General features: G+C 56.3%; 112 protein-coding genes and 3 pseudogenes (1 of these 115 running past the window's edge). 81 read left to right on the forward strand and 34 right to left on the reverse strand.

Annotation, left to right across the window (positions count from 1 at the left end; translation table 11 throughout):
- Window positions 1-196 precede the first annotated feature (196 nt).
- Together IM299_RS11575 and IM299_RS11580 are read left to right on the forward strand one after the other, a co-directional pair.
- Complete coding sequence (locus IM299_RS11575; RefSeq protein WP_045260159.1) at window positions 197-649, forward strand: DUF4385 domain-containing protein; 453 nt, start codon at window positions 197-199, stop codon at window positions 647-649.
- A gap of 151 nt (window positions 650-800) precedes the next feature.
- Window positions 801-2,108 (forward strand): MFS family transporter, encoded by a 1,308-nt coding sequence (locus IM299_RS11580; protein ID WP_193357507.1) that lies wholly within the window; start codon window positions 801-803, stop codon window positions 2,106-2,108.
- Here IM299_RS11580 and IM299_RS11585 read toward each other — a convergent pair.
- From IM299_RS11585 to trxC, 5 genes are all read right to left on the reverse strand, one after another.
- Entirely contained in the window at window positions 2,105-2,428 is a 324-nt protein-coding gene (locus tag IM299_RS11585) for a YfiM family lipoprotein (protein ID WP_041908650.1), read from the reverse strand. The two genes, IM299_RS11580 and IM299_RS11585, sit on opposite strands and share 4 nt — an antisense overlap.
- A 45-nt stretch (window positions 2,429-2,473) precedes the next feature.
- Window positions 2,474-3,829, reverse strand: coding sequence for a CDP-diacylglycerol--serine O-phosphatidyltransferase (gene pssA / locus IM299_RS11590; protein ID WP_193357568.1), 1,356 nt, complete (start codon window positions 3,827-3,829; stop codon window positions 2,474-2,476).
- Window positions 3,830-3,939: 110 nt separating this feature from the next.
- Entirely contained in the window at window positions 3,940-6,603 is a 2,664-nt protein-coding gene (pat, locus tag IM299_RS11595; protein WP_047364185.1) for a protein lysine acetyltransferase, read from the reverse strand.
- A gap of 35 nt (window positions 6,604-6,638) precedes the next feature.
- Window positions 6,639-7,337, reverse strand: coding sequence for a tRNA-uridine aminocarboxypropyltransferase (tapT, locus tag IM299_RS11600; protein WP_193357508.1), 699 nt, complete (start codon window positions 7,335-7,337; stop codon window positions 6,639-6,641).
- 69 nt (window positions 7,338-7,406) lie between these two features.
- On the reverse strand, window positions 7,407-7,826 hold the full coding sequence (gene trxC / locus IM299_RS11605; RefSeq protein WP_028014108.1) for a thioredoxin TrxC: 420 nt from the start codon (window positions 7,824-7,826) through the stop codon (window positions 7,407-7,409).
- Between the two features lie 204 nt (window positions 7,827-8,030).
- Between trxC and IM299_RS11610 the strand changes: the two genes are divergently transcribed.
- On the forward strand, window positions 8,031-9,131 hold the full coding sequence (locus tag IM299_RS11610) for a tRNA/rRNA methyltransferase (RefSeq protein ID WP_045630974.1): 1,101 nt from the start codon (window positions 8,031-8,033) through the stop codon (window positions 9,129-9,131).
- Window positions 9,132-9,170: 39 nt separating this feature from the next.
- Here IM299_RS11610 and ung read toward each other — a convergent pair whose 3' ends face one another.
- Entirely contained in the window at window positions 9,171-9,860 is a 690-nt protein-coding gene (gene ung / locus IM299_RS11615) for a uracil-DNA glycosylase (RefSeq protein WP_023333064.1), read from the reverse strand.
- A 314-nt stretch (window positions 9,861-10,174) separates the two neighbouring features.
- Between ung and grcA the strand changes: the two genes are divergently transcribed.
- Window positions 10,175-10,558, forward strand: a complete 384-nt coding sequence (grcA, locus tag IM299_RS11620) for an autonomous glycyl radical cofactor GrcA (RefSeq protein ID WP_006176733.1) — start codon at window positions 10,175-10,177, stop codon at window positions 10,556-10,558.
- 53 nt (window positions 10,559-10,611) lie between these two features.
- Here the strand turns inward: grcA and srmB are convergent, their stop codons facing one another.
- The gene (gene srmB, locus IM299_RS11625) at window positions 10,612-11,940 is read right to left on the reverse strand and encodes an ATP-dependent RNA helicase SrmB (protein ID WP_041908660.1); all 1,329 of its coding nucleotides are present in this window, start codon (window positions 11,938-11,940) and stop codon (window positions 10,612-10,614) included.
- 132 nt (window positions 11,941-12,072) lie between these two features.
- Here srmB and IM299_RS11630 point away from each other — a divergent pair, with 132 nt between their 5' ends.
- On the forward strand, window positions 12,073-12,810 hold the full coding sequence (locus IM299_RS11630; RefSeq protein ID WP_028014104.1) for a tRNA1(Val) (adenine(37)-N6)-methyltransferase: 738 nt from the start codon (window positions 12,073-12,075) through the stop codon (window positions 12,808-12,810).
- Here IM299_RS11630 and nadB read toward each other — a convergent pair.
- Window positions 12,795-14,414 (reverse strand): L-aspartate oxidase, encoded by a 1,620-nt coding sequence (gene nadB / locus IM299_RS11635; protein WP_045630975.1) that lies wholly within the window; start codon window positions 14,412-14,414, stop codon window positions 12,795-12,797. The genes IM299_RS11630 and nadB overlap by 16 nt on opposite strands.
- A gap of 343 nt (window positions 14,415-14,757) precedes the next feature.
- Between nadB and rseD the strand changes: the two genes are divergently transcribed.
- From rseD to acpS, 12 genes are all read left to right on the forward strand, one after another.
- Window positions 14,758-14,841: a rpoE leader peptide RseD gene (rseD, locus tag IM299_RS23100; protein ID WP_231940818.1), complete on the forward strand. Its 84-nt coding sequence runs from the start codon at window positions 14,758-14,760 to the stop codon at window positions 14,839-14,841.
- Window positions 14,838-15,413: an RNA polymerase sigma factor RpoE gene (rpoE, locus tag IM299_RS11645; protein WP_028014102.1), complete on the forward strand. Its 576-nt coding sequence runs from the start codon at window positions 14,838-14,840 to the stop codon at window positions 15,411-15,413. The genes rseD and rpoE overlap by 4 nt, the downstream gene beginning before the upstream one ends.
- Before the next feature lie 31 nt (window positions 15,414-15,444).
- Entirely contained in the window at window positions 15,445-16,095 is a 651-nt protein-coding gene (gene rseA, locus IM299_RS11650; protein ID WP_193357509.1) for an anti-sigma-E factor RseA, read from the forward strand.
- The gene (rseB, locus tag IM299_RS11655) at window positions 16,095-17,048 is read left to right on the forward strand and encodes a sigma-E factor regulatory protein RseB (RefSeq protein WP_041908666.1); all 954 of its coding nucleotides are present in this window, start codon (window positions 16,095-16,097) and stop codon (window positions 17,046-17,048) included. Before rseA ends, rseB begins: the two co-directional genes overlap by 1 nt.
- Window positions 17,045-17,521 (forward strand): SoxR-reducing system protein RseC, encoded by a 477-nt coding sequence (gene rseC / locus IM299_RS11660; RefSeq protein ID WP_041908668.1) that lies wholly within the window; start codon window positions 17,045-17,047, stop codon window positions 17,519-17,521. Before rseB ends, rseC begins: the two co-directional genes overlap by 4 nt.
- 185 nt (window positions 17,522-17,706) lie before the next feature.
- Window positions 17,707-19,506, forward strand: coding sequence for a translation elongation factor 4 (lepA, locus tag IM299_RS11665; protein ID WP_193357510.1), 1,800 nt, complete (start codon window positions 17,707-17,709; stop codon window positions 19,504-19,506).
- A 16-nt stretch (window positions 19,507-19,522) separates the two neighbouring features.
- Window positions 19,523-20,497, forward strand: coding sequence for a signal peptidase I (gene lepB, locus IM299_RS11670; protein WP_047364182.1), 975 nt, complete (start codon window positions 19,523-19,525; stop codon window positions 20,495-20,497).
- A gap of 222 nt (window positions 20,498-20,719) precedes the next feature.
- The gene (gene rnc, locus IM299_RS11675) at window positions 20,720-21,400 is read left to right on the forward strand and encodes a ribonuclease III (protein WP_003860711.1); all 681 of its coding nucleotides are present in this window, start codon (window positions 20,720-20,722) and stop codon (window positions 21,398-21,400) included.
- Window positions 21,397-22,302, forward strand: coding sequence for a GTPase Era (era, locus tag IM299_RS11680; protein ID WP_028014097.1), 906 nt, complete (start codon window positions 21,397-21,399; stop codon window positions 22,300-22,302). Before rnc ends, era begins: the two co-directional genes overlap by 4 nt.
- A gap of 18 nt (window positions 22,303-22,320) precedes the next feature.
- Window positions 22,321-23,028 (forward strand): DNA repair protein RecO, encoded by a 708-nt coding sequence (recO, locus tag IM299_RS11685; RefSeq protein WP_193357511.1) that lies wholly within the window; start codon window positions 22,321-22,323, stop codon window positions 23,026-23,028.
- A 33-nt stretch (window positions 23,029-23,061) separates the two neighbouring features.
- Complete coding sequence (gene pdxJ, locus IM299_RS11690) at window positions 23,062-23,793, forward strand: pyridoxine 5'-phosphate synthase (RefSeq protein WP_041908673.1); 732 nt, start codon at window positions 23,062-23,064, stop codon at window positions 23,791-23,793.
- Window positions 23,793-24,173, forward strand: coding sequence for a holo-ACP synthase (gene acpS / locus IM299_RS11695; protein ID WP_059355503.1), 381 nt, complete (start codon window positions 23,793-23,795; stop codon window positions 24,171-24,173). The genes pdxJ and acpS overlap by 1 nt, the downstream gene beginning before the upstream one ends.
- Here the strand turns inward: acpS and IM299_RS11700 are convergent.
- Entirely contained in the window at window positions 24,170-24,430 is a 261-nt protein-coding gene (locus tag IM299_RS11700; RefSeq protein WP_028014093.1) for a YfhL family 4Fe-4S dicluster ferredoxin, read from the reverse strand. The two genes, acpS and IM299_RS11700, sit on opposite strands and share 4 nt — an antisense overlap.
- 46 nt (window positions 24,431-24,476) lie before the next feature.
- Window positions 24,477-25,325, reverse strand: coding sequence for a MurR/RpiR family transcriptional regulator (locus IM299_RS11705; RefSeq protein WP_193357512.1), 849 nt, complete (start codon window positions 25,323-25,325; stop codon window positions 24,477-24,479).
- A 118-nt stretch (window positions 25,326-25,443) separates the two neighbouring features.
- Between IM299_RS11705 and murQ the strand changes: the two genes are divergently transcribed.
- The 4 genes from murQ to tadA are packed head-to-tail and all read left to right on the forward strand — an operon-like array spanning window position 25,444 to window position 28,913.
- On the forward strand, window positions 25,444-26,337 hold the full coding sequence (gene murQ, locus IM299_RS11710) for an N-acetylmuramic acid 6-phosphate etherase (RefSeq protein ID WP_041908675.1): 894 nt from the start codon (window positions 25,444-25,446) through the stop codon (window positions 26,335-26,337).
- An 11-nt stretch (window positions 26,338-26,348) separates the two neighbouring features.
- Window positions 26,349-27,710: a PTS transporter subunit EIIC gene (locus tag IM299_RS11715; RefSeq protein ID WP_193357513.1), complete on the forward strand. Its 1,362-nt coding sequence runs from the start codon at window positions 26,349-26,351 to the stop codon at window positions 27,708-27,710.
- A gap of 3 nt (window positions 27,711-27,713) precedes the next feature.
- The gene (gene yfhb, locus IM299_RS11720; RefSeq protein ID WP_028014089.1) at window positions 27,714-28,349 is read left to right on the forward strand and encodes a phosphatidylglycerophosphatase C; all 636 of its coding nucleotides are present in this window, start codon (window positions 27,714-27,716) and stop codon (window positions 28,347-28,349) included.
- A 24-nt stretch (window positions 28,350-28,373) separates the two neighbouring features.
- Window positions 28,374-28,913 (forward strand): tRNA adenosine(34) deaminase TadA, encoded by a 540-nt coding sequence (gene tadA, locus IM299_RS11725; RefSeq protein ID WP_048338854.1) that lies wholly within the window; start codon window positions 28,374-28,376, stop codon window positions 28,911-28,913.
- On the opposite strand, the gene mltF is transcribed toward tadA, so the two are convergent.
- Window positions 28,801-30,351, reverse strand: coding sequence for a membrane-bound lytic murein transglycosylase MltF (gene mltF, locus IM299_RS11730; RefSeq protein ID WP_193357514.1), 1,551 nt, complete (start codon window positions 30,349-30,351; stop codon window positions 28,801-28,803). The two genes, tadA and mltF, sit on opposite strands and share 113 nt — an antisense overlap.
- A gap of 267 nt (window positions 30,352-30,618) precedes the next feature.
- Between mltF and purL the strand changes: the two genes are divergently transcribed.
- The 5 genes from purL (at window position 30,619) to glnB (ending at window position 38,934) form a co-directional block, all read left to right on the forward strand.
- On the forward strand, window positions 30,619-34,506 hold the full coding sequence (gene purL / locus IM299_RS11735; RefSeq protein WP_193357515.1) for a phosphoribosylformylglycinamidine synthase: 3,888 nt from the start codon (window positions 30,619-30,621) through the stop codon (window positions 34,504-34,506).
- Window positions 34,507-35,039: 533 nt separating this feature from the next.
- Window positions 35,040-36,464, forward strand: a complete 1,425-nt coding sequence (gene qseE / locus IM299_RS11740; RefSeq protein WP_126345887.1) for a two component system sensor histidine kinase QseE/GlrK — start codon at window positions 35,040-35,042, stop codon at window positions 36,462-36,464.
- 4 nt (window positions 36,465-36,468) lie between these two features.
- Window positions 36,469-37,206, forward strand: coding sequence for a two-component system QseEF-associated lipoprotein QseG (qseG, locus tag IM299_RS11745; protein WP_048957757.1), 738 nt, complete (start codon window positions 36,469-36,471; stop codon window positions 37,204-37,206).
- The gene (gene glrR / locus IM299_RS11750; RefSeq protein WP_028014084.1) at window positions 37,193-38,530 is read left to right on the forward strand and encodes a two-component system response regulator GlrR; all 1,338 of its coding nucleotides are present in this window, start codon (window positions 37,193-37,195) and stop codon (window positions 38,528-38,530) included. Before qseG ends, glrR begins: the two co-directional genes overlap by 14 nt.
- A gap of 65 nt (window positions 38,531-38,595) precedes the next feature.
- Window positions 38,596-38,934, forward strand: a complete 339-nt coding sequence (gene glnB / locus IM299_RS11755; RefSeq protein WP_003860685.1) for a nitrogen regulatory protein P-II — start codon at window positions 38,596-38,598, stop codon at window positions 38,932-38,934.
- A gap of 51 nt (window positions 38,935-38,985) precedes the next feature.
- Here the strand turns inward: glnB and hmpA are convergent, their stop codons facing one another.
- Window positions 38,986-40,176, reverse strand: a complete 1,191-nt coding sequence (hmpA, locus tag IM299_RS11760) for an NO-inducible flavohemoprotein (protein ID WP_193357516.1) — start codon at window positions 40,174-40,176, stop codon at window positions 38,986-38,988.
- Window positions 40,177-40,479: 303 nt separating this feature from the next.
- On the opposite strand from hmpA, the gene glyA reads away from it, so the two are divergent.
- Window positions 40,480-41,733, forward strand: coding sequence for a serine hydroxymethyltransferase (gene glyA / locus IM299_RS11765; protein WP_025757663.1), 1,254 nt, complete (start codon window positions 40,480-40,482; stop codon window positions 41,731-41,733).
- 54 nt (window positions 41,734-41,787) lie between these two features.
- Here the strand turns inward: glyA and IM299_RS11770 are convergent, their stop codons facing one another.
- Window positions 41,788-42,210, reverse strand: a complete 423-nt coding sequence (locus tag IM299_RS11770) for a DoxX family protein (protein WP_028014082.1) — start codon at window positions 42,208-42,210, stop codon at window positions 41,788-41,790.
- Between the two features lie 172 nt (window positions 42,211-42,382).
- On the opposite strand from IM299_RS11770, the gene IM299_RS11775 reads away from it, so the two are divergent.
- The gene (locus tag IM299_RS11775; protein WP_048960048.1) at window positions 42,383-43,522 is read left to right on the forward strand and encodes a 3-phenylpropionate MFS transporter; all 1,140 of its coding nucleotides are present in this window, start codon (window positions 42,383-42,385) and stop codon (window positions 43,520-43,522) included.
- Here IM299_RS11775 and csiE read toward each other — a convergent pair whose 3' ends face one another.
- A complete protein-coding gene (gene csiE / locus IM299_RS11780; RefSeq protein ID WP_041908697.1) occupies window positions 43,523-44,800 on the reverse strand; it encodes a stationary phase inducible protein CsiE in 1,278 nt (425 codons plus the stop codon). It lies immediately after the preceding gene.
- A 125-nt stretch (window positions 44,801-44,925) separates the two neighbouring features.
- On the opposite strand from csiE, the gene IM299_RS11785 reads away from it, so the two are divergent.
- Together IM299_RS11785 and IM299_RS11790 are read left to right on the forward strand one after the other, a co-directional pair.
- A complete protein-coding gene (locus IM299_RS11785) occupies window positions 44,926-45,564 on the forward strand; it encodes a DUF1007 family protein (protein WP_028014079.1) in 639 nt (212 codons plus the stop codon).
- Complete coding sequence (locus IM299_RS11790; RefSeq protein WP_041908699.1) at window positions 45,555-46,547, forward strand: nickel/cobalt transporter; 993 nt, start codon at window positions 45,555-45,557, stop codon at window positions 46,545-46,547. The genes IM299_RS11785 and IM299_RS11790 overlap by 10 nt, the downstream gene beginning before the upstream one ends.
- A 5-nt stretch (window positions 46,548-46,552) precedes the next feature.
- Here the strand turns inward: IM299_RS11790 and suhB are convergent, their stop codons facing one another.
- The gene (gene suhB / locus IM299_RS11795; RefSeq protein ID WP_028014077.1) at window positions 46,553-47,356 is read right to left on the reverse strand and encodes an inositol-1-monophosphatase; all 804 of its coding nucleotides are present in this window, start codon (window positions 47,354-47,356) and stop codon (window positions 46,553-46,555) included.
- 132 nt (window positions 47,357-47,488) lie between these two features.
- On the opposite strand from suhB, the gene trmJ reads away from it, so the two are divergent.
- The 11 genes from trmJ to sseB all read left to right on the forward strand — a co-directional run bounded on the left by trmJ (window position 47,489) and on the right by sseB (window position 56,211).
- Window positions 47,489-48,214: a tRNA (cytosine(32)/uridine(32)-2'-O)-methyltransferase TrmJ gene (gene trmJ / locus IM299_RS11800; protein ID WP_028014076.1), complete on the forward strand. Its 726-nt coding sequence runs from the start codon at window positions 47,489-47,491 to the stop codon at window positions 48,212-48,214.
- A 216-nt stretch (window positions 48,215-48,430) separates the two neighbouring features.
- Window positions 48,431-48,922: a Fe-S cluster assembly transcriptional regulator IscR gene (gene iscR, locus IM299_RS11805; RefSeq protein WP_008502158.1), complete on the forward strand. Its 492-nt coding sequence runs from the start codon at window positions 48,431-48,433 to the stop codon at window positions 48,920-48,922.
- Window positions 48,923-49,039: 117 nt separating this feature from the next.
- A complete protein-coding gene (gene iscS / locus IM299_RS11810; protein ID WP_003860663.1) occupies window positions 49,040-50,254 on the forward strand; it encodes a cysteine desulfurase in 1,215 nt (404 codons plus the stop codon).
- 24 nt (window positions 50,255-50,278) lie between these two features.
- On the forward strand, window positions 50,279-50,665 hold the full coding sequence (iscU, locus tag IM299_RS11815; RefSeq protein ID WP_003860661.1) for a Fe-S cluster assembly scaffold IscU: 387 nt from the start codon (window positions 50,279-50,281) through the stop codon (window positions 50,663-50,665).
- Window positions 50,666-50,678: 13 nt separating this feature from the next.
- The gene (iscA, locus tag IM299_RS11820) at window positions 50,679-51,002 is read left to right on the forward strand and encodes an iron-sulfur cluster assembly protein IscA (RefSeq protein WP_003860659.1); all 324 of its coding nucleotides are present in this window, start codon (window positions 50,679-50,681) and stop codon (window positions 51,000-51,002) included.
- 76 nt (window positions 51,003-51,078) lie between these two features.
- Window positions 51,079-51,594, forward strand: a complete 516-nt coding sequence (hscB, locus tag IM299_RS11825; RefSeq protein WP_048957760.1) for a co-chaperone HscB — start codon at window positions 51,079-51,081, stop codon at window positions 51,592-51,594.
- A gap of 14 nt (window positions 51,595-51,608) precedes the next feature.
- Window positions 51,609-53,459 carry a Fe-S protein assembly chaperone HscA gene (hscA, locus tag IM299_RS11830; RefSeq protein ID WP_045260179.1) on the forward strand — a complete coding sequence of 617 codons (1,851 nt, stop codon included), beginning with the start codon at window positions 51,609-51,611 and terminating at the stop codon, window positions 53,457-53,459.
- A gap of 1 nt (window position 53,460) precedes the next feature.
- Window positions 53,461-53,796 carry an ISC system 2Fe-2S type ferredoxin gene (gene fdx, locus IM299_RS11835; RefSeq protein ID WP_003860652.1) on the forward strand — a complete coding sequence of 112 codons (336 nt, stop codon included), beginning with the start codon at window positions 53,461-53,463 and terminating at the stop codon, window positions 53,794-53,796.
- Window position 53,797: 1 nt separating this feature from the next.
- Complete coding sequence (gene iscX, locus IM299_RS11840; protein ID WP_003860650.1) at window positions 53,798-53,998, forward strand: Fe-S cluster assembly protein IscX; 201 nt, start codon at window positions 53,798-53,800, stop codon at window positions 53,996-53,998.
- Window positions 53,999-54,051: 53 nt separating this feature from the next.
- Entirely contained in the window at window positions 54,052-55,338 is a 1,287-nt protein-coding gene (gene pepB, locus IM299_RS11845; RefSeq protein ID WP_041908707.1) for an aminopeptidase PepB, read from the forward strand.
- Between the two features lie 96 nt (window positions 55,339-55,434).
- On the forward strand, window positions 55,435-56,211 hold the full coding sequence (gene sseB, locus IM299_RS11850; protein ID WP_032648693.1) for an enhanced serine sensitivity protein SseB: 777 nt from the start codon (window positions 55,435-55,437) through the stop codon (window positions 56,209-56,211).
- Window positions 56,212-56,228: 17 nt separating this feature from the next.
- Here sseB and IM299_RS11855 read toward each other — a convergent pair whose 3' ends face one another.
- The 4 genes from IM299_RS11855 to IM299_RS11870 all read right to left on the reverse strand — a co-directional run bounded on the left by IM299_RS11855 (window position 56,229) and on the right by IM299_RS11870 (window position 60,859).
- A complete protein-coding gene (locus tag IM299_RS11855; protein WP_028014071.1) occupies window positions 56,229-56,999 on the reverse strand; it encodes a MurR/RpiR family transcriptional regulator in 771 nt (256 codons plus the stop codon).
- Window positions 56,999-57,844, reverse strand: a complete 846-nt coding sequence (gene sseA / locus IM299_RS11860) for a 3-mercaptopyruvate sulfurtransferase (RefSeq protein WP_150145446.1) — start codon at window positions 57,842-57,844, stop codon at window positions 56,999-57,001. Before sseA ends, IM299_RS11855 begins: the two co-directional genes overlap by 1 nt.
- Window positions 57,845-57,934: 90 nt before the next feature.
- Window positions 57,935-59,302 carry a 6-phospho-alpha-glucosidase gene (locus IM299_RS11865; protein ID WP_041908712.1) on the reverse strand — a complete coding sequence of 456 codons (1,368 nt, stop codon included), beginning with the start codon at window positions 59,300-59,302 and terminating at the stop codon, window positions 57,935-57,937.
- A 12-nt stretch (window positions 59,303-59,314) separates the two neighbouring features.
- Complete coding sequence (locus IM299_RS11870) at window positions 59,315-60,859, reverse strand: PTS transporter subunit EIIC (protein ID WP_193357517.1); 1,545 nt, start codon at window positions 60,857-60,859, stop codon at window positions 59,315-59,317.
- 287 nt (window positions 60,860-61,146) lie between these two features.
- On the opposite strand from IM299_RS11870, the gene IM299_RS11875 reads away from it, so the two are divergent.
- The 17 genes and pseudogenes from IM299_RS11875 to IM299_RS11955 all read left to right on the forward strand — a co-directional run bounded on the left by IM299_RS11875 (window position 61,147) and on the right by IM299_RS11955 (window position 85,315).
- Window positions 61,147-66,099 carry an alpha-2-macroglobulin gene (locus tag IM299_RS11875; protein ID WP_193357518.1) on the forward strand — a complete coding sequence of 1,651 codons (4,953 nt, stop codon included), beginning with the start codon at window positions 61,147-61,149 and terminating at the stop codon, window positions 66,097-66,099.
- 1 nt (window position 66,100) lies between these two features.
- A complete protein-coding gene (gene pbpC / locus IM299_RS11880) occupies window positions 66,101-68,428 on the forward strand; it encodes a peptidoglycan glycosyltransferase PbpC (RefSeq protein ID WP_193357519.1) in 2,328 nt (775 codons plus the stop codon).
- A gap of 88 nt (window positions 68,429-68,516) precedes the next feature.
- Window positions 68,517-70,895: a DMSO/selenate family reductase complex A subunit gene (locus IM299_RS11885; protein WP_305038809.1), complete on the forward strand. Its 2,379-nt coding sequence runs from the start codon at window positions 68,517-68,519 to the stop codon at window positions 70,893-70,895.
- Window positions 70,892-71,521 (forward strand): DMSO/selenate family reductase complex B subunit, encoded by a 630-nt coding sequence (locus IM299_RS11890; RefSeq protein ID WP_003860631.1) that lies wholly within the window; start codon window positions 70,892-70,894, stop codon window positions 71,519-71,521. Before IM299_RS11885 ends, IM299_RS11890 begins: the two co-directional genes overlap by 4 nt.
- A complete protein-coding gene (locus IM299_RS11895) occupies window positions 71,514-72,302 on the forward strand; it encodes a DmsC/YnfH family molybdoenzyme membrane anchor subunit (protein WP_193357521.1) in 789 nt (262 codons plus the stop codon). The genes IM299_RS11890 and IM299_RS11895 overlap by 8 nt, the downstream gene beginning before the upstream one ends.
- On the forward strand, window positions 72,302-73,177 hold the full coding sequence (locus tag IM299_RS11900) for a 4Fe-4S dicluster domain-containing protein (RefSeq protein ID WP_028014063.1): 876 nt from the start codon (window positions 72,302-72,304) through the stop codon (window positions 73,175-73,177). Before IM299_RS11895 ends, IM299_RS11900 begins: the two co-directional genes overlap by 1 nt.
- 123 nt (window positions 73,178-73,300) lie before the next feature.
- Window positions 73,301-73,732, forward strand: a complete 432-nt coding sequence (ndk, locus tag IM299_RS11905) for a nucleoside-diphosphate kinase (RefSeq protein ID WP_003860625.1) — start codon at window positions 73,301-73,303, stop codon at window positions 73,730-73,732.
- Window positions 73,733-73,879: 147 nt separating this feature from the next.
- On the forward strand, window positions 73,880-75,046 hold the full coding sequence (locus tag IM299_RS11910; RefSeq protein WP_028014062.1) for a bifunctional tRNA (adenosine(37)-C2)-methyltransferase TrmG/ribosomal RNA large subunit methyltransferase RlmN: 1,167 nt from the start codon (window positions 73,880-73,882) through the stop codon (window positions 75,044-75,046).
- 291 nt (window positions 75,047-75,337) lie between these two features.
- Window positions 75,338-76,345, forward strand: a complete 1,008-nt coding sequence (rodZ, locus tag IM299_RS11915; protein ID WP_041908725.1) for a cytoskeleton protein RodZ — start codon at window positions 75,338-75,340, stop codon at window positions 76,343-76,345.
- 26 nt (window positions 76,346-76,371) lie between these two features.
- A complete protein-coding gene (ispG, locus tag IM299_RS11920; protein ID WP_025757688.1) occupies window positions 76,372-77,490 on the forward strand; it encodes a flavodoxin-dependent (E)-4-hydroxy-3-methylbut-2-enyl-diphosphate synthase in 1,119 nt (372 codons plus the stop codon).
- 80 nt (window positions 77,491-77,570) lie between these two features.
- Complete coding sequence (gene hisS, locus IM299_RS11925; RefSeq protein WP_028014060.1) at window positions 77,571-78,845, forward strand: histidine--tRNA ligase; 1,275 nt, start codon at window positions 77,571-77,573, stop codon at window positions 78,843-78,845.
- Window positions 78,846-78,858: 13 nt separating this feature from the next.
- Window positions 78,859-79,479, forward strand: a complete 621-nt coding sequence (locus IM299_RS11930) for a YfgM family protein (RefSeq protein ID WP_028014059.1) — start codon at window positions 78,859-78,861, stop codon at window positions 79,477-79,479.
- Between the two features lie 10 nt (window positions 79,480-79,489).
- Entirely contained in the window at window positions 79,490-80,668 is a 1,179-nt protein-coding gene (bamB, locus tag IM299_RS11935; protein ID WP_048957768.1) for an outer membrane protein assembly factor BamB, read from the forward strand.
- 112 nt (window positions 80,669-80,780) lie between these two features.
- Window positions 80,781-82,256, forward strand: a complete 1,476-nt coding sequence (der, locus tag IM299_RS11940) for a ribosome biogenesis GTPase Der (RefSeq protein ID WP_028014057.1) — start codon at window positions 80,781-80,783, stop codon at window positions 82,254-82,256.
- A gap of 300 nt (window positions 82,257-82,556) precedes the next feature.
- On the forward strand, window positions 82,557-84,101 hold the full coding sequence (locus IM299_RS11945) for a peptide MFS transporter (RefSeq protein ID WP_041908728.1): 1,545 nt from the start codon (window positions 82,557-82,559) through the stop codon (window positions 84,099-84,101).
- Between the two features lie 58 nt (window positions 84,102-84,159).
- Window positions 84,160-85,046: pseudogene (locus tag IM299_RS11950) on the forward strand (oxidoreductase).
- 47 nt (window positions 85,047-85,093) lie between these two features.
- Window positions 85,094-85,315, forward strand: a complete 222-nt coding sequence (locus tag IM299_RS11955; RefSeq protein ID WP_028014054.1) for a zinc ribbon domain-containing protein — start codon at window positions 85,094-85,096, stop codon at window positions 85,313-85,315.
- Here the strand turns inward: IM299_RS11955 and IM299_RS11960 are convergent.
- Genes IM299_RS11960 through xseA form a run of 3 tightly spaced genes read right to left on the reverse strand, consistent with a single transcriptional unit; the run spans window position 85,312 to window position 88,114 of the window.
- Window positions 85,312-85,662, reverse strand: a complete 351-nt coding sequence (locus IM299_RS11960) for a protealysin inhibitor emfourin (RefSeq protein WP_028014053.1) — start codon at window positions 85,660-85,662, stop codon at window positions 85,312-85,314. The two genes, IM299_RS11955 and IM299_RS11960, sit on opposite strands and share 4 nt — an antisense overlap.
- On the reverse strand, window positions 85,663-86,682 hold the full coding sequence (locus tag IM299_RS11965) for a M4 family metallopeptidase (RefSeq protein WP_193357522.1): 1,020 nt from the start codon (window positions 86,680-86,682) through the stop codon (window positions 85,663-85,665). It lies immediately after the preceding gene.
- Window positions 86,683-86,740: 58 nt separating this feature from the next.
- The gene (xseA, locus tag IM299_RS11970) at window positions 86,741-88,114 is read right to left on the reverse strand and encodes an exodeoxyribonuclease VII large subunit (RefSeq protein ID WP_047364161.1); all 1,374 of its coding nucleotides are present in this window, start codon (window positions 88,112-88,114) and stop codon (window positions 86,741-86,743) included.
- A gap of 158 nt (window positions 88,115-88,272) precedes the next feature.
- Between xseA and guaB the strand changes: the two genes are divergently transcribed.
- The 3 genes from guaB to IM299_RS11985 all read left to right on the forward strand — a co-directional run bounded on the left by guaB (window position 88,273) and on the right by IM299_RS11985 (window position 92,829).
- Window positions 88,273-89,739 (forward strand): IMP dehydrogenase, encoded by a 1,467-nt coding sequence (gene guaB / locus IM299_RS11975; protein ID WP_014884799.1) that lies wholly within the window; start codon window positions 88,273-88,275, stop codon window positions 89,737-89,739.
- A gap of 66 nt (window positions 89,740-89,805) precedes the next feature.
- Window positions 89,806-91,383 (forward strand): glutamine-hydrolyzing GMP synthase, encoded by a 1,578-nt coding sequence (gene guaA, locus IM299_RS11980; protein WP_003860599.1) that lies wholly within the window; start codon window positions 89,806-89,808, stop codon window positions 91,381-91,383.
- 192 nt (window positions 91,384-91,575) lie between these two features.
- On the forward strand, window positions 91,576-92,829 hold the full coding sequence (locus IM299_RS11985) for a site-specific integrase (protein WP_193357523.1): 1,254 nt from the start codon (window positions 91,576-91,578) through the stop codon (window positions 92,827-92,829).
- Here the strand turns inward: IM299_RS11985 and IM299_RS11990 are convergent.
- The 10 genes from IM299_RS11990 to IM299_RS12035 all read right to left on the reverse strand — a co-directional run bounded on the left by IM299_RS11990 (window position 92,826) and on the right by IM299_RS12035 (window position 97,879).
- Window positions 92,826-93,419: an MT-A70 family methyltransferase gene (locus IM299_RS11990; protein WP_193357524.1), complete on the reverse strand. Its 594-nt coding sequence runs from the start codon at window positions 93,417-93,419 to the stop codon at window positions 92,826-92,828. The genes IM299_RS11985 and IM299_RS11990 overlap by 4 nt on opposite strands.
- Window positions 93,416-93,913 (reverse strand): hypothetical protein, encoded by a 498-nt coding sequence (locus IM299_RS11995; protein ID WP_193357525.1) that lies wholly within the window; start codon window positions 93,911-93,913, stop codon window positions 93,416-93,418. Before IM299_RS11995 ends, IM299_RS11990 begins: the two co-directional genes overlap by 4 nt.
- Window positions 93,910-94,068 (reverse strand): DUF1317 family protein, encoded by a 159-nt coding sequence (locus tag IM299_RS12000; RefSeq protein ID WP_193357526.1) that lies wholly within the window; start codon window positions 94,066-94,068, stop codon window positions 93,910-93,912. The genes IM299_RS11995 and IM299_RS12000 overlap by 4 nt, the downstream gene beginning before the upstream one ends.
- Entirely contained in the window at window positions 94,061-94,357 is a 297-nt protein-coding gene (locus IM299_RS12005; protein WP_193357527.1) for a PerC family transcriptional regulator, read from the reverse strand. Before IM299_RS12005 ends, IM299_RS12000 begins: the two co-directional genes overlap by 8 nt.
- A 109-nt stretch (window positions 94,358-94,466) precedes the next feature.
- On the reverse strand, window positions 94,467-94,715 hold the full coding sequence (locus IM299_RS12010) for an AlpA family transcriptional regulator (protein WP_032634922.1): 249 nt from the start codon (window positions 94,713-94,715) through the stop codon (window positions 94,467-94,469).
- 48 nt (window positions 94,716-94,763) lie between these two features.
- Window positions 94,764-95,786 carry a recombination protein RecT gene (recT, locus tag IM299_RS12015; RefSeq protein WP_193357528.1) on the reverse strand — a complete coding sequence of 341 codons (1,023 nt, stop codon included), beginning with the start codon at window positions 95,784-95,786 and terminating at the stop codon, window positions 94,764-94,766.
- A gap of 9 nt (window positions 95,787-95,795) precedes the next feature.
- On the reverse strand, window positions 95,796-96,695 hold the full coding sequence (locus tag IM299_RS12020; protein WP_193357529.1) for a YqaJ viral recombinase family protein: 900 nt from the start codon (window positions 96,693-96,695) through the stop codon (window positions 95,796-95,798).
- Window positions 96,692-96,991, reverse strand: coding sequence for a hypothetical protein (locus tag IM299_RS12025; protein WP_193357530.1), 300 nt, complete (start codon window positions 96,989-96,991; stop codon window positions 96,692-96,694). Before IM299_RS12025 ends, IM299_RS12020 begins: the two co-directional genes overlap by 4 nt.
- Window positions 96,988-97,137, reverse strand: coding sequence for a hypothetical protein (locus IM299_RS12030; protein ID WP_162843058.1), 150 nt, complete (start codon window positions 97,135-97,137; stop codon window positions 96,988-96,990). Before IM299_RS12030 ends, IM299_RS12025 begins: the two co-directional genes overlap by 4 nt.
- A gap of 151 nt (window positions 97,138-97,288) precedes the next feature.
- Window positions 97,289-97,879 (reverse strand): helix-turn-helix transcriptional regulator, encoded by a 591-nt coding sequence (locus IM299_RS12035; protein WP_193357531.1) that lies wholly within the window; start codon window positions 97,877-97,879, stop codon window positions 97,289-97,291.
- A gap of 154 nt (window positions 97,880-98,033) precedes the next feature.
- Here IM299_RS12035 and IM299_RS12040 point away from each other — a divergent pair, with 154 nt between their 5' ends.
- The 14 genes and pseudogenes from IM299_RS12040 to IM299_RS12110 form a co-directional block, all read left to right on the forward strand.
- Window positions 98,034-98,264, forward strand: a complete 231-nt coding sequence (locus tag IM299_RS12040) for a hypothetical protein (RefSeq protein ID WP_193357532.1) — start codon at window positions 98,034-98,036, stop codon at window positions 98,262-98,264.
- Between the two features lie 342 nt (window positions 98,265-98,606).
- A complete protein-coding gene (locus IM299_RS12045) occupies window positions 98,607-99,668 on the forward strand; it encodes a DNA cytosine methyltransferase (RefSeq protein ID WP_193357533.1) in 1,062 nt (353 codons plus the stop codon).
- Entirely contained in the window at window positions 99,658-100,488 is an 831-nt protein-coding gene (locus tag IM299_RS12050) for a DnaT-like ssDNA-binding domain-containing protein (RefSeq protein WP_193357534.1), read from the forward strand. Before IM299_RS12045 ends, IM299_RS12050 begins: the two co-directional genes overlap by 11 nt.
- Window positions 100,489-100,608: 120 nt before the next feature.
- On the forward strand, window positions 100,609-100,953 hold the full coding sequence (locus IM299_RS12055; RefSeq protein ID WP_045342853.1) for a DUF1064 domain-containing protein: 345 nt from the start codon (window positions 100,609-100,611) through the stop codon (window positions 100,951-100,953).
- Between the two features lie 61 nt (window positions 100,954-101,014).
- On the forward strand, window positions 101,015-101,461 hold the full coding sequence (locus IM299_RS12060) for a hypothetical protein (RefSeq protein ID WP_227013085.1): 447 nt from the start codon (window positions 101,015-101,017) through the stop codon (window positions 101,459-101,461).
- Between the two features lie 313 nt (window positions 101,462-101,774).
- Entirely contained in the window at window positions 101,775-102,272 is a 498-nt protein-coding gene (locus IM299_RS22925) for an ead/Ea22-like family protein (protein ID WP_227013086.1), read from the forward strand.
- Entirely contained in the window at window positions 102,269-103,165 is an 897-nt protein-coding gene (locus IM299_RS22930) for a hypothetical protein (RefSeq protein WP_227013087.1), read from the forward strand. Before IM299_RS22925 ends, IM299_RS22930 begins: the two co-directional genes overlap by 4 nt.
- Window positions 103,165-103,467: an ASCH domain-containing protein gene (locus IM299_RS12075; RefSeq protein ID WP_193357536.1), complete on the forward strand. Its 303-nt coding sequence runs from the start codon at window positions 103,165-103,167 to the stop codon at window positions 103,465-103,467. Before IM299_RS22930 ends, IM299_RS12075 begins: the two co-directional genes overlap by 1 nt.
- 66 nt (window positions 103,468-103,533) lie before the next feature.
- Window positions 103,534-103,740, forward strand: coding sequence for a hypothetical protein (locus IM299_RS12080; protein WP_193357537.1), 207 nt, complete (start codon window positions 103,534-103,536; stop codon window positions 103,738-103,740).
- A gap of 376 nt (window positions 103,741-104,116) precedes the next feature.
- A complete protein-coding gene (locus IM299_RS12085; protein WP_193357538.1) occupies window positions 104,117-104,455 on the forward strand; it encodes a hypothetical protein in 339 nt (112 codons plus the stop codon).
- A gap of 76 nt (window positions 104,456-104,531) precedes the next feature.
- Window positions 104,532-104,861: a hypothetical protein gene (locus IM299_RS12090; RefSeq protein ID WP_193357539.1), complete on the forward strand. Its 330-nt coding sequence runs from the start codon at window positions 104,532-104,534 to the stop codon at window positions 104,859-104,861.
- Between the two features lie 56 nt (window positions 104,862-104,917).
- Window positions 104,918-105,514: a terminase small subunit gene (locus IM299_RS12095; protein WP_193357540.1), complete on the forward strand. Its 597-nt coding sequence runs from the start codon at window positions 104,918-104,920 to the stop codon at window positions 105,512-105,514.
- 602 nt (window positions 105,515-106,116) lie between these two features.
- Window positions 106,117-106,533: pseudogene (locus IM299_RS23105) on the forward strand (LAGLIDADG family homing endonuclease); the annotation flags it as partial.
- A 195-nt stretch (window positions 106,534-106,728) separates the two neighbouring features.
- Window positions 106,729-107,955, forward strand: a pseudogene (locus IM299_RS12110) (terminase); the annotation flags it as partial.
- An 11-nt stretch (window positions 107,956-107,966) separates the two neighbouring features.
- Here IM299_RS12110 and IM299_RS12115 read toward each other — a convergent pair.
- Both IM299_RS12115 and IM299_RS12120 read right to left on the reverse strand, forming a co-directional pair.
- On the reverse strand, window positions 107,967-108,224 hold the full coding sequence (locus IM299_RS12115) for a hypothetical protein (RefSeq protein WP_193357541.1): 258 nt from the start codon (window positions 108,222-108,224) through the stop codon (window positions 107,967-107,969).
- A 78-nt stretch (window positions 108,225-108,302) separates the two neighbouring features.
- Window positions 108,303-108,689 (reverse strand): hypothetical protein, encoded by a 387-nt coding sequence (locus IM299_RS12120; protein WP_193357542.1) that lies wholly within the window; start codon window positions 108,687-108,689, stop codon window positions 108,303-108,305.
- Between the two features lie 820 nt (window positions 108,690-109,509).
- On the opposite strand from IM299_RS12120, the gene IM299_RS12125 reads away from it, so the two are divergent.
- The 6 genes in view from IM299_RS12125 to IM299_RS12150 are tightly spaced (at most 14 nt apart) and all read left to right on the forward strand, a layout consistent with a single transcriptional unit that may run on beyond the window.
- Window positions 109,510-109,716: a hypothetical protein gene (locus tag IM299_RS12125; protein ID WP_048982097.1), complete on the forward strand. Its 207-nt coding sequence runs from the start codon at window positions 109,510-109,512 to the stop codon at window positions 109,714-109,716.
- A gap of 14 nt (window positions 109,717-109,730) precedes the next feature.
- Complete coding sequence (locus IM299_RS12130; RefSeq protein ID WP_193357543.1) at window positions 109,731-111,401, forward strand: portal protein; 1,671 nt, start codon at window positions 109,731-109,733, stop codon at window positions 111,399-111,401.
- The gene (locus IM299_RS12135; protein ID WP_193357544.1) at window positions 111,398-111,694 is read left to right on the forward strand and encodes a hypothetical protein; all 297 of its coding nucleotides are present in this window, start codon (window positions 111,398-111,400) and stop codon (window positions 111,692-111,694) included. The genes IM299_RS12130 and IM299_RS12135 overlap by 4 nt, the downstream gene beginning before the upstream one ends.
- Before the next feature lie 2 nt (window positions 111,695-111,696).
- Complete coding sequence (locus tag IM299_RS12140; RefSeq protein WP_193357545.1) at window positions 111,697-112,383, forward strand: peptidase; 687 nt, start codon at window positions 111,697-111,699, stop codon at window positions 112,381-112,383.
- Between the two features lie 10 nt (window positions 112,384-112,393).
- On the forward strand, window positions 112,394-113,401 hold the full coding sequence (locus IM299_RS12145) for a major capsid protein (protein ID WP_023339250.1): 1,008 nt from the start codon (window positions 112,394-112,396) through the stop codon (window positions 113,399-113,401).
- A gap of 12 nt (window positions 113,402-113,413) precedes the next feature.
- Window positions 113,414-113,513 carry the 5' end (the start) of a Bbp16 family capsid cement protein gene (locus tag IM299_RS12150; RefSeq protein ID WP_032636541.1) on the forward strand. The gene runs 293 nt beyond the window's last position, so 100 of the gene's 393 nt are visible here — the first part of the coding sequence; it begins with the start codon at window positions 113,414-113,416; the stop codon falls past the right edge of the window.

The following is a 113,513-nucleotide window of genomic DNA, read 5'->3' on the forward strand; positions in this document are numbered from 1 at the left end:
AGAAGTGAAACGCCGTAGCGCCGATGGTAGTGTGGGGTCTCCCCATGTGAGAGTAGGGAACTGCCAGGCATCAATTAAGAAGAACCCCGTACCGTAAGGTGCGGGGTTTTTTGCTTTGTGCGCCGGAAAATACCAAGTGGCGGCACCGACTGACCGTACCTACAATTGTTAAAACGATTTTAACAATGGTGCCGCTTTGACACGTCCCTTTAATTACCAACAAGATTTTGCCAACATTAATTTCCGTGACCATGCAGAGCTGTATCAGGTGGGGCGGGGAGAGCAGGGTGTGCTCATGGTGGAGCCTTACAAAAGCGAGATCCTTCCGCACTGGCGATACAAAGATGCTGAAGTTGCAGCGCGATCGGCAAAAGAAATTTACGCCCTGTTTGAAGAATATCGTCAGCAAAACGACTTTGTGGGTATGGATATGGCGCGTAAATTCATTCAGATGGGCTATACGCGCGCCAGGCGATACGCCAATCATAAAGGCGGTAAAAAGTACGATGAGAAGCGCCAGGTAAAACCGCTGGATTGCGATCCCGTAAAAGCCGAAGCCGCCGCGGTCTTCAAAAAGTGGTGGGATAAAATTCGTGCAGATGAAGATTATTTGCAGCGAAAAAAGGCGCATCAGCAGAAGTGGGGATAATTACTACGTCCGCTAATAATTCGATACCTGATCGAGTTCACAAAACGTAATGAAACATATTAGAAACATTTTATTTACCTAACGATTCGTTTTAAATCCGGTTTTACTGTTTGTGGGCAATGGCCCGCAATGTGAGACAGGGGATTTTAAAATGACAGAAACCGTAGCCAGTGCAGATACGGATAACACCAATTTGGCAGGTAAGGATAGCCGTCGTCGGGTTTGGGCAATCGTTGGAGCCTCCTCGGGGAACCTCGTAGAGTGGTTTGACTTTTACGTCTATTCATTCTGTTCACTCTACTTTGCGCATATCTTTTTCCCGTCCGGGAATACCACCACTCAGCTTCTGCAAACCGCAGGCGTTTTTGCCGCCGGGTTCCTGATGCGCCCTATCGGTGGATGGCTGTTCGGCAGGATCGCAGACAGAAAAGGGCGCAAGACCTCAATGCTCATCTCCGTATGCATGATGTGCGTCGGCTCGCTGGTGATTGCCTGCCTGCCCGGATATGACACTATCGGAACATGGGCACCCGCGTTGCTGCTGCTGGCACGTCTGTTCCAGGGGCTGTCGGTCGGTGGGGAATACGGCACCAGTGCGACATACATGAGCGAAGTGGCGGTTGAAGGCCGAAAAGGTTTCTATGCATCATTCCAGTATGTGACCCTCATTGGCGGACAGCTGCTGGCGTTACTGGTTGTGGTGATCCTGCAACAAATACTTAGCGATGAAGATTTGCACGCCTGGGGCTGGCGCATCCCGTTTGCTATGGGCGCTGCCCTGGCGGTTGTCGCCCTGTGGCTACGCCGTCAGCTTGATGAAACCTCTCAACAGGAGGTCAGGGCGCTGAAAGAGGCGGGCTCGATGAAGGGGCTCTGGCGAAACCGCAAAGCATTTTTGATGGTGTTAGGTTTTACCGCCGCGGGCTCGCTAAGTTTCTATACCTTTACCACCTATATGCAAAAATATCTGGTTAACACCACGGGCATGCATGCAAACGTTGCGAGCGTCGTTATGACGGTGGCGTTACTCGTCTTTATGCTTATCCAGCCGATTGTCGGCGCGCTGTCGGACAAAATAGGTCGCCGCACCTCCATGCTGATCTTTGGCGGCATGCTCACCCTGGGTACCGTTCCGCTTTTGACTGCGCTACAGCAGACAACGTCGCCGTATGCCGCTTTCGCGCTGATCATGGTGGCACTCATTATTATCAGTTTTTACACGGCAATCAGCGGCATTTTGAAAGCGGAAATGTTTCCCGCACAGGTGAGGGCGCTGGGTGTTGGCCTCTCTTATGCGGTCGCGAATGCCCTGTTTGGCGGTTCGGCAGAGTATTTCGCGCTATCGCTTAAGTCGTGGGGCAGTGAAACGACCTTCTTCTGGTATGTCACCGTAATGGGAGCGCTGGCGTTTATTGTCTCGCTGATGCTGCATCGCAAAGGAAAAGGTATCCGCCTTTAATAATGTGCCATCTGCCACACGGCGTAGCCGGTTGTTGCGCCGGCTACGTCCCAGGCGAAATCTTTCCAGCTCCAGCCGCTCCCTGAGGGGCGGCTATCCCATAGTTCTTTTGATGCCCCAAGGCCCACTGAGAACATCAACCCTATCGCCGCGCTACGGTCCCGGCTGTATCCCTGATGCTGCGCATACTCATTACCGGCTGCAGACAGCATAGCGGAAGCGAGGAAGTGTTGTGCTTTGTCCTGACCGGACCAGCTATCATTGGCCATATGACTGCAACCAGTCAGAAAGAAAGCGCTCAGTAACAGAGGAATACGCATCAACGGGCTCCATAAAAAAGCCCTGCGGGTAACAGGGCCTGGACATTACAGAATTCGGCTGATAAGTCGGTCAATACGGATACGACGCAAGCGGCGAATCAGCTTGCGAACTTTCACCGGATAATCGGCAATGCTCTGCAGCTCGCGGTAATGATTAACCACCGTGGTGTGCGTGCGAATCAACTCCAGTTCACGCTCACGCTGTGCGGCTAACTCATGCTGCGGGTCATGGATCAGGATCGCGTTTTCCAGATCCAGTCTCCACGCGCGCGGGTTCAGGTTGTTACCGGTCAGCAGCATCCACTCATCGTCGACCCACATACCTTTCAGATGGTAACTGTTGTCTTCATCTTTCCACAGACGCACAACCAGCTGGTCAGTGTTTACGTAATACTGTAAACGGCTCAGGAAGCGGCGCAGGTTAATTTCATAAAGATAAGGCAGCGCACCGATGATTTTGAACGGCTGATCTTCAGGTATGAAGAAGTCGTTCGCCGTTTTATCCCCAACGATAATTTCCACTTTTTTACCATCGCGCAGCAGCTGAATGATATTACGCACCAGCACGGCAGGAAGGTTAAAGTACGGCGTGCAGATGGTGAGCTTTTGCTCCGCGCACGGCATCAGATGGAAGATCGTTTTATTCAGCAGGCTTGATTTGCCAAGCCCAACCAGCGGGGTAACGGATAACTCTTCGTTGTTTGCGTCGCCCTGAAAATGGTAAACAGCATCGCGGAGCTCCTGGCGGAAGGCGCGAACATCGTTTTTGATTTCCGGGCTCTTAGGGCGCTCGGGATCGTCAAGGCGATTAACGCCACGGCCATGTACCAGGTTTTTATCAACCCAGTTAAACATGATATCGGCCATCTGAGGATTACGGATCAGATGGTAGCGGTCATAGCGATATTTATCGAGCTGATGAAGATAGACATCATTGAGGCTTGCGCCGCTGTAAAGCACGCTGTCATCGATGATGAACCCTTTAAAATGAAGGACGCCGAGCGCTTCGCGGGTATTCACCGGGACGCCATAAACAGGTACATCGACGCCAGGATTTTCCTGCGCCGTGCGACAATACCAGTCTGCATTGGTGTTTGAAGCGGCCGCGCCAATACGGCCACGCTGGGCGCGATGCCAGTCAACCAGCACGCGAACATCCAGCTCCGGACGCTGACGCTTGGCTTCATAGAGCGCGTTCAGGATCGCACGCCCGCCTTCATCTCGTTCAAGATACAGGGCCACAATGCAAATGCGTCGCGTGGCACTGGCAATCTTTTCCAGAAGCGTCTCCCGAAAATGAGCGGGAGCGTAAAAGAACTCTACATCATCAACTGACTGAGAAATCTTCGGTAGTTGAGCAAGGTGTTGTTGATGTTTATTACGCTTAAATTTTGACAACATCACAGTGCGTTTCTTCTCTGTTCATTGAAGGGTTGTCTGTACCATGCAAACAACATAAGCGGACAATGATACCACCAGTCCCGTCCAAAGTGGGTAACATTTCCAGTAGCTTACTCGGGTTTGTCTGCTGGTGTCAGGCCGAGGGATAAGGCGACAATACCTTCGTCCAGCTGAATATCAACGTCAAATCCGAGTTTTCGCGCCAGGGTCACCATACCGCGATTGTTCGGCATAGTAATGCCATTCAGGCGTAACAATCCGTGATCTCGCGTATAACTGATGAGTTTTTCCAGCAGTCGTCTGCCCAGACCCAGGCCTTTAAGATCGGAGCGCACCAGCACAGCAAATTCCGCGTCAATGTTATCCGGATCGGAAATTGCGCGCGTCACGCCGAGGATCTCATCGCCCCGATCGGAACGTCGAACGGCGACAAACGCCATCTCTCGATCGTAGTCGATCTGGGTCATATTGGCTAAATCATCGTGGGTAAATTCGTTGATTTCGCTAAAGTAGCGATAATAGAGATCTTCTTTCGTAACCTGAGAAATAAAGGCACGCAGCTGCGGTTCATCTTCCGGCAGAATAGGGCGGAACAGGGCGCGTTCCCCATTCTTCATCTCGACCCACTCCTCCAGCTGCAGAGGATACGGACGGATCGCCAGGCGGCTCTCTCTGTCCCCTTCAAATGGCGCGATATCCAGCGTTACGTCCAGCGCCGTAAACTCAGTGCCGGAGGCGAGCAGCGGATGGATATCCAGCCGCTGGATCTCCGCACAATCTACAACCAGGTTAGACACCTGCACCAGGAATTGACTCAACCCGGCAATATCGAGCGGACGCAGGGCGCTGCGGCCACGGATCTTTTTGCTTTTAATCGCCTGAATGATCAGATAGCGCGCCAGATTCATGTTCAGCGGCGGTAGCGCCACCGCGGCCTGTTCCTCTGGACGCCACTCAACGCCGCCTTCCCCCAGCATAATGAGCGGGCCGAAGACAGGATCGTGTTCAACCACCACCCGCAGTTCCTGGGCGCCCGCGCGGTGAGCCATGCTTTGCACCAGCAGTCCGTGGATCCGGGCCTGCGGCCAGGCCATTTTGACGCGATCGAAAATGGCATCGGCTGCCTGCTGCACCTCCGTTGCCGTACGCAGGTACAACATGACCCCCTGAACGTCAGACTTATGCGGGATATCGGGGGAACGAAGCTTAAGCGCGACCGGGTAGCCAATCTGTTCGGCTATATGTACGGCCTCAGCGCTGTCGCTGGCGATCCAGGTTGGCAGAGTTTGCATCCCGTAGCTGCCCAGTATGGGCTGCACTTCATGCGTATCAAGCGAGGTCGCGCCTTCTTCAATGGCCTGCTGTAACAGCCGATGAACGTCGACGGTGTTCGCCGTCAGGTTTCCGGGCAAGGCAGGTGTCTCACGCAGCTGTTTCTGGTTGCGGCGATATTCCACCATATGCATAAATGCCGTGATGGTGCCTTCCGGCGTGCGGTAGGTTGGCAGTCCGGCTTCACTGAACAAGCGTCGCGCCTCCTGAGAGGAAAACTCACCGCACCAGTTGGTCAGCAGGGTGACATATTTGCCGCGCGGATGATTTCGTACCGCCTCAATCAGCGCCCGCGCGCTTTCACTGCCCGGCGCGGCCGCGCTGGGGGAGTGGATAATCATCAGCGCATCGAAATCCTGGCTGTCCAGCAAAATGGAGATTGCCCTGATATAGCGATCGCTGCTGGCATCATCGCGCAAATCAAGCGGATTGCCGGGCGTCACGCTTGCCGGAAGCGCCTCTCTGAGGCGTTGCAGCGTCTCTTCACCCAGCGTGGCCAGCTTGCCGTTACGCAGCCAAAGCTCATCCAGCGCCAGCGCGGCAGGGGCCGCGCCATTGCTGACAATCATCAACTTCTCGCCGCGCAGCGGACGCATGTGGCTCAACGTCTCAACGGCGGAAAAAAGCTCGTGTGTATCCTGCACCCGCAGCAACCCCGCGCGCTGAATGGCAGCATCCCAGGCCGGATCCATACCGGAATGAGACTGCAGCAGACGCTGTGCCGCAGGGCTGCGACCGCTTTTGATAACGAGGATCGGTTTATTGCGCGATGCGCTACGCGAAGCGGAAACAAAACGACGGGCGTCGCTCAGGTGCTCAAGATAAAGGAGGATTGCGCTGGTTTTGCTGTCTCGCGCCAGGAAATCCAGCAGTTCGTCAACGTCAATATCCAGGCTGTCGCCCAGAGCAATGAAGTAGGAGAATCCCATTTCACGCTGCTGCGCCCAGTCAAGGATGGTGTTTGAGACCGCAGCCGACTGCGAGATAAACGCCAGCTTACCTTTACGGATCGGCACCGGGGAGAAGCTGGCGTTCAGCCCCTGCCAGGGCGCGAGCAGACCCAGGCTGTTCGGCCCGAGAATGCGCATCTGATAGCGGCTGGCGCAGGCCAGCAGTTCGGGCTGCTGTTCAGGCGGAGACGAGAGAATAATGCAGGTTTTACACCCTTTCTTGCCGAGTGACTCCAGCAGTTCCGGATTGCGTTTGGCGTTTGTACACAGAACGGCGAGATCCGGTACGAAAGGCAGGCTCTCCACGTCCGGCCAGGCAAGCACGCCCTGAACGGCCTTATAAGACGGCGTGACGGGCATAACGGGACCGTTAAATCCTCCGGCCAGAAGGTTGCGCATCATCAGATAGCCTGCACGATCCGGTTTCATTGATGCGCCGATGACGGCAATGGATTTAGGACGGAGTAGCGCTTCTAACCCTCTCTGGCTCATGCAGGCCTCCTGTGAATGCAAGCGACCTGATGATTTTAAACGCTTTCTGTCTCCGTTGCTGTGATGCTGCCCTTATGAACGGTTTTTCCCGCCAGATAGCGCTCCCGGAAGCATGAGAAATGGTTGCCCAGGGCACCAGCTGCAGCGGTATCTCCTGCTAAATCCAGTAGCGCAATGGCGACTTCGGCAGTGCAGTAATGCCCGTCAGCATGCGCTTCGCGCAGGCGGTAGGCCGAGACGCGGGAAAGATCGACAGAAATAACCGGCAGAGCGTCGAGGTAAGGGCTTTTGCGAAACATTTTCCGCGCTTCGGTCCAGGTACCGTCCAGCATAATAAACAGCGGTGGTTTCCCTGATGGCGGCGCGGTAAAGACCTGACGCTGTTCTCCCGCATAAGATGCCGGGAAAACCACCATCGGCTGGTAGTCCGGGCTTGCCACCAGGTCGAGCAGAGCCTGAGGTGGCTCAGTGCGCGACCACTGAAACGCGGCGGTATCCGGCAGAATATCGGCAATAAGACGCCCCGTATTACTGGGCTTCATCGGCTCGGTATCGAACATGACCAGACAAAAGCGGCTCTCCGCAGTACTTGGGGCCAGCGTCTCGCACAGACACACCTTCAGCGGCAGCAGGCAGCGCTGACAGCGACGTATGCGATTGCCACGAGCAAGAAAGGGGCGAGTCGCGCGCGCAAGGCGTTCGGCGCGTAATTTAAGGACAGCGTTATCAGTCATGGGCGAAATGGAGGAAAAACCCTATTTTCGCAGAGGCGGGAACGGGGCACAAGGTGTGCCCCGGGAATGTTACAGCGATTCGTTTAACCAGCTATCAAAAGGTGCTTTTGGAACCGCACCGTTGAGCATATCGATCACTTCACCATTTTTGAAAATCATGATGGTCGGGATACTGCGAATACGAAAACGTGCGCTTAGCTCGCGTTCGGCCTCGGTATTAACCTTAACGAACCGCATTTTTCCGCTGCGCTCTTCGGCCACATCTTCGAAGATTGGCGCGAAGCTGCGGCACGGACCGCACCATGGCGCCCAGAAATCGACCACCACCGGGAGATCGTCCTTGAGGAGTTTGTCCAGCGTAGCACCCGTCGCGTTAATGACATCGCCATCAAACAATTCATGGCCACAACGTCCGCATTTCGCACCGTCATCCATCCGATCGTCCGGAATGCGGTTTAAAGCCTGACAGTTGGCACATACGGTATTCATAACTAACCTCTGATAGAGCCGTGGGACAGCGGCAGAACGCCGATAATGTTTCTGATATGTTACATATTATCAGTGAGCCTGTATGAAACGACAATGCGTTTTATTCAATGGGAACAATAGTCACAGGCTTTTGTACGAAATTATGGCTATGCGCTGGCACATCGGGTAATCTGCGCGCTTCGCGCAGCGCTGGTGGAGAAAAGCATGAACGACGAAATGAAAAACAAAAGCGGCAAGGTCAAAGTGATGTATGTCCGCAGTGATGATGACTCTGATAAACGCACCCAAAATCCGCGTACCGGAAAAGGTGGCGGGCGTCCAGCGTCCTCTCGTGCAGACGGTGGCCGTCGCCCCGCCCGCGATGACAGAAATAACCGCGGTGATGACCGCAAACGTGATGACCGCAAGCGTGACGATCGCAAGCGCGATGACCGTCCGCGTGATGACTTCTCACGTGATAACGCCTCTCCGTGGCGCACCGTTTCTCGCGCCCCTGGCGATGAGACGCCGGAAAAAGCCGATCACGGCGGTATCAGCGGTAAAAGCTTTATCGACCCGGAAGTGCTGCGTCGTCAGCGCGCGGAAGAGACCCGCGTATATGGCGAGAACGCCTGCCAGGCGCTGTTCCAGAGCCGTCCTGAGTGTATCGTCCGCGCCTGGTTTATCCAGAGCGTGACCCCGCGCTTTAAAGAAGCGCTGCGCTGGATGGCCGCGAACCGCAAAGCTTACCACGTGGTTGAAGATGCTGAACTGACAAAAGCGTCCGGTACCGAGCACCACGGCGGCGTCTGCTTCCTGATTAAAAAACGTAACGGCACGACAGTTCAGCAGTGGGTCAGCCAGGCAGATGCCGATGACTGCGTGCTGGCGCTGGAAGACGTGGGCAACCCGCACAACCTGGGCGCAATGATGCGCAGCTGCGCGCATTTTGGCGTGAAGGGCGTGCTGCTGCAGGATGCCGCGCTGCTGGAATCCGGCGCCGCGATCCGTACTGCGGAAGGCGGAGCCGAGCACGTACAGCCGATCACCGGCGACAGCGTTCTGGATGCCCTCGAGCAGTTCCGTAAAGCGGGCTATTCCATCGTGACCACATCCAGCCATGCCGGCACGCCGCTGTTTAAAGCGACGCTGCCGCGCAAGATGGTGCTGGTGTTGGGTCAGGAACGTGATGGTCTGTCTGATGCGGCGCTCTCCAGTTCGGATCTGAGCGTCTCCATCGACGGGACGGGCAATGTGGAAAGTCTGAACGTATCCGTTGCGACCGGCGTGCTGCTGGCCGAGTGGTGGCGTCAGAATAAGGCATAAGCCTCTTATGTGCCGGGCCTGACCCGGCACATTCAAACCCTACTCGCTCTCTGCCGGTAACACAGGCATCCAGTCAATTGGCGTTTCGCCACGTTTTTCCAGCCATTCATTTGCCAGAACAAAATGATTACTGCCAAAGAAACCGCGATGGGCAGAAAGCGGTGACGGGTGCGGTGCCTTCAACACGTGATGACGCTGACGATCGATAATTGCCCCTTTCTTCTGCGCGTGAGAACCCCAGAGTAAAAACACGACCCCTTCACGATGCTCGTTGATAAGGCTGATAACTTTATCGGTAAAGGTTTCCCACCCAAGGCTGGCGTGCGAGTGCGCCTGGCCCGCCCGTACGGTGAGCACCGTGTTCAATAACAGCACGCCCTGGCGCGCCCAGCTTTCCAGATAACCGTGGTTGGGGCGGGTAAACCCGGGCACGGTTCCCTCAAGCTCTTTATACATGTTGAGCAGAGAAGGGGGGATCGCCACGCCTGGGCGTACGGAAAATGCCAGCCCGTGCGCCTGCCCAGGGCCGTGATAGGGATCCTGGCCCAGAATGACGACTTTCACATCGCTCAACTCGGTATAGCGAAACGCGTTGAATACATCTTTTTGCGGCGGATAAATCGTTTGCCCGGACTGACGCTCAGCGGCAACGGTACTGAGCGTATTGATAAAATAAGGCTGCTGCTTTTCTTCTGCCAGCACGTCATGCCAGGTTAAAGGTGTCGTCATGTCGCTCTCCTGCGAATCTCAATCTGTCACTAGCTTACCTGTTTAACGCTTGTGAGCAAAATTACGCGCTGAAATGCGTGCTAAGTCGTTAAATTTATTTTGAAATGATGCAGGTTAAGTTGAGTCGATGGGGGTATGAAATTGATCTAAAGCAATAAATTCAAACCACACTCTTTATGTGGTTGGTATTTTTGTTGATTTAAATCAATAAATCGCCGTGGTGTGAATGATATATATACACACAAGAAACAATGGTTTTACCAATTGGCCGCGTAAGGCCAGCATCAGTTAATGTAGCCTAAGGGAGGCAACACATGATTACAGGTATCCAGATTACCAAAGCGGCAAATGACGATCTGCTCAACTCTTTCTGGCTGCTGGACAGCGAGAAAAATGAAGCGCGCTGTGTGGTTGCGAAAGCGGGTTTTGCTGAAGATGAAATCGTACCGGTGAATAAACTGGGCGAAATCGAATACCGTGAAATCCCAATGGAAGTGCAGCCGGAAGTGCGCGTTGAAGGGGGTCAGCACCTGAACGTTAACGTGCTGCGCCGCGAAACGCTGATGGATGCCGTTGAGCACCCGGAAAAATACCCACAGCTGACTATCCGCGTGTCTGGTTATGCGGTTCGCTTTAACTCACTGACTCCAGAACAGCAGCGCGACGTTATCGCCCGTACCTTTACTGAAAGCCTGTAAGGCTTCAGCCACGGGGGGGGAACAAAAAAGCCGGGGATTACCCCGGCTTTTTCTTACTCTTCAGTCTTCGTTTCCTGCGCGGCAGCGCTTGGCTTACGACGCTTACCAATGTTTTTGGTATCGCGGTGGCGCTGCTTCACGCGCGGCTTCTCTTTTTCTTTCTCTTTTCTCTCAGCACGTTTCGCGAGCGCTTTCTTGGACGGTTTACCCGTCATTTTTTCACTCGGCGCACGTGTGGTTGGGCGCAAGCCATCAATAACGCGCGCTTTCAGCGGCTCGTCAACATAGCGGCCAATTTTCTGCAGCAGCAGGTAGTCATGCGCTTCAACCAGTGAAATTGCAATCCCTTTGCGGCCCGCGCGACCGGTACGGCCAATGCGGTGCAGGTAAGTATCTCCGCTGCGCGGCATATCGAAGTTAATGACATGGCTCACGTCAGGGATGTCGATCCCGCGGGCGGCAACGTCTGTTGCGACCAGCACGTTAACGCGGCCATCGGTCAGGCGCTTAATGCCTTCGGTACGCTTGATCTGCGCCATCTCACCTTCAAGATAGCAGTTGTTGATCCCGGCGTTGCGCAGCATTTCAGCCAGCTCGTGCACGCGCTCGCGCTTACGCACAAACACGATAGTGCGGGTTGCGTCTTCCTGCTTCAGCAGGTGCTTGAGCAGCTCAACCTTATGCTCAAGGTTGTCCGCACGGTAATACCACTGATGGATTTTTTTACGCTCTCGCGTGGATGGCGTCGCAGAGACTTCCACCGGATCTTCCAGCAGACGCTCTGCGAAGTCTTTAATCGCATCCCCTTCAAGGGTGGCAGAGAACAGCATCGTCTGGTTACGCCAGCGCGTTTCACCTGCAATATGCTCGATATCCTGCGCAAAGCCCATGTCCAGCATGCGGTCCGCTTCGTCGAGGATCAGCGTTTCTACCGCGCGGCAGTCGAAGTTTTCTTCTTTAATATACTGCAGCAGGCGGCCCGTCGTCGCGACGACGATGTCCTGGTTTTCGCTGAACACTTCGGCGTGGTTCATATACGCAACGCCGCCGGTGATGGTGGCGATATCCAGATGCGTATTCGCCGCGAGTTCACGCGCGTGATCGGCAACCTGCATGGCCAGCTCGCGCGTAGGCGTCAGGATCAAAATACGCGGCGGGCCAGATTTTTTACGTGGAAAGTCGAGCAGGTGCTGCAACACAGGCAGCAAATAGGCTGCTGTCTTCCCCGTGCCGGTTGGCGCAGAACCGAGCACATCGCGGCCCTCAAGCGCAGGCGGAATGGCCGCTGCCTGAATGGCGGTCGGGCGTGTAAAGCCTTTGCTCTCAAGAGCATTGAGCAGGCTTTCATCGAGTTCAAGTTCGGAAAAAGTCGTTACAGTCATGTTCTACCTCTGTGTGGGGCGCTGATTATAGACGTTACGGCTGTAATCTTCATCTGTTTGTATGGATATCGCTTTGCGGCCACTTCGCTTTCCCCTATGCTACTCCAGTTTCACTTAGAAGGTTGCCCTGACATGTCTCAACTCAAAGCGCAGCTGCGCCGCGATGGTTTTACGTTTAAACAATTTTTTGTCGCTCACGATCGCTGTGCCATGAAAGTCGGTACAGACGGCATTTTACTGGGAGCATGGGCACCTGTCGCAGGTGTTAAGCGTATTCTTGATATCGGTACCGGCAGCGGGCTGGTGGCCTTGATGCTGGCGCAGCGTACTGAAGAGCATGTCACTATTGATGCCGTTGAGCTGGATGCGCAGGCCGCAGGGCAGGCGGGTGAAAACGCGGCCGAGTCACCCTGGGCTGACCGGATAACCGTTAAGTGCGCGGACGTGCTGGCCTGGGCACCAGAGCAGACGGCGCGTTACGATCTGATTGTCAGCAACCCCCCTTACTACGAGCCCGGCGTGGAGTGTGGTACACCGGAACGTGAACAGGCGCGCTATACCGGTTCACTCGATCACAAAGCGCTGCTCGTCAACGCGGCTGAACTTATCTCAGAAGAGGGCTTTTTCTGCGTGGTGCTGCCAGAAAGTACGGGCAACACGTTTATCGCTACCGCGCAGGAGATCGGCTGGACGTTACGTTTGCGAACTGACATCTCTGATACGGAAGGCCGATTGCCGCACCGCGTGCTGCTGGCGCTTTCGCCAAAAGAGGGTGAGTGTTTTAATGACCGTATGGTGATCCGTGGGCCAGACCAGCGTTATTCCGAAGATTACACGGCTCTGACCCAGGCGTTTTATTTGTTTATGTAAACCTGCGGGGCGAGTATCGACGGGCCGGACTCAGCAAGCCGATCCGGGTAGTCGAGTGTGTAGTGCAAACCGCGGCTCTCTTTACGCATCATCGCGCAGCGAACAATCAGCTCGGCAACCTGCACCAGATTGCGCAGCTCCAGCAGATTATTGGAGACGCGGAAATGGGCATAATATTCATCAATTTCCTGCTGCAGCATCGTAATGCGGCGCAACGCGCGTTCCAGACGTTTCGTGGTGCGCACAATCCCAACGTAGTCCCACATAAACAACCGTAGCTCGTGCCAGTTGTGCTGGATCACTACCAGCTCGTCCGGGTTCTCCACGCGGCTTTCATCCCAGGCCGGTAAACGCTCTGTTTCACGGGCGTAAGGCATGCGCTTCGTGATGTCCTCCGCCGCTGACCAGCCGTACACCAGACATTCAAGCAGCGAGTTAGACGCCATACGGTTCGCGCCGTGTAGCCCGGTATAGCTGACCTCACCAATAGCATACAGACCGTCTACATCAGTGCGTCCGTGATCGTCAACCATCACGCCGCCGCAGGTATAGTGGGCGGCTGGCACAATGGGCACCGGATCGCGTGTTAAATCAATGCCAAGATTGAGCAGCTTTTCGTAAATCATCGGGAAGTGCTGGCGAATGAATTCTGCCGGCTTATGGCTGATATCGAGATACATGCAGTCCACGCCAAGGCGCTTCATTTCGTGGTCGATGGCGCGGGCAACAATATCACGCGGCGCCAGTTCACCGCGGGCGTCAAAGTCCGGCATAAAGCGGGTACCGTCAGGGCGTTTCAGATAAGCCCCTTCGCCGCGCAGGGCTTCCGTCAGCAGGAAATTTCGCGCCTGAGGGTGGAACAAGGCGGTGGGGTGAAACTGATTAAATTCGAGATTCGCCACGCGGCAGCCGGCGCGCCAGGCCATAGCGATACCGTCCCCGGAAGCGATATCCGGATTCGTGGTGTACTGATACACCTTAGAGGCGCCACCTGTAGCCAACACCACAGCCTTCGCCTGACAGGTTTCCACCTTCTCTTTATTACGGTTCCAGACCCACGCTCCCACCACGCGACGCGTGCCGGGCAGGCCTATCTTGTCGGAAATGATCAGATCAACCGCGTTGCTCCGCTCAAGGACCCGGATGTTAGGATGGTTCAGCGCTTTGCTGACCAGCGTGGTTTCCACTTCTTTTCCGGTAGCATCCGCGGCGTGCAGGATGCGGCGGTGGCTATGGCCGCCTTCACGCGTTAAGTGGTAGCTCTCTTCACCGTTGGGCTGAACCTGAGTATCGAATAAAACACCCTGATCGATAAGCCACTGAACGCAATGGCGGGCATTGCTGGCCACAAACTCTGCCGCGTGTGCATCCACGATCCCGGCCCCGGCAATCAGCGTATCTTCCACATGTGATGCAATGCTGTCGGTCTCGTCAAATACCGCGGCAATGCCGCCCTGAGCATAAAATGTGGAGCCTTCACTTATCGGGCCTTTGCTCAGAACGATAACGTTCTGATGTTCAGCCAGACGCAGCGCCAGAGAGAGACCGGCAGCGCCGCTGCCGATGATCAATACATCACAATGAAGTTCAGGTGTTGTGTTCATGATTGTTGTTTAATTTACTAAACAGTGTTGGGGCAGAATAGCACCTGAATGCGAGATATCGCACGTTTTTTTTAATAGAAGTTGCAATGACTAAACGCAGTGGCAGGGGTAAACGAAGGGTAAATAAATGAAATTATTTTGCGAAGCAGATCGTTAGCGTCAGATTTTGTGGTGAAATAAAGCCTGTGTTGCGTTACTCTTCTGGCGGGAAAAAGATGTTTCTTGTCAGAAAGTGGTGCGTATCGTGAACAGACTTATAATGAGAGAAAATGAACGGTCTGCGGCGCGATGAACAAAAACAAAGGCGTTACGGAACTTATTGAAGATCAGACACTCTAAGCTGGTGCTTGCTCAAAGTGCGGTAGTTATAGAGTGGCGTTTCGATAACGCGTGGAATTTAGGTTTGGGGAGACATTACCTCGGATGAGCGAGCAGTTAACGGACCAGGTCCTGGTTGAACGGGTCCAGAAGGGAGATCAGAAAGCCTTTAACCTACTGGTGGTGCGCTACCAGCATAAGGTGGCGAGTCTGGTTTCCCGCTATGTACCGTCAGGTGATGTACCTGATGTGGTGCAAGAGTCTTTTATTAAGGCCTATCGCGCGCTGGAATCTTTCCGGGGAGATAGTGCTTTTTATACCTGGCTGTACCGTATTGCTGTCAATACGGCAAAGAATTACCTGGTTGCTCAGGGTCGTCGTCCGCCGTCCAGTGATGTAGACGCTATCGACGCCGAAAACTTCGAAAGTGGCGGTGCGCTGAAAGAAATTTCGAACCCTGAGAACTTAATGTTGTCAGAAGAACTGAGACAAATTGTTTTTCGCACGATCGAGTCACTCCCGGAAGATTTACGCATGGCAATTACGTTACGGGAGCTTGATGGTCTGAGCTATGAAGAGATAGCCGCTATCATGGATTGTCCGGTCGGCACGGTTCGTTCACGAATTTTCCGTGCGCGAGAAGCTATTGATAATAAAGTTCAACCGCTTATCAGGCGTTGACGATAGCGGGATACTGGAAAAGGTATTAGGCATGCAGAAAGAAAAACTTTCCGCTTTAATGGATGGTGAGACGCTGGATAGTGAGCTGCTCAACGAGCTGTCTCATTCTCCCGAAATGCAAGAGACCTGGGAGAGTTACCATCTCATCCGTGACACGCTGCGCGGTGATACCGGAGAGGTTCTCCATTTCGATATCTCAGCCCGCGTGATGGCGGCCATCGAGAATGAGCCTGTTCATCAGACCACTCCGCTGATTCCTGAAGCGCAACCCGCACCGCACCAGTGGAAGAAAATGCCGTTCTGGCAAAAAGTGCGTCCGTGGGCCAGCCAGCTCACCCAAATGGGGGTGGCTGCATGCGTATCGCTTGCAGTTATCGTTGGCGTCCAGCACTATAATACTCAGTCTGAAACTAATCAGCAGCCAGAAGCGCCAGTGTTTAACACACTGCCGATGATGGGCAAAGCCAGCCCGGTAAGTCTGGGCGTACCGGCTGATGCCTCCGCCAGCGGCGGTCAGCAACAGCAGGTTCAGGAGCAGCGCCGTCGCATTAATGCGATGTTGCAGGATTATGAGTTGCAGCGTCGTCTGCACTCTGAACAGCTTCAGTTTGAGCAGGCCCAAACTCAGCAAGCTGCTGTGCAGGTGCCCGGAAACCAAACTTTAGGAACGCAATCGCAGTAATGAAGCAACTTTGGTTCGCCATGTCTCTGATGGCGGGTAGCCTGTTCTTCTCTGCTAACGCCTCGGCTGATGTTTCATCCGGGGCGTTGTTGCAGCAAATGAATCTGGCCAGCCAGTCACTCAATTACGAGTTGGCATTTATCAGCATCAACAAGCAGGGCGTCGAGTCGTTACGCTATCGCCATGCCCGTCTTGATAACCAGCCGCTCGCCCAGCTTTTACAGATGGATGGCCCGCGTCGGGAAGTTGTCCAGCGTGGCAACGAAATCAGCTATTTCGAGCCCGGTCTGGAGCCTTTCACCCTGAATGGCGACTATATCGTTGATTCTCTACCGTCGCTTATCTATACCGACTTCAAACGACTTGCCCCTTACTATGATTTTATTTCGGTAGGGCGTACCCGTATTGCAGACAGGCTGTGTGAAGTGATCCGCGTGGTTGCGCGCGATGGCACGCGCTACAGCTATATCGTCTGGATTGATGCGGAAACCAAGCTGCCGATGCGCGTGGACCTGCTCGACCGCGACGGCGAGACGCTTGAACAGTTCCGCGTCATCTCCTTCAGCGTGAACAATCAGGTTGGTAACAGCATGCAGAATCTGGCGAAGGCCAGCCTGCCGCCGCTGCTTTCTGTTCCAGCAGGGGACTCCGCTAATTTCAACTGGGTTCCTTCCTGGATACCGCAAGGCTTTAGCGAAGTGTCCAGCAGCCGTCGTCAGTTGCCCACCATTGATACGCCGGTTGAATCACGCCTCTATTCCGATGGCTTGTTCAGCTTCTCGGTGAATATCAACCGCGCAACGGCAAACAGCGCTGAACAAATGCTTCGTACCGGGCGTCGTACGGTCAGCACCACGGTTCGCGATAACGCAGAAATCACGATTGTGGGGGAATTACCTCCGCAGACGGCGAAGCGCATTTCAGACAGCATTAAATTCAGGGCCGCACAATGATTAAAGAGTGGGCGACCGTCGTCTCGTGGCAGAATGGTATTGCGCTGGTCAGCTGTGATGTTAAAGCCTCATGCAATAGCTGCGCATCCCGAGCCGGTTGTGGCAGTCGCGTGCTGAATAAGTTAGGGCCACAGACATCGCATACGATCTCCGTGCCGAGCGAACAGCCGCTGGTGGCGGGTCAGAAGGTGGAACTGGGCATTATGGAAGGCAGTCTGCTTAGTTCCGCGATGCTGGTCTATCTCTCCCCGCTGGTGGGGCTGTTTGTCATGGGCGGCCTTTTTCAGATGCTGTTTGGTACCGACGTGGCCGCCATGTGCGGTGCAGCTTTGGGTGGCGTAGGGGGATTCTGGCTTGCCAAAGGCATCTCACCGAAGCTCGCCGCGCGCGATGAGTGGCAGCCCGTTATTCTGAGCGTTGCGCTGGCGCCTGACCAGCTTCGTGTCGAGACGCTCTCTTCTGAAGCCCGGTGATCCACCGGGCTTTATCATTATTTACATCTCAAAAAAGAAAACGCCGTTTCTTCGCGCTATGCTTGGCTCTAAGTGCATTTCCAGGTTGCGGGGATGTAGTGTAGAATGCTGCGTTTTCGCACTGAAAAACGTCAGGCTAAGAACAGCGGCCTCCAGGAATTCGTAAGGCATAATTATTTAACTATATGAAGAACATACGTAACTTTTCGATCATTGCTCACATTGACCACGGTAAGTCGACGCTGTCTGACCGTATTATCCAGATTTGCGGTGGCCTGTCTGATCGTGAAATGGCAGCCCAGGTACTGGACTCCATGGACCTGGAACGCGAACGCGGTATCACCATTAAAGCGCAGAGCGTGACGCTCGACTATAAAGCGACCGACGGTGAAACCTACCAACTGAACTTTATCGACACCCCTGGCCACGTTGACTTCTCCTATGAAGTTTCACGCTCGCTGGCGGCCTGTGAAGGCGCGCTGCTGGTGGTCGATGCCGGGCAGGGCGTAGAAGCCCAGACTCTGGCGAACTGCTACACCGCGATGGAAATGGATCTCGAGGTCGTGCCGGTTCTGAACAAAATTGACCTGCCTGCCGCCGATCCTGAGCGTGTAGCGGAAGAGATTGAAGACATCGTCGGCATTGATGCGACCGACGCGGTACGCTGCTCGGCGAAAACCGGCGTCGGTGTTCCAGATGTGCTGGAACGTCTGGTGCGTGATATTCCGCCACCGGAAGGTGACCCAGAAGCGCCGCTGCAGGCGCTGATCATCGACTCCTGGTTCGATAACTACCTTGGCGTTGTTTCGCTGGTGCGTATTAAAAACGGCACCATGCGTAAAGGCGACAAAATTAAGGTGATGAGTACCGGCCAGGTCTACAACGCTGACCGTCTGGGTATCTTTACGCCAAAACAGGTTGACCGTACCGAGCTGAAATGCGGCGAGGTAGGCTGGCTGGTTTGCGCCATTAAAGACATCCTCGGTGCCCCGGTGGGCGATACGCTGACGCTGGCGCGTAACCCGGCGGACAAAGCGCTGCCAGGCTTCAAAAAGGTAAAACCGCAGGTTTACGCGGGTCTGTTCCCGGTCAGCTCTGACGACTACGAAAACTTCCGCGATGCGCTCGGTAAATTGAGCCTGAACGATGCTTCCCTGTTCTACGAACCAGAAAGTTCAACGGCGCTGGGCTTCGGCTTCCGCTGTGGCTTCCTCGGCCTGCTGCACATGGAGATCATTCAGGAACGTCTGGAGCGTGAATACGATCTGGATCTGATCACCACCGCACCAACGGTAGTCTACGAAGTGGAAACCACCTCGAAAGAAGTGATCTACGTCGACAGCCCGTCCAAGCTGCCGCCGCTGAACAACATTCACGAGCTGCGCGAGCCTATTGCAGAATGTCACATGCTGCTGCCGCAGGAGTTCCTGGGGAACGTTATTACGCTCTGTATTGAGAAGCGTGGCGTGCAGACTAACATGGTTTACCACGGTAACCAGGTGGCGCTGACCTATGAAATCCCTATGGCGGAAGTGGTACTCGACTTCTTCGACCGTCTGAAGTCTACCTCCCGTGGCTATGCATCACTGGATTACAACTTCAAGCGTTTCCAGGCCTCCAACATGGTGCGCGTGGACGTGCTGATCAACGGCGAGCGTGTGGATGCGCTGGCGCTGATCACCCACAACGACAATGCGCCGTACCGTGGCCGCGAGCTGGTTGAGAAGATGAAAGATCTGATCCCGCGTCAGCAGTTTGACATTGCGATTCAGGCGGCCATCGGTAACCACATCATTGCCCGCTCAACCGTGAAGCAGCTGCGTAAAAACGTTCTGGCGAAGTGCTATGGCGGTGACGTCAGCCGTAAGAAAAAGCTGCTGCAGAAGCAGAAAGAAGGTAAGAAGCGTATGAAGCAGGTCGGTAACGTTGAGCTGCCGCAGGAAGCATTCCTTGCCATTCTTCATGTCGGTAAAGACGGCAAATAACCTTTAAGGAGTTGGCATGGCGAACATGTTTGCCCTGATCCTGGTCATCGCTACGCTGGTGACAGGCCTGCTGTGGTGCCTGGATAAGTTTATCTTCGCCCCAAAACGCCGTGAACGTCAGGCTGCCGCGCAGGCAGCGACTGGCGATGCGCTTGACGCGAAAACCCTGAAGAAAGTTGGCCCGAAACCGGGCTGGCTGGAAACGGGCGCGTCGGTGTTCCCGGTGCTGGCGATTGTGCTGGTGGTACGTTCGTTTATTTATGAGCCGTTCCAGATCCCATCGGGATCAATGATGCCAACGCTGCTGATCGGTGATTTTATTCTGGTTGAGAAGTTTGCCTACGGCATTAAAGATCCGATTTACCAGAAAACGCTGATCGAAACGGGGCATCCGAAACGTGGCGACATCGTGGTGTTTAAATATCCGGACGATCCGCGTCTGGATTACATTAAGCGCGCGGTGGGTCTGCCGGGTGATAAAGTGACCTACGATCCGGTTGCGAAGGAAGTCACCGTTCAGCCGGGCTGCAGCTCCGGTACCGCGTGTGAAAACGCGCTGCCAATCACCTACTCAAACGTTGAGCCAAGTGATTTCGTGCAGACTTTCGCCCGTCGTAACGGCGGTGAAGCGACCAGCGGATTCTTCCAGGTGCCAAAAGGTGAAACCAAAGAGAACGGCATTCGTCTGGTTGAGCGCAAAGAGACGCTGGGCGATGTCACTCACCGCATTCTGACCGTGCCAATCGCGCAGGACCAGGTGGGGATGTATTACAAACAGCCGGGTCAGCAGCTGGCCAGCTGGATCGTACCGCCGGGACACTACTTCATGATGGGCGATAACCGCGATAACTCCGCGGACAGCCGTTACTGGGGCTTTGTGCCGGAAGCGAATCTGGTGGGTAAAGCAACCGCGATCTGGATGAGTTTTGAGAAGCAGGAAGGCGAGTGGCCGACCGGCGTGCGCCTGAATCGTATTGGCGGAATCCATTAATTCTCAGGAAAAGAACACGTAGCCGCGTTATTTCGCGGCTACGTGAATTATTTCCTCGATAAATCTCTTTGAACTAACGACATCCCCTGTCGTTGTGTATAGAATATTCCCCCGAAGTTTAAGGTTGGCCCTGCAAGGGTGCCACGGCACACGAAACCGCGTTGGTTTTCTCAGGTCGGTTTCGTGTGCTGCATTTTTGACGCATTCATTTATTGGTATCGCATGAACCCCATCGTAATTAATCGGCTTCAACGGAAGCTGGGCTACACTTTTCATCATCAGGAGTTGTTGCAACAGGCATTAACCCATCGCAGTGCCAGCAGCAAACATAATGAGCGTCTCGAGTTTCTGGGTGACTCTATTTTAAGTTTCGTGATTGCGAATGCGCTTTATCATCGTTTCCCGCGCGTGGACGAAGGTGATATGAGCCGCATGCGCGCCACGCTGGTGCGCGGCAACACCCTCGCTGAAATCGCGCGCGAATTTGAACTGGGCGAATGTCTGCGTCTTGGGCCGGGTGAACTGAAAAGCGGCGGCTTCCGTCGTGAATCTATTCTTGCCGATACGGTCGAAGCATTAATTGGTGGCGTGTTCCTGGACAGCGATATCCAGACCGTAGAAAAGCTGATCCTTAACTGGTATCAGACCCGTCTGGACGAAATTAGCCCGGGCGATAAACAAAAAGATCCGAAAACGCGCCTGCAGGAATATTTGCAGGGCCGTCATCTGCCGCTGCCATCCTATCTGGTGGTGCAGGTTCGTGGCGAAGCGCACGATCAGGAATTTACCATCCATTGCCAGGTCAGTGGCCTGAGTGAACCGGTGGTGGGCACAGGTTCGAGCCGCCGTAAGGCTGAACAGGCTGCCGCCGAACAGGCGTTAAAAATGCTGGAGCTGGAATGAGCGAAGAAAAAACCTATTGCGGATTTATTGCCATCGTCGGACGTCCGAACGTCGGCAAATCCACCCTGCTGAATAATCTGCTTGGGCAGAAGATTTCCATCACCTCGCGTAAGGCGCAGACCACGCGTCACCGCATCGTCGGCATCCATACTGAAGGCGCGTATCAGGCGATCTACGTCGATACCCCTGGCCTGCACATGGAAGAGAAGCGTGCCATTAACCGTCTGATGAACAAGGCGGCGAGCAGCTCCATCGGCGACGTAGAGCTGGTGATTTTCGTAGTGGAAGGCACCCGCTGGACGCCGGACGACGAAATGGTACTGAACAAGCTGCGTGACGGCAAAACGCCGGTGATCCTCGCGGTCAACAAAGTTGACAACGTGCAGGAAAAAGCTGACCTGCTGCCGCACCTGCAGTGGCTGGGCAGCCAGATGAACTTCCTCGATATCGTTCCGCTGTCTGCTGAGACCGGCCTGAACGTCGATACCATCGCGGGCATCGTACGTAAGCACTTGCCGGAAGCGATTCACCACTTCCCGGAAGATTACATCACCGATCGCTCTCAGCGCTTTATGGCGTCTGAAATCATCCGTGAAAAGCTGATGCGTTTCCTGGGCGCCGAGCTGCCGTACTCTGTGACGGTGGAGATCGAGCGTTTCCAGAGCAACGAGCGCGGTGGCTACGACATTAACGGCCTGATCCTCGTCGAGCGTGAAGGGCAGAAGAAGATGGTGATCGGCAACAAAGGCGCCAAGATCAAAACCATCGGTATCGAAGCCCGTAAAGACATGCAGGAGATGTTCGAAGCGCCAGTTCATCTGGAACTGTGGGTGAAGGTGAAATCTGGCTGGGCCGATGATGAGCGTGCTCTGCGCAGCCTCGGTTACGGCGAAGATCAGTAACTCAAGACGACGAGTATAATGGAAGGTTGGCAGCGCGCCTTCGTTCTCCATAGTCGTCCCTGGAGCGAAACCAGCCTGATACTGGACGTCTTCACGGAAGAGTCGGGCCGCGTGCGCCTTGTTGCGAAAGGCGCACGTTCCAAACGTTCTAATCTGAAGGGTGCCCTACAGCCTTTTACGCCGCTGCTGGTTCGCTTTGGCGGGCGAGGGGAAGTCAAAACCTTGCGCAGCGCTGAAGCCGTCTCTCTGGCGCTTCCCCTTTCTGGCATCACGCTCTACAGCGGTCTGTATGTCAACGAGCTCATCTCCCGCGTCCTTGAACATGAGACTCGCTTCTCGGAACTTTTCTTCGATTATCTGCACTGTATCCAGGCACTGGCGGGTGCGACCGGCACGCCCGAACCCGCCCTGCGTCGTTTCGAACTGGCGCTGCTGGGCCACCTCGGGTACGGCGTGGATTTTCTGCACTGCGCAGGCAGCGGTGATGAGGTGGAAGACACCATGACCTACCGCTACCGAGAAGAAAAAGGTTTTATTGCCAGCGTAGTCGTTGATAACAGTACTTTTACCGGACGCCAGCTCAGAGCACTTTATGAACGCGAGTTTCCGGACGCCGACACCCTGCGCGCAGCAAAACGCTTTACCCGGATTGCCCTCAAGCCGTATCTTGGCGGCAAGCCCTTAAAGAGCCGCGAATTATTCAGGCAGTTTATGCCCAAACGTTAGACCACAGCATCAGAAAGAAAACCGAGGATTGTCATGGCTGAATTACTGTTAGGCGTCAACATCGACCACATCGCCACCCTGCGCAACGCGCGCGGCACGGCGTATCCCGATCCGGTTCAGGCGGCGTTTATCGCTGAACAGGCTGGTGCCGATGGCATTACCGTTCACCTGCGTGAAGACCGCCGCCACATTACCGACCGCGACGTGCGCATTCTTCGTCAGACGCTGGACACCCGTATGAATCTGGAGATGGCGGTCACCGAAGAGATGCTGACCATTGCCTGCGAGACCAAACCGCACTTTTGCTGCCTGGTGCCGGAAAAACGCCAGGAAGTGACCACCGAAGGTGGACTGGACGTGGCGGGGCAGCAGGACAAAATGCGCGATGCCTGCAAGCGCCTGGCGGATGCCGGTATCCTGGTTTCTCTGTTTATCGACGCCGATTTCGCGCAGATTAAAGCGGCAGCCGACGTGGGCGCGCCGTATATCGAAATTCACACCGGCTGCTATGCCGATGCTAAAAACGATGCCGAGCAGGCCAAAGAGCTGGAGCGTATCGCCAAAGCGGCCACCTACGCCGCGAGCCTGGGACTGAAGGTTAATGCCGGTCACGGCCTGACCTACCACAACGTGAAGGCCATTGCTGCTCTGCCGGAAATGCATGAGCTGAACATCGGCCACGCCATTATTGGCCGCGCGGTGATGAGCGGCCTGAAAGAGGCGGTATCAGAGATGAAACGCCTGATGCTGGAAGCGCGTCAGTAATGGCCATTCTGGGCTTAGGCACCGATATCGTCGAAATAGCCCGCATCGAAGCGGTGATCGCCCGGAGCGGCGATCGCCTCGCAAGGCGCGTGCTGAGCGATAACGAATGGGCTATCTGGAAAACGCACCAGCAGCCGGTGCGTTTTCTGGCAAAGCGCTTTGCGGTAAAAGAGGCGGCAGCCAAGGCCTTCGGGACCGGCATTCGTAACGGCCTGGCGTTTAACCAGTTCGAAGTTTTTAATGATGAGCTGGGCAAACCGAGCTTGCGTCTGTGGGGGGAAGCGCAAAAGCTGGCGGAGAAGCTGGGGGTGAATCATATGCACGTGACGATCGCAGATGAACGCCACTATGCCAGCGCGACGGTGATTATCGAAAGCTAAATTTTGTCCGCGTGGTGCATCAGGACAAATTTATCCCACAGCTGCTCTTCGCTCTCGACGTGTGTCGGATCCTTCAGAATAGTGTTGGGGATCGGGCACACCTTCTGGCAGGTCGGTGTCTCATAGTGGCCGACGCATTCCGTGCAGCGGTCGCTGTTAATCTCGTAAATGCTGTCGCCCATCGAAATCGCCTGGTTCGGGCATTCGGGTTCGCACATATCGCAATTGATGCATTTTTTGGTAATTAACAGCGCCATCAGGAAATTCTCAGAAACAACACAAACTGGGCGGGCATTATACGCGTCAAACCAGTTTCTTTACCAGTTCTTCGCTGTGACGAATGCGCTCAGGCGCGCGCTCCAGATCCTGCTGTACCAGCGCCATAAACAGCAGGTCCGTCAGCATCATTTGTGCGCTGGTGGACGAAATTGCCGCGCTGCGCGTGGCCTGCTCTTCGGCAATGGTATACAAACAGCGCGTTGCCCGCTGCTGCAGCGCATTAGGCGTAAAGCCGGTGATCGCCAGAATTTTGCCGCCGACGCGCAGGGCTTCGTCGGTCGCCATGTTGATCTCGCGGCGCTCGCCGGAGTAGGAGATGGCCAGCAGCAGATCGTCAGGATCCATCGCCTGCACGGTCGCCAGCAGGGCGTGCATATCCTGCTCGACGATGGCGTTAAAACCGATTTTAGTCAGCTTCCAGCCAAAATTACGCGCCACCAGACCGGACGCGCCAATACCGGTTAAAATAATTCGCCGCGCCGCCCGCAGCATCGCCACGCTTTCCAGTAATTTCTCTTCGGTATTCACGTCCAGCGTGGCGTGCATGGCCGCCACGTTCTCCTTGATCAGCTTTTCCCCAACCAGACGCATCGGGTCATCGCCGCGGATCCGGTTATGCACCGGCATGGACTGCGGATTCGGGTTACTCACCAGCGCTTCGCTGATTGCCAGCTTAAGAGCGGGAAAACCCTTAAACCCGATCTTCTGGGCAAATTTCACCACGCTTGACTGGCTCACTCCAGCTTCGCTTGCCAGCTGCTGTGAGCTGAGGTGGCGGGCGCGATCGGGCTGAGAAAGCAGAAAATCCGCCAGCTTTTTGTCGCTTTGAGCAAAGCCGGCGTAGCGCTGGCGAATGCGAATTAAACAGTTCATGAGTACTCCCGGCGGAAATGTGATTGTCTGCGCAAAAACGAATTCTGCTCGCCTGAATGAATTTTATATTCCATTATAGTGTGATTATTATGAATTAAAAATTCTTGAGGTACAAAAAATGAATCTTGGCTCACTTGTTTCTGAAACGCGTAACCCGCAAACCATGGATCTGGATGCGCTCTCCACCCTGGAGCTGGTTAACCGCTTTAATCAACAGGATACGCTGGTCGCGCAGGCAGTTAAAGAGACATTGCCAGAGGTGGCGAAAGCGGTCGATGCGGCGGCGGAAGCTCTTAAGGCCGGTGGTCGCATTATCTATATGGGGGCCGGTACCAGCGGGCGTCTCGGGGTGCTGGATGCCTCGGAATGTCCGCCCACCTTTGGCGTTCCGCACGGCCTGGTGGTTGGCCTGATTGCAGGTGGTCCCGGCGCGCTGCTGAAGGCCGTTGAAGGGGCGGAGGACAACAAACAGCTGGGTGAGGATGACCTGAAGGATCTGAACCTGACGGCGAACGATCTGGTGGTCGGCCTGGCGGCATCAGGGCGCACGCCGTACGTCATTGGCGGCCTGGAATACGCCAACCGGACCGGCTGCACGACGGTCGCCATCTCCTGCAACCCCGGCTCGCCGATTGCGCAGGTGGCCGCTATCGCCATCTCTCCGGTCGTTGGGCCAGAAGCGCTCACCGGCTCCACGCGCCTGAAATCCGGGACCGCGCAAAAGCTGGTGCTCAATATGATCTCCACCGGTGCGATGGTGAAGTTCGGCAAGGTCTACCAGAACCTGATGGTCGATATGCAGGCCACCAACGTCAAGCTGGTGGACAGAGCCTGCCGCATGGTGATGGAGGCGACAGGCGCGGGCCGTGAAGAGGCAGAAGCGGTGCTCAGGCAGACCGATCACGACGTAAAACCAGCCATTTTGATGATCTTAAGCGGGCTGGACGCGGCGGCTGCGCGAGCCAGACTTGATGCGCACAACGGCTTCTTACGGGCGGCTTTAGAAAACTAGCAGAGGCGTTTATGGACAAAACAGCAGCGCTCGCCAGCGATATCCTGCAGGGGATAGGCGGGGAGAAAAATATTCAGCGTCTGGAAAACTGCATGACGCGCGTGCGCGTCGAGGTGCATAACGACGACCAGCTTGACGTGCCGGGCCTGAAGAAGCTGTCCGGCGTCAGCGGCTACGTAAAACAGGGGCAGCAACACCAGCTGATCGTCGGGCCGGGCAAGGCGGCGCAGGTTGTCGATGCCATGCGCGCGCTGATGGTCGGCGGTGCAAGCGTGACGGTTGACGACGCTGAATGCACCAAAGCGCAGGCGAAGGCCAAATACAAAGCTCCCATGAGCGATGCGCTGCGACAGCTGGCAAACGTCTTTATCCCGCTGATCCCGGCGTTTATAGCTTCCGGCTTGATCACCGGGATCATCAACATCCTTAAGCGGCCGGATATCGTCGGGGATTTTGCCACGCAGTATCCGAACCTGCTGGGCATTCTCGGGATCTTCGGCAGCGCGGTGTTTGCCATTATGAACATCCTGGTCGGGGTCAATACCGCGAAGGTGTTTGGCGGCTCGCTGGCCATGGGCGGCGTAATGGCAGGGATCTTGTCCAGCCCGCAGCTGGCGCAAATCACGCTGTTTGGCGAGGCGCTCCAGCCTGGTCGCGGCGGGGTGATTGCCGTGCTGCTGGTGGTTATTCTTATGTGCTGGATCGAGAAAAAGCTACGCGCGGTTCTGCCTGGCTCGATTGAGCTGATCCTCAACCCGCTGCTGACCACGTTAATTACCGGTAGCGTCGCGATTGTGGTCCTTCAGCCACTCGGCGGGTGGATCTCTGACGCCATCGCCCACGGCGCGTCTCTGGCTATCGACCGCGGCGGCCTGCTGGTGGGGGCGGTGCTGTCAGGTACCTTCCTGCCGCTGGTGCTGACCGGCCTGCATCAGGGGCTGGTGCCGATCCACGTCGAGCTGGTGCAGGCGCACGGTTATAACGCGCTGCTGCCTATTCTCTCGATGGCGGGCGTCGGGCAGGTGGGGGCAGCGATTGCCGTCCTGATGAAAACCCGCAACGCGCGCCTGAAAAAAGTGATTAAAGGGGCGCTGCCGGTCGGGCTGCTCGGCATTGGCGAGCCGCTGATATTCGGCGTCACGCTGCCGCTGGGTAAACCGTTCCTTGCGGCCTGTCTGGGGGGCGCGGTAGGCGGGGCACTCATCAGCTACTGGAAAGTCGCCACCGTTATCACCTTTGGTCTCTCCGGTTTACCGCTGGCATTAACCATCGTGACCGGAAAAGTCATGCTCTATCTGTTAGGCTATTTAGTAGCGGTGATCGCCGGGTTCCTGTTTACCTGGCTGTTAGGATTCAACGACCCAGAGGAGTAAGGTTTGGCCAATCACGAGCGTCGCGTTGTCTTTTTCGATCTGGATGGAACGCTGCATCAGCAGGATATGTTTGGTACGTTTATGCGCTACCTGCTGCGGCGTCAGCCTCTGAACGCGCTGCTCGTCTTACCGCTCTTACCCCTCATTGGCATCGCGCTGCTGGTAAAAGGCCGGGCGGCGCGCTGGCCGATGAGCCTGCTGCTGTGGGGATGTACGTTTGGCCACAGCGAAGCGCGGCTCAAACAGCTCGAAAAGGAGTTCGCTCTCTGGTTCCGCGGCCACGTTGCCGCGTTTCCCGTGGTGCAGGCGCGCCTGACCAGCTATCTTGACGCCAACGATGCCGATATCTGGCTGATTACCGGCTCCCCGCAGACGCTGGTGGAGCAGGTCTACTTTGATACCCCCTGGCTGCCGCGCGTAAATCTTATCGCCACGCAAATTTCCCGCGGCTACGGCGGCTGGGTCCTGACGATGCGCTGTCTGGGGCATGAAAAGGTGGTCCAGCTGGAAAAACGCATCGGCACGCCGCTGCGCCTTTACAGCGGCTACAGCGACAGCAAGCAGGACAACCCGCTGCTCTATTTTTGCCAGCACCGCTGGCGCGTTACTCCCCTCGGTGAACTTCAGCAACTCGAATAGTCTTATCTGTAAGGGCTGTGTATAATGCCGCCCGCTTTTAGACTGGAGTATCAGCCCTTGTCCACCTCAGAACACAATCATGAATACTGGATGCGCCACGCGCTGGCGCTGGCTCAACGGGCCTGGGACGAGGGCGAAGTGCCCGTGGGCGCGGTGCTGGTTCATAACAACCGGGTGATTGGGGAAGGGTGGAACCGTCCTATTGGCCGCCACGATCCTACTGCGCACGCCGAAATTATGGCGCTTCGTCAGGGCGGGCTGGTGCTGCAAAACTATCGTCTGCTTGATACCACCCTGTACGTCACCCTTGAACCCTGCGTGATGTGCTCAGGGGCGATGGTGCACAGCCGAATCGGTACCCTGGTGTTTGGAGCGCGGGATGAAAAAACCGGTGCGGCCGGTTCACTGATGGACGTGCTGGGTCATCCAGGAATGAATCATCAGGTGCAGACTATCGGTGGGGTACTTGCACCAGAGTGTTCGGGGCTATTAAGCGATTTCTTTCGAATGCGCCGTCAGCAGAAAAAGCAACAAAAGGCAGAATTGAAGTTGTCGGATGATTAAGCTCGTCCTGCGCCACAACCGGATAACTTTCCGCCAGCTGTTTTGCCTCTGTTGCCTCTTTCTCTTTCTCCAGCAGATAGCCGACCAGGCTAATCTGATACTTACGTATATTTTCCACGTAGGCGTAGGCTTCATGTCCGCGCGCGTAGCCATACGTCAGCTTGTTGTACCATGGCTTCTGGCTCAGCAGCGGCAGGCGCTGTTTTACGTCTGACCAGCTGTCCGGGTTTCCCTTCGTTTTCGCCGTCAGAGCCCGTGCGTCAAGCATGTGCGCGTAGCCCATGTTGTAGGCCGCCAGCGCAAACCAGATCCGTTCCTCATCCGGCACGGTTTCCGGGACTTTAGCCATCATATCCTGCAGGTAGCGCGCCCCGCCGCTGATGCTCTGTTCCGCATCGGTACGGTCGTTAACGCCCAGGCTCAGCGCGGTATTTTTGGTTAACATCATCAGTCCGCGTACGCCCGTTGGCGACGTGGCCTGGGTGTCCCAGTGGGACTCCTGGTACGAGATAGCCGCCAGCAGTTTCCAGTCAATCTCCTGGGCATATTTTTCGAAAAGCGGCTGCAGGTCAGGCAGGACGCTGTCAACCGCGCGCAGGAAGCTGCGGGTGTCAACGTAGTCAAAGTCATCCCCGTGGCCGAGGTACTTCTCCTCAAGTCGCGCCAGCGTGCCGTCTTCATTGATGGTGTTATAAAAATCCAGCATGGCCGCCGAGAGGGTCTGGTCATCATCCAGATGGGTAAACCAGGTCACCGGCTGTTCGTCCGTCACGTCCAGCGCCACGGCGATTTCAGGATGCACCCGCTGGAACAGGCTGATCGCCACCGAATCGGCGATGGTGTAGGGCAGTTTCTGATCTTTGACCTGCTCCAGCAGCTCCGTCGTGCCGAGTTTAGGGTCAACCGTCCAGCTCAGATCCGGGTATTTTTTCTCTTTTAACTCACGCAGGTCGTCAATCACTACGTGGCCGGGAGCAATCGTCAGCTGTTGCGCGTTGATCGAGGCAAGCGTACGCGGGCGCAGGCTCCCGACGCGATAAACCAGCTGCTGGGAAACGGAGTAGTAGGTCGGGCCCGGCTGGTAGTTCTTGCTGCGCTCGCTGTTATAGACCAGCCCGGCAGCGAGGATATCGGCGTTGTTGTTGTCCAGGTCGTCAAACAGCTGGTTGATGTTCTGGCGGACGGTAATTTTAAGCTTCACGCCCAGATAATCGGCAAACTGCTGCGCCAGCTCATAATCCAGACCAATAATTTTGCCGTTGATGTCGCTGTAAATCAGCGGAGAGTTGAGGGTACTGACGCGCAGTTCCCCCCGCTCCTGAATGGCGGCGATACGATTTTCGGCTTTGCCGAACCAGGGGATGGAAGGCCAGAGGGCCACTGCCAGCAGCAACGTTACAATGCCGATGAGCAGATAATTAATCTTTAATTTTTTCAATTAGTTAATTCTCTGCGACGCCGGTTGCCTCAGTCTGCTGTAGCCATGTTAATCATAAGGTTTGTCATTGAATGAGCGGCATTTTGCGTAAACTTGCGCCACTTGGCAACCAATTAGAGAGACAGGTCACATCTATTGTTAAACGCTGAAGTCGATTTTATTTCGACGCAAACGGTTTCGTCGGCGCTCAGGATTCTCTATAATGACGCCCGTTTTCCCCCCTTGCGCACACTGTAAGCGCCCCGGCGCTTCGAAGACGAGAGACTTATGATGGAAATTCTGCGTGGTTCGCCTGCACTGTCTGCCTTCCGTATTACCAAACTGCTGGCACGTTTTCAGGCGGCCGACCTTCCGGTAAGCAATATTTACGCTGAGTATGTCCATTTTGCTGACCTGAATGCCCCCCTGAATGCAGAGGAGCGCGTACAGCTGGAACGCCTGCTCAAGTATGGCCCAAATCTGAGCAGCCATACGCCAACCGGCAAACTGATCCTTGCGACGCCGCGTCCGGGCACCATCTCCCCCTGGTCTTCCAAAGCCACCGACATTGCCCACAACTGCGGCCTGAGCCAGATTAACCGTCTGGAGCGCGGCGTAGCGTACTACGTCGAAGCCTCTACCCTGAGCGACGCGCAGTGGCAGGCGGTTGCGGCTGAATTGCACGACCGCATGATGGAGAGCGTGTTTGCCTCTCTTGATGACGCACAGAAGCTTTTCTCCCATCATCAGCCTGCACCGGTACAGAGCGTGGACCTGCTGGGGCAGGGCCGTCAGGCGCTGATTGACGCCAACCTGCGTCTCGGCCTGGCGCTGGCAGAAGACGAAATTGACTACCTGCAGGACGCGTTCGTTAAGCTCAACCGCAACCCGAACGACATCGAACTCTACATGTTCGCGCAGGCCAACTCTGAGCACTGCCGCCATAAGATTTTCAATGCCGACTGGATTATCGACGGCGAACAGCAGCCGAAGTCGCTGTTCAAAATGATCAAAAACACCATGGAACAAACCCCTGACCACGTGCTGTCTGCCTATAAAGACAACGCTGCGGTGATGGAAGGTTCCGAGGTGGGCCGCTTCTTCGCCGATCGCGAAGCAGGGCGCTATGACTTCCATCAGGAGCCTGCGCATATTCTGATGAAAGTGGAAACCCACAACCACCCGACGGCCATTTCTCCGTGGCCGGGTGCGGCGACCGGCTCCGGCGGCGAAATCCGTGACGAAGGGGCGACCGGTCGTGGGGCGAAACCCAAAGCGGGTCTGGTCGGTTTCTCCGTCTCCAACCTGCGCATCCCTGGCTTTGAACAGCCGTGGGAAGAAGATTTCGGCAAGCCAGAGCGCATCGTGACCGCGCTGGATATCATGACCGAAGGCCCGCTGGGCGGCGCGGCGTTTAACAACGAATTTGGACGTCCGGCGCTGAACGGTTACTTCCGTACCTACGAAGAGAAGGTGGACAGCCACAACGGCGAAGAACTGCGCGGCTACCACAAACCGATCATGCTGGCAGGCGGGATCGGCAACATCCGTGCCGATCATGTGCAGAAAGGCGAGATCGTCGTCGGCGCGAAGCTGATCGTGCTGGGCGGCCCGGCGATGAACATCGGTCTGGGCGGCGGTGCGGCCTCTTCTATGGCCTCCGGCCAGTCTGATGCGGATCTCGACTTCGCGTCCGTGCAGCGTGACAACCCTGAGATGGAGCGTCGCTGCCAGGAAGTGATCGACCGCTGCTGGCAGCTGGGCGCTGCTAACCCGATTCTGTTCATCCACGACGTGGGCGCGGGCGGCCTGTCCAACGCCATGCCGGAGCTGGTGAGCGACGGCGGTCGCGGTGGCCGTTTCAACCTGCGCGATATCCTGAGCGATGAGCCGGGCATGAGCCCGCTCGAAATCTGGTGTAACGAATCCCAGGAGCGCTACGTGCTGGCGGTTGCGGCCGACCAGCTGCCGCTGTTTGACGAGCTGTGCCGCCGCGAACGCGCGCCGTATGCCGTCATCGGTGAAGCAACCGAAGAGCAGCACCTGACTCTGAGCGACACCCATTTCGACAACCAGCCGATCGATCTGCCGCTGGACGTGCTGCTCGGTAAAACGCCGAAGATGACCCGCGATGTAACAACCCGTAAAGCGGCGGGCAAAGCGCTGGATCGCCAGGGCATCACCGTGGCAGAAGCCGTTAATCGCGTGCTGCACCTGCCTGCTGTGGCTGAGAAAACCTTCCTGGTGACCATCGGCGATCGTACCGTGACCGGTATGGTGTCGCGCGATCAGATGGTTGGCCCGTGGCAGATCCCGGTGGCGAACTGCGCCGTGACCACCGCGAGCCTCGACAGCTACTACGGTGAAGCGATGGCGCTGGGTGAACGCACCCCGGTGGCGCTGCTGGATTTCGCCGCCTCTGCACGACTGGCGGTCGGTGAAGCGCTGACCAACATTGCGGCGACGCAGATTGGCGACATCAAACGTATTAAACTTTCCGCGAACTGGATGGCGGCAGCCGGTCACCCGGGGGAAGACGCGGGCCTGTATGAAGCCGTGAAAGCGGTGGGTGAGGAGCTGTGCCCAGCCCTCGGCCTGACCATTCCGGTGGGTAAAGACTCCATGTCGATGAAAACCCGCTGGCAGGAGGGTAACGAGCAGCGCGAGATGACGTCTCCGCTGTCGCTGGTGATCACCGCGTTTGCCCGTGTAGAAGACGTACGCCATACCGTTACGCCGCAGCTGGCGACCGAAGATAACGCCCTGCTGTTGATTGACCTGGGTAAGGGCCACAACGCGCTGGGCGCCACCGCACTGGCGCAGGTTTACCGTCAACTTGGCGACAAGCCAGCCGACGTGCGCGACGTGGCGCAGCTAAAAGGCTTCTACGACGCAATTCAGGCGCTGGTGGCACAGCGCAAGCTGCTGGCCTACCACGACCGTTCCGACGGCGGTCTGCTGGTGACCCTGGCAGAGATGGCCTTCACCGGCCACTGCGGCGTGGAAGCGAACATTGCAACGCTTGGCGAAGACCGCCTGGCGGCGCTGTTTAACGAAGAGCTGGGTGCGGTGATTCAGGTTCGCGCCGCAGACCGCGAGGCGGTGGAAGCGATTCTGGCGAAGCACGGTCTGGCAGACTGCGTCCACTATCTGGGGAAAGCCGTTCAGGGCGACCGCTTCGTCATTGAGGCCGACGGTCACGCGGTGTTCAGCGAAAGCCGCTCACGGCTTCGCATGTGGTGGGCAGAAACCACCTGGCAGATGCAGCGCCTGCGCGATAACCCGGAATGCGCCGATCAGGAGCATAACGCGAAAGCGAATGACCAGGATCCTGGCCTGAACGTTAAGCTCTCCTTCGACATCAACGAAGATATCGCTGCGCCGTACATTGCGACCGGCGCGCGTCCGAAAGTGGCCGTGCTGCGCGAGCAGGGCGTTAACTCCCACGTTGAGATGGCGGCCGCCTTCCACCGCGCGGGCTTTGACGCTATCGACGTCCACATGAGCGACCTGCTGGCCGGGCGTACCGGTCTGGAAGATTTCCATGCGCTGGTGGCGTGCGGCGGTTTCTCCTACGGCGACGTGCTGGGCGCAGGCGAAGGCTGGGCGAAGTCCATTCTGTTTAACAGCCGCGTGCGCGACGAGTTCGAGACCTTCTTCCATCGTCCGCAAACCCTGGCGCTGGGCGTGTGCAACGGCTGCCAGATGATGTCTAACCTGCGCGAGCTGATCCCGGGCAGCGAAGCCTGGCCACGCTTTGTGCGCAACCAGTCCGACCGCTTCGAAGCGCGCTTCAGTCTGGTAGAAGTGACTCAGAGCCCGTCTCTGCTGCTGCAGGGGATGGTTGGCTCTCAGATGCCAATCGCCGTTTCCCACGGCGAAGGTCAGGTAGAAGTGCGCGATGCGGCCCATCTGGCGCAGCTCGAGAGCAAAGGCCTGGTGGCGCTGCGCTTTGTCGATAACTTTGGCAAGGTCACTGAAACCTATCCGGCGAACCCGAACGGCTCCGTCAATGGTATTACGGCGGTGACCAGCGAAAGCGGTCGCGCGACCATCATGATGCCGCACCCTGAACGCGTGTTCCGTACCGTGAGCAACTCCTGGCACCCGGAAAACTGGGGCGAGGACAGCCCGTGGATGCGTATCTTCCGCAACGCGCGTAAACAGCTGGGTTAAGATGTAAAGCAGGTACTTTGTAGACCCGGTGAGCGTAGCGCCACCGGGTTTTTTTATGCGTGTCGCAAAATTGCGACAAAGAGGGTATATGGGTGTCTCCAAATGGAGACATTTAACTTATTGATTTATATATGGCAGGACAGGTTCCCGTTAAGGTGTTGCTTAATAGCGACACTTAGCCTGGAAATCATTCAGCGCACAACAAATAGATTAAACCAATAAAAGATATATATTTCAATGTGTTAATATTTTGTTTTGCATTCTGGCATGGGTGTTGCATAATATTGACCAGTGGCTCATTCACCTTCTTATGTCAGCCCCTTCGGGACGTGCTACATAAACTTCGAATGACGCACAAAAAGGTGCCTGCCGTCCAACTACTGATCATAGCGATGCTTTATCAGGCCAGGGCGAAACGTCGAGTTAGGCACCGCCTTATTCCATAACAAAGCCGGGTTTTTACCCGGCTTTGTTGTATCTGAAGGGCAGACTCAGTTACGCTCTCCGTAAACCCCCATGAAGAGAGTAATGCGTTGAAACGCTGGCCCGTTTTTCCCCGCTCCCTGCGACAGCTCGTGATGATGGCCTTTCTGCTGATCCTGCTGCCGCTGCTGATCCTCGCCTGGCAGGCATGGCAGAGCCTCAATGCGCTGAGTGCCCAGGCGGCGCTGACGAACCGCACCACGCTTATCGATGCCAGACGCAGTGAAGCGATGACCAACGCTGCGCTGGAGATGGAGCGTAGCTATCGTCAGTACTGCGTGCTCGACGATCGGACGCTGGAGAAGGTGTACCAGAGCCAGCGCAAGCGCTACAGCGAAATGCTGGATGCCCACGCGGGCGTGCTGCCGGACGACAGGCTGTATCAGGCGTTACGTCAGGATCTGAACGATCTCGCGCAGTTGCAGTGCCAGAACAGCGGCCCGGATGCGGCTGCCGCCGCGCGCCTTGAGGCATTCGCCGCCGCCAATACCGAAATGGTGCAGTCAACGCGCACGGTCATTTTCTCTCGCGGCCAGCAGCTGCAGCAGGAGATTGCCGAGCGCGGCCAGTTCTTCGGCTGGCAGGCGCTGGTGCTGTTCCTCGTGAGCCTCGGGCTGGTGCTGCTCTTTACCCGCATGATCATCGGCCCGGTGAAGGGTATTCAGCGTATGATCAACCGCCTGGGGGAGGGGAAATCGCTCGGGGATACGGTTGCCTTTAAAGGCCCGCGCGAGCTGCGATCCGTCGGTCAGCGCATTATCTGGCTATCCGAGCGCCTGGCGTGGCTGGAGTCCCAGCGTCATCAGTTCCTGCGCCATATTTCCCATGAGCTGAAAACCCCGCTGGCCAGCATGCGTGAAGGAACGGAACTGCTGGCGGACGAGGTGGCAGGGCCGCTTACGCCGGAGCAGAAAGAGATTGTCGAAATTCTGGACGCCAGCAGCCGCAACCTGCAAAAGCTGATCGAGCAGCTTCTGGATTACAACCGCAAGCTGGCTGACGGGACGGTGGTACTGGAAGAGGTGGAGATTGAGCCACTGGTGGATATGGTGATCTCCGCCCATAGCTTGCCGGCAAGAGCTAAAATGATGCATACCGGGGTGGAGCTGAATGCGCTGACCTGCCTGGCTGAACCCATGCTATTAATGAGCGTTCTGGATAATCTTTACTCCAATGCGGTGCACTATGGTACTGAATCCGGTAACATTTATATCCGAAGTTATACGAAGGGCTCCCGGGTGTTTATTGACGTCGCAAACACCGGCACCCCGATCCCCGATGACGAAAAAACCATGATCTTCGAACCCTTTTTCCAGGGGAGTCATCAGCGGAAAGGCGCGGTAAAAGGAAGCGGTCTGGGATTAAGCATTGCCCGGGACTGCATACGACGCATGCAGGGTGAGCTAAACATTGCCACGGACGAACGTTCAGATGTTTGCTTCCGTATTGAACTGCCCCTGAGCCGGAAAAATTAATAAAATGAATCTATATCTGGTGAGTATGTCACACGTCTTTTTCCGCGCCATACGCGCGGTGTTTTCCAGCAAAGCGGGTCGCCTGAGTCTGCCCTGTTTAGTTCTGGCGGGGTGCGTTTCCCATGCGCCGCAAAGTGCGATAAGCGGTAAACAGGAAGACAAATGGCCCGATAACCAGCTGGCGGATTTCCTCTCTACCCGCTGTGAGGATATCTGGAATCTGTCAGGGCATGATGTCGAAAATAACCCGCTGTTCTGGCTGCGCGGAATAGATTGCGCCCAGCGGCTTGCGCCGGTAGACGCCCGCATGAAGGCGGCGATGCTGGATGAAGACACCTGGCAGGACGCTTTCAAGCGTGGGATTTTACTGGCCGATGCGAAAATTACCCCCGTTGAACGTCGGGCCAACGTGACCCGTCTGGACACGTTTGTGATCAATCTTCCCGCACAGGTGCGCCCGGTATACCAGCTCTGGCGGGATGGGCAGACGTTACAGCTGCAGCTGTCTGAAGAGCGCTCCCGCTACAGCAAGCTACAGCAGTCAACCGACAGCGAGCTGGATACGCTGCGCCAACAGCAACAGCATTTACGTACTCAGCTGGATACCACGACGCGAAAGCTGGAAAACCTGACCGATATCGAAAGACAGCTCTCGTCGCGTAAATATCAGCCGGGTAGTTCATCTGCTACACCGGACAGCGATATGCCGAAACAAGAGGATGTGAAGCATGACGAGCCGTAAACCAGCCCATCTCTTACTGGTGGATGACGATCCCGGCCTGTTAAAGCTGCTGGGGATGCGTCTGGTGAGTGAAGGCTACACCGTGGTGACCGCGGAAAGCGGGCAGGAGGGGCTTAAAGTCCTCAGCCGCGAAAAGATTGACCTGGTGATCAGCGACCTGCGGATGGACGAAATGGATGGCATGCAGCTGTTCGCCGAAATCCAGAAGCAGCAGCCTGGCATGCCGGTCATTATCCTGACGGCGCACGGGTCAATCCCGGATGCCGTCGCCGCAACCCAGCAGGGCGTGTTCAGCTTCCTCACCAAGCCGGTAGATAAAGACGCGCTCTACAAAGCTATCGACAGCGCGCTGGAGCACGCCGCGCCCTCCGGAGACGACGCATGGCGTGAATCTATCGTCACCCGCAGCCCGATAATGCTGCGTCTGCTTGAGCAGGCGCGAATGGTCGCACAGTCAGACGTCAGCGTGTTGATTAACGGCCAGAGCGGAACCGGGAAAGAGATCCTGGCGCAGGCGATCCACAACGCCAGCCCGCGCAGTAAAAATGCTTTTATCGCCATTAACTGCGGTGCCCTCCCAGAGCAGCTTCTTGAGTCTGAACTTTTTGGCCATGCCCGCGGTGCATTTACCGGCGCGGTAAGCAGCCGGGAGGGGCTCTTCCAGGCCGCGGAAGGCGGCACGCTGTTCCTCGACGAAATTGGCGACATGCCTGCGCCGCTGCAGGTCAAACTGTTGCGCGTACTTCAGGAGCGCAAAGTGCGCCCGTTGGGCAGCAACCGCGATATTGATATTAACGTGCGAATCATTTCCGCAACCCACCGCGACTTGCCCAAAGTGATGGCCCGCAACGAGTTCCGTGAAGATCTCTACTACCGTCTGAACGTGGTGAACCTGAAGATCCCGGCGCTGGCGGAGCGTGCGGAAGATATTCCGCTGCTGGCGAATCACCTCCTGCGCCAGGCGGCAGATCGGCATAAACCGTTCGTGCGCGCCTTTTCGACTGATGCGATGAAACGGCTGATGGCCGCCAGCTGGCCGGGTAACGTGCGCCAGCTGGTGAACGTGATTGAGCAGTGCGTGGCGCTGACGTCCTCGCCCGTTATCAGCGATGCGCTGGTGGAACAGGCGCTGGAAGGGGAGAACACGGCCTTGCCGACGTTTGCGGAAGCGCGTAACCAGTTCGAGCTGAACTATCTGCGCAAGCTGCTGCAGATAACCAAAGGCAACGTGACCCACGCGGCGCGGATGGCCGGACGCAACCGCACCGAGTTCTATAAGCTGCTCTCACGCCACGAGCTGGAAGCAAACGATTTTAAAGAGTAATGCCGTATGGTACTGTGAGCAATCGATTACGAGGCAGCTTACAGGCAAGAGTTTAAGGACCCACCATGAAAAAGATTGATGCGATTATTAAACCTTTCAAACTGGATGATGTACGTGAAGCGCTGGCGGAAGTAGGCATCACCGGGATGACCGTGACGGAAGTGAAAGGTTTTGGTCGTCAGAAGGGCCACACCGAGCTTTATCGTGGCGCAGAGTACATGGTCGACTTTCTGCCGAAAGTGAAAATTGAAATCGTGGTCAGCGACGATATCGTCGATACCTGCGTGGATACCATTATCCGCACGGCGCAGACGGGCAAAATTGGCGACGGGAAAATCTTCGTCTTTGACGTGGCGCGCGTGATCCGTATCCGTACCGGCGAAGAAGACGACGCCGCGATTTAACCATTTGCCACCCGGCGAAAAAAAAGCCCCTCAAACGAGGGGCTTTTTGCGTTACAGCACCTTATGTGGCCCGAAACATTCGTAATGAATGTTGTCTTTATTCACGCCCAGCTCAACCAGCTGCTTCGCGGTATACTGCATAAACGCCACGGGTCCACAGACGTAGAACTGCATTTCCGGCGCGCTAAACGCCCCTTCCATCTGGCTTAAATTCATCAGTCCTTCGCTGTCAAAGCGTGCAGCAGTGTGGTCTGCCTCCGTCGGCAGGCGATACCAGGTATGCGCGGTGAAACGCGGCAGGGTCGCTCCCAGCGCTTTCACTTCATCCGCAAAGGCGTGCACGTCGCCGTTCTCCGCTGCGTGGAACCAGTTAACCTGCGCGCTGTGGTTTGCTTTCGCCAGCGTATCGAGCATCGCCAGCATTGGCGTTTGGCCCACGCCCGCGGAGATCAGCGTGACCGGGGTATTGGTTTCAATGGCCATAAAGAAGTCGCCCGCCGGCGCGGCCAGATGAACCACGTCGCCCACGCTCGCTTCGTTATGCAGCCAGTTGGATACCTGACCTCCGTCCTCGCGCTTCACCGCAATGCGGTAGCCTTTGCCGTTTGGTTTGCGGGTCAAAGAGTACTGGCGGATCTCCTGATGCGGGAAGCCTTCAGGCTTCAGCCATACGCCCAGATACTGGCCCGGCTGGTAATCGGCCACCGGCTGGCCGTCAACCGGCTCAAATTCAAAACTGGTGATAAGCGCGCTGCGCGGCGTTTTCTCGACGATACGGAAGGCGCGCGTTCCTTCCCAGCCGCCGTTCTTGCTGGCGTTTTCGCTGTAGATCTGCGCTTCACGGTTGATAAACACGTTTGCCAGCACGCCGTAGGCTTTACCCCAGGCGTCCAGCACCTCCTGGCCCGGGCTGAACATTTCGTCCAGCGTTGCCAGCAGGTGAGTGCCGACGATGTTGTACTGCTCGGGTTGGATCTGGAAGCTGGTGTGCTTCTGGGCGATTTTTTCCACCGCAGGCAGCAACGCCGCCAGGTTTTCGATATTGCTGGCGTAGGCCGCGATGGCGTTGAAAAGCGCTTCACGCTGATCGCCGTTACGCTGGTTGCTCATATTGAAAATCTCTTTGAGCTCCGGATTGTGCGTGAACATGCGATCGTAGAAATGGGCGGTAAGTTTAGGGCCGGTTTCCACCAGCAGGGGAATGGTGGCTTTAACGGTAGCGATGGTTTGAGCGTCGAGCATGGCAGCTTCCTTCTGATATTATCTAATGATGTATTTTAAATGCATCTTATAAAAAATACCCATGCTTTGTAAATGGTTCTTTGCAAGATGAAAAATACGCATCACAAACCTGAAAAGAAATCCGCTGGAAATAGTGAGATCTTTATTCCTCAAACCCTTGCGTGGCGTGAAGGAAAACGTTTGCGTAAAATCGTTTGTCAAGACCTGTTATCACAGAACTATTCAGTTATACTGTTGCCCGTCGTCCAACAGGACTGCCTTTTCAGGCCAAAATTTACTTGTTAGCTGAGTCAGGAGATGCGGATGTTAAAGCGTGAAATGAACATTGCCGATTATGATGCCGAACTGTGGCAGGCTATGGAGCAGGAAAAAGTACGTCAGGAAGAGCACATCGAACTGATCGCCTCCGAAAACTACACCAGCCCGCGCGTAATGCAGGCGCAGGGCTCTCAGCTGACCAACAAATACGCTGAAGGTTACCCGGGCAAGCGCTACTACGGCGGTTGCGAGTACGTTGATATCGTTGAGCAGCTGGCTATCGACCGTGCGAAAGCACTCTTCGGCGCTGACTACGCGAACGTTCAGCCGCACTCCGGCTCTCAGGCTAACTTCGCTGTTTACACCGCGCTGCTGCAGCCGGGCGATACCGTTCTGGGTATGAACCTGGCGCAGGGCGGCCACCTGACTCACGGCTCCCCGGTTAACTTCTCCGGCAAACTGTACAACATCATTCCTTACGGTATTGATGAGTCCGGTAAAATTGACTACGAAGACATGGCTAAGCAGGCCAAAGAGCACAAGCCGAAGATGATCATCGGTGGCTTCTCTGCTTACTCCGGTATCGTTGACTGGGCAAAAATGCGTGAAATCGCAGACAGCATCGGCGCGTACCTGTTCGTTGACATGGCGCACGTTGCGGGCCTTATTGCCGCAGGCGTTTACCCGAACCCGGTTCCTCACGCTCACGTTGTGACCACCACTACTCACAAAACCCTGGCGGGTCCACGTGGTGGCCTGATCCTGGCGAAAGGCGGTGACGAAGAGCTGTACAAAAAACTGAACTCTGCCGTGTTCCCAAGCGCGCAGGGCGGCCCGCTGATGCACGTTATCGCCGCAAAAGCGGTCGCGCTGAAAGAAGCGATGGAGCCAGAGTTCAAGGTGTATCAGCAGCAGGTTGCTAAGAACGCCAAAGCGATGGTGGAAGTGTTCCTGAACCGTGGCTACAAAGTGGTATCCGGCGGGACTGAAAACCACCTGTTCCTGCTGGACCTGGTTGATAAGAACCTGACCGGTAAAGAAGCTGACGCTGCCCTGGGCCGCGCCAACATCACCGTGAACAAAAACAGCGTGCCAAACGATCCGAAGAGCCCGTTCGTGACCTCCGGTATCCGTATCGGTTCTCCGGCCGTGACGCGTCGCGGCTTTAAAGAAGCGGAAGTGAAAGAGCTGGCTGGCTGGATGTGTGACGTTCTGGACAACATCAATGACGAAGCGGTTATCGAGCGCGTCAAAGGTAAAGTTCTGGATATCTGCGCACGCTTCCCGGTATACGCATAATTCCTCTGCTTTGCAGAAATAAAAAAGGCCGCGCTTGCGGCCTTTTTTTATGGCTTAACGTCGGTCCAGGGAAATGGCCCCCGGTCCCACAATCGCCAGCAAAATAAACGCGCCAGCAATACTGACGTTCTTGTAGAAATTAATCATATTCGGCACAACCGCATCTCCGGTCATATCCCAGTAGTGGTGACCGATAATCGCCGTGCCCAGCGTATAGAAGACAAAGAGCACCGCGAGGGGGCGGGTGAAAAAGCCGAGCACGATCAGGATAGCGGCGGGAACCTCCATTACTACGGCGATAATGGCCGCCAGCATCGGCATGGGGGCACCGAGCGACGTCATATACTGAACGGTGCCGCTAAACCCCGTCAGCTTGGGATAGCCAAAAATAATAAACAGGACAACGATGGCAATACGGGCAATCAATAGCAGGAAGGAGCGTGAGGAGCCGAAATCGAAATAACGTAAGCTGTTCATGGCAAACGACCTCTTCAGGCGATGTCTTTTAAACGTAATACAATTTTGCCGCTCACGCCATACGCCGACCGGCTGTCCAGGACGTTAATTTATCGTTAATTTATAGCGCGCTAACGACTTGCTAAAGTGCAGGATAAACGCCAGACTATCGCCTCCATTTCGGGAGGGATTCATGGTCTTGCATTCCACGCGCTGGCTGGCGCTCAGCTACTTCACCTACTTCTTTAGCTATGGTATTTTTCTGCCTTTCTGGAGCGTCTGGCTCAAGGGAATTGGTTTGACGCCAGAAACCATCGGCATTCTGCTGGGCGCGGGGCTGGTGGCGCGTTTCCTCGGAAGCCTGCTGATTGCCCCCCGCGTCAGCGATCCCTCCTTACTGATTAAAGCGGTGCGCATTCTGGCCCTGCTGACGCTGGTCTTCGCGGCCTGCTTCTGGGTCAGCCACCAGTTTGCCTGGCTGATGGTGGTGATGGTTGGCTTTAATCTGTTCTTCTCCCCGCTGGTACCCCTGACTGATGCGCTGGCGAACACCTGGCAAAAGCAGATCACCATGGACTATGGTCGCGTGCGCCTCTGGGGATCGATTGCCTTCGTGATCGGCTCGGCGCTGGTGGGGAAACTGGTCAGCCTTTATGACTACCGCGCGATTCTGGCGCTGCTGAGTATCGGTATTGCCTCGATGCTGCTGGGCATGCTGCTGCGCCCGTCGGTGATGCCGCAAGGGGAGAGTCGCCATCAGGAGAGCGCCGGCTGGCCCGCCTGGCGGAGCCTGGTGGCCCAGAGCTGGCGTTTTCTTGCGTGCGTCTGTCTGCTTCAGGGGGCGCATGCGGCGTACTATGGCTTCAGCGCCATCTACTGGCAGGGAGCGGGCTACTCGGCCTCTGCGGTCGGTTACCTGTGGTCGCTGGGGGTGGTGGCCGAAGTCATTATTTTCGCCCTGAGCAAAAAGCTGTTCCGCCGCTTCGGCGCGCGCGATCTGCTGCTGCTTTCCGCGGTCTGCGGCGTGGCGCGCTGGGGGATTATGGGCTGGACGACCGAACTGCCGTGGCTGATTGTGGCGCAGATCCTTCACTGCGGCACCTTCACCGTGTGCCACCTGGCGGCGATGCGCTATATCGCGGCGCGCGAGGGCGGGGACGTGATCCGTCTGCAGGCGGTCTACTCTGCGGTGGCGATGGGCGGCAGCATTGCGGTGATGACGGTCTTTGCGGGCTTTCTGTATCAGCATCTGGGACACGGCGTGTTCTGGGTCATGGCGCTGGTGGCGCTCCCGGCGATGTTTGTTCGACCGAAAGTGGCCGCACGGGCGTAGCTACGATTCCAGCATGGCGCGAATATGTTCCTGCTGCTGCGCGTTAAGTGATTCAACCGCGTGGATCAGCGGCGGCGAGAACAGCGGCAGCACGGTAGGATAGGGGGTGACAACCAGCGCGGCTTCGCGCGGTGCCCCCTCTTTCTGGAACGCCTGCAGCGTCAGATAGCGAATGTTGAGCGGCAGCAGGGTTAATTCGCGCAGCTGCTGTTCAATCACCTCCTCACAGGATTTATCCTCCCCGGTCAGCAGCACTACCTGTTTTTCATGCAGATCGGTCTCCTGCATCAGCCAGGCGCCGAAAATAACCGCTACCAGCGCCATCTCTTCATCGGAGAACCGCAGCCCAAATTCGGCTTCCAGCTCAAAGAGTGCCTCTTTCGTGGTGCGTAACAGCCGGGGATAGAGACGGTGAATTTCCTCAGGCAGGCTATTGTCGATACCGATCTCAAACAGCGAGCGGTCCAGCGCCTGAGCCAGATGGATATACAGCTGATCGGTCAGCCCCTGCTCATCGCTGAAGTTCATCCCGGTCTGGGAGCGGAAACGGGCCACCATGCGCACAATGGCGCGGCGGAGGCGCTGATCCTGCTGGTGTTTATCAAGCACCGGATCGGGCGTGCGGAGCATCATAAACAGCAGCGCCAGAAACAGCTGCTCGTCCACGTGCGCGCCCTGCGGCACGCGCCGCTTCCAGTGACGAACAATCTCCTGCGCCGTAAAATACTCTCCCCGCGACTGGGTCCAGCTGCGCTGCGCGTGGGAAAACTGCGGCGTATTCCCTAAGTGGTGCTGGATGAGGCAGTATTGCAAGTAGAGCTGTAAGAACTGGACGTCCCGGCATTCAAACTGACGCTGCAGCTTGCGTGAGCAGAAGCCGATCAGCGCCCGCAGATTAGCATCGTCGTAGAGCGGCCGCGCGATGCCGTGCTGTTTAAGCGCAGTTTTTAAGGCTGGGGTAAACTGGTGCGAGACAAACTGCGGACAAAGGCGGAGCGCCCTGCGCAGCCAGTGCAGCAGACATAAACGCTGATTCAGGGCAGTGCCTTCAATTCGGTAGCTACCGTCATGGTGCGTGACGATATCCAGCCGGTGATAGCGCTGGATTTCATCGCGCGTCTCGGCTATATCTTGCCGTGCCATGACCTCGTCCACGCCGTTGGCAGCGATTATGCTCTGTGCGGTGACGGCAGCATCGGGCAGGTAAAGCATCAAAAGCACCTGGCAGCGGCGCTGCGAACTGGAAAGCACAGATGGAATTTCAAGCGTCGTCATCATCTGTCGGGTATCCAGTGTGAATGTTTGATAAGAATAGCTAAAGGATGGGCGCTGAAAAGCGCGCCGGCAGGCCTTTCACTCAGGATTGCTGGGGAACATCACAGAATTTTTGACGTGAGGAATTGATGCAGACAGTTAAACAAAATGCGATGGCGTTATTTTTGGCGGTTATCACCTTTACCGCCAGCGCACATCCTCACAGTTTTATCAGCCTGAAAACCGAGCTGGTCACCGACGGCACGCAGCTGAGCGGCCTGAAAATGCGCTGGACGATGGATGAAATCACCTCGGCGGATCTGCTTTATGATGCGGGTAACGCGAAGCCCGGCGACGAAATCTGGAAAAAGCTGGCGGCAGAAGTGATGGCCAACGTGCTCGGGCAGCACTACTTCACCGAGTTCTGGCATAACGGACAAAAGGTGAAGTTCCTCAATCGCCCGACAGAATACGGCATGTCCCGCGACGGACATCAGGCGGTGCTGACGTTCGTGCTTCCACTGGCGCATCCGCAGCCGCTGGCAGGACAAACCTATACGTTTTCTACCTTTGACCCAACATACTACGTCGATATGAGCTACGCCGAGGACAGCGACGTGCAGCTTCCTGCGTCGTTGCAAAAAACCTGCAACATTACGGTTCACACCCCGAAGCCCAGCGAAGAGACGCTGAATTTTGCTGTCTCTCTTGATAAAGAGGATGCCCCACCGGAGGACATGGAACTGGGTAAACAGTTTGCGCAGAAGGTAACGTTACAATGTCAGTGATCTCCTCTCCGGTACGAAAGCCGCGCCGCTGGCTGCACCTCTGGCCGCTGGCGCTTTTTCTACTGCTCACCGTTTGCGGTTCGCTCTGGCTGTGGCAGGCCTGGCCGCAGGTGATGATGAAAAGCATCATCTGGCAGCGTGAGGTCAACCAGCAGATGAGCGGGCTGCTGAAGGCGGTGGCGGAGAACCCGACCAAAGCGGGCGGTTCTCTGCTGGCGTTCAGCTTTATCTATGGCGTGCTGCACGCGCTGGGGCCGGGGCACGGCAAAATCGTCATCACCACCTGGCTTGCCACCCATCCGTCGAAGCTGAAATCAAGCATTGGCCTGACGCTGGCCTCTTCGCTGCTTCAGGGGGGCGTGGCGATTGCGCTGGTGGTGGTTGTGCTTTCGCTATTACAGCTTCCCGCGCGCCAGCTGCACCTGAGCAGCTTCTGGCTGGAGAAGGGCAGCTATGCGCTGGTCGGCGTGCTGGGGCTGATCCTCTGCTGGCGGGCGCTGAAAAAGCTGCGCGCGCTGCTGCAAAAGCCCAAATTCAAAACCTTTACGCCGCACCACGTGCATGATGAACACTGCGGCTGCGGGCATCAGCATCTGCCGACGCAGGAACAATTACAGAGCGGTGACGACTGGCGCGCGCGGCTGATGATAGTTCTCTCTATGGGGATGCGCCCGTGCTCGGGGGCAATCATGGTGCTGCTGTTCAGTAAAGTGATTGGCGTGTTCGGCTGGGGCATGCTCTCGGCGCTGGCGATGGCGGCAGGAACCTCTCTCACCATTTCGTCTTTGGCGTTGCTGGTTCACAGCTTCCGTCAGCTTGCGGTAAAACTCAGCGGCAATAAAACGCCGGTACTGTGGCGGCAGGTAGGATGGACAACGCTCGCGCTGGCGGGGGGAGTGATTCTGCTGGTGGCGGCGGTAACGATGTGGATGAGCGCGGCGCCGTTTAGCACCCTCTCCCCTTTGGGGAGAGGGCTGAGATGAGGAGATTAACGCTTCAGCGCATCGCTCAGCTCGTCACGCATATTGGCCAGCATGGCTTTAACAACGCGTGGGTTACCCGCAACGATGTTGCCGGTGGTCATGTAGTTGTGGCCGCCGGTGAAGTCGCAAACAATCGCGCCTGCTTCACGTGCGATCAGCTCGCCCGCAGCGAAGTCCCACGGCTTCAGTGACAGTTCGAAGTAACCGTCAACGCGGCCGGTTGCCACGTAGGCCAGATCCAGCGCAGCAGAGCCGGTGCGACGGAAGTCTGCGCATTCGGTGAACAGCTTGCCCAGGATATTCATATAGGTGGTTGCGTGCTGCTTCGCCTTGAACGGGAAGCCGGTCGCCAGGATGGTGCCGTCCAGATCGCGTGCATTGCTGCAGCGCAGACGGTAGCCGTTCAGCTGCGCGCCCTGACCGCGGGTCGCGGTGAACAGTTCGTTACGCATTGGATCGTAAACAACGGCGACTTCAGTACGGCCTTTAATGCGTACTGCGATTGACACAGAGAAGTGTGGCAGGCGTTTAACGAAGTTGGTGGTGCCATCCAGTGGATCGATAACCCATTGAACATCCTGATCGGTACCTTCATGTTCACCGCTTTCTTCGGTGATGATGGTGTGCTGCGGGTAAGATTTGCGGATCGTTTCGATAATAATCGCTTCTGCGGCTTTATCGACGTTAGTCACGAAATCATTGCTGCCTTTCTGGCTGGTTTCTACGGAGTCTGGCGTTTCGTAGTGTTTGGCAATTACATTACCCGCCTTGCGCGCTGCGCGCACGGCGATGGTCAGCATCGGATGCATCGGTCTCTCTCACTGGATGTTAAAGAACAGGAAAATCGGCGCAGAGTATAGCAGCGGGATCGGATTATGTCTCCCGTTTATGATAATATGCCCGAATATTCTTCAGACACTGAACCCAGACATCTAAAAATTATGCTGCAAAACATTCGAATCGTGCTGGTCGAAACATCGCACACCGGCAACATGGGCTCCGTTGCCCGCGCTATGAAAACCATGGGCTTAACGAACCTGTGGCTGGTTAATCCGCTGGTGAAACCAGACTCTCAGGCTATCGCCCTGGCGGCCGGGGCCAGCGACGTGATCGGTAATGCGCAGATCGTTGATACCCTCGACGAAGCGCTGGCCGGCTGCAGCCTCGTTGTCGGCACCAGCGCGCGCTCACGCACGCTGCCGTGGCCGATGCTGGATCCGCGTGAATGCGGCCTGAAAAGCGTCTCAGAAGCAGAGCAGGCGCCGGTTGCGCTGGTGTTTGGCCGCGAGCGCGTTGGCCTGACCAACGACGAACTGCAGAAGTGCCACTACCACGTGGCGATTGCCGCCAACCCGGAATACAGCTCGCTGAACCTGGCAATGGCGGTGCAGGTTATCGCTTACGAGGTGCGTATGGCGTGGCTGGCGACGCAGGAGAAGCAGGCAGAACCGAAAGAAGAGACGGCCTACCCGCTGGTGGACGACCTTGAGCGTTTCTACGGTCACCTGGAGCAGACGCTGCTCGCTACCGGCTTCATCCGTGAAGGCCACCCTGGCCAGGTAATGAACAAGCTGCGCCGCATGTTTACCCGCGCGCGTCCGGAAAGCCAGGAGCTGAACATCCTGCGCGGAATTCTGGCGTCGATTGAGCAGAAGAATAAAGAGTAGTGCCGATTTCCCCCTCTCCCCGTGGGAGAGGGTTGGGGTGAGGGCATCAGGCCGCACCTATATTATGAAGGCACAGAAGGTTAAATACCTGACTAAAACAGTCAAGTAAATAGTTGACCATTTTAGTCAGGAATGTCAGACTTGGCCCTGCTATGCAATACCCCCATTTTACAATAAAAAACCCCGGGCAGGGGCGAGTTTGAGGTTAAGTAAGACATGAGACTGACATCTAAAGGGCGTTATGCCGTGACCGCGATGCTGGACGTTGCGCTCAACTCCGAAGCGGGCCCGGTTCCGTTGGCTGATATTTCTGAACGACAAGGGATCTCCCTCTCTTACCTGGAACAGCTGTTCTCCAGACTGCGTAAAAATGGACTGGTGTCCAGCGTTCGTGGCCCGGGCGGCGGTTATCTGCTGGGTAAAGACGCGGGCAGTATTGCGGTTGGCGAAGTGATTAGCGCGGTGGATGAATCCGTTGACGCAACCCGTTGCCAGGGTAAAGGCGGCTGCCAGGGCGGCGATAAGTGCCTGACCCACGCGCTGTGGCGCGATCTGAGCGACCGTCTAACCGGCTTCCTGAACAACATCACCCTCGGTGAACTGGTCAATAACCAGGAAGTTCTGGACGTATCAGGTCGTCAGCACAGCCATGATTCACAACGCAGCACCCGCGCGCAGGACGCTATCGACGTCAAATTACGCGCGTAATAAAACGATAAGTATTTCAGAATCAGGCCGGGGTGGTCACACCCCGCGTACTCGGTCGTACATCCAGCCGGTTGCCTGATTCCTTGCATTGAAGCGATGTACGGAGTTTATAGAGCAATGAAATTACCGATTTATCTCGACTACTCCGCAACCACGCCGGTGGACCCGCGTGTTGCCGAGAAAATGATGCAGTGTCTGACCCTGGACGGAAACTTTGGTAACCCAGCTTCCCGTTCACACCGTTTTGGCTGGCATGCTGAAGAGGCGGTGGATATCGCCCGTAATCAGATTGCTGACCTGGTGGGTGCCGACCCGCGTGAGATTGTTTTCACCTCCGGTGCGACCGAATCCGACAACCTGGCGATCAAAGGTGCAGCCAACTTTTATCAGAAAAAAGGCAAGCACATCATCACCAGCAAAACCGAACACAAAGCCGTGCTGGACACCTGCCGCCAGCTGGAGCGTGAAGGGTTCGAAGTGACCTATCTGGCGCCGCAGAGCAACGGTATTATTGACCTGAAAGAGCTCGAAGCGGCGATGCGTGACGACACCATCCTGGTCTCCATCATGCACGTTAATAACGAAATCGGCGTCGTTCAGGACATCGCCACCATCGGCGAAATGTGCCGCGCGCGCGGTATCATCTACCACGTGGACGCGACCCAGAGCGTGGGCAAACTGCCTATCGACCTGAGCCAGCTGAAAGTAGACCTGATGTCCTTCTCCGGCCACAAAATCTATGGCCCGAAAGGGATCGGCGCGCTGTACGTTCGTCGTAAGCCACGTATCCGCATCGAAGCACAGATGCACGGCGGCGGTCACGAGCGCGGCATGCGTTCCGGTACGCTGCCTGTTCACCAGATCGTGGGCATGGGCGAAGCGTACCGCATTGCGAAAGAAGAGATGGAAACCGAGATGGCGCGCCTGCGCACGCTGCGTAACCGTCTGTGGGACGGCGTGAAAGATATGGAAGAAGTGTATCTGAACGGCGATCTCGAGCAGGGCGCGCCGAACATCCTCAACGTCAGCTTCAACTATGTTGAAGGCGAATCGCTGATCATGGCGCTGAAAGACCTGGCCGTTTCTTCCGGTTCTGCCTGTACGTCTGCAAGCCTGGAGCCATCCTACGTGCTGCGCGCGCTGGGTATGACTGACGAGCTGGCACACAGCTCTATCCGTTTCTCTTTAGGTCGTTTCACTACCGAAGAAGAGATTGACTACACCATCAAGCTGGTTCGTAACTCCATTGGCCGTCTGCGCGACCTTTCTCCACTGTGGGAAATGTTCAAGCAGGGCGTGGATCTGAACAGCATTGAATGGTCACATCACTAATCGGTATATAAGGAGAATTCAATCATGGCATACAGCGAAAAAGTTATCGATCATTACGAGAACCCGCGCAACGTTGGCTCTTTTGACAATAGCGATGAATCTGTCGGTAGCGGCATGGTTGGTGCGCCGGCGTGTGGCGACGTAATGAAGTTGCAGATTAAAGTCAACAATGAAGGTATCATTGAAGACGCGCGCTTCAAGACCTACGGCTGCGGTTCTGCAATTGCGTCCAGCTCCCTGGTCACCGAGTGGGTGAAGGGCAAGTCTCTGGACGAAGCACAGGCAATTAAGAACACGGATATTGCTGAAGAACTCGAACTGCCGCCGGTGAAAATTCACTGTTCAATTCTGGCAGAAGACGCGATCAAAGCCGCCATTGCGGATTACAAAAGCAAACGTGAAGCAAAATAATTGAGGTTTGAGTATGTCGATTACCCTTAGCGACAGCGCTGCCGCGCGAGTAAGCTCTTTTCTGGCGAACCGTGGTAAAGGCTTTGGCCTGCGACTGGGCGTACGTACCTCCGGCTGTTCTGGTATGGCTTACGTACTGGAGTTTGTTGACGAGCCGGCGTCTGATGACACCGTGTTTGAAGACAAGGGCGTGAAGGTGGTGGTCGATGGCAAAAGCCTGCAATTTCTCAACGGCACTCAGTTGGACTTCGTAAAAGAAGGCCTGAACGAAGGGTTCAAATTCACGAACCCGAACGTCAAAGACGAGTGTGGTTGCGGCGAAAGCTTCCACGTTTAACCGCGCGTCATCCGAAACCCCACCGTGGCTTTGCTGCGCGTGGGGTTTGTTCTAACAGGCTACCCCTGAGATTGTTATGGATTACTTCACTCTCTTCGGACTACCCGCTCAATACCCGATCGATCTTCAGGCGCTGACGGTCCGTTTTCAGGATCTGCAGCGTCAGTATCATCCGGATAAATTCGCCAGCGGGACGCAGGCAGAGCAGCTGGCTGCGGTATCGCACTCCGCGACCATCAACCAGGCCTGGCAGACGCTGCGCCATCCGCTGGCGCGTGCAGAATATCTGCTCTCGCTCCACGGCTTCGATCTGGCGAGCGAACAGCACACCGTGCGCGACACCGCGTTTCTGATGGAACAGCTGGAGCTGCGCGAAGAGCTGGATGAGATTGAACAGGCCAAAGACGAAGCGCGTCTGGAACGTTTTATCACGCGCGTGAAGGGCATGTTCGATACCCGCCATCAGCAGATGGCGGAGCAACTGAACAACGAGACCTGGGACGTGGCGGCAGACACTGTGCGCAAACTCCGTTTTCTCGATAAACTGCGAAGCAGCGCTGAACAACTCGAAGAAAAGCTGCTCGATTTTTAATTTCGGAAGCAATTATGGCCTTATTACAAATTAGTGAGCCTGGCTTAAGCGCCGCACCGCACCAGCGTCGTCTGGCGGTCGGTATTGACCTGGGCACCACCAATTCCCTCGTGGCGACCGTGCGCAGCGGCCAGGCGGAAACGCTGGCCGACGAGCAGGGCCGCCATCTGCTGCCTTCCGTGGTCCACTACCAGCAGCAGGGTCACGCGGTCGGCTATGACGCCCGCGCCAACGCCGCGCGCGATCCGGCCAACACCATCAGCTCCGTAAAGCGCATGATGGGCCGCTCGCTGGCCGATATCCAGACCCGCTACCCGCACCTGCCGTATCAGCTGCAGGCCAGTGAAAACGGTCTGCCGATGATTGCCACGGCGGCCGGCCTGCTGAACCCAATTCGCGTGTCTGCTGACATCCTCAAAGCGCTGGCGGCGCGCGCGACGGCGACGCTTGGCGGCGATCTGGACGGCGTAGTGATCACCGTTCCGGCCTATTTTGACGACGCACAGCGACAGGGCACCAAAGACGCCGCGCGTCTGGCGGGCCTGCACGTGCTGCGCCTGCTGAACGAACCGACGGCGGCGGCGATTGCCTACGGCCTCGACTCCGGTCAGGAAGGGGTAATTGCGGTCTACGATCTGGGCGGCGGCACCTTTGATATTTCTATCCTGCGCCTGAGCCGCGGGGTATTTGAAGTGCTGGCGACCGGCGGGGATTCCGCGCTCGGCGGCGATGATTTCGACCATCTGCTGGCGGACTACATCCGCGATCAGGCGGGCATCAGCGATCGCAGCGATGCGCGCGTTCAGCGCGAACTGCTGGATGCGGCCATCGACGCCAAAATTGCGCTGAGCGATGCGCAGTCGGTCAGTGTTAATGTCGCAGGCTGGCAGGGTGAAATCACCCGCGACCAGTTCAGCGAGCTGATTGCGCCTCTGGTTAAACGCACCCTGCTGGCCTGCCGTCGCGCATTGAAGGATGCGGGCGTGGAGGCTGACGAGGTGCTGGAAGTGGTCATGGTGGGCGGCTCAACACGCGTGCCGCTGGTGCGCGAGCGCGTGGGCGAATTCTTTGGCCGCACGCCGCTGACCTCCATCGACCCGGACAAAGTGGTTGCCGTCGGCGCCGCTATCCAGGCCGATATTCTGGTTGGCAACAAGCCGGACAGTGAAATGCTGCTGCTGGACGTCATCCCGCTGTCTCTCGGTTTAGAAACCATGGGCGGCCTGGTGGAGAAAGTGATCCCGCGTAACACCACCATTCCGGTGGCGCGTGCGCAGGAGTTCACCACCTTCAAAGACGGCCAGACCGCGATGTCCATCCACGTGATGCAGGGCGAGCGCGAACTGGTGCAGGACTGCCGCTCTCTGGCGCGCTTTGCGCTGCGCGGCATCCCGGCGCTGCCAGCTGGCGGGGCGCATATCCGCGTGACCTTCCAGGTAGATGCGGACGGCCTGCTGAGCGTCACGGCGATGGAAAAATCGACCGGCGTGGAGTCGTCCATCCAGGTGAAGCCGTCCTACGGCCTGACCGATGGCGAAATCGCCTCCATGATCCAGGATTCAATGAGCTACGCCGAGCAGGATGTGAAGGCGCGTATGCTGGCTGAACAGAAAGTTGAAGCCGCACGTGTGCTGGAAAGTCTGAACGGGGCGCTCGCTGCCGATGCCGCGCTGTTAAGCGCCGCCGAGCGTCAGGTGATTGACGAGGCTGCCGCGCGCTTACGCGCAGTCGCCGAAGGCAATGACGCTGACGCAATAGAAGAAGCCATTAAAAACGTTGATAAACAAACCCAGGACTTCGCCGCTCGCCGCATGGACAAATCTGTCCGCGTCGCGCTGAAAGGCCAGTCCGTGGACGAGGTTTAATATGCCAAAGATTGTTATTTTGCCTCATGCGGACCTCTGTCCGGATGGTGCTGTTCTGGAAGCGAAGACCGGTGAAACCATTCTCGATGTTGCCCTGCGTGCAGGTATCGAAGTGGAACACGCCTGTGAAAAATCCTGTGCCTGCACCACCTGCCACTGCATCGTGCGTGAAGGTTTCGACTCTCTCGCCGAGAGCACCGAAGACGAAGACGACATGCTGGATAAAGCATGGGGTCTGGAGCCAGACAGCCGCCTGAGCTGCCAGGCCGCGGTGACCGATGAAGATCTGGTCGTGGAATTCCCACGCTACACCATCAACCACGCACGCGAGCATTAATATGGGACTGAAGTGGACAGACAGCCGTGAAATCGGCGAAGCGCTCTACGACGCGAACCCGGATCTCGATCCCAAAACCGTACGATTCACCGACATGCACCAGTGGATCTGCGATTTAGAGGATTTCGACGACGATCCAAACGCATCCAATGAAAAAATTCTGGAGGCGATTCTGTTAGTCTGGTTAGATGAAGCAGAGTAAATCACTTAACGGGCTGCCTTCAGGCGGCCCGTTTGCTAATAAGGATAAATAAAATGACCGAAGCGATGAAGATTACGCTCTCTACGCAGCCCGCCGACGCGCGCTGGGGCGAGAAAGCCAGCTACAGCATCAACAACGACGGTATCACCCTGCACCTGACGGGCAAAGATGATTTAGGTCTGATCCAGCGCGCCGCGCGTAAAATTGACGGCCTGGGCATTAAGCATGTCTCGCTGGAAGGCGAAGGTTGGGATACTGACCGCAGCTGGGCGTTCTGGGCGGGCTACAAAGGCCCGAAAGGCACCCGCAAAATTGAGTGGGCGAACCTCGACGAAGCCGGTCAAAAAGAGCTGGAAAGCCGCCTGAAAATTATCGACTGGGTGCGCGACACCATTAACGCCCCGGCGGAGGAGTTAGGCCCTGAGCAACTGGCGCAGCGTGCGGTTGACCTGCTGTGCGGCGTGGCGGGGGATAACATGTCCTACCGCATCACCAAAGGTGAAGATCTGCGCGAGCAGAACTACATGGGCATTCATACCGTGGGCCGTGGCTCCGAACGTCCTCCGGTCCTGCTGGCGCTGGATTACAACCCAACCGGCGATAAAGAAGCGCCTGTCTTTGCCTGCCTGGTCGGTAAAGGTATCACCTTCGACACCGGCGGCTACAGCCTGAAGCAGAGCGCATTCATGGATTCCATGAAGTCCGACATGGGCGGCGCGGCAACCATCACCGGCGCGCTGGCATTCGCTATCACCCGCGGTCTGAACAAGCGCGTGAAGCTCTACCTGTGCTGCGCGGACAACATGGTGAGCGGCAACGCCTTCAAGCTGGGCGACATCATTCGCTACCGCAACGGTAAAAATGTCGAAGTGATGAACACCGATGCCGAAGGCCGTCTGGTGCTGGCCGATGGCCTGATCGACGCCTCTGCCCAGAAGCCAGAGCTGATTATCGACATGGCGACCCTGACCGGCGCGGCGAAAACCGCCCTGGGCAACGACTACCACGCGCTGTTCAGCTTTGACGACAAGCTGGCCGCTCGCCTGCTGGCAAGCGCGGCTGCGGAAAACGAACCGTTCTGGCGTCTGCCGCTGGCCGAGTTCCACCGCAGCCAGCTGCCGTCTAACTTTGCCGAGCTGAATAACACCGCGAGCGCGGCGTACCCGGCGGGGGCAAGTACCGCAGCAGGCTTCCTGTCGCACTTCGTTGAGAACTATCACGAAGGCTGGCTGCACATCGACTGCTCCGCAACCTACCGTAAGGCGGCAGTTGAGCAGTGGTCCGCGGGTGCGACCGGTCTGGGCGTGCGTACCGTGGCGAACCTGCTGACGGCTGAGTGATCTTTTTTGCCCGGCGGCGCTGCGCTTGCACGGGCCTGTGGTTTTGTAGGCCGGGTAAGCAAAGCGCCACCCGGCGTTTATTGAAGTAGCCAAACTATGTCAGATACCAAAAACGAATTAGAAACCCTGCTGGAACAGGCGGCGACCGAGCCCGCCCATCGTCCGGCATTTTTCCGCACGCTGCTGGAATCCACCGTCTGGGTGCCGGGCACCGCGGCGGAAGGTGAGCAGGTAGTGGAAGACAGCGCGCTGGATCTGCTGCACTGGGAGAAAGATGACGGCACGTCGGTGATCCCGTTCTTCACTTCATTGGAAGCGTTGCAGGAAGCGGTAGAAGATGAACAGGCGTTCGTGGTGATGCCGGTGCGCACGCTGTTCGAAATGACGCTGGGCCAGACGCTGTTCCTTAACGCTAAGCTGCCAACCGGGAAAGAGTTCACCCCGCGCGAGATCAGCCACCTGATTGGTGAAGAGGGCAATCCGCTCAGCACGCAGGAAGTGCTGGAAGGGGGCGAAACGCTGCTGCTATCTGAGGTGGCCGAGCCGCCTGCGCAGATGATCGATTCCCTGACGACGCTGTTCAAAACGCTCAAGCCCGTCAGGCGCGCGTTTCTCTGCTCCATTAAAGAGCGCGCGGACGAAAAGCCGGTGCTGTTGATCGGTATTGAAGCCGATGGCGATTTCGACGAGATCGTTCAGGCGGCGGGAAGCGTGGCCACCGACACGCTACCGGGCGATGAGCCGATTGATATCTGTCAGGTGAAAAACGGTGAGAAGGGCATCAGCCATTTTATTACCGAGCACATCACGCCGTTCTATGAGCGTCGCTGGGGCGGCTTCCTGCGCGATCTCAAGACCAACCGCATCATCTGATTACGGCGGGGTGAATGTCACCCCGTTGCCTCCAGCAGCAGTAAATCCATCAGCAGCACCAGATTCGACTCAAACGACGTCACGCCCGCGGCTTCGGCAGCGAAGTGCACCGCCTCGTCATACAGCGCAAAGTGCACGTCCGCCATGCCCGCCAGCGTATTGGCCGAGGCGCGGGTAAAGGCGACGACCGTCATGCCGACGTTTTTGGCAATCCGCGCCTTATCCAGCACCTGTTCCGTTTCGCCGCTGCGGGAGACGGCGATAAATACCTGATAACGCGCGGCGTTGCTGAGAAAAATGTTTCGGCTGTCCCCCGGCCCGGAGATGAACGCCGTTTTGCCCAGCACCTGCAGCTTCTTGGTCAGGTATTCGGCAAAGAGATAGGAAAACCCGGCCCCGTAGAGAAAAAAGCTCTCTTTCTGCCGCAGCAGGTCGGCGAACTGCTGGCGCTTCTCCTGCGTGATCCACTGGAAGGTGTGCTGATAGTTAGCGATAAACTGATTAAACAGCGCCGGGAGCTCAGGAAGGGATTGCGCCTGAGCGGCAATATGCGGCGTGTCGGAGAGCAACTGCTTGCAGTGCCAGATAAACTCACTAAAGCCGCTAAACCCCAGCTTCTGACACAGCCGCATAATGGTGGCGGTCGAAACAAACGTCGCCTGCGCCAGCTCGCGCACCGTGATGTTGCCCACCAGCAGCGGATGCTCCGTGAGGTGGGCGAGGACGCGATACTCCGCGCGAGTCAGCGATGCTCCGCGCGTTAATAACGTGGCCAGGCGGTTATCCATTATTTCGCCGGTTCAACTGGCAGATCGTCACGCGCCCCCCATTCGCTCCAGGCGCCGTCGTAGAGCGTAACGTCGTTGACGCCGAGGGTGGCGAGCGCCAGGATCACCACGCAGGCCGTCACGCCGGAGCCGCAGCTGGCAATAATCGGGCGATGTAAATCCACGCCCGCGCGGTCAAAAATGGCACGCAGCTCGTCGGTAGTTTTCAGCTCGCCCTCAAACACCAGGTCGCCCCACGGCACGTTCAGCGCACCTGGAATATGGCCTCGTCTCAGCCCTGGACGTGGTTCATCCGCTTCAGCGTTAAAGCGCGGTGCAGGGCGCGCATCGACGATTTGCGCCGTCTTTTCATGGCTCGCGACCAGTACGTCGGTCAGGCGCTTCACCACGTTAGCGTCGAACGTCGCGTCGAACTCGCCTTCCGGCAGCGTCACGTCGCCCTGCTGAAGCGGCAGCTCGTCACGCTTCCAGCCCGCCAGACCGCCCGCCAGAATCGAGACTTTTTCCACGCCAAACTTTTTCAGCATCCACCATGCGCGCGGCGCGGAGAACAGATTGCCTTCATCGTAAACAACAAGATGTTTGTCTTTGCTGACGCCCAGCTCGCGCATCGCCACGGAAAACGCTTCCGGGCGCGGCAGCATGTGCGGCAGGGGAGAGGTATGATCGGAGAGGGCTTCGATATCAAAAAATACCGCGCCAGGCAGATGCCCTGCGCGGTATTCACCGGGAACGTCACGATGTTCCTGGCCCGGCGGGGCCATACGCGCGTCAATAATCTGGACTTCCGGATCGTCGCCGTGCTCAATCAGCCAGTCGGCGGCGACAAAATATGAGGTGGACATGGGTTGCCTCCATTCTTTTCCGTAAAAAAGGATTGTCGGTGTTTTTTCTGACACCGACAAGCAAACCACGTTCAACTCGCGAGCAAGCCCCTATTTTTTCACCGTTTCGCCGTCCTGCCAGGCTTTTTGCAGCGCAGGCCAGTAGTCGCGGTTGGCTTCTATCATTTCATCCAGAATCGCTTTTGCGTGCTCCATGGTGGGCACGGTGCGGTTGAGGGTGAACGCCTGAAGCGCTTTCTCATAGCTGCCTTCGATGGTCGCCTCTACCAGCAGCTGTTCAGACGCCAGCTGCTGTTGCAGCAGGGTCTGGTGGAACAGCGGTACCAGCCCCACGCGCACAGGCTCCGGCCCTTCGGAGGTGATATAGGCGGGTACTTCCACCACCGCATCGTATGGCAGATTAGTAATCGCCCCGCGGTTCTCCACCATTACCAGATGGCGTTGGCGCAGGTTAAAGGCCAGCGAGCAGGCGACATCGACGATAAACTCGCCGTGAACGCCCACGTGGAAGGCATCCGGTAAAATCCCGGTGCGCTTGTACTCTTCAGCAGCAGCAAAAAGTTTTTTCTCACGCCCGTTCATCACTTCATTGGCGCGGGTATAGTCCGGGTTCTGATGCTCCACAATCTGGTTCGGCATCAGGTAGTACTGCAGGTACGGGTTCGGCAGGTACTCCGGGAAGTTATCCATAATCGGCTTGATGTTGCGCCAGGTTTTAACCCACGAAGGATCCGAGTGCTGCGGATCGGTTTTTGCGGCATCTTCCGTCAGCAGGCCAAACTTCGCGATATGTTTACGCAGCTCCGGTAATTTGTCCTCGCCGTCCACCAGCACGCGGGTAAACCAGCCGAAGTGGTTCAGGCCAAAGTAGTCCACCTCCAGTTTGCGACGATCGACACCCAGAATGGCTCCCATATTACGCATCGCCGCGACCGGCATATCGCAGATGTTCAGCACGCGAGCATTTGGTCGCAGGCGTCGCACGCCCTCCGCGACGATCGCCGCCGGGTTGGAGTAGTTCACGATCCAGGCTTTCTCATGCGCGTAACGATCCACCAGATCGATAAGCTCGACCATCGGCAGGATCGTGCGCAGTCCGTAGGCCAGCCCGCCGGGGCCGCAGGTCTCCTGGCCGACCACGCCGTGACGCAGCGGGATCTTCTCATCCTGCTCGCGCATTTTGTACTGGCCGACGCGCATCTGGGCGAAAACGAAATGCGCGCCGCTGAAGGCCACTTCCGGGTCACTGGTGACGGTAAATTTGATGCTCTGGCTGTGGTCGCGAATCACTTTCTCAACCACCGGCGCAATGGTGTTCTGACGCGCCTCGTCGATGTCATAGAGGCGGATTTCGGCCAGCGGAAAATCCTGCAGGCGCACCATCAGGCTTTTCACAATACCCGGCGTGTAAGTGCTGCCGCCGCCGGCAATCGACAGAATGAATGGGGGTGTAAACATCTTTAGCTCCTTTCAGAGAAACGTCTCAACGGCTTCTCGCATTTTTTTGACGTGCAGCCCGTAGACCACCTGAACGTTGTTACCTTGTTTGATAACCCCTTTCGCGCCGGTCGCCTTCAGGCGCGGCTCGTCGATGATGGCGACATTCTTCACCGTGACGCGTAAGCGGGTGTAGCAGTTATCCACAACCTCAATATTTTCCCGGCCGCCCAGGCCCACCACGATGGACTCGCCCAGCCCGTCGTTATTGCCTTTCGCCTGGTACTCCTGCTTGCTGTAGAGGCGTGTCTCCTGATCTTCATCCTCACGGCCCGGCGTTTTCATGTTGAAACGCAGGATCAGGAAGCGGAACACCACGAAGTAGAGGGCAAACATGATCAGCCCAACCACGATGTACATCGGCCAGTTGGATTTCTCGGTGCCGAGCGGCAGGTTGTAGAGAATGAAATCGATAATCCCGTTGGCGCCGATGGCATGAACGCCCAGCAGCGAGAACAGCATCATGCCAATACCGGTCAGGACCGCATGCACCACGAACAGTAGCGGGGCGACGAACAGGAAGGAGAATTCAATCGGTTCGGTCACGCCGACCAGCAGCGAGGTCAGCGCCGCCGGGATCAGAATGGCTTTCGCAACGGCTTTACGCTCCGGCTTCGCGGTCATGTACATCGCCAGCGCGGCGGCGGGCAGGCCGAACATCTTGCTGATGCCGCGCGCGTCCCACACTACCGTGCTGCTGAGCTGCTTCACGTCCGGGCAGGCCATCTCGGCGAAGTAGGTATTGCGTGCCCCCTGGTAAGTCGTGCCGCACACCTCCTGCGTGCCCCCCAGTTCGGTATACAGAAACGGCGTATAGACCAGATGATGCAGGCCGGTCGGCACCAGAATGCGCTCAAGGAAACCGTAGATCGCCACCCCGAACGGGCCAGAGCCTTTAATTGCCAGCGCCAGGGCGCTAATCCCATGCTGGGCAAACGGCCAGAGTTCGCTCATTACCACGCCGAGTAGCATAGAGACGGGCAACATGACAATGGCGACAAAACAGTGGCCGGAGTAAATCGCCATCGCGCCGTTAAACTGTACGCCGGAGTATTTGTTGTACAGGTAACCGGAGAGTGCCCCGGTCAGGATCCCGGCGAAAACGCCCATCTCCAGCACCTGAACGCCCAGCACCATGCTTTGCCCGGCGGCTTTCATCTGCTCAGCAGGGGCCAGCTCGCCCTGCAACTGCAGCGTCACGTTCATGGCGTTGATAAACACCACGAAAGTCACCAGCCCAATCAGCGCCGCGTAGCCTTTATCGCGCGTCGCCAGACCAATCGGGATCCCGACGGCAAACACCAGCGCCAGGTTGACCAGCACCGACACGGCAGATTTGGCGATCAGCTGGCCGATACTCTGGATAAGCGGATGACCAAGGAACGGCAGGTATTCGGCCAGGTTACCGTTGCCCAGCACATTGCCAAAGGCGATAAACAGACCAACAATAGGTAAGATAAGTACCGGTCCGTATAATGATTTTCCGAAATTTTGTAGGGCGTTCACGGCTCGTTTCATGGCTTTCTCTCTTTTTGAACCGCGCACTCGGGGTGCGTCATGGTCATAAAACTAGCAGGCTCTGAGCGAACATATCCAGCTATCTTCTTGTTTTAAAAACAAATGACGTAAAAGGTAACATGTGACGTTATGCGCTGTGATCGCGGTTCCATCCCGGTGTAGCGGCGTGATGCCATTCTGCGAGGCGCTTTCCAGATTCTAAAATTGGACTTTTTGAATTAACGAAACTTGCGGATAATACTTATCCGGACGACGACCAACAGGCCCCCTCAGGCCAGGGACACAGGATGAAACCGTTTCGCTTAGCCGCGATCTCTCTCGCGCTGCTCACCACCTTTACGCTTGTCGGCTGTGATAACAGCGACGATAAACCTCAGGCTGCGGCTGCGGCAGCATCCACCGCATCCACACCAAAAGCCGCGGAAAAGCCCGACGCTGAAAAGCTGGCTAAAATGGCCGCCCAGAGTCAGGGAAAAGCGCTGACTCTGCTTGATGCGTCTGAAGTGCAACTGGACGGCGCCGCTACGCTGGTGCTGACCTTCTCTGTCCCGCTGGATCCGGAACAGGATTTCGCGAAAACAGTGCATGTTGTGGATAAGAAAAGCGGCAAAGTTGACGGGGCGTGGGAACTTGCGCCTAACCTGAAAGAGCTTCGCCTGCGCCATCTGGAGCCTAACCGAAACCTGGTTATCACCGTGGATCGTGGGCTGGTGGCGCTGAACAAAGCGACTTTTGGCATTGATTATGAAAAAGCTCTGACCACGCGAGATATAGAGCCGACGGTCGGTTTTGCCAGCCGCGGCTCGCTGCTGCCGGGCAAGGTGGTGGAAGGGCTGCCGGTGATGGCGCTTAACGTCAACAATGTGGACGTCAATTTCTACCGCGTGAAACCGGAATCGCTGGCCTCGTTTGTCAGCCAGTGGGAGTACCGCAACTCGCTGACCAACTGGGAATCTGACAATCTGCTGAAGATGGCGGAACTGGTCTATACCGGTCGTTTTGACCTCAACCCGGCGCGCAACACGCGTGAAAAACTGCTCCTGCCGCTTAAAGATATCAAGCCGCTTCAGCAGTCCGGCGTTTATATCGCCGTCATGAACCAGGCAGGGCACTACAACTACAGCAATGCCGCAACGCTCTTTACCCTGAGCGATATCGGTTTGTCTGCTCACCGCTATCATAACCGGCTGGACATTTTCACCCAGAGCCTGGAAAACGGTGCGGCGCAGTCCGGCGTCACCGTCACGCTGCTGAATGACAAAGGTCAGACGCTCGCCGAAGCCAGCAGCGACGCCGACGGCCATGCGAAGCTTGAAACAGACAAAGAAGCCGCGCTGATCCTCGCCAGCAAAGACGGCCAGACTACGCTGCTCGATCTCAAGCTCCCAGCGCTCGACCTGGCAGAGTTTGACATCGCCGGTAGCCCCGGCTTCAGCAAGCAATTCTTTATGTTTGGCCCACGCGATCTTTATCGTCCGGGTGAAACGGTGATTCTTAACGGCCTGCTGCGCGACAGCGACGGAAAACCGCTTCCCGATCAGCCCGTGAAGCTTGACGTGCTGCGCCCGGACGGCCAGGTGGCACGCACGATCGTTGTTCAGCCTGAGAACGGCCTCTACCGCTTCAACTACCCGCTGGATAGCGGCGCGCAGACCGGCATGTGGCATATTCGCGCCAATACGGGCGATAACCAGCAGCGCCTGTGGGATTTCCACGTCGAAGATTTTATGCCCGAGCGTATGGCGCTCAATCTGACGGGACAAAAAGCACCGGTTTCCCCACAGGATGAGGTGGACTTCAACATCGTGGGCTATTACCTGTATGGCGCTCCGGCCAACGGCAATTCTCTTCAGGGCCAGCTTTTCCTGCGTCCGCTGCGTGAGGCCGTTGCTGCGCTGCCCGGCTTCCAGTTTGGTGATATTGCGGAAGAAAACCTGAGCCGCAGTCTGGATGAAGTGCAGCTTACGCTGGATGAGCAGGGGCACGGGCAGGTCACTATCGAAAGCCAGTGGAAAGAGGTACACTCGCCTCTGCAGCTGATCCTGCAGGCGAGCCTGCTGGAATCAGGCGGCCGTCCGGTGACGCGCCGCGCGGAGCAGGCTATCTGGCCGGCGGCGCAACTGCCGGGTATCCGTCCGCAGTTCGCCAGTAAGGCGGTCTACGACTACCGTACCGATACCACCGTCAACCAACCGATCATCGACGAGAATGGTAACGCCAACTTTGACATCGTCTATGCCGATGCCAGCGGCGCGAAAAAAGCGGTATCCGGTTTGCAGGTACGCCTGATCCGTGAACGCCGCGACTATTTCTGGAACTGGTCCGAGAGCGAAGGCTGGCAGTCTCAGTTTGATCAAAAAGATCTGATTGAGGGCGAGCAGGAGCTTAGCCTTAAGGCCGATGAAACCGGCAAAGTCACCTTCCCGGTGGAGTGGGGCTCATACCGTCTGGAAGTGAAAGCGCCTGATGATGTGGTCAGCAGCGTGCGCTTCTGGGCAGGTTACAGCTGGCAGGATAACAGCGACGGCACGGGTGCGGCGCGCCCTGACCGCGTGACCCTGAAACTGGATAAACCGGCCTATCAGCCAGGCGATACCATCCAGCTGCACATTGCAGCGCCAGCCGCAGGCAAGGGCTATGCGATGATCGAGTCCAGCGAAGGGCCGCTGTGGTGGAAAGAGATCGACGTACCGGCAAACGGGCTCGATCTTTCCATTCCGGTGGATAAAGCCTGGAAACGTCACGATCTCTATCTCAGTACACTGGTGGTGCGTCCTGGCGATAAATCCAAATCCGCCACGCCGAAGCGCGCGGTTGGTCTGCTGCATCTGCCGATGGGCGACGAAAATCGCCGCCTGAACATCGCGCTGGATAACCCGCAGAAAATGCGTCCAAACCAGACGCTCTCTGTGAAAGTGAAAGCCAGCGTAAAAGAGGGGGCGGTTCCGCAGAAAGTGAACGTGCTGGTGTCGGCGGTGGACAGCGGCGTGCTGAACATTACCGATTACGTTACGCCAGATCCATGGCAGGCCTTCTTCGGCCAGAAGCGTTACGGCGCCGATATCTATGATATCTACGGCCAGGTCATTGAAGGGCAGGGCCGCATGGCCGCGCTGCGTTTCGGTGGTGACGGCGATGAACTCAAGCGCGGCGGTAAACCGCCGGTGAACCACGTCACCATTATTGCCCAGCAGGCTCAGCCGGTTACGCTGGATGCCAACGGAGAAGGCACCGTTACGCTGCCGATTGGTGATTTCAACGGCGAACTGCGTCTGATGGCGCAGGCGTGGACGGAAGATGATTTCGGCAGCAGCGAAAGCAAGGTTGTGGTGGCCGCGCCGGTTATTACCGAGCTTAATACTCCGCGCTTCCTGGCAAGTGGAGATACCTCACGGCTGACGCTGGATCTCACTAACCTGACCGACAAACCGCAATCGCTGAACGTCGCCCTGAGCGCGACAGGCAAACTGTCACTGGAAGGTGTACAGCCGCAGCCGGTTCAGTTGCCGCCGGGCGCGCGCAGTACCCTGTTTATTCCGGTGCGTGCGCTGGAGGGTTATGGCGACGGTGAGGTGACGGCACAGGTTACCGGCCTGGAGCTTCCGGGCGAAACCTTTGCCCCGCAGCAGAAAAGCTGGAAAATCGGCATTCGTCCGGCGTTCCCGGCGCAGACGGTCAATACCGGTGCCATGCTGAACCCCGGCGAGTCCTGGACCGCACCGGCGCAGCACAGCAACGGTTTCTCTCCCGCCACTCTGCAGGGACAACTGCTGCTGAGCGGCAAACCACCGCTCAACCTGGCGCGCTATATTCGTGAACTGCAGGCGTATCCGTATGGCTGCCTGGAGCAGACCACCAGCGGCCTGTTCCCGTCACTCTATACTAACGCCGCGCAGCTTACCGCGCTTGGTATAAAAGGAGATACCGATGACCAGCGCCGTGCTGCCATTGATATCGGGATCTCCCGTCTGCTGCAGATGCAGCGTGATGATGGCGGTTTTGCCTTGTGGGATAAAAACGGGCCTGAAGAGTACTGGTTGACCGCCTATGTGACTGACTTCCTGGTGCGCGCGGGCGAGCAGGGTTATAGCGTACCTGCCGATGCGGTGAACAACGCCAACAACCGACTGCTGCGCTATCTGCAGGATCCGGGCATGATGTCTATCCGCTACAGCGACGACACCCAGGCCAGCAAATTTGCCGTGCAGGCGTATGCCTCGCTGGTGCTGGCGCGTCAGCAAAAAGCCCCGCTGGGCGCGCTGCGTGAAATCTGGGATCGCCACGCTCAGGCCGCCTCCGGGCTGCCGCTGATGCAGCTGGGTATGGCGCTCAAACTGATGGGCGACGCGCCGCGCAGCCAGCAGGCGCTGGATCTGGCGCTCAAAACGCCGCGCAACGACAGCAAAACATGGATGGCCGATTACGGCAGCCCGCTTCGCGATAACGCGCTGATGCTCTCCCTTCTGGAGGAGTATAAATTGCTGCCGGATGCGCAAAATACGCTGCTGAATGCCCTGTCTGAACAAGCCTTCAGCCAGCGCTGGTTGTCCACTCAGGAGAGCAACGCGCTGTTCCTGGCCGGACGTTCGCTGCAAACTCTGTCCGGTGCATGGCAGGCGAAAACCTCCCTGTCAGATTCCGCATCAGGTGGCGATAAAGCGCAGGTACAAAACGTGAGTGGTGACCAGCTTGGCGCGCTGCAGGTAACCAATACCGGAACGACACCGCTCTGGGTACGTCTGGACAGCACCGGTTATCCGGAATATGCCCCTCAGCCGAGCTCGAACGTGTTGCAGGTCGAACGTCATATCCTGGCAACCGACGGCAGTACGAAATCACTCTCTTCGCTGAAGAGCGGCGAGCTGGTGCTGGTGTGGCTGGAGGTTAAAGCCAGCCAGAACGTGCCGGACGCGCTGGTGGTGGATCTCCTCCCGGCTGGTCTGGAGCTGGAAAACCAGAACCTGGCGAGCAGCAGCGCAAGCCTGCAGGACAGCGGCAGCGAAGTGCAGAACCTGCTCAGCCAGATGCAGCAGGCGGACATTCAGCACATGGAGTTCCGCGACGACCGCTTTGTGGCCGCCGTGCCGGTAAACGAAGGTCAGCCGGTTACGCTGGTTTATCTGGCCCGTGCCGTAACGCCGGGCACCTACCAGGTGCCGGTTCCGATGGTGGAGTCTATGTACGTTCCGCAGTGGCGGGCAACGGGTGCGGCCAGCGGCCCGCTGATTGTTGTTCCGTAATATGTTGATAGCGCGTCTGACACGCTCCCGCTGGCTTTGGCTGGCGGGAGCGCTTCTCGTTTTAGGGGGGCTGATTGTCGCCGCCGACCGCCTGTGGCCGCTGCCTCTGAAAGAGGTTAACCCCGCACGAGTTGTGGTGGACGAGAAGGGCGCGCCGCTCTGGCGTTTTGCCGACAGCGAAGGCATCTGGCGCTACCCGGTGACCATTGAAGAGGTTTCTCCCCGTTATATTGAGGCTCTGATCCAGTACGAAGATCGCTGGTTCTGGGAGCATCCGGGCGTAAACCCGCTCTCTGTTCTGCGCGCCGCCTGGCAGGATCTCAGCTCCGGAAGAGTGGTTTCGGGAGGAAGCACGCTTACCATGCAGGTGGCACGCCTGCTGGATCCGCATCCGCGCACCTTTGGCGGCAAAATTCGCCAGCTCTGGCGGGCGATGCAGCTGGAATGGCACCTCTCTAAGCGTGACATTCTTACGCTCTATCTCAATCGTGCTCCGTTTGGCGGCACGCTGCAGGGCGTGGGAGCAGCAAGCTGGACCTACCTTGGGAAACCCCCGTCGCAGCTGAGCTACTCCGACGCGGCGTTGCTGGCGGTACTGCCGCAGGCACCCAGCCGTCTGCGCCCGGATCGCTGGCCCGAGCGGGCCGAAGCGGCACGCAACAAAGTGCTCGATCGCATGATGATTCAGGGCGTCTGGTCAGCAAAGCAGGTGAAGGAGTCCCGTGAAGAGCCGGTATGGCTGGCTCCCCGGCAGATGCCGCAGCTGGCGCCGCTCTTTGCACGCATGATGCTCGGCAAAAGCCGCGACACAAAGATTGTCACTACGCTGGATGCCGGACTGCAACGGCAGCTGGAAGAGCTGGCGATGAACTGGAAATCCCGCCTGCCGGCACGCAGTTCGCTGGCGATGATCGTGGTCGACCATACCGACATGAAGGTGCGCGGCTGGGTCGGCTCGGTGGATATCAATGATGACACGCGTTTCAGCCATGTGGATATGGTTAACGCGATCCGATCCCCGGGCTCGGTATTGAAACCGTTTATCTACGGTATGGCGCTGGATGATGGCCTGATCCATCCCGCCTCTTTGCTTCAGGACGTGCCCAGAAAAACCGGTGATTATCGCCCGGGAAATTTTGACAGCGGGTTCCACGGGCCGGTCAGCATGAGTGAAGCGCTGGTGCGCTCGCTCAACCTGCCAGCCGTCCAGGTGCTGGAAGCCTACGGTCCCAAACGGTTTGCCGGGATGCTGAGTAACGCAGGCCTGCCGCTGATCCTGCCTGCCGGAGCGCAGCCGAATCTGTCGCTAATCCTGGGGGGCGCAGGCGCGAGGCTGGTGGATATCGCCGCCGCGTACAGCGCCTTTGCAAGGCATGGCAAGGCGGGCCGGCTGCGCTTACAGCCGGGCGACCCGCTAACTGAACGCCCGCTGTTATCGCCAGGTTCGGCGTGGATTATTCGCCGTATTCTGGCGAATGAAGCGCAGCCGCTGCCGGACAGTGCACTGCCGCAAATTGCGCCGCTGGCGTGGAAAACGGGCACCAGCTATGGCTACCGCGATGCCTGGGCCATCGGTCTCAATGCCCGGTATGTAATAGGTATCTGGACAGGGCGACCTGACGGCACGCCGGTAGCGGGGCAGTTTGGTTTTGCCAGCGCGGTTCCGCTATTAAACCAGGTGAATAACCTGCTTCAGTCACGCTCGACAATAGACGAGGCCCGCCTGCCGCGCGATCCGCGCCCGGAAAGCGTTGGGCGGGGCGTGATCTGCTGGCCGGGCGGCCAGTCGCTGCCGGAAGGCAGTGAAAACTGTCGGCGTCGTCTTTCGACTTGGCTGCTCGAAGGGAGTGAACCACCCACGCTGCTGCTGCCGGAACAGGAAGGCATTCGCGGCATTCGTTTCCCGGTCTGGCTGGATAAAACGGGCAAGCGTGTGGCGGCAGATTGCCCTGATGCCACAGAAAAAGTTCTCGACGTCTGGCCGCTGCCGCTGGAGCCGTGGCTGCCCGCAGCGGAAAAAAGGGCTGCGCGTCTTCCTGCGAGATCGACGCTCTGCCCGCCGCTGGATAATAACAATGCAGCACCGCTTATGATTTCGGGTATCAGAGAGGGGGCTGTTATTAAGCGACTCCCTGGTGAAGGGAACGTGACGCTATCTGTTATTACGACTGGAGGAGAAGGTGGGCGCTGGTGGTTTTTAAATGGAGAACCGTTAGAAGGCCGCAATAATACTCATTCATTAAAATTATATTTGCCTGGCGAATATCAATTACTTGTAATGGATGACTCAGGACAAACGGCGACGGTGAATTTTGAATTAGACCGTTAAGTGTTACCCCCGAAGAGTTAGTTTGATAATTATCAATATTCGTTCCTGAAAAAAAACGAGAATGCGTTTTTATTTTAAGGAACGAGCAATGAAGAAAAATAAAAATCAGGGAGAGGGGCTTATTCCCGCGCTATCCCGGCGTCATTTTATTCAGGCAGGGTCGGCGCTCGCCGCCCTTCCTTTTGTAGCGACAACAGGTAAAGCACAGGCACAGAGTGCAGCGGCAACACACGCGACGCCTGAAGAAAAAGTGGTGCAAACCTGCAGCACGTTTGACTGCGGCGGTAAATGTGATATTCGCGCTCACGTCAGCGAGGGCGTAGTCACGAGAATTTCAACGCGTCCGGATAATGAACTGGATCCTCAAATGCCTGTTATGCGCGCCTGCGTTCGTGGCCGCGCTTATCGGAAATTTGTTTATCATCCCGATCGGCTTAAATATCCAATGAAACGCGTGGGTAAACGTGGTGAAGGAAAATTCGAGCGTATTACCTGGGATGAAGCCACCACGCTTATTGCGAATCAATTAAAAAAGATTACACAAAAATACGGCGCTGCCTCACGCTATGTGCATGTGGGCACTGCGGTATCCGGCGGAACGTTTTCCGGCGATAAAATGGTTCGTCGTCTGCTCAACTTAACCGGCGGCTATCTTGAAAGCTATCACTCGGTCAGTATGGGCAACACGGCGGCAGCCACGCCGTATACCTACGGCACCGCCGCCAGCGGCAGCTCTCTGGACACGCTGCTGGATACCAAACTGGTCATTCTCTGGGGACATAACCCGACGGAAACGATCTTTGGTCACAGCAACTACTTCTATCAGAAGATGAAGCAAAACGGCACGCGCTTTATCGTTGTCGATCCGCGCTATTCCGATACGGTTTCCTCTCTTGCCGACCAGTGGATCCCGCTGCTTCCCACAACAGACAACGCCCTGATGGACGCCATGATGTACACGATCGTCACGGAGAACCTGCACGATCGCGACTTCATCCAGCGCTATACCCTGGGCTTTGACGAAGCATCCATGCCGGAAGGCGTTCCGGCCAATGAATCCCTGATGGCTTATCTGAGCGGCGCAAAAGATGGCGTGGCGAAAACGCCCGAGTGGGCAGAGAAAATCACCCACGTGCCTGCGCAGACCATTCGTCAGCTGGCGCGCGACTACGCAACCACCAAACCCGCCGCGCTGATCCAGGGCTGGGGACCGCAGCGCCATAACTGCGGCGAGCGCACCGCGCGCGGCTCGACGTTACTGGCAACGCTGACGGGTAACGTTGGGGTGAAGGGCGGCTGGGCGGCAGGCTATGGCGGCTGCGCTAATCGTAAATTTGCTGCCGGGCCGGAGATGCCGGATAACCCGGTAAAAGCCAAAATATCGGTGATGAACTGGGTGCAGGCCGCCGACGATGCCTCTAAGGTCACCGCGGAAGTCGGCCTGAAGGATGCCGAAAAGCTGGACAGCAATATCCGCATCCTCTTCTCGCTGGCGGGCAATTATCTGGCTAACCAGAACCCGGATCTTCATCAGGCGACGCGCGTGCTGGAAGACGAGTCGAAAATCCAGTTTATCGTGGCAAGCGATCTGTTTATGACGCCGAGCGCCCGATACGCCGATCTTCTCCTGCCGGAAACCAGCTTTATGGAACGCTGGAATATTGGCGAAACCTGGGGCACGGCAAGCTATCTGATCCTATCGGAAAAGCTGATTGAACCTGAATTCGAACGCCGTTCAGACTACGACTGGCTGCGGGAAGTTGCTGCTAAGCTTGGCGTCGAACCTGCATTCAGCGAGGGCCGTGACGAAAAAGCGTGGATTGAGCACATCTGGGAGCAGACGCGGCTCTCCATGCCAGATGAAAACCTGCCGGACTTCGCGACGCTACAGAAGACGCGCCAGCATCTTTTCAAAAGCGCGCCGTTCGTCGCTTTTGAAGACAATATTCGCGATCCGCAAAATCATCCGTTCCCGACGCCGTCCGGGAAAATTGAGATCTTCTCGAAGCGTCTGTACGACATGCACCATCCGGAGATTCCGGCGCTGTCGCACTACGTGCCCGCCCACGAAGGGCCGGAAGACGAACTGGCGAAAACCTTCCCGCTGCAGCTGATCACCTGGAAAGGGAAAAACCGTGCTAACTCAACCCAGTACGCCAACCCGTGGCTGATTGAGGCGCAGCAGCAAAAGCTGTGGGTCAACCCGCAGGACGCGCAAAAGCGCGGCATTTCCCAGGGGGATACCGTGCGCATTCATAACGCGCGCGGCATTTGTGAAATTCCGGCTGAGGTCACGCCGCGCATCATTCCGGGCGTTGTTGCCATGCAGGCAGGCGCCTGGTGGCAGCCGGACGAACAGGGCGTCGATAAAGGCGGCTGCGCGAACGTGCTCAGCTCTGCCCGTATTACCGCGCTTGCGAAAGGGAATTCCCATCAAACCATGCTGGTGGAGGTAGCTAAAGCATGAGTCAGTTTAAACACTACGCGCCGGTGAGCGATAAACAGTTGGGTTTCTATATTGACTCTTCCCGCTGCTCGGGCTGCAAGGCATGCCAGGTGGCGTGCAAAGACAAAAACAACCTTGAGGTCGGACGTCGTTTCCGTCGCGTATACGAAGTCAACGGCGGGAATTTCATCCCAACCGGGCAGGGCGGCGTCAGCAACAACGTTTTTGCCTACACGCTCTCTATTTCCTGTAACCACTGTGCGGACCCGATCTGCACCAAAAACTGCCCGACCACCGCAATGCACAAGCGTCCGGGCGACGGCATCGTGCGCGTCGATACGGACAAGTGCGTTGGCTGCGGCTACTGCGCGTGGTCTTGCCCTTACGGCGCGCCACAGCTCAACGAGCAGACCGGGCAGATGTCCAAATGCGATTTTTGCGTGGATCTGCAGGCAAAGGGCGAGCAGCCCGTCTGCGTGGCAACCTGTCCGCTTGAGGCGATCAAATTTGGGCCTATTGATGAACTTCGGGCGAAATACGGTGCGGTATGCGATGTGAAGGGCTTGCCTGATTCCTCGATTACAAAACCGAACCTGGTGATCAAAGCGCATCAGGGCGCAGAGAAAGAGGGGAAACGTCATGCATGAGTTACCGCTGCTGATTTTTACGCTGTTCCTGCAGGGATCGGTTGGCGTGACGCTCTGGCTGGCGTTCGGGGGAGCGCATACTACACCGCGTAGCGCGCTGCTGCCTGCCGCTGGGGCGTTTGTGCTGGCGAGCCTGGGGCTGCTCGCCTCAGCGCTGCATATGGGCTATCCGCTCAACGCCCTTAACGCGCTACGCCACGTCTCCAGCTCGTGGCTGAGCCGCGAGATTATCTTCGCCAGCCTTTACCTGGCGGCGCTTGGCCTCACCGTGCTGCTGATGTTTTCCAATAAGCCAGGCTGGAAGCTGCTTTTGGCCGTGGCGGGTCTTGTCGGGCTGGTGGACATGTTCTGCATGGCACAAATCTACATGCACGCGTCCGTGGTGACCTGGAAGCACATTAACACGCTGGTACTGTTTATCGGCTCGGTGGGTATCATCGGTTCAGCCTGCATGGCAGTTGGGATGCGTTCCCAGACTACCCTGCGTGCGGCGGTTGTCATTATCACGCTGGTGGTGCTTGTGCGTCTGGTGATGCAGCCCGTCTGGCTGGCAGACATCACTGCCATGGACAATACCGTGGTGACGTTCCCTCACGCACCGCTACGGATGCTCGAACAGCTGCGCGCGGTACATCTGCTGAGCTGGTGCGTGTCCGTTGCAGGTATGCTCTGCTTTGCTGCGGGCGGCCTGAAAGCGGCGCGCGGCACGCTGCTGCTGGGCAGCGCCTTGCTGATTGTGGGTGAGCTGATGCTGCGCTTCGTTTTCTTCAGTATTGGCTGATGGGCAGATTGACGTTTGCCCCGGCGATGGACGTGACGCATGCGTGCGTCCGTCGCCGTTTTCGCCACGCTTCCTGCTGCGCCTGCGCGGACGTTTGTCCAGCGCAGGCTTTTTCTTTTACGGAAACCGGCGTCTCGGTTGATGAAAATCGCTGTATTGAATGCGGTGACTGCCTGTTCGTCTGCCCCTCCGGGGCCATTACCGGCATCGCGCCGCGAAAGCGATTTCTGCGTGGAGATACCCTTGTTGGGCCTTTTACTGAACGCGCACCTGGGGTGAATGAGCTGCTGCTGTGGCACGCGCAACGCCAGGTTCGTTTTATCAGTATCGACGCAGAGCAATACCCTGACTGGCTGCTGGCGCTTGCCCGGCTTAACCTTGCGCTTCGTCGCCGTGGTGAAGCGGAGTGGGGGTTTAAGCTCATACCGATCGGCGAGGTGAATATCGCTCGTCGTGCGCTGATGCACGTTCCCCGCGAGGATGTAAAAGCCTGTCGCGTTTCCCCGGGGCCGCGGGAGCTGCGCAGGGCATTCTCGACGTTTAGCGAGTCAGATATCGCACTCGATATTAATAAGTGCGTGCTGTGCGGTGCGTGCTGGCGAAGCTGCCCGGAAAACGCGATTCGGTTTGAGAACGCCGCGCTGGTGGTGGAGACCGGGCGCTGTACCGGCTGCGGTGGCTGTGAAGCAGTATGTCAGCACGAGGCGATAAACGTCGCAGAAACAGATGGACCGGCAAAAAACGTGGCCACTCCCGCATATAAAGCAGTTTGCCTGACGTGCCAGCGCCAGTTCTGGTCATTTACGCCTGATGAAAAGCAGTGCCCGCTCTGTTTACGCCATCAACACGGTATGCGAAATCCTGCCTGTTGCTAATCTTCGTCTCATTTTAAAAAAATGTTATGCAGAACCATAGGCAATGGCGCTATTGCTCTTTATAATCCGCGCCACACCATACTCAGGTATGCAAAACAACAGAACATTTTACAGAGGTTATCAATGGCTATTGAACGTACTTTTTCCATCATCAAACCAAACGCGGTGGCAAAAAACGTTATTGGCAGCATCTTCGCTCGCTTTGAATCAGCAGGGTTTAAGATCGTTGGCACCAAAATGCTGCACCTGACCGTTGAGCAGGCTCGCGGCTTCTACGCTGAGCACGAAGGTCGTCCATTCTTTGACGGCCTGGTGGAGTTCATGACCTCCGGTCCAATTGTGGTCTCCGTGCTGGAAGGCGAAAACGCAGTACAGCGTCACCGCGATCTGCTGGGTGCAACCAACCCGGACAACGCGCTGGCAGGTACCCTGCGCGCTGACTACGCGGACAGCTTCACCGAGAACGGCACCCACGGTTCCGACTCCGTTGAGTCTGCCGCGCGCGAAATCGCGTTCTTCTTCGCTGAAGGCGAAGTGTGCCCGCGCACTCGCTAATAATTTCGTAAATGCCGCGTGCAAACGTGGCATCCCTGCGCCAGACTTTGTACAATGCAACGCCCCGGACGAGCAGACTGCTTACCGGGGCGTTTCTTTTCAACCCACCAAGGGCCACAACGTGTAACAACGAGGCCGGAAAAAATTATGTCTGAACTAGTGAATACCTCCGAAGTCGCCATTCCTGCGGTTCCCAATAAAAATGGAAAAATTAACCTGCTGGACCTGAACCGTCAGCAGATGCGCGAGTTCTTTAAAGATATGGGTGAGAAGCCCTTTCGTGCCGATCAGGTAATGAAATGGATGTACCACTACTGCAGCGACAACTTTGATGAGATGACCGACATCAACAAAGTGCTGCGCAACAAGCTCAAAGAAGTGGCCGAAATCCGCGCGCCGGAAGTGGTGGAAGAGCAGCGCTCGGCAGACGGCACCATCAAATGGGCGATTGCCGTAGGCGATCAGCGCGTTGAAACCGTCTACATCCCGGAAGACGATCGTGCCACGCTGTGCGTCTCTTCTCAGGTGGGCTGTGCGCTGGAGTGCAAATTCTGCTCTACGGCTCAGCAAGGTTTTAACCGTAACCTTCGCGTGTCTGAAATCATCGGTCAGGTCTGGCGCGCCGCGAAAATCGTGGGTGCAGCAAAAGTGACCGGCACGCGTCCGATCACCAACGTGGTAATGATGGGGATGGGCGAACCGCTGCTGAACCTGACCAACGTGGTGCCGGCGATGGAAATCATGCTGGATGACTTCGGTTTTGGCCTGTCCAAGCGCCGCGTGACGCTGTCTACCTCAGGCGTTGTGCCTGCGCTGGATAAGCTCGGCGACATGATTGACGTTGCGCTGGCTATCTCCCTGCACGCGCCAAACGATGAAATTCGTGACGAAATTGTACCGATTAACAAAAAGTACAATATCGAAACCTTCCTCGCTGCCGTGCGTCGCTACCTGGAGAAATCCAACGCAAACCAGGGCCGCGTCACCATCGAGTACGTGATGCTGGACCACGTCAACGACGGTACTGAGCACGCGCATCAGCTGGCTGAACTGCTGAAGGATACGCCATGCAAAATCAACCTGATCCCATGGAACCCGTTCCCGGGCGCGCCGTATGGCCGTAGCTCGAACAGCCGTATCGACCGTTTCTCCAAGGTGCTGATGGAGTATGGTTTCACCACCATCGTGCGTAAAACCCGCGGTGATGATATTGATGCTGCATGCGGACAGTTGGCCGGTGACGTCATTGACCGTACCAAACGTACCCTGCGTAAACGCATGCAGGGCGAGACCATTGCGGTTAAAGCTGTTTGATTATTATGCATCACGGCGCATTATCTACGCTGTGATGCATAATCTGACTGAATAATCAGTCAGATTCGTGACGTTTGATTAATAATTACGGTGCGTTTCATATGAGTTTCGGGCAGTATGTAACGACGTAACAACAGTTTAGCCACGCGGGCAGAGCTGCACTGTCATCTACCGGCTGACAGTCTTATACTGTCTGTTCAAGGTTAACTGACCTGAAGTTTCGCGGTGCGGGCGGCATTGTGACTCACCGGCACCTGAACCCTTTTTTTCACGTACCAGTAGTTGTAGCGAATGAATACTGAAGCCACTCACGACCAACATGAAGCACTCTCCACTGGCGTTCGTCTTCGCAACGCCCGTGAACAACTCGGACTCAGCCAGCAAGCTGTTGCAGAACGCTTGTGCCTGAAAGTTTCCACGGTTCGCGATATTGAAGAAGATAAGGCGCCTGCCGATCTGGCTTCAACATTTCTGCGCGGCTATATCCGCTCTTACGCAAAACTGGTGCACATCCCCGAAAACGAATTACTGCCAATGATGGAGAAGCAGGCACCGGTTCGTGCAGCAAAAGTTGCCCCGATGCAAACTTTCTCCCTGGGGAAACGTCGTAAAAAACGTGATGGCTGGCTGATGAGCTTTACCTGGCTGGTGCTGTTTGTTGTTGTCGGCCTGACTGGCGCATGGTGGTGGCAAAACCACAAGGCGCAGCAGGAAGAGATCACCACTATGGCCGATCAATCCTCCGCTGAACTCAATCAGGCGAGCAATAGTGGTGCCCAGAGCGTTCCGCTGAACACCGACGGTGCGGCGGCCTCAAGCGAGCCGCAAACAACGGCTCCGGCAACCGATGCAGCACAGGCTCCGGCCGCAACGGCGAACACCGCTGCGCCTCAGGCTCAGGATCAAAACGCGGTCGTCGCCCCTTCTCAGGCAAATGTCGATACTGCGGCGAACGCCCCTGCACCGACTCAGCCGGCGAACAACGCCGCGGCGTCCCTGCCGACCGACCCGGCGGCAACCGCCGCGCCAGCCGCCGATCCAAACGCGCTGGTGATGAACTTCACGGCCGACTGTTGGCTGGAAGTGACTGACGCGACAGGTAAAAAACTGTTCAGCGGCCTGCAGCGGAAAGATGGCACGTTAAACCTAACGGGTCAGGCACCTTACAAACTTAAAATCGGCGCTCCGGCAGCGGTACAGATCCAGTATCAAGGAAAACCTGTCGACCTGAGCCGCTTTATCAGAACTAACCAGGTTGCACGTCTTACCGTTAATGCCGAACAATCAGCAGCACAGTAACAGACGGGCAACGCGGGAGATTTTTCATGCATAACCAGGCTCCGATTCAACGTAGAAAATCGAAACGGATTTACGTTGGGAATGTGCCAGTCGGCGATGGGGCACCTATCGCCGTCCAGTCGATGACCAATACGCGCACCACGGATGTGGAAGCAACGGTCAACCAAATCAAAGCATTAGAGCGTGTAGGCGCGGACATTGTTCGCGTCTCAGTGCCCACGATGGATGCCGCTGAGGCGTTCAAGCTGATCAAACAGCAGGTCAGCGTGCCGCTGGTTGCAGATATCCACTTCGACTACCGTATCGCGCTGAAAGTTGCTGAATACGGCGTTGATTGCCTGCGTATTAACCCGGGTAACATCGGCAATGAAGAACGCATTCGCATGGTGGTTGACTGCGCCCGCGACAAAAACATTCCAATCCGTATCGGCGTGAACGCCGGCTCTCTGGAAAAAGATCTGCAGGAAAAATATGGCGAGCCAACGCCGCAGGCGCTGCTCGAATCCGCCATGCGTCACGTCGATCATCTGGATCGTCTTAACTTCGATCAGTTCAAGGTCAGCGTAAAAGCCTCTGACGTTTTCCTGGCCGTTGAATCGTATCGCCTGCTGGCAAAACAGATCGACCAGCCTCTGCATCTCGGGATCACCGAAGCGGGCGGCCTGCGTAGCGGTTCGGTGAAGTCTGCGATCGGCCTGGGCCTGCTGCTCTCCGAAGGGATCGGCGACACCCTGCGCGTCTCGCTGGCGGCGGATCCGGTAGAAGAGATCAAGGTCGGTTTCGATATTCTGAAATCGCTGCGTATCCGCTCGCGTGGGATCAACTTCATTGCCTGCCCAACCTGCTCGCGTCAGGAATTTGACGTGATCGGCACGGTGAATGCCCTGGAGCAGCGTCTGGAAGACATCATCACCCCGATGGATGTCTCCATCATCGGCTGTGTCGTGAACGGTCCGGGTGAAGCGCTGGTCTCAACCCTGGGCGTAACCGGCGGTAACAAGAAAAGTGGTCTCTATGAAGATGGCGTTCGTAAAGATCGTCTGGATAATAGCGACATGATTGACCAGCTTGAAGCCCGCATCCGCGCCAAAGCCGCGATGATGGACGAGACACAGCGCATCAGCGTTCAGCAGGTTGAAAAATAACGTGATGGGAAGCGTGCCGCTTCCCATGTATGATTGAACCCATTCTTTGGGTTTTTTTTGTATATAGAAAGAGAATAAACGTGGCAAAAAACATTCAAGCCATCCGCGGCATGAACGATTACCTGCCTGGCGAAACCGCCATCTGGCAGCGCATTGAAGGCACGCTGAAGCAGGTGCTCGGCAGCTACGGTTACAGCGAAATCCGTTTGCCGATTGTAGAGCAGACCCCGTTATTCAAACGCGCGATCGGTGAAGTGACCGACGTGGTTGAAAAAGAGATGTACACCTTTGAGGACCGCAACGGCGACAGCCTGACCCTGCGTCCGGAAGGTACGGCGGGCTGCGTACGCGCCGGCATCGAACATGGTCTTCTGTACAATCAGGAGCAGCGCCTGTGGTATATCGGCCCGATGTTCCGCCACGAACGTCCGCAGAAAGGTCGTTATCGCCAGTTTAACCAGCTGGGTGTGGAAGTCTTTGGCCTGCAGGGCCCGGACATCGATGCCGAACTGATTATGCTGACCGCCCGCTGGTGGCGCGCCCTCGGTATCTCTGAGCACGTTTCGCTGGAACTGAACTCAATCGGTTCTCTGGAAGCGCGCGCTAACTACCGCGATGCGCTGGTGGCGTTCCTGGAGCAGCATAAAGAGAAGCTGGACGAAGACTGCAAACGTCGCATGTACAGCAACCCGCTGCGCGTGCTGGATTCCAAAAACCCTGATGTTCAGGCACTGCTGAACGATGCCCCTGCGCTGGGTGACTACCTGGACGACGAGTCTCGCGAACACTTTACCGGCCTGTGCAAGCTGCTCGAAGCGGCGGGCATTGCCTACACCGTGAACCAGCGTCTGGTGCGCGGTCTGGACTACTACAACCGCACCGTGTTTGAGTGGGTAACCACCAGCCTCGGTTCTCAGGGCACCGTGTGTGCCGGCGGCCGTTATGACGGTCTGGTTGAGCAACTGGGTGGCCGTGCGGCGCCTGCGGTTGGCTTCGCGATGGGTCTTGAGCGACTTGTTTTGCTGGTTCAGGCAGTTAATCCGGAATTTAAAGCAGATTCCGTTGTCGATATATACCTGGTGGCTTCAGGCGCGGAAACGCAGTCTGCGGCGATGCAGCTTGCCGAACGCGTGCGCGATGCGCTGCCGGGCGTTAAGCTGATGACCAACCATGGCGGCGGCAACTTCAAAAAACAGTTTGCTCGTGCCGATAAGTGGGGCGCAAGTATTGCACTGGTGCTGGGCGAGTCCGAAGTGGCTAACGGCGAAGTGGTAGTAAAAGACCTGCGCTCTGGTGAGCAGACAACGGTAACGCAGGACGGCGTTGCGGCGCACTTGCGCACTCTATTGGGCTAAGGAGAAAGACGGCGTGGAAATGTACGAGAACGAACACGATCAGGTCGACGCGATTAAACGCTTCTTTGCTGAAAACGGCAAAGCGCTGGTTGTTGGGGTTATTTTAGGTGTGGGTGCGCTGGTGGGCTGGCGTTACTGGAACAACCATCAGGCGGATTCCGCGCGCGGCGCGTCCCTGTCCTATGAAAATACCGTTAGCGCGATTCGTGCCGACCAGCCGCAAACGCTGGCTGCGGCAGAGAAATTTGCCGCTGACAACAAAAACACCTACGGTGCGCTGGCAGCGCTGGAAGTGGCTCAGCAGTACGTTGATAAAAACGAACTGGATAAAGCCGCTGCTCAGCTGTCTCAGGGCCTAGCTGCTGCCAGCGATGAAAACCTGAAAGCGGTGATCAATCTGCGCCTGGCACGTATTCAGGTTCAGCAGAAAAAAGCTGACGACGCGCTGAAAACGCTCGATACCATCAAAGGCGAAGGTTTTGCTGCCATCGTTGCCGATCTGCGCGGTGAAGCACTGCTGAGCAAAGGTGACAAAGCGGGCGCGCGTAAAGCGTGGCAAGCTGGCGTAGAGAGCAAAGCGTCACCTGCGCTGAGCGAAATGATGCAGATGAAAATAAATAATTTGTCCGTCTGAGAGGGACCCGATGCAATTGCGTAAATTACTTCTGCCAGGACTGCTTTCTGTTACGTTATTAAGTGGTTGTTCACTGTTCAGTGGCGAAGAAGACGTTGTGAAAATGTCCCCACTGCCGACGGTTGAAAACCAGTTTACCCCATCCACCGCGTGGGATGTCTCCGTGGGCAGTGGGATTGGTGATTTCTATTCCAACCTTCATCCTGCGTATGCAGACAGCGTTGTCTATGCCGCTGACCGCAAAGGTACCGTGAAAGCGGTGAACGCCGATGACGGGAAAGAAGTGTGGTCCGTTAACCTGGCGGAAAAAGACGGCTGGTTCTCCCGTAAACCTGCACTGCTGTCTGGCGGCCTGACCGTTTCCGGTGGGCATGTCTACGTGGGCAGCGAAAAAGCGCAGGTTTATGCGCTGAACAGCAGCGACGGCTCCATTGCCTGGCAAACAACCGTAGCCGGTGAATCTCTTTCTCGCCCGGTTGTGAGCGATGGCCTGGTGCTGATTCATACCAGCAACGGCCAGCTGCAGGCACTGAACGAAGCGGACGGTCTGGTGAAATGGACCGTTAACCTGGATATGCCTGCGCTCTCTCTGCGCGGTGAATCCGCACCTGCAACCGCATTTGGCGCTGCCATTGTGGGCGGTGACAACGGTCGCGTGAGCGCCGTGCTGATGCAGCAGGGCCAGATGATCTGGCAGCAGCGTATCTCGCAGGCCACTGGCTCAACGGAAATCGACCGCCTGAGCGACGTAGACACTACCCCGGTTATCGTTGACGGTGTGGTTTACGCCCTGGCCTATAACGGCAACCTGACCGCGCTGGACTTGCGCAGCGGCCAGATCATGTGGAAACGTGAGCTGGGCTCTGTGAATGATTTCATCGTTGACGGTAACCGCATCTATATGGTTGACCAGAACGATCGCCTGCTGGCGCTGAGCACCGAAGGCGGCGTGACGCTGTGGACGCAAAGCGATCTGCTGCACCGTCTGCTGACCGCGCCAGTGCTGTACAACGGTAGCCTGGTGGTTGGCGACAGCGAAGGTTATATGCACTGGGTTGATCCAGAGAATGGCCGCTTCGTGGCGCAGCAGAAAGTGGACGGTTCAGGCTTCCTGACCGACCCGGTTGTGGCTGACGGCAAACTGCTGATTCAGGCAAAAGACGGCACGCTGTACGCGATCACGCGTTAATTACCCGGCGGTTGTAGTATACTAAACGGCTCCTGTTCACTCAGGAGCCGTTTTGACATTTTTAAAAACGCCGCGAATGCGACGTTTATTTGAATTTTATGAGGCTTCAAACATGGTACCTGTGGTCGCGCTTGTCGGGCGCCCTAACGTTGGAAAATCCACTCTTTTTAACCGTTTAACACGCACCCGTGATGCGCTGGTTGCGGATTTCCCGGGGCTGACGCGTGACCGTAAGTACGGTCGTGCAGAGGTGGAAGGACGCGAGTTCATCTGTATTGATACCGGCGGTATTGATGGCACAGAAGACGGCGTTGAAACCCGCATGGCGGAACAGTCCTTGCTGGCGATTGAAGAAGCGGATGTTGTGCTGTTCATGGTGGATGCGCGCGCTGGCCTGATGCCGGCGGACTCCGCAATTGCTAAGCACCTGCGTTCTCGCGAAAAGCCAACTTTCCTGGTGGCGAACAAAACTGACGGCATCGATGCCGATCAGGCTATCGCGGACTTCTGGTCTCTGGGCATGGGGGATATCCACCCGATTGCGGCATCGCATGGCCGCGGTGTGACCAGCCTGCTGGAAACCGTTCTGCTGCCGTGGGTGGACGAAGTGAACCCGCCGGAAGAGGTGGACGAAGACGCCGCATACTGGGCGCAGTTCGAAGACGGTGAAGAGGGCGAAGAAGAAGAGCCTGAGGATGACTTCAACCCGCAGGATCTGCCGATCAAGCTGGCTATCGTCGGTCGTCCAAACGTAGGTAAGTCTACGCTTACTAACCGTATTCTGGGTGAAGAGCGCGTGGTGGTTTACGACATGCCGGGCACTACGCGTGACAGCATCTACATCCCGATGCAGCGCGATGAACGTGAGTATGTCCTCATCGACACCGCCGGTGTACGTAAGCGCGGAAAAATCACCGACGTGGTGGAAAAATTCTCCGTTATCAAAACCCTGCAGGCGATTGAAGATGCCAACGTGGTGCTGCTGGTCATCGACGCGCGCGAAGGTATCTCCGATCAGGATCTCTCTCTGCTCGGCTTTATCCTCAATAGTGGGCGCTCACTGGTCATCGTCGTCAACAAGTGGGACGGCCTGAGCAATGAAGTGCGCGAGCAGGTGAAAGAGACCCTGGACTTCCGTCTGGGCTTTATCGACTTTGCCCGCGTGCACTTTATCTCTGCGCTGCACGGCAGCGGCGTCGGTAACCTGTTCGAATCCGTGCGTGAAGCCTACGACAGCTCCACCCGTCGTCAGAGCACCGCCATGCTGACCCGTATCATGAATATGGCAGCGGAAGACCACCAGCCGCCGCTGGTGCGCGGTCGTCGCGTGAAGCTGAAATATGCCCACGCCGGTGGCTATAACCCGCCAATCGTGGTGATTCACGGCAACCAGGTGAAAGACCTGCCGGATTCCTACAAGCGCTACCTGATGAACTACTTCCGTAAATCGCTGGACGTGATGGGCACGCCTATTCGTATCCAGTTTAAGGAAGGGGAAAACCCGTTCGCCAACAAGCGCAACACCCTGACGCCGAACCAGATGCGTAAGCGTAAGCGTTTGATTAAGCACATTAAGAAAAGCAAATAATCATTGCCGATCTCACAAAGGCCCGCGTTTATCGCGGGCTTTTTTTTGGCCCAATCATACCGTCGGTTCTCTCTGTGTGAAGTCAATCACTATTCACTCCCAACCATCTTTAAATCCAGAAAAGTAGACAATCGTCGAATTTTCATCTTAAAGTCCCTGGTCCGGTACTAGACAAAACTAGCGACTGGTTATCAAATGGTTAACTAACTTTTCGCCGCATGTAAAAAATCGGTCAGATACGTAACTGGCCGGCGTACCTGCTGGTGTTTACAAGCACGACACATACCTTTCGGGAGAATTATGCAATCCTCTGTTAATCAAAAAGAGAGCCGAACCTTCTTCGGCCATCCTTATCCGCTCGGTTCGCTGTTCTTTACCGAGATGTGGGAGCGTTTCTCGTTCTACGGCATTCGCCCGCTGCTGATCCTGTTTATGGCCGCCACCGTCTATGACGGCGGGATGGGCCTGGCGCGCGAAAACGCCTCGGCGATTGTCGGTATTTTTGCCGGCACCATGTACCTGGCCGCACTGCCGGGCGGCTGGCTGGCGGATAACTGGCTCGGCCAGCAGAGAGCCGTCTGGTACGGTTCGATTCTGATCGCGCTCGGCCACCTGTCGATTGCGCTGTCGGCCATCATGGGCAACAACCTGTTCTTTATCGGCCTGATGTTCATCGTGCTCGGCTCTGGCCTGTTCAAAACCTGTATCTCGGTGATGGTCGGCACCCTGTATAAAAAAGGCGACGCGCGTCGTGACGGCGGTTTCTCGCTGTTCTACATGGGCATTAATATGGGCTCGTTCATCGCCCCGCTGATTTCCGGCTGGCTGATAAAAACCCACGGCTGGCACTGGGGCTTTGGTATCGGCGGCATCGGGATGCTGGTGGCGCTGATTATCTTCCGCGTGTTTGCGGTTCCGGCGATGAAGCGCTACGACAGCGAAGTCGGTCTGGACTCGACATGGAACAGCCCGGTGGTGAAGCGCAACGGCGTGGGCGTCTGGCTGCTGGCGCTGGCGGCAGGCGTGGCAACGCTCGTGACGCTGATCGCGCAGGGCGTGATTGTCATTAACCCGGTCGCGGTAGCCAGCGTGCTGGTCTACGTAATTGCGGCGTCCGTTGCTCTCTACTTTATCTACCTGTTCATCTTCGCGGGCCTGAACCGTAAAGAGCGCGCCAGGCTGCTGGTCTGCTTTATTCTGCTGGTCTCCGCCGCGTTCTTCTGGTCCGCGTTTGAGCAGAAGCCAACCTCGTTCAACCTGTTTGCCAACGACTACACTAACCGCATGATCGGTGATTTTGAAATTCCGGCGGTATGGTTCCAGTCGATCAACGCCCTGTTCATCATCCTGCTGGCCCCGGTGTTCAGCTGGGCATGGCCAAAGCTCGCGAGCATGAACATTCGCCCGAGCAGCATCACCAAGTTTGTTATCGGTATTCTGTGTGCGGCAGCGGGCTTTGGCCTGATGATGCTAGCGGCACAGAACGTGCTGAGCAACGGCGGGGCGGGCGTGTCGCCGTTCTGGCTGGTGGGCAGTATCTTAATGCTGACGCTGGGTGAATTGTGCCTGAGCCCGATCGGTCTGGCGACCATGACCCTGCTGGCGCCGGAGAGAATGCGCGGCCAGATGATGGGGCTGTGGTTCTGCGCCAGCGCGCTGGGTAACCTGGCGGCGGGCCTGATTGGCGGTCACGTGAAGGCCGACCAGCTGGATATGCTGCCGGATCTCTTCGCGCGCTGCTCCATCGCGCTGCTGATTTGTGCCGCAGTGCTGATCGTCCTCATTGTTCCGGTGCGCCGCATGCTGGAAAATGCGCAAACTAAACCGGCAGCTAGCGCCTCATAAACCTCAGTGTGCCGGGGCAGGCGTTATGCCCCGGCACTGTACTTCCTGAGGTGAAACCATGCAGTTAGGATTTGTTGGTCTTGGTGCGGTAGTGGAAACAGCCTATCTGCCCGCACTAAGTAATCTATTCGATGGCGCTGTTCGTTGTTTCGGCTTTGATGTTCTCCCCGCAAAGCACCCTGAAGGCGTTACGCGCTGCGCCTCGCTTGCGGCGCTTTTAGCCACCCCGCTGGATACCCTTTTTATTACCACCGCATCGCTGCACCACCTTGAGGTGCTTGAGCTGGCGATTGCCTCGCCGGTTCCGCGGATTGTGATTGAAAAACCGATTGTCGCCACGGTTCCTCAAATCGAAAAACTCAACACGCTGCTGGCAACACCCGGCGTGGCGTCCCGCGTGCTGGCGCTCGACCACTGGATGGCGCGCATCGAAACGGTGAAGCGGTCGCTGGTCGGCCATATATCTGACATTGCCAGAATCGAAGGTTTTTTGCAGGAGCCGAGCGGATATAACGCCGCAGGGAACCCATCGCGCTCAATTTCGCGACCGGAGAACCGGATACCAGAACGCTTCGCCACCCGGACGGCGTGATTCTGGATATCGGAACGCACGTGCTGGCGATGCTGCGTGAAACGCTGCGTTATCTGGGCGGTCAGGACGATATGACGCTGCAGATGGTAACGGCTAAAGACCGCCTGGGCCACGATATCGCAAAGGGTGACCTGACCACCGCGGAAGATGTGCTGGAGCTAGTTAAAGGTAAGACTATTCAGCGCTGGCATATCCCCGGCACGATCTACGAATGCTGTCTTGCCGGACATATTCTTGGCGCAAACAGTCTGTTTGAGCGCGATCCGCAGGAGGTGAGCCGCACAACGCGCCGCAGGATCGATGAGGTGGCGCTGCTGCTGACCTTGCAGCAACAGTTGCGTGGCCCGCACTGAAGACGTGGTAAAATTATCGCAGACCTGAACGCCCTGAAGGAGACACCATGACCATTACCTGCCCGGATTGCCAGGCACAGCTTGAACCCCTGAACGGGGCGGCGCACTGCGACAGCTGTAATAAAGATATTGCGCTCGAAGCCCGCTGCCCGGAGTGCCATCAGCCACTCCAGGTCTTAAAGGCCTGCGGGGCGGTGGACTATTTCTGCCAGAACGGCCACGGCTTAATTTCTAAAAAGCGCGTGGAGTTTGTTCCGGCCGAAGATTAATCGCACACGCAGTCTTCGCCTTTTTTCCACAGCTCGACCAGCGACTCGGGCGCTTCCTGCTCAGGTACCAGCACGATAATATCGGCGTAGTGCGCCTGATTTTGGCCGGTCCAGATAATCTGGATACGGAAATAGCGCTGGTCACCGCTGCCGGGTGACGACGTCTGACCCGGCGGCTGACCGCGTGGAAAGGCCTGCTCCAGGATGCTCACCAGGCGCTGGCGCTGGGCCTCATTAAGCGAGGAGAGCGCGATGGTACGCTGGCCGCTCAGCTTAGGAATAAAAGCGACGCCGCCTTCCCGGGCCAGCTCAACCACGGCGTCATCCGTCAGTTCCGGAACCTGCATTTACAGCACTCCCACCTGTTCCCAGGCCTGTTTTATCGCCGCCCCAGCGTCGCTACCGGAGCGTTTCTCTCCGTGCGCTATCGTCAGTTTTGCGAAGGCATCAAAATCCGCATCCTGCGCCAGATTGCGATCGCAAACCGTGTCGTACCAGGCATAACCGACTTTTTCCCAGGCGTAACCGCCGATCGCCGTCGCGGCCAGGTAAAACGCCCGGTTGGGGATGCCGGAGTTAAGGTGGACGCCACCGTTATCCTCGCGCGTTTTGATGAAATCTTTCATGTGCGCGGGCTGCGGGTCTTTGCCGAGCAGGGGATCGTCGTAGGCGGTGCCGGGTTCAGACATGGAGCGCAGCCCTTTGCCGTTAATGCCTGCGGCCAGCAGCCCTTCACCAATCAACCAGTCTGCTTTATCGGCGGTTTGCTTGAGATGGTACTGTTTCACCAGCGAACCAAACACGTCTGACAGGGACTCATTCAGCGCGCCCGACTGTTCAAAATAGATTAACCCGGCTTCGGTCTCGGTGACGCCGTGGCTCAGCTCATGCGCCACCACGTCGATGGCAATCGTAAAGCGGTTAAAGATCTCCCCGTCGCCGTCGCCAAACACCATCTGCTGACCGTTCCAGAAGGCGTTCTGATATTCCCGACCGTAATGCACGGTGCCGGTCAAAATCAGCCCCTTATTATCGAGCGAATCGCGCTGATATTCTTTCCAGAAGAAATCATGGGTGATACCCAAATAATCGTACGCCTCGTCCACGGCCACATCGCCATTCGACGGCTGGCCTTCGTAACGCACCTGGGTACCCGGCAGCTCCTGGGTCTGTTTCGCATCGTAGATATCGCGCTCAAGCTGACCGGCTTTATTCACGTGCGGCGCGGCGGGTTTGCCCGGCATATGCGCCATCAGCGTCTGGACGTGGGTTAAGGTCTGACGGGCATAGCGCTGCTGCGGTTCGGAACCGCTTTCGATAATACGACGAAGAATATAAGGGGGAATAACGCTACGAAGATGGGACATGCTGCTCTCCTTATTAAAAAAGGGAATAGCAGCAGTATAGTAAGTAACCGGCGAAGAATTATCCGGTTTTGCGCTGACGCGTCTTTTTCACCGGTTTAATTGATTTCACTTCGCTTTCCACCCAGCCGTCAGACAGGCGGGTGGTAAGAACGTCACCGGTGTTCACCTGTTTGGTTTGCTTCAGCACTTTGCCGTCCGCTGCCGTCGTTACGCTATAGCCGCGCGCCAGCGTGGAGAGGGGGCTGACGGCTTCCAGATGGGTCACCGCGTTGCCAAAACGCTCACGTGTGGTGCTCAGGCGCGCCCGGAGAGTCTCCGCCAGACGATATTCCAACTGCTGAATGCGCGTTTGCGCACGATAGATTTTGGGCTGCGGATTCTGCTGGTTCAGGCGCTGGGTCACACGCTGCTGGCGAGTCACCGCGCGCTTAAGCTGATTATCAAGCGCAAAGTTCATGCGCTGACGCAGGCGTTCCAGCACGGTCTGCTGACGCGCCAGACGAAGCTGCGGGTGCTGCTGCTGAAGACGGTGATGAAGCTGGGTAAAGCGGCGGGTACGGTTGGCAAGGAAGTAGTCCATCGCCATCTCAAGACGCTGCTGGCCGTTCTGAAGCTGACGCAGCAGCTCCAGCTGGTTACGGCTCACCACTTCCGCCGCCGCGGACGGGGTAGGCGCACGCAGATCCGCAACAAAATCCGCGATTGTCACGTCCGTTTCATGCCCGACGGCGCTCACCACGGGGATATCGCTTGCAAAGATTGCCCGCGCCACGCGCTCGTCGTTAAAGCTCCACAGGTCTTCCAGCGAGCCGCCGCCGCGCCCGACGATCAACACGTCACACTCCTTACGCGCATTTGCCAGTTCAATGGCGCGTACAATCTGGCCTGGCGCATCGTCACCCTGAACGGCGGTCGGGTAGATGATGACGGGCAGGGAAGGGTCGCGACGCTTAAGCACGTGCAAAATATCGTGCAGCGCTGCACCGGTTTTCGAGGTGATGACCCCAACGCAGTGGGCGGGTGAGGGCAGCGGTTTTTTGAACTGCTGGTCGAACAAACCTTCCTCAGAGAGTTTGGCTTTAAGCTGTTCGTACTTCTGCTGCAGCAGGCCTTCGCCCGCAGGCTGCATGCTCTCGACGATAATCTGATAATCACCGCGCGGTTCATACAGGGTTATATTGGCGCGAACCAGAACCTGCTGGCCGTGCTGCGGACGGAACGTCACGCGACGGTTGCTGTTGCGGAACATCGCGCAGCGCACCTGGGCGGTATCGTCTTTTAAGGTAAAATACCAGTGTCCGGAAGACGGTTGCGTGAAGTTTGAGATTTCACCGCTGATCCAGACCTGCCCCATTTCCTGCTCAAGCAGCAAACGCACCGTCTGATTAAGGCGGCTGACAGTATAAATTGAGGGGGATTGAGAGGATAACATGTGAGCGGGATCAAATTCTAAATCAGCAAGTTATTCAGTCGATAGTAACCTGCTGAGAGGCATTCGCAAGCATTTTTTCAAAAAAGTGTAGATGCAATCGGTTACGCTCTGTATAATGCCACGGCAATATTTAACCACCCAGGTCAGAGATATTGCCCATGCTACGTATCGCTAAAGAAGCACTGACGTTTGACGACGTCCTCCTCGTTCCCGCTCATTCCACCGTTCTGCCGAATACTGCCGACCTCAGCACGCAGTTGACGAAAACCATTCGTCTGAACATTCCTATGCTCTCCGCGGCAATGGACACCGTGACTGAAGCGCGCCTGGCTATCGCCCTGGCACAGGAAGGCGGCATTGGCTTTATCCACAAAAACATGTCTATCGAACGTCAGGCAGAAGAAGTTCGCCGCGTGAAGAAGCATGAGTCCGGCATCGTGTCCGATCCTCAGACTGTTCTGCCAACCACTACCCTGCACGAAGTGAAAGCCCTGACCGAACGTAACGGCTTTGCCGGCTACCCGGTAGTGACCGAAGACAATGAACTGGTGGGCATCATCACCGGTCGTGACGTGCGCTTCGTGACTGACCTGAACCAGCCTGTCAGCGTCTACATGACGCCAAAAGAGCGTCTGGTGACCGTCCGCGAAGGCGAAACTCGCGACGTGGTGCTGGCAAAAATGCACGAAAAACGCGTTGAGAAAGCGCTGGTTGTGGATGCGAACTTCCACCTGCGCGGCATGATCACCGTTAAAGATTTCCAGAAAGCAGAACGTAAACCGAACGCCTGTAAAGACGAGCATGGCCGTCTGCGCGTCGGCGCTGCCGTAGGCGCGGGTGCAGGTAACGAAGAGCGCGTTGACGCGCTGGTGGCGGCGGGCGTTGACGTCCTGCTGATTGACTCCTCTCACGGCCACTCCGAAGGCGTGCTGCAGCGTATTCGTGACACCCGTGCAAAATACCCTGACCTGCAGATCATCGGCGGCAACGTGGCGACGGGCGCAGGCGCTCGCGCGCTGGCTGACGCCGGCTGCAGCGCGGTGAAAGTGGGTATCGGCCCTGGCTCTATCTGTACCACCCGTATCGTGACCGGCGTGGGCGTTCCGCAGATCACCGCGGTTTCTGACGCGGTTGAAGCGCTGGAAGGCACCGGTATTCCGGTTATCGCTGACGGCGGTATCCGCTTCTCTGGCGACATCGCGAAAGCCATCGCCGCGGGCGCTGCTGCCGTAATGGTAGGCTCCATGCTCGCTGGTACCGAAGAATCCCCGGGCGAAATCGAACTCTACCAGGGCCGTTCTTACAAATCTTACCGTGGGATGGGCTCCCTGGGCGCGATGTCCAAAGGTTCCTCTGACCGTTACTTCCAGACCGATAACGCTGCTGACAAACTGGTACCGGAAGGTATCGAAGGCCGCGTGGCCTATAAAGGCCGTCTGAAAGAGATCATTCACCAGCAGATGGGCGGCCTGCGTTCCTGTATGGGTCTGACCGGCTGTGGTACCATTGACCTGCTGCGTACCAAAGCGGAATTCGTACGTATCAGCGGTGCGGGTATCCAGGAGAGCCACGTTCACGACGTGACGATCACCAAAGAGTCCCCGAACTACCGTCTGGGCTCCTGATAAGTTTCCGCGCCCGGCTTCTGCCGGGCGCTTTGTTTTGTTTCACTTGCCTCGGAATTAGCGTCAATGACGGAAAACATTCATAAACATCGCATTCTCATCCTGGACTTCGGTTCTCAGTACACTCAGTTGGTCGCGCGCCGCGTGCGTGAACTGGGCGTTTACTGTGAGCTGTGGGCGTGGGATGTCACGGAAGCACAGATTCGCGAATTCAATCCAAGCGGCATCATCCTGTCCGGCGGCCCGGAAAGCACTACCGAAGAGAACAGCCCGCGCGCGCCGCAGTACGTGTTCGAAGCGGGCGTGCCGGTATTCGGCGTGTGCTACGGTATGCAGACCATGGCAATGCAGCTGGGCGGCCACGTAGAAGGCTCCAACGAACGTGAGTTCGGCTACGCGCAGGTTGAAGTTGTCACCGACAGCGCGCTGGTGCGCGGTATCGAAGACTCCCTGACCGCAGACGGCAAGCCGCTGCTGGACGTGTGGATGAGCCACGGCGACAAAGTTACCGCCATCCCGTCTGACTTCGTGACCGTTGCCAGCACCGAAAGCTGCCCGTTCGCCATCATGGCGAACGAAGAAAAACGCTTCTACGGCGTGCAGTTCCACCCGGAAGTGACCCACACCCGTCAGGGTATGCGCATGCTGGAGCGCTTCGTGCGTGACATCTGCCAGTGTGAAGCCCTGTGGACCCCGGCAAAAATCATCGACGACGCCGTGGAGCGTATCCGCCAGCAGGTTGGCGATGACAAAGTGATCCTCGGCCTCTCCGGCGGCGTGGACTCCTCCGTCACCGCGATGCTGCTGCACCGTGCCATCGGCAAAAACCTGACCTGCGTCTTCGTGGACAACGGTCTGCTGCGTCTGAACGAAGCGAAGCAGGTCATGGACATGTTCGGCGACCACTTCGGTCTGAACATCGTTCACGTGGAAGGCGAGCAGCGCTTCCTGGACGCGCTGAAAGGCGAGAACGATCCGGAAGCGAAACGTAAGATCATCGGTCGCGTCTTCGTCGAAGTGTTCGACGAAGAAGCGCTGAAGCTGGAAGACGTGAAGTGGCTGGCGCAGGGTACCATCTACCCGGACGTGATCGAGTCTGCGGCCTCCGCAACCGGTAAAGCGCACGTCATCAAATCTCACCACAACGTGGGCGGCCTGCCGAAAGAGATGAAGATGGGTCTGGTTGAACCGCTGCGCGAGCTGTTCAAAGACGAAGTGCGTAAAATAGGTCTGGAACTGGGTCTGCCGTACGACATGCTCTACCGTCACCCGTTCCCGGGTCCGGGTCTGGGCGTGCGCGTGCTGGGCGAAGTGAAGAAAGAGTACTGCGACCTGCTGCGTCGCGCGGACGCGATCTTCATCGAAGAGCTGCACAAAGCTGACCTGTACAACAAGGTAAGCCAGGCGTTCACCGTGTTCCTGCCGGTTCGCTCCGTCGGCGTCATGGGCGATGGCCGTAAGTACGACTGGGTTGTCTCCCTGCGTGCGGTGGAAACCATCGACTTCATGACCGCGCACTGGGCGCACCTGCCGTATGACTTCTTAGGCCGCGTGTCTAACCGCATCATCAACGAAGTGAATGGTATTTCCCGCGTGGTGTATGACATCAGCGGTAAGCCACCGGCTACGATTGAGTGGGAATGATGTATAGCTAGCTCATAGCTCATCATATCTATTCATTTTAATATCTAACCCTCTGTAATCGCAGAGGGTTTTTGTTTATATCTACTCATATCTATTCACTCTACACCACATTTTTCGACGGTACAGGTGACGGTATTACCTGAAAGGTATACTCTCGTACCGACAAAAACATGGATGCATTACGGGTGAATTGTGCTTACCGATACCAAACTGAAAAACCTGAAGCCGCAGGAGAAACTGTATAAGGTTTCCGACCGTGACGGGCTGTATGTCGCCGTGCTCACGTCAGGCTCTGTCTCGTTCCGCTACGACTACCGCATTAACGGCCGCCGTGAAACACTGGTGATCGGCCAGTATGGTCGTGACGGTATCAGCCTGGCGGAAGCGCGAGAAGAATTGATTAACGCTAAAAAGCTCGTGAAGGCAGGCCAGTCGCCTGCTGCGGCGAAACGAGACGGTACAAAAAAAATCCGTGGGGCTGAGACGTTCGCGGTACATACCGACAGTTACATGAAGAATGCCACGCTGGCGGACAGTACGCGGGAGCTTAAGCGGGCGATCATTGATCGTGACCTGATACCGTCACTCGGCAACAAACTAATGACTGAGATCACCACAGCGGCGGTTCGTGATTTGTGCGATAAAATCGTCCAGCGCGGTGGTAATGCAACAGCAGTAAGAGCCCGGGAGATAATCAGCAGTGTGTACCGCCATGCTAATGACAGAGGGCACGGATTCTATAACCCAGCTGCTGATATAAAACCGTCATCCATTGCCACATTTGTGGACCGGGAGCGATACCTTAGTCCAGAAGAAATTGGTGTATTTTTCCGTGCGCTGGATAGTTTCAGTGCAATGGGCACGCTGAAGATGGCAATCAAACTCGTGCTGCTGACAATGGTCAGGAAAGGAGAATTCACCAACGCCGAGTTGAAAGAAATCAGCTTCACCAAAGGGATATGGACTATTCCGGGCGAAAGAATGAAGAGCGGGAAACCTCATTCAATTTACCTTTCAAGGCAGGCACTTGATCTGATGGTAACTCTTCAGATGTGCGCCGGGGGTAGTATTTATCTTGTGCCTGGCCGGTACGACTTCAACAAACCGATCTCCAACGCCTCGCTTAATTCCCTGATCGACCGCGTAGTGGCGCGCATAAACGAATCGGGTTATCACTTTGAACGCTTTACTGTGCATGATCTGCGACGTACCGCCAGTACTAACCTTCATGAAGCTGATTATCCATCAGACTGGATAGAGAAAGGCCAGGCCAGAAAGCAGAAAGGGACGAGAGCGGTTTACAATAAAGCAGAGTATGCGCGGCAGCGCGCTTACATGCTTCAGCAGTGGGCTGATATGGTTGATGCGTGGATAGCAGGGGAGCACACCGATCTGGTGTTATTCTCCCCTTCGAAGTTTGAGAAGTGGATGGAGTCGCAGGATTAAGCGGCCTCCACTTTTATAATGTCAACCGCGCATCCTGGCAGTAGCTGCACCGCCGGGCCTTCGCACTGATTTCCCCATACGTCGAAGCCATGCGACGACTGCCGGGCGAATAGCTCTATGCGCGGCACATCGCCAAGCAGCTGCACCAGCTTTTCCCTGATCACGTCAGGTTTGCGAGAGTTCTCCAGTCGTGGCGCCGTGACGTGCTGGCATATAGAGGCGTCCATGCGCGCCGGAAGTTTCCCGCGTACCGCAAACAAACAGTCTTCACTGTTCGCCCTGGTCATGTGCCCCATGCCGATCGCGCTGTTGCCTTTGTGCTTGTTCGTCTTGTGCCAGGTGAAACCCTTCATGGTCATGAGGCGGAAGCCCCACGCTTCGATTACCTTTAGCGCCTCAACCGGCTGAGTCGGAACCCACCACATCGCAAGCAGGCAATCGTCGGCAGCCAGATCCCACACAGGAAGGCGGCAGATATCAAGAACGTTCATGACAGGGTATTTAAACCCGGCGCCGCGGTTGCCGTCTGCTGCTTTGTCGCGGTAGACCCAAGGCGGGTCAGCGTAGATTAGAGTGTATTTTCCGGTCATGATGCACCGCCTTTGGCGCGGGCGATGGCTGCATGCGCTGCCCAGACTGGCTCTTTGCGCGGCATAGCCACGCCGCGCTGCTTCCCATCCGGCCCACGCTCTCCGGTGTCGCAATCGGCTACCAGTGCCACCAGCGCCGCCATCAGATCGTCGCGCTGCCCGGCAAGTTTTGAATGCTCAATGGCGGCGTTTTCCAGCTGGGCTTTGTGCTTCTTGTAAGCCTCAAAGGCGTGCCATGATTGGCCTTTACGCACACTGGTGGTGATATCGTTCACCTGCTCAGGTGTAAGAGTGGTCAGCGGCTGCGCTGGGTAAATCAGTACCTGCCCTGCATCCCAGTCGAATCCAACCTGAATGGACTCGACAGCAACGGATGGCGATGCGCCAATGCCGCCCGGAGAGTGGATTGAGATAGTAATCTCCGGGTCGCGCCGCTGCGTTGTTGAACTGGACCAGATACGGGCTACCAGCTCAGTGAATTTGGAGAATTTCATGCCGCCACCTTCCTGCTGTTCATCAGCTCAGCCAGGCGCTGAGCTTTTAATGGGTTTCTGATAACCTGGCCGCCGGGTGCCAACCACCCGCGGCGCAGAGATGAATAAACCAGCGTGATACTGCCGACGCGGATATTGTCGTGCGGGTTAGTCATACACCACCCCGCGACATCCGATCCCGCTGTAGTCCAGATGCGGGGTGCGGTTACCTTTGGTTATGCACTGCTGGCGGCGCACCGCGATGCGGGCGCGCTCAACTTCACCGACAGCGGCGTCCAGGCACTGGAGCCAGAGACGGGCTGCTATTCGGTAATGTCCCAGGCGCTCACGCTCGATGGCCCGGCTTTCGATCTCCATTGCTTCCGGTGTTACTGCCACCACTCTTTCAACACGGCGCTGCGAGACGTAGTCTTCGTGATAGCGCTCAAGCTTCGTCTTTTTCATTTGATCCAGACCTCTCAACTGATAACTGACGCTACCCACATCAGGTAGGCCACTATGGTCAGGCACAGATACACCTCTGACCATCTGTCGATATGCCTTCCGAGCGCCTTCATGCTGCTGCACTCACGGGGCGATACACGCGGCGGTCAACTGGCGGCTTTTTTCCGGTGAACGTCGCCGGACTTGCCGCCTTACGTTTATCCAGCCAGGCTTCAACTTCGCTCTGGTCCCACGCGCAGCGGCGGTCGGTGATCCAGAAACGTGACGGGAATTCTCCGGCCTGCTCCAGGCGGTCAATCGTGCTCCATGACAGTGGCACCACCGCCAGGAGTTCCTTCTTACCAAATGCACCTTTCATAAATACCTCTCTTGGTTGCAGGTGTGGCGCCGTGGCGCCACGGTGGTGTTATTCGAATTCAGGACGCATATCGTTAAGCGTCGTCATGAATCCCTGGTGGTATTCCTCACCGAGCTTTTCAGCCATGGTGTTGATCTCATCTTCGGCACGCTTAAACATCGCCTTGGCATCTGCTGCGGATGAATCGAGGCTGTTCAGAATTGCGCTGACGTATTCCCGCGCCTCTTCGCGATCAGAGTCAGAAACCACCGTCAGGCTCTGCTGCTCATCATCAACAACGGAATACTCGCCGGTGATAACTGCCGCGTTATCCTGACTCAGGCCAGCTTCCGCGCGTTCATCCATCACAACAGCCTTTTGCAGTTCGATAGAGACAGGCAGGTATTTGAACAGGCGGCGGATCACCGTCTTTTTCGCCATTTCGTCGAAGTGTTCAACCCACGGACCGCTGCTGCCGGCTTTACTCAAAGCACGTACTTTTTCAACGTCTGCCCGGCTCATAACTTCGAACTGGACGCCGCCATCTTTCAGGCGGGCAACGGCGTAAACATGGGTCAGTTCGCCGCGGTCACCGGTTTCGCAAGGCGAGTGCTCGAGCGTTTCTTCCAGGCCGTATGAGTAGCTGAATTTGTCGTTTACATGCACGGTGCGCGCTGAGATGCTCAGGATCTGCCCGGAGCGGCGGGCAAGGTCAATCATCCCGCGATAGCCGATGATGAGCTGAGCTTCGGTAGATACCGTTTCCCAGCGGCCATTTACTTTCTGGCGCTTGTCGAAAGGTATCAGGTACGCGTGACCAAGTGCGCCGCCCGGCTCAAGTCCGAGCTGAGCGCATTGCATGATTGCACCGAGGAAACTGGCTTGGTCGCATGCTGCCAGTTTTGGAACCTTGCGGATCTCAGTAGTAGCGATGCGTGCCAGGCGGTCAGCCGTCATGTGCTTTGGAAGAGCCAGTGCCATTTGAGCCTTAATTTTTGGATCTGCGAGAAGCCCGGCCAGGGTGGTGGGTTTCTCGTTATGCTGTGCAACCTGGTTGCCGGTCGCTGCTGCCTTAAGTGCGTTGGTAGACATTTTTTCTCCTTACTTCATTCTGAAAACGCGTGATGTCGTTGCTGTTTTGAATTTTTCGTACAGGTCAGGGTGCTCAGCCTGGAATAATTTCTGGTCGAACCGGTTACTAACCTGAGATTTCCACGTGCAAATCGGTTTCCCGTCCAGTGTCAGGATTGAGTGCTCCTGCATGTACAGCTTCAGCTTCTCTTCCGATACGGCGATTTCTGCTTCCAGCGACTTGCAGCGTGATTTCATGTCGCGCAGGTCGTTGAAAAGTGTCAGTGCCTTACCGTCTGCCTCAATGCTTGAACCGGCATCCTTCTCAAACATCAGAGAAATATCGCTGACGGTTGTGGCCTCTGGCGGATTCAGGTTTATCACCCTGTCCCAGAAGGCGACTTCTTTTTCCAGGATGGCCTGAATGGTTTCCTCATCACGCTCAACTCGATAGATACGGAAATCGTCACCGCCGATTAAGACGCCGAATACGCACACCTTTTTTCCGGTAACCATCAGCCCATGCATGGCCTGCGCCGTGTAATGAACCGGGATTGCATCGGTCTGAACCTCTCCCCATTCCTTAGCTTTGAACGGGCTAACCGTTTTGATCTCGATGTTCTCGCCGGTGGCCGCTTCTGCATCGATCTCTGCAGCGATAAAGCCGTAATCGCGGTGGATATACCGGTTGCCGCGATGAATAATTTCGAGTCCTGTCTCTTCAGAAAGCAGGTCAATTACGTATGGCTCCATACGCTGGCCACGCGTGAAAACTTTCTGTTTCGAAGGGTCAACTGGTTTGATTCTTGGCTGAACCTTATCCAGATACACCTCAAGCGGAGTGCGCCACGGGCTAATTCCGAGAATTCCGGCGACATCACTGCCGCCGAGGTATTTGGTCCTGTCCATGCTGCCGGCGTTCTGCATCATGCCGCGCTCCTCGCCGTGTCCAGCTGGTCAGCCAGATCCCACTTCGCGATGATGCTGGTCAACGCGGCCTGGTACGCTGCGAGAGCTTCTTCAAACTCGACGCTCATCATCAGCTCTTCCAGAATCTCCGTGCGAACGCCTTTGCGCTCCAGCTCGTAGAAAGGTTTCTGCAGCTGGTGGTACTTGATAGCGTCGATCAGCTCTACCTGGCGCTCGTAGTGCAGCTGGCTCAGCTTGTAGTCGCTGTCGATGCTGGTCATGATTTTTTTCAGGTTATTAATCTGCTGGATGTTCACTTGCTCACCCCCATATCCATTTCAGTTTTGACTGCCATCTTGGTGACAAAAGCCCAGTTGATGGCTTCATGCAGAGTGCGGCACTTGGTGCTCATCAGCCCGCACGCCGTAACGCAGTACCAACCGTTGATGATTTTCCACTGCATAATTCGTTACCTCAGTGTTACCGTTGAGGTAATAATTATCCTTATGTGGTTTGAAGTCAATAGGTATGATTATAAAAAATTACCCGTGAGGTAATCTTAATGGCAATAAAAAAGCCGCTCAATGGCGGCTTAGTCTTTGAAATATATGGAGTTATTCTTGCGTTTTACCGTTCTGAACAATCACGAAATCGACGTAACTCTCAATCTTGCTTTTCTCGCTCTCGGGTAACAATGCGTAGCGGGCCCGGTCGTAATGGATGGTCGCCGGGTCGCGGGGATGGATAAGCAGCTCATAGCCGCGGCGCCCGAACGCGCTGGCGATCGACTCCAGGGTGGAGATAGAAACGCTAACCTCATTGTTCAGCATGCGGTTGATTGTCGCCTGGGCAACTCCGGAGGCTTTCGACAGCTTGCCCTGAGATGACAGGTCGCGGTTGTTCTGCATCCACGCCTCGAGATTATGCGCCGCCAGCTGGCCGATATCGGAAGGGGTGATCTCTTCCTGCGGAATGGCAACAGCAGATAATGAGTGGTCGATGTCCAGCCAGTTGGTTGGCTTGTTCGCTGCCTTCTCAATCTTGCGCGCCACCGTGTCGCCGACCACCTTCTGCCCGCGGACCCAGCGGTTCACCAGGTTTGCCTGAGTTCCCAGTTTTTCCGCCAGACGAGTCTGCACCCCGTTAAAGTCACGGTCGATGATATCGTTAATATTCTGCCTGCGGATATCCTGAATACTTTTCATGCTCTGGTGAATCGCCTCATATATGAATTAGTTAGAGGTTCAATTAAAAGCGAATTTACCCCACAGGTAAATGCACCTCACAGGTAACAAACCTTGATTTTTATTACCTTCTGGGTGAATATTTGTTATCTGGAATTAATATCAGGCAATAGCTATGAGAGAGAACGAAAAATTCGACTTCAAAAAACACTGGTTGCAACTCACTCCTGATGAGCGAAATGCCTTTGCTGACGAGGCCGGAACGACCAGCCACTACATCCAGACGCATCTGACAGGCCGCAGGAAAATGCCTGGTAAGACATTGATGAATGGGCTATTTAAGGCATGTAAGCAACGCGGATGGGTCAGGACAAAGCCGGAACTGGCTATCTTCTTCTACGAATAAAACCTCCTTCAAACCCCCATCAGGCCGCCTTCTGGCGGTCTTTTCATATCTATTCAGTACTCTCAGGTAATAATGATCCAAATATGGTTGATCTTTTTTCGGCCATCGCACAAAATTACCGATATCCATAACCAAACATGAGGCCGTTTTCGTGAAAATTGTCACCAGAATGGAGGCCGCTAAGGCTGGCCTGAACAGATTCTACACCGGCAAAGCATGCCGGAATGGTCATAAGGCGGAGCGCTATGTGCTGAACGGAACCTGTGTTGAGTGTGCACTTCAGAGCGCAAACCGTCATCGCAGAGAATTCTCATCCGCTCTCAAATCCGCACGGGGTGAAGCATGAAACCCGCAGCGTATTACAACGAAATCGACCAATTTGCAGCGCAGTGGCTGCGTAACCTGATCGCCGGCGGTCATATCGCCCCGGGCGAAGTTGATGAAAGGAGTATTGAAGATGTCACACCTGACGACCTGCGAGGATTCACGCAGTGCCACTTCTTCGCCGGAATTGGCGTCTGGTCTCATTCCCTGCGCCTCGCCGGATGGCCTGACGATAAACCAGTCTGGACCGGCTCCTGCCCATGCCAGCCTTTCAGCGCGGCAGGCAAAGGAGATGGGTTTGCTGACGAGCGGCACCTTTGGCCCCACTTCTTCCACCTCATCAGCGAGCGCAGACCTCAGCATGTCTTTGGCGAGCAGGTTGCAGCTGGTAACGCAAACGCATGGTTCGACCTTGTACAAGCTGACCTGGAAGGAATGGAATACGCCTTCGGGCTTGTGCCGTTTGCGGCAGCGGGCGTCGGTGCGCCGCACATCAGAGAGCGGGCTTATTGGGTGGCCCACGCCTGTAGCGAATACGAATCCGCAGCCGGAAACGAAACGGGGATTACAGCACGTCTCCGGAGCAGCTCGACTGACAGGCTGGCAAACACCGGTGGCGAACGACTCAACCGGGTCGACTCATTGCTACAGCGGGAAGAATCAGGACGGATCACCAAAAGTATGCTTGAAGCTGCCGGGCACGGCGTTACTGGCGGGATGGGTTACGCCGACAACTCGCGACTGGAAAGACACATCAGGGATGACAGCGCAGCGGGAAGGGAAAGAGCGGCTGGATCAGTTACCGCGCCAGGCTTACACAGCAGGCCCCTTGAGGTTAACGGTTTTTGGCGAGATGCGGACTGGCTCTTATGTCGAGATGGCAAATGGCGTCCAGTTGAACCCGGCACATTCCCGCTGGTTGATGGGGCTGCCGCGCGCCTGGGACGAGTCGAGCCCGGGGTGGCAAGAGTGGCAAGCAGCAACCGCGTCGGCCGACTCAAAGGCTACGGTAACGCCATAAACGCACAGGCAGCGGCTGAATTTATCCGGGCTTATATGGGGGTTAGCTATGGCCGGTGACTGGATCAAGATGCGTGCCGACCTGCACACGCACCCTAAAGTTGTCCGCATGGCGTCCGCATTGAAAGCGGACAGATTGCGGATAGTTGGCGGACTACATTCCGCATGGTGTCTTTTCGATGTCCACTCCGTTGACGGTTTGCTTGACGGATACAGCGCGGACACTCTCGACGACCTGATCGGCTTCCCTGGGTTTTCTCGGGCAATGATGGCTGTCGGATGGCTCGAAGAAAATGGCGAAAGCCTAGTAATGCCGCGCTTCGAGGCCCATAACGGGCAGTCTGCCAAGCGTCGAGCACAGGATGCTGACAGGAAGAGAAATGTCCGCAAAGCGTCCGCATCTGAAGCGGACAAAAAGCGGACCAGAGAAGAGAAGAGAAGAGAAGATATAAAAGATAAACCCCACACATGGAGCGAGCAAAATTCACCTGTGGATAACTCTGCTGGTGGCGGGGAACCAGATCCGGATGCGAACAACGCGATGCTGAATGGCTACGTTGCTCCGGGCGGAATGGGTGAGCTTGGAAAATTCCAGATGCACGACAACTGGAAGCCTGATCAGCAGTTCATCCAGCGCGCTGCGCTGTGGGGCATAACTCTGAAGACGGACATCACGCCGTTCGAGCTGGCAGACTTCATCACGTACTGGAAAGCGGAGGGCAAAGCATTCCACCACGACCAGTGGCAGCAGAAGCTGGCAAGAAGCGTGCAGCAGTCCAGGGCAAGGCCGGTCGCCCAGCAGCAACGAAGGGATATCAACGACGTGCCGGAGCCGGACAAGACCATTCCGCAGGGATTCAGGGGCTACCAGGCCACATAGCAGCACCAGCGCGGCAGCGCATTTTTTTACGCCTGCATAGTTACCTTGAAGGTAACAAAATATGCGCATAGCTATTGATTTTAACTCTAATGTGGATTTAAATTACCTAAGGGGTAAATCATGAGAAAGCAGTTACAGGCTCTTGGTCGACTCAAGACAGGCCAGATGAACAAGACGGAATCTGCGTACTGCCAGCATCTGGAGCTGCGCAAGCATGCCGGTGAGGTGGCCTGGTACCGGTTCGAAGGTATCAAGCTGAGACTGGCTGATAACACGTTCTACACGCCGGACTTCGCAGTGATGCTCACCACCGGGGAGATGGAGCTGCACGAGGTGAAAGGTTTCTGGACCGACGACGCCAGGGTGAAAACCAAAGTCGCAGCAGATCAGTATCCGTTCCGCATCATCGGCGTGACTGTGAAGCCGAAGAAAGCCGGTGGCGGATGGAATGTCGAAGTGTTCTGAATCGACGATCCTTTTTGATATCAACGTAATCAATAACTTATACGGGTAAGCGGGGGTAAAGATGGAATGCAATGTGAGTGAACTGGTAAAGCGCGGTCATGACCAGGCAGCAGAGCTGAAGGCATCATGCGGCGCCGTCGATGTGCTCGACGTTGCACAACTTATTAGCGATCTGGCTACGCAGCTGGATGTGCAACTGGCTCGCAGTAATGCGCTGGCTGCGGAGAATGCCTGCCTGAAACAGAGCATCGAAGAGGTGGCAGAGGTATTTGAAACCGGTACTGATGGTGCTCTTGCTACTGCTGTTGACGAGTCTTTAAACCTGCTCACTCCGGAAACTGATGCGGTATTGAAAAGGATTCAGGCGCAGGGTGTGGCTATGTTCGCTTCAAAGTGCAAAGAAGAATCGAAGCGTGCCCACTCTTCAGACGCCAGGGATTCCTGGTGGGTCTCGGGTGAAAACGCTGACGAATTCGCCGCCCAGCTTCGCAAAGGAGTCCAGTCATGAGAGATTCAATTAGTCATGTCGATGACTGTCACCTGAGCGTGCGAGTCGATGAAATTGCATCATCCGTACCTACTTTCCCAACAAAAAATGCAGCCGTTAGTGCAGGCGCGCCATTCGGCTGGAGGACCGCAGTTCGTCTTGAGAGACGATTCGAAAATGTATGGGTAGTTGGTAAGAAATGCTTCCAGGATGATCACTCTGCTGGGATTAACTTTGAAGCATATCGATTCCCGCTCCTTAGATGGGAGAAAGAAGGCGGCGTTACCAAATGCCCTGTTCTCTCTGTACGCAGATTCAAACCGGAGGCCGCCCAATGAGCAACATCGACAAACACATCGACAAACAGGCGCTGCGTGAGGCGGCGGAGAAGGCCATTTCAGAGGAAGGGGAAACCTGGTGGAATGAAGAGCAACTGGCTAGCGACTATGGTCTTGCACTTCACAGGGCAGACGCCAAATTCATTGCCGCAGCCAACCCTGCCACCATGCTGGCGCTGCTGGATGAGCTGGAAGCCGTGCAGAAGACTTCCGCAGCACGCCTTGGCGCAATAGACACTACGCACAAGATGTTTCAGCGCGAAAGAGACAGGGCTGATGCTGCTGAGAAACGTAGCGCTGAGCTATCTCAGAAGGCTGATATCTACGACATGTTGCGACAAGACTATGAGCTTCATGGCGGCCTAGTTGAGTTTGTTGACTGGCAGGCAAAGAGAATCACTGAGCTTGAGCGTGAAAAGGTTGCAATGGAAGCTGTAATGCAGGCTATGCGTGATGAGATACGCGCCGCAGCCGGTAAAGGAGATGCATCATGAGCGCTATTACCAAGGAGCAGCTACAGCAGATCGAAGCCGCCGCGAAAGAAGTCTTGTGGCCTGTCGTGTGGTCGGAAAAGAAAGCGCGTAAGCACTTCAGCGAAAAAATAACTCCTGAGGTGGCTCTGGAGCTGGCGCGTATCGCGCTGGCATCGCTCGAAGCCGAGCCTGTGGCGTACATCTTCAAGCATCCGGCAGGCAGGCTGTTCTGGTTACTTACTGACGAGAGCAACAAAGGGCAAAGCGACGTTATTTCTGTTTACACCGCCCCGCCAGCGCCGGTATCTGCGCCGTTCGCTATTCACGATGAGGATTTTGAAAAAGCGCTTTCGGTGCTCAACGACACACTGGACGACTGCGGTGACAGCGAGCGAGGGTTGTTGCTTGCGTTGGATAAGGTGGGGATCGAAGTTCGCAGTGACGCCTGCCGCGCCGCCACGCTTCAGGGTGCCGAACCTGTAACGACGGCTTACAAGGTGCCAGGTGATTTCGAATCGTTTATTTCATGGCTGACAGGCGGTAATGGCATCCCTGACTGGCTAATCAGTGGCGATAAGCTTGACGACGAAAAGACCTCGTTTCTGCTGCAGGTGTACCGGGCAGGAGCTCAGGGTGCCGATGGAAACTATCCTGTGGTGCAGGATGGTTTACCCGCAGTATGCGCTGAGGCTTATCAGGTTGTTGGTGTCATGGCCGAGGCGCTTGGTGTTTTCGATGATGCGGCTATTCAGAAGGTCATGGACAACCTTGCACAGCAAAAACTTGTTCACTGTGATGTGTTGCCATTCTCCCTTCCAGCGGCACCGCAGCAGGAAGTGACTCAGGCGCTCGCCAAAGGAATAGAGCGCTACGGCGATGCCATGCAGGAGCTGGCGAAGAAGGAGGTGAAGTGATGGCTAACCTGCAGCTGGCTGTTAACGGTGAATACTTCGACCAGATGAAGGCAGGCGAGAAAGCAGAAGAGTATCGCCTGGTAAATCCGTACTGGTGCCGCAGGCTATCGCATGGGCATAACCAGCAATTAGCTCGTCGCTTCGACAGACTGATAATTACTCGTGGCTATCCAAAGCGTGATGACCTGAGCAAGCGTATCGATGTTCCGTATGACGGTTACGAAGTGAAGGTGATAACTCACCCACACTTCGGTCCTGACCCGGTGAAGGTCTTCGCTATCAAGGTGAACATCCATGCCTAACCCATTCGACGTCGTGATGTTCGTGCTGCTGGTCATCAGCGCACTTCATGGCATGGGGTGGCTGCCATGGTGAACAAACTCAAACAGCGGCGCCTGCGCCGCCTTAAAGCCGATGCAGCCTGGTGGATGGCCGAAGCGCAGGACTGGAAGGATATCGCGCTGGAGCACGCAGCCGAGATAGACAGACTCAAAAAGCTGGTTATCCGCGTTCCGATGCCAGTGGTGGTGCCGGAGTCCGTGGCCGATGAACTGAAACTGAGAGAGGTTGGATGATGCATTTGTTTACTATGCCTAAATGGGCTGCGCTTATTTTGTCAGTAATTTTTGGACCGTTTATTACCGCCATAGTGATATCTATCCTCCTGCGTAATAGCGACTACAACATCAACGGGGTATTGGCTGGTGTCATGATTTGCATCTTCTGCAGGGAGGTGAAGAAAGTGTGGGGGAAATACAGAAATGGCTAACGTAACCCAGGAATCGCTGGCCGCCCGTATCGAGGAACTGGAGTCGGGGCCGCGCTCGCTGAAGGAGGATTACCAGTTGTGCGCATTCAGGACTTTGCTCAGCTACATGCGTACTTGCCCTCACACATACGGGCGTATTTACACCACCAATTGCTGTTCAATGTGCGGGGAGAAACTAAGCAATGGCTAAGACAGCAGCAGAGCGCAAAGCAGCGCAGCGCGCCCGCCAGGCTGAAGCCGGTGAACGCAAGCTGGAGCTGGTGCTCGACGAGCAGGAAATGGAGATGCTGGCGCGGAACTGCGCCGGGCGTCGACCAGGGCGCGACCCATACGAACTGAGCGAGTACATTGCTCTGCTGATCCGCCAGGATGATGCCCGGGTGCGTGGCCGCATCAAAGCTATCAGCGCCAACCAGTGCGGCAAGTGCGGCGACATGCTGCCGGTGAAGTCCTGCCCGTGCGCCGGTGATTCGGCTTGCTGGGTAACGCAGGGCTGGCATGAAACGAAACTTGCGGTGTGACAGGTCACAGCGTATTGACTAAATCCTCACATGATTATACTGTTTAAATGTACAGTATTTTTATGTGAGGTTCCATATGGGCTTTCCATTTCCGGCAACAGACTACGCAGAATCCCGCCTTACCATCACCAGCATGTGCGGCTACGACGGCAACTGTCGTACCATCGAGACGTCGGCGGGCTACGCAATCATCAACGTTTCCCTCAAACCACATCCGGGTGATATCGTGCTGATTTCGTATTGCGGCCGCACGGAATTCGCGGTCGTTCAGGGAAAGGCGCTGATCACTCCTGACGGTGAAGCACTGGAAGGCGAGGCGCTGGACGACACGACGGTGCACGGCGTGGTGACCCACTTCCTGAATCGCGCAGGCAATCAACGGCCAGACCCGATACCAGTCATGTAACATCTGCGCGGGCGTGATAGTATCACCTGCATGGTAATGAAATTACTCAGGTGGTAATGATGCCCGCGACACCAAAAACCCACAAACGCAAATCAACGCAATATAAGCCTCTTACAGCGATGCAGGAGGCTTACTGCCAGTCCTACATTAAGACACCTGAAAATCAGTCTCAGGCGGCGATTGACGCAGGATTTTCGCCTAATACGGCAGCGGTCAAAGCCAGCGTGATGATGCGAGATGAAAGAATCCAGAAACGAATCGCTGAACTGATGGAGGAACGCAACAAGCGCATGCGCGTCAGCGCTGATTACGTCCTCATGCGCCTGGTGGAAATCGACCAGATGGATGTGCTGGATATCCTGAACGACGACGGCAGCCTGAAACCGATCCGCGATTGGCCGAAAATCTGGCGTACCACGCTCAGCGGATTCGACCTGTCCTCAACCATCATGAACATGAACGAGGATTCGATAGAGACCATCCTCAAAAAAATCAAATGGCCGGACAAGGTGAAGAACCTGGAGCTTATCGGTAAGCACGTCGACGTCAACGCGTTCAAAGAGCGCCTGGAGGTTTCCGGTACCGTCACCATTGCCGACCGTATGGCCGCCGCGCGCCGTCGCGTCAAAGAGCAGGCTGGTGGTGAAGAATGACAAATAAACCGGAAGCTTCATATGAAGAGCAGCTGATAGAGGACATTGCTGGTTTTACTCATGATCCACTTAGGTATGCCAGATATTCATTTCCATGGGGTGAGCAGGGGACTGAACTTGAGCACGCTGTTGGTCCACGCACATGGCAAGCAGAAGCCTTCGCAGAGATAAGAGACCATCTCCAAAATCCCGCTACTAGGCATGAGCCTTGTCTGATAGCTCGCGCGTCAGGACATGGAATTGGGAAGGCATTGAGGCCTGATGATGTTGTCCCTACGCCATTAGGGATGAGACGCGTTTCTGATATCAGGGCTGGAGATCTCCTTTTCGGTGAGAATGGTAGCGCTGTTCAGGTGCTTGGCACTCGGGATTATGACATGTGCCCATTTTATCGAGTGACCTTCTCTGATGGCACGGCAGTAGATGTGTCATCTGGGCATCTGTGGAAGGTCCGAGGAAGAAACTCAAGAAGAACTGGATCTGGAGAATGGGAGGTATTGGAGACGATCGACATTCTTGAGCGCGGTGTTAAGCGCCGAAATGGCACATCCATGGCGAGGCAGTGGGAGATTCCTGCATCCCCTCGTGTTATTTACCCATCAATGACGCTTCCTGTTGACCCTTATACCTATGGGGTATGGCTTGGCGATGGTGATAAGGCAGGCGGTAGGATTACAAATATTGATCCTGAGGTGTGGGAAAATATCGCTTATGCGACACGGGTTCACGGTAAAACCAGAACGGCCATCGGCCTCAAAGTGGATCTAGTTAATGCTGGCCTGCTTGGATGTACCACATATAACGCCAGCGTTGATCGTCGATACATTGAGTCTGAGCAGCGACTGCAAGTTCTTCAGGGTCTTCTCGATACAGATGGTTGGGTTGAAAAGTCGTGTGGTGGTGCAGCTTTTGCGTCTGCATCAAGGCAACTCACCAGAGATGTTATCGAAATTGCTCGATCACTTGGACTGCGCGCGCGAAACGAAAAGTTTAAGCCGAATAAATTTGCAGGCAGTTGGTCGACCCATATCACCTGGGACGGAGAAACTCGGTTATTCAGAATAGACAGGAAGCAGCAGGCATTAGTGGCCGCTGAGAAGCGGTACACCACAAAGTGGATTGAAAGTATTGAGCCGGCAGTAGCAGGGCCTGGCATTTGCTTTGAGGTTGACGGGGGTATTTTCCTGGCTCGTGATTATATCGTCACACATAACAGTGCATTCATCTCGATGCTGATCAACTGGGGCATGTCCACCTGCGAGGACTGCAAGGTGGTGGTGACCGCCAACACCGACAACCAGCTGCGCACAAAGACCTGGCCGGAAATCATCAAATGGTCGAATCTGGCTATCACGAAAGAGTGGTTCACCTGCACCGCCACGGCGATGTACAGCAACGATCCTGGCCACGATAAACGCTGGCGCGCTGACGCAATCCCGTGGTCTGAGCACAACACAGAGGCGTTCGCCGGGCTGCACAACGAGCGCAAGCGCATCATCGTGGTATTCGACGAAGCGTCCAATATTGCAGATCTGGTGTGGGAGGTTGCCGAGGGGGCGCTGACGGACGAAGACACGGAAATCATCTGGGTGGCGTTCGGGAACCCGACGCGTAACACCGGGCGTTTCCGCGAATGCTTCCGCAAATATAAACACCGCTGGAAGTGCGCGCAGATTGACAGCCGCACCGTGGAAGGAACGAACAAGCAGCAACTCCAGAAATGGGTGGATGACTACGGCGAGGACAGCGACTTCGTGAAGGTCCGTGTGCGGGGGATCTTCCCTGACGCGTCAGAACTGCAGTTTATCCCGACCGGCCTCACTGACGAGGCAATGAAGCGCGTGGTGACCGCTGCGCAGGTGTCGCACGCACCGGTGATTATCGGCGTCGACCCGGCATATTCAGGCGTGGATGACGCGGTGATATACCTGCGGCAGGGGCTGCACAGCAAAGTGCTCTGGACCGGCAACAAGACCACCGACGATCTGATAATGGCGAAGCGCATAGCTGACTTTGAGGACCAGTACCAGGCTGACGCGGTGTTTATCGACTTCGGCTACGGTACCGGGCTGAAGTCCATCGGTGACGGCTGGGGCCGGACGTGGCAGTTAATCCCGTTCGGCGGCGGATCAACCGACCCGCAGATGCTCAACAAACGCGGCGAGATGTTCAACAGCTGCAAAACGTGGCTGAAGCTGGGCGGCGCGCTGGATGACCAGGAGACGGCTGATGACCTGTCGGCGGCAGAGTACAAAGTCAGGGTAGACGGAAAGATCGTCATTGAGCCGAAGGAAGATATCAAAGAGCGTTTAGGACGCTCGCCGGGTAAGGGTGACGCGCTGCTGCTGACGTTTGCTTTCCCGGTTACGAAGCGCCTGCGCATGCCAGGGCAGGAGAGCCAGCAGGGGAAAGCGGTAACAGAATATGACCCATGGAAATAACAAAGCCCGTATTAGCGGGCCTTCGTATAAGGGAGTTTTATTATTCCAGGTCCATCATTGCAGCCTTCCATTTTCATGATTCTCTTTACTCTCTCAATAACATCTTCCCGCGCTTCCGCATCAAGTTCTACGGCCTCCTTTGCGGTAAATATGATTGCTTCCATGTGGGACCGAATGCCTATAGGGAGTTGATCGGGATTGATATTGGCTATCTCTATCACATCCTCTCCATTCAGTTCATCTGCTGTCTTACCTTTGAAAGTTATCATGGCGACCTCGTGATATAGGGTTCACCCAGTATACACAATGCCCGCTCATCGGCGGGCTGAATGTGACATGTCACGGCGTTATTTAACTAGCGATGCTGCGTACTCAATAAGGTAGAGCTTTGGCGCGATCCAAATCTTCAGCCAGTCAAAATTAAACCAGAAACATATGAACAAAATTAAACCAGCAACACCTCCAAAAATTGTCCACAAAATACAAATGGTATCGCCTACGTCGTCAAGAGGTCCATTAGCTACCTTTTTTATCGCTTTAACAGATGACCATGCGTAGAAGGAAAGAAATGCCAGAATAAACGCCTGAAAGAGCGCAGATGAAGCAGCGTTCCAAAGAAGTAGCTGATGCACTACATCAGGAATTTGGGCCTGGCTAAAGCTAACGGCTGAATCTATTCCATTGCTGGCCTTTTGCAGCAGGTCCACAAGAATTTTATTCGCTTGTTCGTTCATAATCTCACCTTAAAAAAATGCCCGGACGAACCGGGCGAATAATCAACGGAGTGCCTTCCTTGGCGGGTGATACAGGGTTTACAGCGCAACGTCATCGGAATGGCGTTCTGCTGTAAAAAGGGCGGTGGTCAGAAGTGGGAGCAACTGCCACCGCCAAAGCTACACAGCAATGGTACTGGTACTACGGGTATCACGGTCCTAAGGCGTGATTGGGTTGTGGTGGCCGGCGCTGATCTCCGGCTTGCTGTAAATGCATTGCTTAGCTTGAGCACTCATTTCCTTGAAAGGCTTCGTGTCAGTGTGTCCAGCAGATTCAGCGGACCATAGCCGCGCATCAGCCTGCGCATTCACCACAACATTGAAAGCACTTTTGTGGGCGCGGGAAAGGAATCGAACCTTTCTTCGGTGGGAATAACCCACGCGTCAACCAATGCACCACCGACACCCCAAAAATGCTCTCATCGTTATGGCCTCGTCTCTTCCGAGGTGTCACACCGAACTGCCACGATGGTGAGTCGTCATGTCCGTGCATACAGAAACACTGACTTGCACATTCCGGCTACCCGCTCGGGGGTAAGGAAACCAAGGAACCCCGTCGGACCGCTGCGGCACATGTGCCATATACCGTACTGCTCACACCTGGAAGCGCACTCACCAGTTTGATTTAGCGACAAGACCTCACAGAACCGATATCGAAGTGCGCTTTCATGTTGTGTTACCTGAAGGGTAATAATTGCACGGCATTCTGTCAATACACTACGTAAAATAATCCGTATATGGTTAAATTGGTAATAATTTAATCGTGTGTGAGGTTATCGCTATGTGTATCGGCAGCAAGCCATCAGTGCCAGCGGCACCAGAAGTCCAGGCCGCACCTCAGGAGCAGGACGCCGCTGTGGTCAGTGCCCGCGATGACGAAGAGCGCCGCCGCCGCGCAGCAGCAGGCACCAAATCGACAATGCTGACTGGCGCCCAGGGCGACACCTCCGCAGCCAACACCAGCGGTAAAACGCTGCTCGGTCAGTAACGGAGCGCGCAGAGATGGCGGAAACCGAAAAAGAGCGGCTGCTGAAGCAGCTCGCACAGCTGAAGAATGAGCGCACATCGTTCGAGCCGCACTGGCGCGACCTGAGCGACTTTATCAATCCGCGCGGTTCCCGCTTCCTGACGTCTGACGTTAACCGTGACGATCGCCGAAACACCAAGATTGTTGACCCGACCGGCTCAATGGCGCAGCGCATTCTGTCCAGCGGCATGATGTCCGGCATCACCAGCCCGGCCCGTCCGTGGTTCAAGCTGGCTACGCCTGACCCTGACATGATGGATTACGGCCCGGTGAAAATCTGGCTGGAAGTCGTGCAGCGCCGCATGAACGAAGTGTTCAACAAGTCGAATCTGTACCAGTCGCTGCCTGTCATGTACGCCAGCCTGGGTACTTTCGGCACCGCCGCTATGGCTGTGCTGGAAGATGACCAGGACGTGATCCGCACAATGCCTTTCCCGATTGGCAGCTACTACCTGGCGAACAGCCCGCGCGGCAGCGTCGACACCTCTTTCCGCCAGTTCTCCATGACCGTGCGCCAGCTGGTGCAGGAATTCGGCCTGGAAAACGTCAGCTCATCCGTTAAAGGCCAGTGGGAAAACGGCACGTATGAAGCGTGGATCGAGGTTAACCACTGCATCACCCCAAATATCAACCGCGACAGCGGCAAGATGGACAGCAAGAACAAGCCTTTCCGCTCTGTGTACTTCGAGAGCGGCGGTGACTCAGACAAGCTTCTGCGTGAATCTGGTTTCGATGAATTCCCTATCCTGGCGCCGCGCTGGGAAGTTAACGGCGAAGACGTTTACGCATCATCCTGCCCTGGCATGCTGGCACTCGGCCAGGTTAAAGCCCTGCAGGTTGAGCAGAAGCGCAAAGCTCAGCTGATCGACAAGGCAACTAATCCGCCTATGGTTGCGCCGACATCGCTGAAGAATCAGCGCGTTTCTCTGCTGCCTGGTGACGTGACGTATCTCGACGTGCTGAGCGGGCAGGACGGTTTCAAGCCTGCTTACCTGGTCAACCCGAACACCGCCGACCTGCTGGCTGACATTCAGGACACCCGCCAGACCATCAACAGCGCCTACTTCGTCGACCTCTTCATGATGCTGCAGAACATCAACACCCGCTCTATGCCGGTGGAAGCAGTGATCGAGATGAAGGAAGAGAAGCTGCTGATGCTAGGCCCGGTGCTCGAGCGCCTGAATGACGAAGCGCTCAATCCGCTTATCGACCGCGTGTTCTCCATTATGGCGCGCAAGAACATGCTTCCGCCTCCGCCTGACGTTATGCAGGGCATGCCGCTGCGCATCGAATACATCTCCGTGATGGCGCAGGCGCAGAAATCTATCGGCCTCACAAGCCTGTCGCAGACCGTTGGCTTTATCGGCCAGCTCGCACAGTTCAAACCTGAAGCGCTCGACAAGCTCGACGTGGATCAGGCTATCGACGCGTTCTCAGAAATGTCAGGCGTATCGCCGACCGTCATCGTTCCGCAGGAGCAGGTGCAGGGCATTCGCGAAGAGCGCGCCAAACAGGCTCAGCAGGCGCAGGCCATGCAGATGGGTATGGCAGCAGCGCAGGGCGCCAAGACGCTCAGCGAGGCGCAGACCACTGACCCAAGCGCCCTTACCGCTCTCACTAACGCAGCAGGAGCGGCGCAGCAATGAAGGACTTAGATGAAGAAGAGTTGCGCATCCAGAACGAGCGGAAGAAGCACGATCTGGAACAGCGGGAGAAGGACGACATCAGGTTCGTAATGGATAGCGAGCAGGGCCGCCGCGTCGTCTGGTCACTGCTGGAGAAAGGCCAGGTGTTCGGAGCCTGCTTCAACGTAGACCCGCACATCACAGCATTCAACGAAGGGCAGCGCAACCTGGCGCTGGTTCTGCTTCAGCGCGTCATGACGCACTGCCCGGATCAGTATCTGAAGATGGCCGCAGAGGCCAGTGAACAGGAGTAACCATGAATTTATTTGAACGTTTGCTGCATCGCCGTCTTTGCAATGAGCAACCTGCTGATGGTGGCGCTGCACCGGCACCTTCTGAGCCATCCGCACCTGCTGCTGACCCGGCAAAACCAGAAGGCGATAAGCAACAGCCTGGCGCTGAAGGCGACAAGCCTCAGGAAGACAAACCCGCTGATGGTGATAAGCCAGCGGAGGAGTCAGATGACGAAAAGCAGAAGCAGGAAGGTGCGCCGGAGAAATATGAATTTACCGCTGGCGAAGGCGTAGAGCTTGACACCGAAGCGCTGAAGGACTTTGAACCTGTTGCCCGCGAGCTGAACCTGACCAATGAGCAGGCTCAGAAGCTGGTGGACGCGTACCCGAAAATTTTGGCCGGTGTGCAGCAGCGTCAGGCAGAAGCCTGGCAGGCGCAGACAGAACAGTGGGCAGCCGACGTGAAGGCTGACAAAGAGATCGGCGGCGACAAGCTGACCGCAAACCTCAGCGCTGCGCAGCGTGCACTTGAGCAATTCGGCGATCCAGAACTGAAAGAATACCTGGACTCAACCGGTCTGGGTAATCACCCGGCGCTTGTTAAAGCGTTTATCAAAGTCGGCAAGGCAATGTCAGAAGACAAGGTTGTCACCGGCGGTCATGAAAGCGGCGGCAGTGACCTTATCTCCGCCTTCTATCCCAAAAAGTGAGGTATGAAAAATGGCTTTAATCGGTCAAACTCTGCCATCGTTGCTTGACATCTACAATCGTACTGACAAGAACGGGCGAATCGCGCGCATCGTGGAGCAGTTGGCTAAAACCAACGACATCCTGACCGATGCGATCTATGTGCCGTGTAACGACGGCTCTAAGCACAAAACCACCATCCGCGCAGGTATTCCTGAGCCGGTATGGCGCCGCTATAACCAGGGCGTTCAGCCAACCAAAACCCAGACCGTACCAGTGACCGACACCACCGGTATGTTGTACGACCTGGGATTTGTTGATAAGGCTCTGGCTGACCGCTCTAACAACGCCGCAGCGTTCCGTGTTTCCGAAAACATGGGCAAGCTGCAGGGCTTCAACAACAAAGTCGCCCGCTACGCTATCTACGGCAACACCGATGCAGAGCCTGAAGCTTTCATGGGTCTGGCGCCGCGCTTCAACACGCTTAGCACCAGCAAAGCTGCAAGTGCAGAAAACGTATTCAGCGCCGGTGGTAGCGGCTCTACCAATACATCCATCTGGTTTATGTCATGGGGTGAGAACACTGCTCACATGATCTATCCAGAAGGCATGGTTGCTGGCTTCCAGCATGAAGACCTTGGTGACGACCTGGTAAGTGACGGTAACGGCGGCCAGTTCCGTGCGTATCGTGACGAATTCAAGTGGGATCTGGGTCTGAGCGTGCGTGACTGGCGTTCAATTTCCCGCATCTGCAACATCGATGTGACCACGCTGACCAAAGATGCATCAACTGGTGCTGACCTGATCAGCATGATGGTGGATGCATATTATGCCCGCGACGTGGCAATGCTGGGTGATGGCAAAGAAGTTATCTATGCCAACAAAACCATCCACGCATGGCTGCACAAACAGGCTATGAATGCCAAAAACGTGAACCTTACCATCGAAGAGTACGGCGGTAAGAAGATCGTTTCCTTCCTGGGCATTCCTATCCGTCGTGTGGATGCAATCCTCAACACTGAATCTGCCGTAACGGCGTAAGGAGAGAGAATCATGTTGCTTGATCAACAGGCTTTGTTCTCCGCGGCTCAGGCCATTACGGCCACCGCGGCATCAACCAACGTTATTGACACTGGCTCCAGTAAGGATGTCG

It is taken from the genome of Enterobacter cloacae complex sp. P47BA (genome assembly GCF_014930485.1).
GTDB lineage: Bacteria > Pseudomonadota > Gammaproteobacteria > Enterobacterales > Enterobacteriaceae > Enterobacter > Enterobacter bugandensis.

Bases quoted from the DNA above. Each gene is read 5' to 3' on its own strand.
- glyA (WP_025757663.1), top strand. From the start codon at position 40,480: ATGTTAAAGCGTGAAATGAACATTGCCGATTATGATGCCGAACTGTGG.
- pat (WP_047364185.1), bottom strand. From the start codon at position 6,603: ATGAGCCAGAGAGGGTTAGAAGCGCTACTCCGTCCTAAATCCATTGCC.
- IM299_RS11715 (WP_193357513.1), top strand. From the start codon at position 26,349: ATGGACAAAACAGCAGCGCTCGCCAGCGATATCCTGCAGGGGATAGGC.
- IM299_RS11585 (WP_041908650.1), bottom strand. From the start codon at position 2,428: ATGCGTATTCCTCTGTTACTGAGCGCTTTCTTTCTGACTGGTTGCAGT.
- IM299_RS12085 (WP_193357538.1), top strand. From the start codon at position 104,117: ATGGCTAAGACAGCAGCAGAGCGCAAAGCAGCGCAGCGCGCCCGCCAG.
- hscB (WP_048957760.1), top strand. From the start codon at position 51,079: ATGGATTACTTCACTCTCTTCGGACTACCCGCTCAATACCCGATCGAT.
- recT (WP_193357528.1), bottom strand. From the start codon at position 95,786: ATGTCTACCAACGCACTTAAGGCAGCAGCGACCGGCAACCAGGTTGCA.
- IM299_RS11865 (WP_041908712.1), bottom strand. From the start codon at position 59,302: ATGTTTACACCCCCATTCATTCTGTCGATTGCCGGCGGCGGCAGCACT.
- pdxJ (WP_041908673.1), top strand. From the start codon at position 23,062: ATGGCTGAATTACTGTTAGGCGTCAACATCGACCACATCGCCACCCTG.
- IM299_RS12115 (WP_193357541.1), bottom strand. From the start codon at position 108,224: ATGATAACTTTCAAAGGTAAGACAGCAGATGAACTGAATGGAGAGGAT.
- IM299_RS12125 (WP_048982097.1), top strand. From the start codon at position 109,510: ATGTGTATCGGCAGCAAGCCATCAGTGCCAGCGGCACCAGAAGTCCAG.
- IM299_RS11775 (WP_048960048.1), top strand. From the start codon at position 42,383: ATGGTCTTGCATTCCACGCGCTGGCTGGCGCTCAGCTACTTCACCTAC.
- srmB (WP_041908660.1), bottom strand. From the start codon at position 11,940: ATGACTGTAACGACTTTTTCCGAACTTGAACTCGATGAAAGCCTGCTC.
- IM299_RS12035 (WP_193357531.1), bottom strand. From the start codon at position 97,879: ATGAAAAGTATTCAGGATATCCGCAGGCAGAATATTAACGATATCATC.
- IM299_RS12050 (WP_193357534.1), top strand. From the start codon at position 99,658: ATGGCCGGTGACTGGATCAAGATGCGTGCCGACCTGCACACGCACCCT.
- iscU (WP_003860661.1), top strand. From the start codon at position 50,279: ATGGCATACAGCGAAAAAGTTATCGATCATTACGAGAACCCGCGCAAC.
- guaB (WP_014884799.1), top strand. From the start codon at position 88,273: ATGCTACGTATCGCTAAAGAAGCACTGACGTTTGACGACGTCCTCCTC.
- xseA (WP_047364161.1), bottom strand. From the start codon at position 88,114: ATGTTATCCTCTCAATCCCCCTCAATTTATACTGTCAGCCGCCTTAAT.
- IM299_RS12140 (WP_193357545.1), top strand. From the start codon at position 111,697: ATGAATTTATTTGAACGTTTGCTGCATCGCCGTCTTTGCAATGAGCAA.
- IM299_RS12060 (WP_227013085.1), top strand. From the start codon at position 101,015: ATGGAATGCAATGTGAGTGAACTGGTAAAGCGCGGTCATGACCAGGCA.
- IM299_RS12075 (WP_193357536.1), top strand. From the start codon at position 103,165: ATGGCTAACCTGCAGCTGGCTGTTAACGGTGAATACTTCGACCAGATG.
- ndk (WP_003860625.1), top strand. From the start codon at position 73,301: ATGGCTATTGAACGTACTTTTTCCATCATCAAACCAAACGCGGTGGCA.
- IM299_RS12095 (WP_193357540.1), top strand. From the start codon at position 104,918: ATGATGCCCGCGACACCAAAAACCCACAAACGCAAATCAACGCAATAT.
- rseB (WP_041908666.1), top strand. From the start codon at position 16,095: ATGAAGCAACTTTGGTTCGCCATGTCTCTGATGGCGGGTAGCCTGTTC.
- IM299_RS11995 (WP_193357525.1), bottom strand. From the start codon at position 93,913: ATGAAATTCTCCAAATTCACTGAGCTGGTAGCCCGTATCTGGTCCAGT.
- IM299_RS12030 (WP_162843058.1), bottom strand. From the start codon at position 97,137: ATGCAGTGGAAAATCATCAACGGTTGGTACTGCGTTACGGCGTGCGGG.
- pbpC (WP_193357519.1), top strand. From the start codon at position 66,101: ATGTTGATAGCGCGTCTGACACGCTCCCGCTGGCTTTGGCTGGCGGGA.
- csiE (WP_041908697.1), bottom strand. From the start codon at position 44,800: ATGATGACGACGCTTGAAATTCCATCTGTGCTTTCCAGTTCGCAGCGC.
- glnB (WP_003860685.1), top strand. From the start codon at position 38,596: ATGAAAAAGATTGATGCGATTATTAAACCTTTCAAACTGGATGATGTA.
- grcA (WP_006176733.1), top strand. From the start codon at position 10,175: ATGATTACAGGTATCCAGATTACCAAAGCGGCAAATGACGATCTGCTC.
- lepA (WP_193357510.1), top strand. From the start codon at position 17,707: ATGAAGAACATACGTAACTTTTCGATCATTGCTCACATTGACCACGGT.
- murQ (WP_041908675.1), top strand. From the start codon at position 25,444: ATGAATCTTGGCTCACTTGTTTCTGAAACGCGTAACCCGCAAACCATG.
- pepB (WP_041908707.1), top strand. From the start codon at position 54,052: ATGACCGAAGCGATGAAGATTACGCTCTCTACGCAGCCCGCCGACGCG.
- IM299_RS11785 (WP_028014079.1), top strand. From the start codon at position 44,926: ATGCAGACAGTTAAACAAAATGCGATGGCGTTATTTTTGGCGGTTATC.
- IM299_RS11630 (WP_028014104.1), top strand. From the start codon at position 12,073: ATGTCTCAACTCAAAGCGCAGCTGCGCCGCGATGGTTTTACGTTTAAA.
- rodZ (WP_041908725.1), top strand. From the start codon at position 75,338: ATGAATACTGAAGCCACTCACGACCAACATGAAGCACTCTCCACTGGC.
- IM299_RS12090 (WP_193357539.1), top strand. From the start codon at position 104,532: ATGGGCTTTCCATTTCCGGCAACAGACTACGCAGAATCCCGCCTTACC.
- rnc (WP_003860711.1), top strand. From the start codon at position 20,720: ATGAACCCCATCGTAATTAATCGGCTTCAACGGAAGCTGGGCTACACT.
- glrR (WP_028014084.1), top strand. From the start codon at position 37,193: ATGACGAGCCGTAAACCAGCCCATCTCTTACTGGTGGATGACGATCCC.
- IM299_RS22930 (WP_227013087.1), top strand. From the start codon at position 102,269: ATGAGCGCTATTACCAAGGAGCAGCTACAGCAGATCGAAGCCGCCGCG.
- hmpA (WP_193357516.1), bottom strand. From the start codon at position 40,176: ATGCTCGACGCTCAAACCATCGCTACCGTTAAAGCCACCATTCCCCTG.
- IM299_RS12020 (WP_193357529.1), bottom strand. From the start codon at position 96,695: ATGATGCAGAACGCCGGCAGCATGGACAGGACCAAATACCTCGGCGGC.
- fdx (WP_003860652.1), top strand. From the start codon at position 53,461: ATGCCAAAGATTGTTATTTTGCCTCATGCGGACCTCTGTCCGGATGGT.
- IM299_RS11960 (WP_028014053.1), bottom strand. From the start codon at position 85,662: ATGCAGGTTCCGGAACTGACGGATGACGCCGTGGTTGAGCTGGCCCGG.
- nadB (WP_045630975.1), bottom strand. From the start codon at position 14,414: ATGAACACAACACCTGAACTTCATTGTGATGTATTGATCATCGGCAGC.
- IM299_RS12120 (WP_193357542.1), bottom strand. From the start codon at position 108,689: ATGAACGAACAAGCGAATAAAATTCTTGTGGACCTGCTGCAAAAGGCC.
- IM299_RS11965 (WP_193357522.1), bottom strand. From the start codon at position 86,682: ATGTCCCATCTTCGTAGCGTTATTCCCCCTTATATTCTTCGTCGTATT.
- IM299_RS11705 (WP_193357512.1), bottom strand. From the start codon at position 25,325: ATGAACTGTTTAATTCGCATTCGCCAGCGCTACGCCGGCTTTGCTCAA.
- suhB (WP_028014077.1), bottom strand. From the start codon at position 47,356: ATGCATCCGATGCTGACCATCGCCGTGCGCGCAGCGCGCAAGGCGGGT.
- IM299_RS11855 (WP_028014071.1), bottom strand. From the start codon at position 56,999: ATGGATAACCGCCTGGCCACGTTATTAACGCGCGGAGCATCGCTGACT.
- IM299_RS11580 (WP_193357507.1), top strand. From the start codon at position 801: ATGACAGAAACCGTAGCCAGTGCAGATACGGATAACACCAATTTGGCA.
- der (WP_028014057.1), top strand. From the start codon at position 80,781: ATGGTACCTGTGGTCGCGCTTGTCGGGCGCCCTAACGTTGGAAAATCC.
- recO (WP_193357511.1), top strand. From the start codon at position 22,321: ATGGAAGGTTGGCAGCGCGCCTTCGTTCTCCATAGTCGTCCCTGGAGC.
- iscX (WP_003860650.1), top strand. From the start codon at position 53,798: ATGGGACTGAAGTGGACAGACAGCCGTGAAATCGGCGAAGCGCTCTAC.
- guaA (WP_003860599.1), top strand. From the start codon at position 89,806: ATGACGGAAAACATTCATAAACATCGCATTCTCATCCTGGACTTCGGT.
- IM299_RS11910 (WP_028014062.1), top strand. From the start codon at position 73,880: ATGTCTGAACTAGTGAATACCTCCGAAGTCGCCATTCCTGCGGTTCCC.
- IM299_RS11945 (WP_041908728.1), top strand. From the start codon at position 82,557: ATGCAATCCTCTGTTAATCAAAAAGAGAGCCGAACCTTCTTCGGCCAT.
- iscA (WP_003860659.1), top strand. From the start codon at position 50,679: ATGTCGATTACCCTTAGCGACAGCGCTGCCGCGCGAGTAAGCTCTTTT.
- IM299_RS12010 (WP_032634922.1), bottom strand. From the start codon at position 94,715: ATGAAAGGTGCATTTGGTAAGAAGGAACTCCTGGCGGTGGTGCCACTG.
- IM299_RS11875 (WP_193357518.1), top strand. From the start codon at position 61,147: ATGAAACCGTTTCGCTTAGCCGCGATCTCTCTCGCGCTGCTCACCACC.
- rpoE (WP_028014102.1), top strand. From the start codon at position 14,838: ATGAGCGAGCAGTTAACGGACCAGGTCCTGGTTGAACGGGTCCAGAAG.
- IM299_RS11770 (WP_028014082.1), bottom strand. From the start codon at position 42,210: ATGAACAGCTTACGTTATTTCGATTTCGGCTCCTCACGCTCCTTCCTG.
- IM299_RS11885 (WP_305038809.1), top strand. From the start codon at position 68,517: ATGAAGAAAAATAAAAATCAGGGAGAGGGGCTTATTCCCGCGCTATCC.
- tapT (WP_193357508.1), bottom strand. From the start codon at position 7,337: ATGACTGATAACGCTGTCCTTAAATTACGCGCCGAACGCCTTGCGCGC.
- bamB (WP_048957768.1), top strand. From the start codon at position 79,490: ATGCAATTGCGTAAATTACTTCTGCCAGGACTGCTTTCTGTTACGTTA.
- hscA (WP_045260179.1), top strand. From the start codon at position 51,609: ATGGCCTTATTACAAATTAGTGAGCCTGGCTTAAGCGCCGCACCGCAC.
- IM299_RS11895 (WP_193357521.1), top strand. From the start codon at position 71,514: ATGCATGAGTTACCGCTGCTGATTTTTACGCTGTTCCTGCAGGGATCG.
- trmJ (WP_028014076.1), top strand. From the start codon at position 47,489: ATGCTGCAAAACATTCGAATCGTGCTGGTCGAAACATCGCACACCGGC.
- IM299_RS12005 (WP_193357527.1), bottom strand. From the start codon at position 94,357: ATGAAAAAGACGAAGCTTGAGCGCTATCACGAAGACTACGTCTCGCAG.
- IM299_RS11900 (WP_028014063.1), top strand. From the start codon at position 72,302: ATGGGCAGATTGACGTTTGCCCCGGCGATGGACGTGACGCATGCGTGC.
- iscS (WP_003860663.1), top strand. From the start codon at position 49,040: ATGAAATTACCGATTTATCTCGACTACTCCGCAACCACGCCGGTGGAC.
- IM299_RS11955 (WP_028014054.1), top strand. From the start codon at position 85,094: ATGACCATTACCTGCCCGGATTGCCAGGCACAGCTTGAACCCCTGAAC.
- ispG (WP_025757688.1), top strand. From the start codon at position 76,372: ATGCATAACCAGGCTCCGATTCAACGTAGAAAATCGAAACGGATTTAC.
- sseB (WP_032648693.1), top strand. From the start codon at position 55,435: ATGTCAGATACCAAAAACGAATTAGAAACCCTGCTGGAACAGGCGGCG.
- era (WP_028014097.1), top strand. From the start codon at position 21,397: ATGAGCGAAGAAAAAACCTATTGCGGATTTATTGCCATCGTCGGACGT.
- IM299_RS12080 (WP_193357537.1), top strand. From the start codon at position 103,534: ATGGTGAACAAACTCAAACAGCGGCGCCTGCGCCGCCTTAAAGCCGAT.
- purL (WP_193357515.1), top strand. From the start codon at position 30,619: ATGATGGAAATTCTGCGTGGTTCGCCTGCACTGTCTGCCTTCCGTATT.
- acpS (WP_059355503.1), top strand. From the start codon at position 23,793: ATGGCCATTCTGGGCTTAGGCACCGATATCGTCGAAATAGCCCGCATC.
- sseA (WP_150145446.1), bottom strand. From the start codon at position 57,844: ATGTCCACCTCATATTTTGTCGCCGCCGACTGGCTGATTGAGCACGGC.
- trxC (WP_028014108.1), bottom strand. From the start codon at position 7,826: ATGAATACCGTATGTGCCAACTGTCAGGCTTTAAACCGCATTCCGGAC.
- IM299_RS12055 (WP_045342853.1), top strand. From the start codon at position 100,609: ATGAGAAAGCAGTTACAGGCTCTTGGTCGACTCAAGACAGGCCAGATG.
- IM299_RS12000 (WP_193357526.1), bottom strand. From the start codon at position 94,068: ATGACTAACCCGCACGACAATATCCGCGTCGGCAGTATCACGCTGGTT.
- IM299_RS11790 (WP_041908699.1), top strand. From the start codon at position 45,555: ATGTCAGTGATCTCCTCTCCGGTACGAAAGCCGCGCCGCTGGCTGCAC.
- IM299_RS22925 (WP_227013086.1), top strand. From the start codon at position 101,775: ATGAGCAACATCGACAAACACATCGACAAACAGGCGCTGCGTGAGGCG.
- IM299_RS12130 (WP_193357543.1), top strand. From the start codon at position 109,731: ATGGCGGAAACCGAAAAAGAGCGGCTGCTGAAGCAGCTCGCACAGCTG.
- tadA (WP_048338854.1), top strand. From the start codon at position 28,374: ATGCCGCCCGCTTTTAGACTGGAGTATCAGCCCTTGTCCACCTCAGAA.
- IM299_RS12135 (WP_193357544.1), top strand. From the start codon at position 111,398: ATGAAGGACTTAGATGAAGAAGAGTTGCGCATCCAGAACGAGCGGAAG.
- lepB (WP_047364182.1), top strand. From the start codon at position 19,523: ATGGCGAACATGTTTGCCCTGATCCTGGTCATCGCTACGCTGGTGACA.
- IM299_RS11700 (WP_028014093.1), bottom strand. From the start codon at position 24,430: ATGGCGCTGTTAATTACCAAAAAATGCATCAATTGCGATATGTGCGAA.
- IM299_RS11870 (WP_193357517.1), bottom strand. From the start codon at position 60,859: ATGAAACGAGCCGTGAACGCCCTACAAAATTTCGGAAAATCATTATAC.
- IM299_RS11990 (WP_193357524.1), bottom strand. From the start codon at position 93,419: ATGACCGGAAAATACACTCTAATCTACGCTGACCCGCCTTGGGTCTAC.
- IM299_RS12040 (WP_193357532.1), top strand. From the start codon at position 98,034: ATGAGAGAGAACGAAAAATTCGACTTCAAAAAACACTGGTTGCAACTC.
- qseG (WP_048957757.1), top strand. From the start codon at position 36,469: ATGAATCTATATCTGGTGAGTATGTCACACGTCTTTTTCCGCGCCATA.
- rseC (WP_041908668.1), top strand. From the start codon at position 17,045: ATGATTAAAGAGTGGGCGACCGTCGTCTCGTGGCAGAATGGTATTGCG.
- IM299_RS12045 (WP_193357533.1), top strand. From the start codon at position 98,607: ATGAAACCCGCAGCGTATTACAACGAAATCGACCAATTTGCAGCGCAG.
- iscR (WP_008502158.1), top strand. From the start codon at position 48,431: ATGAGACTGACATCTAAAGGGCGTTATGCCGTGACCGCGATGCTGGAC.
- IM299_RS11610 (WP_045630974.1), top strand. From the start codon at position 8,031: ATGAACGACGAAATGAAAAACAAAAGCGGCAAGGTCAAAGTGATGTAT.
- IM299_RS12145 (WP_023339250.1), top strand. From the start codon at position 112,394: ATGGCTTTAATCGGTCAAACTCTGCCATCGTTGCTTGACATCTACAAT.
- ung (WP_023333064.1), bottom strand. From the start codon at position 9,860: ATGACGACACCTTTAACCTGGCATGACGTGCTGGCAGAAGAAAAGCAG.
- rseA (WP_193357509.1), top strand. From the start codon at position 15,445: ATGCAGAAAGAAAAACTTTCCGCTTTAATGGATGGTGAGACGCTGGAT.
- pssA (WP_193357568.1), bottom strand. From the start codon at position 3,829: ATGTTGTCAAAATTTAAGCGTAATAAACATCAACAACACCTTGCTCAA.
- IM299_RS11890 (WP_003860631.1), top strand. From the start codon at position 70,892: ATGAGTCAGTTTAAACACTACGCGCCGGTGAGCGATAAACAGTTGGGT.